This window comes from Pandoraea commovens (assembly GCF_902459615.1).
GTDB classification, from domain to species: Bacteria; Pseudomonadota; Gammaproteobacteria; order Burkholderiales; family Burkholderiaceae; genus Pandoraea; species Pandoraea commovens.
In genome coordinates this window covers 171121-284700 of record NZ_CABPSA010000003.1, presented here as the reverse complement: position 1 = coordinate 284700, position 113580 = coordinate 171121, and the positions used below count along the sequence as shown (strand labels likewise).

The following is a 113580-nucleotide window of genomic DNA, read 5'->3' as shown; positions in this document are numbered from 1 at the left end:
AGACCCAGGTGGGCGCACACCGGAATACTGCGCTCGACCAGAAAGCGCACCGTCTCGGCAAGCCACGCGCCGCCTTCGATCTTCACCATCTGCGCACCCGCTTGCATGACGGCGACGGCGCTCTGATACGCCTGCTCCTTCGTACCGAACGTGCCGAAGGGCAGATCGGCCAGCACGAGCGCCTTCTCAACACTACGTGCCACACATTCGGTGTGATAGCAGATGTCGCGCAGCGTGACGGGCAGCGTCGTGCGCTGGCCTTGAATCACATTGCCCAGCGAGTCGCCGATCAGAATGGCGTCGACGCCCACGCGGTCCAGCAGCGCGGCGAAGCTTGCGTCATAAGCGGTGAGCATGGCGATCTTCTCGCCACGTGCGCGCATCTGGGCAAGTCCGGGAACGGTCACGGCCTTGCGGTTGGATTCTTGCAGATAACTCATGTCAGCCTCGGTTCAGGAGGGTTCGCGGGCAGCACAGATGCGACGGGTGCGCTATGAGCGCAGCGGAAGGCGGAGCTTCAGAGGTCAGCGTTCAGAGGCGAGCGCCCTTGACGAAGACTTCCTTGCGCCCGCGCATCTGATCGATGCGTTCGACCAGCAGGGCGAAGTCGCTGTCGTCGTGCGCCGGGTCGAATTGTTCTGTGTCGACTGTCAATACCGGCGCAGCGGCGTAATGATAGAAGAATTCGCCGTAGATGTCGCACAGCGCGCGCAGATAGGTGTCCGGAATCTGCTGTTCCATCGGAATCGCACGCTTCTGGATGCGAGAGAACAGCGTTTCGGGACTGGCTTGCAGATGAATCACGAGGTCTGGCGCACGGTGCGGACGCTCGATATGCGCAACAAGCTTGCGGTACAGCTCAAGCTCGTCGGCAGACAGCGTAAGACGCGCGAACAGACCGTCCTTCTCCGGCAGGAAGTCGGTGAAGATCGGCTTGCCGTCGATTTCACGACGAGCAATTTCCGTCGCTTCATCGACACGCTGCAAACAGAACGACAACTGCGCGGGCAACGCATAACGCGCGCTGTCGCGATAGAAACGTTCGAGAAAGGGATTGAGCACCGGTTGTTCGAGCATCAGATCCGCACCGGCTGCGTCGGTCAGACGCTGCGCGAGCGACGTCTTGCCAACGCCGATCGGACCCTCGACGGCGAGATAGCGAAATCGCCCGAGTACAGGCGATCTCATGACGTGCAAACCCGCTTGGTCGGGCAGCAGCCCTGAGCAACGCGTTCGATGCGTTGATCGGCAACGTCGGGCAACAGGGCGCTGACGCGTCCCACGCCGGGAATGTCGAGTTCGGGGGCGATATCCGCGAGCGGATGCAGCACAAAGGCACGCAACGCGAGACGCGGATGCGGCACGATCAGATCGGGCTCAGTGATGCGTTCGTCGCCGTAGACCAGCAGATCGAGATCGAGCGTGCGCGGCGCATTCTTGTATGGCCGCTCACGTCCGAAATGCAATTCGATCTTCAAGCACAGGGCGAGTAGCTGGCGGGCGCTCAGACTCGTCTCGACGGCGACAGCGCAGTTGAGATAGTCGTCGCCGCTCGACTCGATGGGGGCGGTGCGATACAGGTCGGATTTGCCGATGATCGTGACGCCGATCTGCTGCGCCAGGCAGACGATGGCGTCCTTAATCGCTTGGCGGGCGTCGCCGAGATTCGCGCCGAGCCCGATATAGGCAACAGTCATTAAGCACCTTCGGAACCATGCTGTCGCGATGATACCCGCTTGCCATGATTCTCGCTGGTAGCGTTCTCACTACCGCCGCCGCCCTCATTGCCTCCGCCTTCACCACCTTCACCGCCACGTCCGCCCGAGGGCTTGCGACGACGACGGCGACGCTTCGCAGCAGGCGTCGATCCCGACGATCCGCTGCCTTGCGACAGCAGTTCGTCGCGCTTGACCGAGTCGCCTTCGAGGAAGTCCGTCCACCATTGACCAGCTTCGGCCGGGACTTCACCCGACTCGCAACGCAGCAACAGGAAGTCGTAACCGGCACGCAGGCGCGGATGTTCGAGCAGACGCAACGGCGTACGGCCGACGCGCTTGTCCAGACGCACCTGCAAGCCCCATATTTCCTTCATGTCGGCGACGAAACGGCGCTGGATGGCCAGCTTGCCGGTTTGTGCCTCGAGCACGTCGTCCATCGCGAGATGCAGCGCCGGAATCGGATATTCGCCAGCGCTCTGATAGGCCTGCCACTTCTCCAGTACCAGATGCCAGAGCAGCGCCGCGAACAGGAAGCCCGGCGACACCGGCTTGCCCGCACGAATGCGTGCGTCGGTATTGGCGAGTGCGAGCGTGACGAATTTCTCGCCGAGCGGCTGCTCCAGCACCACGTCGAGCAACGGCAGCAGACCGTGATGCAGACCTTGCGAGCGCAGTTGCTGCACACACGCCCAGGCGTGACCCGAGAGCAACAGCTTGAGCATTTCGTCGAACAGACGCGCCGCAGGCACGTTGTCGATCAGCGGCGCGAGTTGCGGAATCGGCTCGGCCGTCGCTGCGTCGATCTTGAAACCGAGCTTGGCCGCGAAGCGCACCACGCGCAGCATGCGCACCGGGTCTTCGCGATAACGCGTGGCCGGATCGCCGATCATGCGCAGCACGCGCTTCTGAATGTCTTCAAAGCCGCGGTGATAGTCGTGCACCGTCTGCGTCGCCGGATCGTAATACATGGCGTTGACGGTGAAATCGCGCCGGGCGGCGTCTTCGTCCTGCTCGCCCCACACGTTGTCGCGCAGCACGCGGCCCGATTCGTCGGTGACATGCGTCTTGCGATCGAGCTCGCCCTTTTTCGGACGACGCGCACCGATCTGCTCGCTATCGACTGCCTCGACCAACGCCCGGAACGTAGAGGTCTCGATGATCTCCTGTCCGAATTGCACGTGAACGATCTGGAAGCGGCGGCCGATGATGCGGGCGCGGCGGAACAGGCGCTGGACCTGCTCGGGCGTGGCGCTCGTGGCGACGTCGAAGTCCTTGGGGGCGATGCCGAGCAGCAGATCGCGCACCGCGCCGCCGACGACGAAGGCCTTGAACCCGGCTTGCTGCAACGTGTCGGTCACGCGCACGGCGTTCTTCGACAGCAGCGTCGGATCGATGCCGTGCACGGAAACGGGAATGACGACCGGCGTGCCGGGCGGCAGACTATTTACGCCGCCGTCGGTCTGGCCGTCTTTGCCGAGCAGCTTCTTGATGAATTTGCGGATCACTGGAACAACTCGAGAATGGGCCAGCGACGCGCCAGTGCGATTTCGCGCAGCGCCTCATCGGGGTTCGTTGCCACCGGATGGTTCACCTTCTCCATCAGGGGGACGTCGTTGGCGGAATCGCTATAGAAAAAGGCGTGGTTGAAGTCGCCCCAGGTCTTGCCGAGGCTGGCGAGCCACGCTTCGGTGCGGGTGATCTTGCCTTCGCGGAAGCTCGGCGTGCCCACGTACTCGCCGGTGTAGCGCGCGTTCGGGTCGTCGCCGACGGTCGCCGGTTCGGTACCGATCAGATGGTCGACGCCGAAGGCCTTTGCGATGGGGCGGGTGACGAACGTGTTCGTCGCCGTCACGATGGCGCACAGATCGCCCGCCTTGCGGTGCATGTCGAGCAGTTCGAGCGCTTCCGGACGCACGTGCGGCAGGATCGATTCTTCCATGTACTGCGCATGCCAGGCGTCGAGCTGGTCACGCGGATAGCGCGCGAGCGGGGCGAGGCAGAAACGCAGATAGGCCGGCATGTCGAGCCGACCTGCACGGTAGTCCTGATAGAAGGCTTCGTTGGCCTGCGCGTACGAGTCGCGCTCAACCGCGCCCTGGCGCACGAGGAAACGGCCCCATTCCTTGTCGCTGTCGGTCGGCAGCAGGGTGTGATCGAGATCGAAGAGAGCTAAATTGGTCATTGCGCGAATTTTACCTGAAGCGAAGGGCCGTCTAATGTCGTTCGGTGATTGAGGGGGCTGGCACCTGCGCGGAACGGGTCTCGAATGTTACCGAGAGGTACCTCATGTGATGTGTCCGGTAATGTCTCCGATCGGCCACCGCTCAGGGTTTGCCGTCCGGCGAGGCCGGGTCGGTATGGGTGAGCATCTGGCGTAGCAACGGCAGCGTGACCGCCCGCTTTTGCTCCATCGAAAACCGGTCGAGCCGGTCGAGCAAGGCCATCAGGCTCGACATATCGCGCTCGAAGTGCGTGAGCAGATAGGCCGGTACGTCGGCCGCCAACTGCAACCCACGCTCGCGTGCGGCGTTTTGCAGGGCCTGCTTCTTGCCGTCATCGTCCAATCCCACAATGTGAAATACGAGGCCCCAGCCGAGGCGGGTGCGCAGGTCTTCGCGCAGCGGCATGTCGACCGGCGGCTGTGAGCCGGCGGCCACGAACGCGCAGTGCGGACGGGCGCGGGTCTCGTTGAACAGATTGAAGGCGGCGATTTGTTGCGTGGGCGAGAGGTTGTCGCTGTCGTCCACGCAGTAGACCGTGCTGGCGTCGTCGAACGTGAAAGCGGCCAGCGGACTGTTGGGACGCAAATAACGCGCGCTCGGCCCCATGGCGTGGCACAGGGCCTCCATCAGATGGGTGCGGCCGGACCCGACAGCTCCCCAGAGGTAGATGCCGCGGTCGCGCGCCGTGCCCGACGAGAGTTCGGCGGGAAGGTCGGCAAGCGTCTGCGCCGCCTCGCGGTTGGGCCCGACAATAAAATTGTCGAACGTCGCGGGCGGCGGGGTGCCGAGGTCGAGATACAGTTGCTGAATCACGAACGAAGAAAGCCGGCTAAAGGCCGGCAGAGTACGGTTGTGCAGGGCACGCCGGGCATTCCTGGCGTCCGATATCCGGATTGCGTTCCGAAAGGACACGCGCATCGGGTAAAATCGCATTTTACCGAACCTTGATGCATTCCCGTCATGTCACACCCTAACGAAACTTCCGGCCTTTCCTATCGCGACGCTGGCGTCGACATCGAAGCGGGCGACGCATTGGTCGAAGCGATCAAGCCGTTTGCCAAGAAAACCCTGCGCGACGGCGTGCTGGGCGGCATTGGCGGCTTCGGCGCACTGTTCGAAGTGCCCAAGCGCTACAAGGAGCCGGTGCTCGTTTCGGGGACCGACGGCGTGGGCACCAAGCTCAAGCTGGCCTTCACGCTGAACAAACACGACACGGTCGGCCAGGATCTGGTTGCCATGAGCGTGAACGACATTCTGGTGCAGGGCGCCGAGCCGCTGTTCTTCCTCGACTACTTCGCCTGCGGCAAGCTGGATGTGGCCACGGCCGCGACGGTCGTCAAGGGCATCGCTCAGGGTTGCGAGCTGTCCGGTTGCGCGCTGATCGGCGGCGAGACGGCGGAAATGCCGAGCATGTACCCGGACGGTGAGTACGATCTCGCCGGTTTCGCGGTCGGTGCAGTCGAGAAGAGCAAGATCATCGACGGCAAGTCGATCGTCCCGGGCGACGTGGTGCTGGGTCTGGCCTCGTCGGGTGCGCATTCGAACGGTTACTCGCTGGTTCGCAAGATCATCGAGGTCGCCAAGCCGGATCTGGACGCCGACTTCCACGGCCAGCCGCTGCGCGACGTGCTGATGGCGCCGACGCGTATTTACGTCAAGCCGCTGCTGGCGCTGATGGAAACGCTGACGGTCAAGGGCATGGCCCACATCACGGGTGGCGGCATTGTCGAGAACATCCCGCGCGTGTTGCAGGATCATCTGACGGCCGACATCAAGCAAGATGCCTGGACGCTCCCGCCGCTGTTCCAGTGGCTGCAAGCGCACGGCAAGGTGGCCGACGCCGAAATGCACCGCGTGTTCAACTGCGGTATCGGCATGGCCGTGATCGTGTCCGCTGCCGACGCGGATGCTGCGGTCAAGCACCTCGAAGCCTCGGGCGAGACGGTCTACCGTCTGGGCACGATCCGCGAGCGCAAGGAAGGCGAAGCGCAAACGATCGTGTCGTAAGACACCCGTCGTCAGGAATGCAAAAAGCCCGCCGGAGATCCGGCGGGCTTTTTTGTTTTTGGGCTAGCGGGTTGTCATCGTCTGCGTTCGGACGGTGTTCGCCGTCGCCACTTCGACGATGTCAGCACGACGTCTCTTGTGTCGCCATCCGCCTGCGTGTTTCTCCGAGACAGAAGAACACAACGATTGCACACAACATCGTCGCCATGGCGAGGCGCTCGAGCAAGGCGGAGAACGCTTGTTCGTAGGCGTCGCGCAATACCGCTTCGCTCCACACAGGGACGCTTGCCGCCGCACCATGAAGATCGCCCGCCACGATGCGGTTGACCGCCTCACGAGTGATGTCGGGAGCCACGGCGCCATGCACGTCAGGCAAGTGCGTGCCAATCAGCGCGATCAGCACCCCGCCCACGAGCGCGAGCGCAAGACCTTCGCTTGCCACACGCGTCGTGTTGAAGATGCCCATGGCCATGCCCGCACGTTCCGTCGGCACCACGCTGACCGACAGACCGTCCATCAGCCCCCAAGGTATCGCGCTGCCGGTGCCGATCACGAGCATTGGCCAAAGCGAAGGGCTCAATACGCCGGTCTCCGGTGCACCGATGCTGCGCGCGAGCCACCCCAGACCGGCCGCTGCGATCACCAGTCCCGCACTGCAAAGCACACCCGCAGGCATGCGCCTTGCGAGTTGCGTCGCGATGAACGGCACGACAAGCATCGGCAACGACAGTGCCACCATCTTCAACCCCGCCACGATCTCACTGTCGCCGTGCACGCCGATGAAGCGTAGGGGCAACAACACCAGCAGCACGATGTAGCAAAGACAAGTCGCAATCGGCAACATCTGTACGCCGATGAAGCGCACGTAGCGAAACAACGTCAGGTCAAGCATGGGATGCGCAACATGCCGTTCGACGAAGACAAACGCAATCGCCAGCAACAACGCCAGCACGAGCGCACCGATTACCTCCGGTGCCGTTGTGCCAAGCGCCGGTGCCTGAATCACCCCGTAAGTGAAGCACGAGAGGGCGCCGGTGAACGTCAGTGTGCCGGGCCAGTCGAGGCCCGTGGCGGCTGGATCGCGCGATTCGCGCACGCACTGCGCGCCGATGACAAGCGCCAGCGCGGAGACGGCGGCTGTCGCACCGAACACGCCTTGCCATCCGAAGCGCGCAATCAACGCGCCCGCAAGCAGCGGGCCAAACGCCAGGCCGACGCCGAAGGTCGTCCCGAGCAACCCGTAAGCGCGGGCGCGGGCGTGACCGTCGAAGTCCTGCGCGAGCGATGCACCGCCACCAGCAAGCGTCGCCGCAGCCGCAACGCCTTGCAGCGCACGAAGCCAGTCGACGGCGAGCGCCGAGCGCGCCAGCGCCAATGCCAGCGATGTCAGCAGCAATGCACCGACACCCAGCAAGAAAACACGCTTGCGGCCGAACGCGTCGGCACATGCCCCTGCGGCCATCAGGCAGCCGCCGAACGCCAGCATGAACGCGCTGGTGATCCAGCGCATCTCCAGCGCACTGCCGTGCAGCGCCGCACCGATGGCCGGGGTGGCGACGGCGCCGCCGGAAAAACTCATCGGCAGCAACAACGCCGCGATGCAGACGGAAAACAAACCCAGCAACCGGCGGCGCAGCGAGGCGTCCGTTTGCGGTGAACCTCGAGAAGTCGTGATCGACATGAACAGATCCTGAAGAAGACGCGAATCCATACGAATCGACGCGTCGCAGACGAAAGAGGAACGTCGGCCGACGTCACGTCATACATGCTAGAAGATCGTCAATCGAGAATAAACAGGCGCAAAGTTCTCAGATTCAGGAATAAAATTCCGTAATTGACGGCGCGTGATACGCGACACTGCCGAACGGCGCGCGGTCCGCGAGTGAGAGGTAAGCGACGATGGACAATCTGGCGGAAATTACGGCTTTCGTACGGGCGGCCGAGACCTTGAGTTTCGTGGCGGCGGGGCGCGCGACGGGCGTGTCGGCATCGGCCATCGGTAAGCAAATCGCGAGACTCGAAACGACGCTCGGCGTGCGGCTCTTTCAGCGCAGCACGCGGCGCGTGAATCTCACCGAAGCCGGGCAGATGTACTACGAACGCTGCCGTCGCGTACTCGATGAGCTGGCCGACGCGCGCGCCATGCTTTCGCAGGTGTCGCAAACGCCGCGCGGCAAATTGCGTATCGGTTTGCCGGTCACGGCATATCGCTTCGTGATGCCGCTGTTACCTGCCTTCGCCGAAAAGTATCCAGACATCGAACTTGATCTGAACTTCGACGACCGTATCGTCGATCTGATCGAAAGCGGGTTGGATGTGGTGATTCGCAGCGGTGACCTGCCCGACTCCACGCTCATGTCGCGAAAGGCAGGGCCGTTCCGGTTCGTCCTGTGTGCGTCGCCGCGCTATCTCGCGAAGCGTGGCACGCCCCAATCGCCAGCCGATCTGGTGGCGCACGCGTGCATCCGTTTTCGCTTTCCGACGTCGGGGAAATTGCAGCCGTGGGCCTTTGTGGCAGAGGTGACGAACGAACCGAAGCTACCCACGAGCCTCACATGCAACAACATGGAGGCGTTGCTAAGCGCGACGACGCATGGGCTGGGCATTGCCTACATGCCCGACTTCCTTGCGCGCGACGCGCTCGCTGCCGGACGACTTCAGTCGTTCCTTGGCGAGTATCTGGAGAACCCAGGGCAGTTCTGGATGCTTTGGCCGTCGAGTCGGCATCTCTCGCCAAAGCTGCGCGTGTTCGTCGACTTCATGTGCGACCGGATGCTGTGAGCATCGCTCGCGGGCAGCGAAGCATCACCGCTTCATCCGCGCTTCCACCGCCGCCATCACATCGTCCAACGTCGTTTCCATCACTCGTACGAGATCGTCGAGCTGCGCGCTCGGGGCGGCGGCGCGCGGCGTAATGCGCAGGGTATGAAAGGGCATTGATGGCTCGAAGCGTCGCAATACGAGATCCGAATCGAGGAAGTCGTAGGCCGACACCGGGTGCAGCAATCCGATACCGACGTTCTCCTTGACCATCGTGCCGATGTTGATCGAATAGCGCGCCGTGGCCACGACCTGCTCGTGCAGATGACCGTCGGCGAACAACTGGTCCATGCCCCAGCGAATCATGTCCGTCGGCTCGTACGAGAGAATCGGCTGTCCCTTCAGATCGGCCAGACGAATCACCTTCTTGCGCGCGAGCGAATGACCCGCAGGTAATGCGCAGATCGCGTCGAGTTTGGCAAAGGAAACGGCGTCCGTCGCGGCCACGTCGATGGTGTCGGTCACCAGTCCTAGCGCTAGTTGATGCGTGACGACCTGATCGCGAATCAGGTCCGATGCGCCGGTCGTCAACGCCAGTTGCACGCTCGGATACAACGCCCGATAACCCGCCATCACGCGCGCGGAGAATCCGAGCCCGAACGACACGACTGAGCCGACACGAATCACGGCCCGGTCGGGGTTGCGCAGGTTCAGCGCGAACTCGCGGATGTTGTCGAGACCCGCATAGCGGCGCTCGACTTCCTCGAACAGGGCGAACGCTTCCGTCGTCGGCTCAAGACGGCCCCGCGCACGGTCGAACAGTGTGAGACGTGTCGAGCGTTCGAGATCGGCGACGAGACGACTCACCGCAGACTGCGACGTGCCGAGCACCTGTGCCGCTTTGGTGGTCGTGCGCGTGAGCATCAGCGCCCGAAAGGCGTCGATGTGCCGGAAATCCATCGATTCTCCACGGAAGGTTGGCGTGTGGGCAGACGTGTCAGGCCGCAGAATCAGACGTGAGCGACGACGCGCGAATCCTTGAGGCGCGTCGCCTCCCCATCCGGTGCAGCCACTGCCTTACAGCGCGAAAGCGTGGATTTTACCGCCCTTCATCACCATCGGAATTCGCTCCCCCTGCCCGAGCAGGCAGTCGAGCGACGCGAGCGGATTACCGTCGACGATCAGCACATCGGCATGCGCACCGGGCACGATCTCACCCAGTTGCCCCGACTGTCCGAGCACTTCCGCGCCGACGACCGTCGCACTGCGCAGAATCTCCGCAGGCGACAGTACTTCGGCACGCAGACGGAATTCGTCGCTTTGCAGACGCTGCGACTCGCCGAGCAGGTCCGAGCCGTAACCCATCTTCACCCCGGCTTCGCGGAAGATCTCCAGCGAGCGCAGACCGGCCGCGTGCACGTCGGCAATCTTCGCGACGCTGTCGTCCGGCAGGCCGAGCGACTTGCCTTCGTTGGCGAGTGCGTCGTAAGTCACCAGCGTGGGCACGGCATACGCGCCTTGCTCAGCCATAAAGCGTGCGGTCGGCGCATCGACAAGATTGCCGTGCTCGATGGTGCGCACGCCGCAACGCACGGCACGCTCGATGGCCGCCGCCGTGTAGGCATGCGCGAGCACGTAGGTGCCACGCCCGCGCGCTTCTGCAACGATGGCGCGGATTTCGTCTTCCGAATAACCCCATGCGCCAACGGGATCGGTCGGCGATGCCACGCCGCCCGACGCCATGATCTTGATCTGGTCTGCGCCCATTTGCAGCTCTTCGCGCACGGCGCGGCGCACTTCGTCCACGCCGTCGGCCACACGGGAGAGCGCGCCGACGCGCACGCAGCACGGGCATGGGCCGTCGGTGCCGATGTAGTCGGTGCGCGGGCGTCCGTCGCCGTGTCCACCGGTCTGGCTGATCGCGCGGCCCGACACGAACAGACGCGGGCCTTCGGCCAGCCCGCTCTCGACCGCATGCTTGATGGCGTGACCTGCGCCGCCTGCATCGCGCACGGTGGTGAAGCCGCGTCGCAACATGCCTTGCAGAATCGGCACCGATTTGAGCGTGACGAGCACGTTCGGCAGATGCGCTTGCGCCGAGAGATTGAGCTGCGTGGCGTGCACGTGCACGTGCAGATCGATGAGACCCGGCATGACGGTGCGGCCGTGCGCGTCGATCTCGCGTGCGGACGTCGCGCGAATCGGTTTGTCGGAGACTTCCTTGATGCGTCCGTTTTCAATCAGCACAGCGTGATCTTCGCGAAGCTCGCCCTTGACGGGGTCCAGCAGTGCGCAGTTCGACAGCAGAATCGACTCCATGACTTCTCCTCCGGGATGTTTTTCTGAGCGGACGCCTGTACGTCGGCATCCGCCTTCCGTTCTCAATCGATGGTCGCGTGCGCGAGCGTTCGCGGGGTCTGGGTGAGCATGATCGGGGTGTCGCCGGTGACGACCGAGTCGTCCAGGCGGAAGCCGCCCAGCCCGTAGACGTAGATGCCCGGCTCGGCCGAATACACTTCATTCGCCAGCAACGGACGATGGTTGAACGCCATGTCGTCCGGATACTCGTGACCGATGATGCCCATGCCGTGACCGGTGCGGTGACGGATGTACTCCCCGCAACCGGCCTTCTCGATGACGGCCTGCGCAGCGGCGTCGATGCCGGACACGGGCTTGCCGGTGATCGCGGCGCCGACTGCGGCTTCGTTCGCCGCGCGCGCGACTTCGTAGAAGCGCGCCTGTTCGCTCGACGGTTTGCCGCAGAACCACGTGCGTTCGTTTTCGATGACGAGACCATTCAGACGCGGGATCACGATATTCACCATGCCGTCACCTTCGCTGATGCGCGCACCACACGATGCGCCATCGCCATGCGGCGAGGCAGATGCAGGGCCGGAGAGTGTCCAGCAGCGCATGACTTCGAGGTTCTCGCCGGGGAAGCGTTTCGCACCTTCAGTGACCATCAACGCGGCCATCGAATAGTCGAGTTCCTGCACCAGACGCCCGGGACGAATGTTCTCGCGATACCGGTCCTGCACCCAATCCGCCAACTCGGAGGCCGCGCGCATGATGGCGATCTCTTCGTCGTGCTTCACCCAGCGCAGGCCGCGCATCTCCGCGAGCATCGGCACAAACTTCGCGTCGGGCAGCATGGCGCCTGCACGTGCAAGCGGACCGCCTGCGGCATCGACCCCAATACGCGATGCGGCCAGCCCCGCGGCGCGCAGCGTGTCCGCGATGAGCGCGGGCACTTCGGCAAGCAGCGGCTGACGTTGCGTGACGCGCGGATGCTCAGCGTAGAGCGTGACGCGTTCCAGATCGAGCCACAGGTGATGACGCTCACGCGCCATCATCAGATGATGCGTAGACAGTTCGTTCATCACGGCGAACGGCTCGCCGTTACGCGGCACGCAAACGGCGATGGGGCGCTCCCACGTCTGGACGTCGACGTGAAAGTTGGTGGCCCATTGGAAGAAGTCTGCGGCGGTGAATACGAGTGCATCGACACGCGTGCGGTCCATCAGATCGTTCATCAGCCCGCGACGGTACTGACGTGTGGCATCGGAGAGAGTCGGCATGGGAAAATCCTTGTCTGCAAACGAGAGGCGAAATGTCGGGGACATGCGCGCGGGGCAGGACAAGCGGAGCTGGCGCGCATGTGCGAAGTCAGGTCATCATCGTCTTCGCGTAACGGCGGTGAATGACCCAGTGAGAGGCGATGGCCAGTGCGAACGTCACGACCATCGACACGATGGACAGCACGGCGCCGAACGGCCAGTTGTTCGCTTTGGCGATCTGGTCGTAGATCGAAGGCGTCATCATCGTGATGCCGGTGCCGCCGAGCAGCACGGGGGTGGCATATGCGTTCATGCACAGAATGAAAACGAGCATCGTGCCCGCCGCGATACCCGGTGCGGCCATCGGGAGGATCACGCGGGTGAGTGTCTGACGGAAGGTCGCGCCGAGATTGCGTGCCGCTTCTTCGACGGAAAAGTCCATGCCTTCGAGCACGCTCTGCAACGTCAGAATCATGTAGGGCAGCACGACCGCCGTGGTGCCGATAACGACCGCGAACGGCGTGTACAGCAGGCGAATCGGCTGCGGCACGATGCCCAGTGAGACGAGCAGCGAGTTGACGAAGCCAGCGTTGCCGAGCATCACCATCCAGCCCGCCGCGCGCACCACGTTGCCCACGAGCAACGGGAACACCAGCAGCATGACGAGCAGGCTCTTGAAACGGCTTTGCGTGCGCGCAAGCACATACGCGACGGGGAAGCCGAAGACGAGCGCGAGCACCGTGCACAGCGACGCGACTTTGATCGTCGTCCACAACACCGACAGGTAGTACGGATCGGTGAAGAACTTGATGTAGTTCGCGCCGGTGAGGGCCGCTTGCATCATGTCGACGGGGTCGAACCGGTTGAAGCTGTAGCGCACCAGTTGCAGACCCGGCAGCACGATCACCAACAGCACGACGAGCGTGGCGGGTGCTGCGAGCGAGCCGCCGGTGAACGCGCCGCGCACCGCGCGTGCGGTGGCGGCCCGGGAGGCTTCGGTGGACGGGCGAGGCGACGTCATGGTGGTGTCCGGCGTGTCAGGCGTGTCGGCGACGTTCACAGCCCCACCTTGAATTCCTTGTTCCAGAAGTCGAGCAGTGCGGGCTTGTCGGCGGTGAAGCGCGCATAGTCGAGCTTCACCATACGGTCGAGTTCGGCGCTCGTGAAGCCCACGCTTTGTTGCAGCGACGGCGGCAGATTCGCGTTCTTCACGGTCGGCGCGTAGCCCATCGTCTCGGCGAAACCGATCTGGGCGCGCGGGTCGAGCATCGCGTTCAGATAGTTGAAGCCGCACGGCTTGGACTGCGAGTTCTTCGGCACGGCGGCTTCGAACGTCACCGGCACTGCGCCTTCCTTCGGCACAACGTAGTCGATGGGCACGCCTGCCTTCTTCCACTGAAGCGCGCGCGCCTTCCACATGCACGTGAACCAGATGTCGCCGCTCTTGAGTGCCGAGGCGACCGCTTCGTTCGACGGATAGACCTTGGGCTGCTGCGTCTTGCGCAACTCGCGCAGGAACTGCACGCCACCGGCCATATCGCCGTCCTTGTGACCGGCCGCGAGCGAACTGCTCACCACGTTGAAGTTGTAAAGAATGTCGGAGAAGCCGACCTTGCCCTTGAGTTTCGGATCGAGCGCGGCGGTGAACGAATCGGGCTTCGTACCGAGCTTTTCCGGGTTGTAGACGATCACCATCGCGCTGAAGATGTGCGGGATCGAGTACGGACGACGCAGCGTTTCGAGGGTGTTGGCCAGATTCGGCACGAGCTTAGCGTCGACGGTCTCGAGGATCCCCGAGCGGTTGATGTCGTACATGTCGAGGTCGGCGAGGCACGCAACGTCGAGCGAGCCGCGACGCGATGCCTTTTCGGCGCGCAGCTTCGTCATGCGTCCGACCTGATCGGCGGAGTCGTACGTCACCTTGCCGCCGGCGGCTTCGATGATCGGCTTGCCGATGTTCTGTTCGAGCAGGTTCAGATAGTCGCCGCCCCAGGTGCCGACTACCACGTTCGGACACGCCTCGGCGGCATACGCCGAGAGGGCATCGAGTCCGAGCGCGGGGGCAATCACCAGACCGGAAGCGGTCTTCAGGAACGTGCGGCGGTTAAGGGCGTGCGTCATGTCGTCATCCTTCTAAACGTCGGCCATCGAGGGCCTTGGCATGGGTCGAAGCGTGCGTGAAATGTGCGTGGAATATGCTTGGAATGAGGGCTTGGTCGTGAAACGTCAGGCGTTGAAAAACAGGCAGTCGGTGCTCGCGAAGCACGCCTTGAGTGCGCTGCCGGGCGCATAAAGACGGGCGTCGTCGCGCGCGGTATTCGGCACATGCGCCACGAGCATTTCGCCTTGCGGGCTCTTCAGCCGAAGCTCCAGCGTCGAGCCGAGATAGATCGTCTGATCGACGGTGACGGGCAGGGCGGTTTCGTGTTGCGCCGGGGCGTCGGTCAGGCGCAGGCGTTCGGGGCGGATGCCGAGTGTCTTTGCGTCGGGTGTCGCACCCGGGAGCGCAAGGCGCTCGCCCTTCGCGGTGACGAACTGGCCCGCGTCCATCTGTCCGGCGAGGAAATTCATCTTGCCGAGAAAGTTGGCGACGAAGGGGTTCGCCGGGCGTTCGTAGAGCGCGTCGGCGGTGCCGATCTGCTGCACGCAGCCGTCGTGCATCACGGCCAGACGGTCGGCAATCGCGAGGGCTTCTTCCTGATCGTGCGTGACGAAGATCGTCGTGAGGCCGAGACGGCGTTGCAGCGCGCGGATTTCTTCGCGCACTTCGGTGCGCAGCTTCGCGTCGAGGTTCGAGAGCGGTTCGTCGAGCAGGAAGACGTCGGGGCGAATCGCGAGCGCGCGGGCGATGGCGACACGTTGCTGCTGACCGCCCGAGAGCTGACGCGGATAGCGGTCGGCGAGCGACGTGAGACGCACCATGTCGAGCGCTTCGCGAATGCGTGTGGCGCGGTCGGCGGCGGACACGCGTCGCATCTCCAGTCCGAACGCCACGTTCTCGGCGACCGTCATGTGCGGGAACAGGGCGTAGCGCTGAAACACCATGCCGGTGTTGCGACGGTGCGGCGGCAGACGCGACACCTCTTTGCCGCCGATCCAGATTTCACCGGCCGTCGGCTCGACGAAGCCTGCGACCATGCGCAGCGTAGTGGTCTTGCCGCAGCCGCTGGGGCCGAGGAAGGCCACGAGTTCGCCTTCGGCGATGTCGAGTGAGAAGTCTGCAACGGCAGCGGCGTTGCCGTATTGCTTGCGCAGCGAGCGAAGCGAAACGTTGGCCATGTCAGATCACCTGGCTGAGTTTGACGAAGCGATCGGTGATCAGCATGACGATGCCGAGCAGCACGATCTGCGCCGCAGACACGGCGGCAATCGTCGGATCGAGGTTGAATTCGAGGTACTGCATGATCGCGATGGGCAGCGTGGTCTTGCCCGGTCCCACGAGCGGCAGCGTGAGTTCGAGGTTCTCGAACGACACGATGAAGCTGAACAGCACGGCCGCGACGATGGCGGGGCGCAGCATCGGCAGCGTCACTCGCCACAGCGTGCGCCAGGGGCCCGCGCCGAGGTTACGTGCGGCTTCTTCGATGGTGCCGTCGATCTGCGCGAGGCTTGCACCTACGAGGCGCATCGTCCACGGAATCGTCAGGCAGATGTGGGCGATCACGAGACCGCCGAACGTGCCGACGATGTCCATGTCGAGCGCGTTCTCGGCGCGCAGATAGAACAGATAGGTGGCAATACCCGCGACGATGCCCGGCACCACGAGGGGCAATAGCAAAACGTTGCCCAGCGTGCGACGCCCGGGGAAGCGGTAGCGGGCGAGCGCGAGCGATGCGGCCACGCCGAGGATGACGCCGCCGATGGCCGCGCACGCAGCGAGTTGCAGGGAAAGCAGGAACCCGTTGGCGAACGCAGCGTTGCGCCACGCGTTGACGTACCACGACACGGTATAGCCGCTCGGCGGGAACGTGATGATCGCGTCTTTGAAGAAGCTCAGCCAGACGACGAAGATCAGCGGACTCAGCATGAACAGGTAGATCAACGCGATCCCTGCACGCACCGCCCATTTCGTCCATGCCGCAACCGGCACGCGCCTCGGGCTGCCTGTCGGCCGCCTTAGCACATCACCCGTCACACCACTCGGCTCCATCGAAGTCTGCGTCATTGGCACCCTTCCCGGTATCGTGGATTCGATGCAAATTTGCATTGCTCGAAACGTTGATATGCAAATTAGCATATCAAAATCGACATGCAAACCGGAAAGCTGTCAGGGTTTCAACGGATGCCGCAGGGCGATTCGACGGGCGAGGGAGACGGGGTTCGGACGGCGGAACGCGCAGGGCGAGCAGGAGGGAGATACGCTTCGCGGCGACAGCCAGCGAAGCGTCGGGGATGAGGCGTTCAGTCGCCCCAGAGCGCGCGCACGGTCGCGAAGGCGCGTTGTGGGGCGTCGTCGGCGGTGCAGTCGACGATGTGACGCTCGGGCATCGAGCGCAGCCACGTGAGCTGACGTTTGCACAACTGACGCGTGGCGAAGACGCCCTTGTCGCGCATGGTGTCGTAGTCGGTCTCGCCGTCGAGGTATTCCCACACCTGACGGTAGCCGACGCAGCGCATCGACGGTAGCCCCGGATCGAGGTCGCCGCGCGCGCGCAAGCGCTCGACTTCTTCAATGAAGCCCGCTGCGAGCATCAACCGGAAACGCTCCGCGATGCGCGCGTGCAACACCGATCGGTCGCCCGGCTCCAGCGCCACAGGCACGAACGTGTGTGGCGAGGACGTGTCGGGCGTTTGTTCGGCCAGCCACTGCGACATCGGTTTGCCCGACAACTCGAAAATTTCCAGCGCGCGTTGAACGCGCTGCGCGTCGTTCGGTGCGAGGCGTGCAGCCGTCACCGGATCGACGCTTGCGAGCCGCGCATGCATCGCTGGCCATCCATCGCGTACGGCGTCTTCATCGAGTTTTGCTCGCACATCGGCGTCGGCTGACGGCAATGGTGAGAGGCCTTGCGTGAGCGCTTTGTAGTACAGCATCGTGCCGCCGACGAGCAGCGGACGACGTCCGCGTGCGGCGATCTCGTCAACCAGACGCAGCGTGTCTTCGCGGAACTGCGCGGCCGAGTAGGCGTCGCGCGGATCGATGATGTCGATCAGGTGATGCGGCACGGCCGCGAGTTCGTCGGCGCTCGGCTTGGCTGTGCCGATATCCATCTCGCGATAGACGAGTGCGGAGTCGACGCTGATGATTTCCAGCGGGGTGGTTTGCGCGAGCGCGAGCGCGGCAGCGGTCTTGCCGGAAGCCGTCGGGCCCAGCAAGCAGACGATCGGAGTGTTTGCCTTCATGAACCGCTCAACGTCCGCGCATGAACAATTTGTCGAGGTCGCCGAGCGTGAGCTGGTACCAGGTGGGACGTCCGTGATTGCATTGGTCGGCACGCTCGGTCGCTTCCATCTGACGAAGCAACGCGTTCATTTCCTCGTGCGTGAGACGTCGGTTCGCACGCACCGCCGTGTGGCAGGCGAGCGTGCCCAGCAACTCGTGCTGACGTTCGGTGAGCACGCGCGAGCCACCGTACTGACGCAGATCGGCCAGCACCGCGCGGGCCAGCGCCTGTGCGTCGGCACCGTCGAGCAGCGCAGGGATGGCGCGCACGGCGAGCGTCGTCGGGGACATGGCGGCGAGGTCGAAGCCGAGCGCAGTCAGCGTCTCCTGATGCTCTTCCGTTGTGCCGATTTCCACCGGGTCGGCGAAGAATGTCACCGGGATGAGCAGCGGCTGCACGGGGACGCTGCGCTCGACCAGCGCCTGCTTGAAGCGCTCGTAAAGAATGCGTTCGTGTGCGGCGTGCATGTCGACCAGCACGAGGCCGTAGGCGTTTTGCGCGAGGATGTAGATGCCGTGCAACTGGCCGAGCGCGAAGCCCAGCGGCTGTTCGAGTTGCATGGCGGCTGCGGCGTCGGCGGACGTGTCGCCGCCGGAGGCCGACAACGCATCGGCAAGACCGCCGGTGAGTGCTGCGCCGTCCGCAGTACCCAAACCACCCGCGCTACCGTAAGCCGGTGACGGGGCATCCGTCACCCCCGGCTGTCCGTAGGGACGTGCCGCGGGCGGCGCAGTGCGTCCGAAAAGATTGTCGTAGACGGACATCGGCTGCGGCACCGCCAACGAGCCTTGCTGCGCACGCGCGTTCCAGCTATTGCCGCCCGGCGTGCCGAAGCCGCCTGCCGGACGTGCGCCGAAGCCACCGCCAAGGCCACCGCTAAGCCCCCCCAATCCGCCTGCCGCACCGGGACCGGCAGCGAGACCACCGCTTTCCGTCAGATGCGCGGAGTGCGTTGCGCCGCCACTGCCTGCCGCGCGCGCGAGCGCACGTTGCACCGCGTGGAACACGAACTGGTGGACGCTGCGGGCATCACGGAAACGCACTTCGATCTTCGACGGGTGAACGTTGACGTCTACCAACTGCGGCGGCAGTTCGAAGTACAGCACGTACGCCGGGTAGCGGTCGCCGTGCAACACGTCTTCATAGGCGGCGCGCACGGCGTGCGTGAGCAGCTTGTCGCGCACGAAACGGCCGTTCACAAAGAAGAATTGCTGGTCGGCGCGGCCACGGCTGGCCGTCGGCAGGCCGACGAAGCCCGACAGACGCAGTTCCGCCGCGCCTTCGTCCAGCGCGAGATGGGCGTCGGCGAAGTCGTTGCCAAGCACGCGCGAGACCCGTGTGGCGGCGTCCGACGCGTTCCAGTGCTCCACGGCCCGGTTGTTGTGCAGGATCGAGAACCCGACGTCCGGGCGCGCGAGGGCGCTACGGCGGATGACGTCCATGCAATGACCGAACTCGGTTTGCTCGGTCTTCAGGAATTTGCGGCGCGCGGGGGTGTTGAAGTACAGGTCGCGCACGTCGACCGTTGTGCCCACCGGACCGGCCGCCGGGGTGATTGCCCCGGTGTTGCCGTCGATGGCGGTCGCGTGCGGCGCATCGATCTGACGGCTGGAGAGCGTGAGCTGTGCGACCGAGGCGATGGATGCCAGCGCTTCTCCCCGGAATCCGAGCGTGAGCACCGACTCTAGCTCGTCTAGCGTGCGAATCTTGCTCGTCGCGTGGCGGGTCAGCGCCAGCGGGAGTTGCTCGGCGGACATGCCGCCGCCGTCGTCGGTAATGGCGATGCGGCGCACGCCGCCTTCTTCGAGCTTGACCTGGAGCGCACGGGCACCGGCGTCGAGGGCGTTTTCCAGCAGTTCCTTAACCACGGACGCCGGACGCTCGACCACCTCGCCCGCGGCGATCTGGCTGATGAGCTGGTCGGGCAGTACGCGGATGGCGCGCGCGGGCGCGAGGCCCGCTGGCATTGGGCCGGGACGGCGTTCGGGCGCGTTGGCCGACGTATCGGCGGCCGGGTCTTGCGCTTCGGGGGCGGGGGTCGGGGTGGCAGACATGGGAACCATTATAAAGGCTGCCCTCAAAGACATAAGCCGGGCGCCGTTTCGGCATGTGACACGTGATCTAATGCGTTCTGACGTATCCCCATCGGCGCGTTTCTTGTCATTATTTCGTCTTTAATTGGCAACTAATTCGACTGTGGGATGCTGGTATGATGCGACTCGTCGCGCGCCCGCAGGGACGGGCCGGCGTCCTTTATCTTGAGGAATCGACTTGGATACTTTGGTGCAATTGCTGGAGATGGTGCTCCATATCGATAAACATCTTGGGGTGTTTATCGATCAGTACGGAAATTGGGTGTACCTGTTCCTGTTCATGATCGTATTCGTGGAAACGGGGCTGGTGCTGTTCCCGTTCCTGCCGGGCGATTCCCTGCTGTTCATCGGCGGCGCTTTCGCGGCCACCGGGGCCATGGATCCGTGGCTGCTCGGCGTGCTGCTGTTTATCGCTGCGGTGACGGGCAACACGCTCAACTACTGGATCGGCTCGAAGATCGGGCCGCGCGTGTATGAGAAGAACTGGCGTTTTCTCGATCGCGACGCGCTGCGTAAGACGCACGACTTCTACGAACACCACGGCGGCAAGACCATCGTGATGGCGCGTTTTGTGCCGGTCGTGCGCACGTTTGCCCCGTTCGTGGCCGGTGTCTCGGCCATGCCGTGGACGCGCTTCCAGCTCTATAACGTGCTGGGTGCCGCGATCTGGGTGGTGCTGCTCGTGGGTGGCGGCTACCTGTTCGGCAACCTGCCGCTGGTCAAGCAGTACCTGAACGTGATCGTGCTGGTCGGTATCTCGGCCGCCGTCGTGCCCATCGCCCTCGGCGCGGTGTGGAAGCTGTTCACGCGCGGCCGTCGTAGCAATACGGCACAAGGGCAGAGCAAGTAAGTCAGTCGATTTGCGAGGGAGCGGCGGACGTTCGTCACTCCCCGAAGCAGTCCAGGTCAGTACAAAAAAAATGGCGCGTCCGGTTTCCGACGCGCCATTTTTTGTTGGGTGGCAGAGACTTCGTGTGCTCAGGTGCTCAGGCCGTGCGATTCTTCGCGATGGGCGGATTCTTCGAGAAGTAGGCCCGGATCCCCTTGAGCAGCGCGTTTGCAAGCCGTTCCTGATAGGCCGGATCGTTCAGATACTGCTCTTCCTTGGGGTTACTGATGAAGGCCGTCTCGACCAGCACCGACGGAATATCCGGTGCCTTGAGCACCGCGAACGACGCTTGTTCGACGTTCTTGCTGTGCAGACGGTCCGCCACCGTGCCGATCTCGGCGAGCAGCGCGGTGCCGAACACCTTGCTGTCGCGAATCTGCGCCGTGGTCGACATATCGAGCAGCGCATGCGCCACCGTCCGGTCGTTGGTCTTGATGTTGACGCCGCCGATCAGATCCGAGGCGTTCTGCGTTTTTTCGAGCAGCCGGGCGGTCGCACTCGTCGCGCCCCGTTCGGACAGCGCGAACACGGAAGCGCCGTTGGCGGAGGGCGACGTGAAGGCGTCGGCGTGAATCGACATGAACAGATCGGCATCCACTCGACGCGCTTTCTGCACGCGCACGCCGAGCGGCACGAAGAAGTCGGCGTCGCGCGTCATCATGGCGCGCATGTTCGGCTGCGCATTGATCTTGTCGCGCAACCGTTTTGCGATCTGTAACACCACGACCTTTTCATACGTGCCGCTGCTGCCGATCGCCCCCGGGTCTTCCCCGCCGTGGCCGGGGTCGAGGGCGATGGTGAGCAGACGCGCCGTCTTCTGACCGCGCGGCGGCGGGGGCAGATCGTCGGTGTCGTCGTCGTTGCGCTGGGCGAGCGGCGGTGTCTTGTCCGGGGCGGCAGGCGTAGCGGGCGTGGGTCCGGGGCGCGCAGGACGCGTCGTCTGACCTTGCTGCGCATACCGCTGGAAGAACGCTTCGCTCTCTTCGCTGCTCGGCGTGTTGGCGTTGCCCGAGGTCTGCGGCGGATGCGAATTCTGCGCGAGCGCCTGCGCCTTGTTGGCGGTTTGCGCGAGCAACTCCATGAGCGGATCGGGCTCGACGGCCGGGTACAGATCGAACACGGTGCGGTACTTGTAGCCCGCCACCGGGGGCAGCGTGAACGACTGCGGCTTCACGCCCGCCTTCAGATCGAACACCATGCGCACGACGCCGGGCTTGAATTGCCCCACGCGCACCTGGGCGATCTGCGGATCGTTCGGCTGGATCTTGGCAACGAGGTCGCGCAGCGCAGGACTCAGGTCCACTTCGTCGAGATCGATGACGAAGCGGTTCGGACTCTCCATCAACTGCTGCTGGAATTTGACCGGGTTGTCGGTCTCCAGCGTGACACGTGTGTAGTCCCTCGCCGGCCAGACGCGCACTGCCACGATAGCGTTGGCGAACGCGAAGCGGGGGCCGGTGAGGGCGAGAATCAGGGTCGATGCGCCTGCGCGCAAAGCGCGGCGGCGGCCGGCGTTGGGCGATGAGGCGTCGTCGGTACGGGCGAAGCGTTTGATCAGCATGAGTTCAGGCAAGCAAGACCGGCCGGCGTGTAGGCGCTCGTCGTGAGACGGCGGGCATCGCCAACTGGTTCCAGCCAAAGGCGCAAATCGGGGGTGCCAAGGAGTCCTTCGGCTTTTTCCGGCCACTCGACCAGGCACAGGGCGTCGCCTGCAAAATGCTCGCGAAAGCCCGTGTCGTGCCATTCGGCCGGATCGGCAAAGCGGTACAGATCGAAATGATAGACCGGCAACACGCCTTGTGGTGTGTCGATGTTGTATGGTTCACACAGCGCGTAAGTGGGGCTTTTGACGCGTCCGGTGTGACCCAGCGCGCGTAACAGGGCGCGTACGAAGGTGGTTTTGCCCGCGCCGAGGTCGCCCGAGAGCTGCACGTGCAGTCCTGCGTGCGCGGCGTCGGTATGCGCCATGCGCTCAACGACAGCGCGAGCGAATGCCGCGGCGAAGGCCTCGGTGGCGGCTTCGTCCGGCAGCGCGAAGATGCGTTCGCCCAGCGGAAGCGGCGCAGAGGAGTCGGGCATGGCGGGCATTGCGTAAAATGGAGTCGATGAAAGCTTCCGTGATTTTCCCCGCTACCGCCGCACAAGTCGAGCCATCGGCACCTCCGAATGCAAAGGAAGTGTCGCCCTCGCGCGACATTGCGACGCCGTCGGCCCTCGCTGCCACCCTCGATCCGAAGGGTCTGGCCGCGCTTGCGGTGCAAATCCGGGGGTGGGCGCGCGAGCTTGGTTTCGGTCACGTGGGCATCACGGACATCGACCTCTCGCATGCCGAAGCGGGTCTGCAACAGTGGCTCGACGACGGCTGTCATGGCGACATGGACTACATGGCGGCCCACGGTATGAAGCGTGCGCGGCCCGCTGAGCTGGTCCCCGGCACGGTGCGCGTGATCAGCGCCCGCATGAATTATCTTCCCAGCGACACCGACCTCGCCCAGTGGCGCAAGCGCGAAATGGCGCGTGCCGAGATGCCCGGCGAGGCCGTCGTGTCGCTCTATGCCCGGGGACGCGACTATCACAAGGTGCTGCGCAATCGTCTGCAACAACTGGCGGATCGCATTACGCAGGCCATCGGGCCGTTCGGTTATCGCGCGTTCACCGATTCCGCGCCGGTGCTGGAGGTCGAACTCGCGCAGAAGGCGGGGCTCGGCTGGCGCGGCAAACACACGTTGTTGCTCTCGCGCGACGCGGGCTCGCTTTTCTTCCTCGGTGAAATCTTCGTCGACGTTCCGCTGCCGGTCGACGCTGATGAAAGCGACAACGAGGACGACAGCGCCAGCTCAAGCACTCGCATGGATCGCGGCGAGCATTGCGGCCAATGCCGTCGCTGCCTCGATGTCTGCCCGACGGGCGCGATCACCGAAGCGTTTCGCGTCGATGCACGGCTGTGTGTGTCGTATCTGACCATCGAACACAAGGGCGCAATCCCTGAGTCGCTGCGTGCCAAGATGGGCAACCGCATTTACGGGTGCGACGACTGCCAGCTCTACTGTCCCTGGAACAAATTTGCGCAGCCGTCGCCGCTGCCCGATTTCGCACCGCGCAACAAACTCGATAGCGCGTCGCTGGTCGAGCTGTTTGCGTGGACTGAGACGGAATTCATGGACCGGCTTGCGGGCAGCCCGATTCGTCGTATCGGCCACGAGCGATGGCTGCGCAATCTCGCCGTCGGCCTTGGCAATGCGCTACGCGAGACGCCCGATGCCGATGCCCGCATTCCCATGCGCGATGCGTTGCTTGCGCGTCGCGATCACCCTTCCGCGCTGGTGCGCGAACATGTCGAGTGGGCGCTTGCCCAGGAAGGAGTTCCGGTTTGAGCATGACTGAGCGCACGCAAGTTTCCGAGCCGATGCTCACGCGCAGCACGTCGCTCATCGACCAGTTCTGCGACACGATCTGGCTCGAAGATGGTCTGTCGCGCAACACGCTCGACGCCTACCGTCGCGATCTGCGTCTGTTCGCGGAGTGGCTGGCGGACGAGGCTAAGGCATCGAATACTGCAAATGGCGCGGACAAATTGCACGACACCCCGCACGACAATCTGCCCGCCATGTCCCTCGACACCGTGGACGAGGCGGCGCTCTCGGCCTATCTTGCATGGCGTCGCGAGAGTCTGGCGAGCAGCGTGAACCGCCGTCTGTCCGTCTTCAAGCGTTTCTATCAATGGGCGTTGCGCGAGCACCTCGTGCAGCAGGATCCGTGCTTGCGGATTGCGTCGGCCAAGCGGGCGCAACGTCTGCCGTCGACCTTGTCGGAAGCGCAGGTCGAGGCGCTGCTCGCCGCGCCGGATCTCGCGCAGCCGCTCGGTTTGCGCGACCGCGCCATGCTGGAGCTGATGTATGCGAGCGGCCTGCGCGTGTCTGAGCTGGTTGCGCTCAAGACCATCGAAGTGGGGCTGAACGAAGGCGTGCTGCGGATCTTCGGCAAGGGCGCGAAGGAACGGTTAGTGCCGTTCGGCGAAGAGGCGAACGGCTGGCTCACGCGATATCTGGCCGAGAGTCGTGGTGTGTTGCTCGCGGGACGCGCGTGCGACACGCTGTTCGTAACGCAACGCGGCGAGGGCATGACGCGTCAGGCGTTCTGGTATCTGATCAAGCGGTACGCGTTGCAAGCCGACATTCGTGCGCCGCTCTCACCGCACACGCTGCGCCACGCGTTCGCCACCCACCTGATCAATCACGGTGCGGATCTGCGCGTGGTGCAGTTGCTGCTCGGCCACGCCGACATCTCGACTACGCAGATCTACACGCACGTGGCGCGCGAGCGTCTCAAGTCGCTGCACGCGCAGCATCACCCGCGCGGCTGACGGTCGCGAACCGCGTTGGGCAACGTCAGAGCATCGCCTTGAGCTTGTGCTTGAGCACTTTGCCGGTCGATGCGGCAGGCAAGGCGTCGAGCACGCGAATCTGCGCGGGACGCTTGTACGGCGCGAGTCGCTGTGCGGCCCATCCCGCTAGCGCTTCGACGTCGACCTCATGTCCCGGACGCGCTTCCACAAACGCGATCACTTGTTCGTTGCCGTCGACAGCACGGCCGAGTACGGCCACCTGAAGCACGTCGGGATGACTTGCCAGCGCTTGCTCGACTTCAATCGGATAGACGTTAAAGCCCGAGTGGATGATGAGTTCCTTTGCGCGTCCGGCAAGGAACAATGCGCCGTCCGCGGCACGTCGGGCGAGATCGCCGGTGCGCAGCCAGCCGTCTTCCGTCACGGTCGCGGCCGTCAGTTCCGGCGCGCGGTAATAGCCGAGCATGACGTTCGGTCCGCGCACCCACAATTCGCCGACATCACCTTCGGTCACATCCTCGCCGTCGAGTCCCACGATACGCACCGCGACGCCCGGAATCACGGTGCCGACGGAGCAGTCTTCGCGCGGTGCGTCCAGCAAGGTCTGAGAGACGGTCGGGCTGCTCTCGGTAAGGCCATAACCGTTGTGGATGGGCAGGCCATAGAACGCTTCGACACGCGCCTTGAGGGCGGCGTCGAGCGGTGACCCGCCGGAGTAGACGAAACGCAGACGCGGCGCAACAAGCGTCGCACCGGGTGTGGTGCCCTGCGTCGTCACGTACGCCATCAGGCGCGCGTGCATGGCGGGCACGCCTTGCAGTATCGTCAGCCCGTCGTGTGCGAGCGAGTCCAGCACTGCCTCGGGGGTGAAACGCGCGGCGAGGCGCAACGTGCCACCCGCGTACAACGTCCCGAGACACACGGACGTCAATCCGTAGACGTGCGAGATCGGTAGCACGCCATAGGCGATGTCGTCCGCGCCGACGCGTCGCAGCGTGCTCGATACCGCCGCAATGAACATCAGATTGCGATGCGACAAGCGCACGCCCTTTGGCGCACCGGTCGTGCCCGTCGTGTAAATCAGCGCCGCGCACTGTTCGGACGAATCGCTTTGCACCGGCTCAGCCACGCTCGCGGGATCGACGTCGGACACCGCCAGCGCGCCCAGCGCCAGTTCGGTCCAGGCCACCTTGGCAGCATCGGTACGCGCGTGCGCGGCGGCGTCGGGAGACGCATCGATGGCGTAGACGGCGCAACGCGGTTGCGCGTGCTCGCGAATCACCCGCAACTCGGCGGCAGAGAGGCGGGCGTTGCAGAGCAGCGGCCACGCGTCGAGCGAGGCGACGGCGAGCAGCAGCACCACATACGCGATGCCGTTCTCGCCGACGATCATCACGCGGTCGCCACCTCTGACGCCGTGCTCGCGCAAGCGCGTTGCACACGTGCTCACGGCATGCGTCAGTTCGCCGTACGTCATCCGGCCGAAGTCGTCGATCAGTGCGATGCGCGACGGCGTTTGCGCAGCGATGCGCGCTGGCAGGCTATCGATGCGCGCGGGCAAGTCGGTGAGGAACGCGTTCAAGGACGAAGCCAAGGACACCGCGTCGGCGTCGGTCGGCAACGGAAGCAGGGGCGATAAATGTGAGGCAGGCATGGCGGCATTGTAATGCCCGATGAAGCGATTGCTTACAATCCGTAATTAACGAACCCTGGGGGTCCCATTGCGCGCGTGCCCGAACGCCTGCAACGTGATCCGAGAACCGACTGCATTTTTTACGATATGAAATCCAAGGCCACCGCTGAAACCCCTGCGACCAAACAGCTTCGCGAAGCCAAGGTCGCGTTTCAGAACCACTTCTACGAGTACCAGGAGCATGGCGGCACGCGTGTCTCGTCGGAGGCGTTGCAGGTGCCTGAGCACGCGGTCGTCAAGACGTTGATCATGGAAGACGAGGACGCGCATCCGCTGATCGTGCTCATGCACGGCGATTGTCAGGTGTCGACCAAGGCACTGGCGCGGCAAGCCGGGCGCAAGCGCATCGAGACGTGCAAGCCGGAAGTCGCCAATCGTCATTCGGGCTTTCTGGTCGGCGGCACGAGTCCCTTCGGTACTCGCAAGCGCATGCCGATCTTCATGGAAGCGTCGATTCTCGAATTGCCGGAGATCTACATCAACGGTGGACGTCGCGGCTACCTCGTCTCGATGGCGCCCTCGGAAATCGTGCGAGTGCTCGCGCCCACGCTCGTGAACGTCGCGCTGATCGACTGACCGAGCCACAGCCCCCTAATCTCCTGATCCCCGGATCGTCCGTCTCCCATCGACGGTCATTGCGCATACCTCGATGCGCATGAGAAGTCTTTAAGAAAACACCCATTTCAACGCCATTGAGCGAAATCTGACTTGTCAGATTTCGCTCGCCTGCGCTCGTTTCTAAGATGGGGACTCCAGTTCGGCAACAGCGAATTCGCGAGTCTGCGTCGCTTTGCCGCAACGCGACAACGAGTGCAACGAATGGAAATGTATGACGCTGTATGACGCGATACGCCACGCGACGGACTTCGTCACGCGGGTTCTGCTGACCAGAACCCAACGAACCGGACAAGCCATCCGAACCGGACGCGGTGCACGCACGATGGTCGGTGCAGCGCTGGTGTCGGCCCTGACGATGACACAGACCACGGCAATGGCCAACGTCACCATTTCGCCCATTGCGAGTGTGATTTCCAGCGGACAGCAGCAGGTCAGCATCATCAGAATTACGTCGCAATCGACACAGGCGCAATACGTGGACGTGTCGGTCAGGCGGATCGTGGCGCCTGCAACCCCCGACGAGCATGAAGTCGCCGTGAATATCGAGCAGGGCGACGGTCTGGTCGCGTCGCCTGCGAAATTCGTACTGGCTGCGGGCGCCACCCGACTCGTGCGTGTCGTCGCCCTCGGGCGGCCCCAGGTCGAGGCCGCTTATCGCGTCTATTTCCGCCCCGCGACGGCACCGGACGACACACCGGCGAGACCCACGCAGGGAGCGTTCGAGAACGACGTCAACGTGAGCTTCGTGTGGGGGGCGCTGGTGCGCGTCGAGCCGGCGAAACGCGCCCCTGGTCTCGCCTCCACCGAAGACAACACCGCCCTCAGGAACATCGGCAATGTCCGGGCCCATGTGCTTGCGATGGGCCGATGCACCGGCGATGCCGAGCACACCTGTCAGTGGCACGACATCGGCCGCAGTATCTATCCCGGCATGACGCAACCCATTCCCGACGCACTGCGCGACGCGCAGGTGCGTATCCGATATCGCGTCGATGGCGTGACGAACGAACAGGTCATGGACCTGCCGCGCGCGCCGTAGCCCGATTCGATGGGGCCGAAGAGCCTCATTTTCATCCGGTCGGATCGCCCGGCCGAACCGGGGACACCCCCCCGCATCAAGCAAACCAAGGAATTTCAAATATGAAGACGTTCAAGCAATTCGCCGCCGCGATGACACTGGTACTTCCGATGGCCGCCGCTCACGCGGCAGATGTCGTCATCGATCTGAGTGCCAATATCGATCCGACCCTGTCGGTGCTTCAGGCGAATGGCAGTCCCATGCCGCAGAATCTCGACCTCGGTTACAACGCGGCGACGGGTGATTTGAGCTCGCCGACGATTCAGACGCGTCTCTATACCAACGACGTGACCCGGAACGTGGAGGTGCGGCTTGGTTCCGCTGCGTCGCTCGTTCATGCGACCAATAACGCTGTTGCCGCCATTCCGCTGACGGTGCGACTCGATGGTCAGACGATCACGACCGCTGCGACCACGCTCAACGCCAATGAGGTCTGGACGGGGAGCGGGGTGGGCGAGTCGCGCACGCTGCCGCTGACGGTCTCGGGGCGCGCGGCAGGGGCGAACCCGCCCGTTGCCGGTCGCTATGTCGGCCGTCTTGAGATGGTGATCCTGGCGTCGGCAGCCGGTGGTAACTAAGGCAACGGCGAATCAGTAGAAGGGCGCAGACACGATGGAACGCGTGTCTGTTCCCTCTCATCGATCATGAAAACGCTTCGCCGCGCGTGCCTCGCCTGTTTGTCGTGGTTCGTCGTGACCGACGCCCCGGCACATGCCAATCCCCGCCCGCAAGTGCCTGCGGGATTCGAGGACATTGCGCTTGGTCAGGTCGAGCATCTCGAAGTGCGGTTGCTGGGGCAGTCGCTCGGGTTGTTCCCGGTGTTCGTTCGACCGGACGATGTGCGTCTCGAAACGCCCGAAGCGCTCGCACAGACCATCGACGAACGAATGAGCATCACCCGCGGCGACACGGCGGCGGTGTCGCTGGCTTCGCTGGTCGAGGCCCTGGCTCGTCCCATGCCCCGCAATGGTCATCTCGCGTGCGACGACATGAGTTCGGGCACGGGATGCCGGTTTCTGGAAACCGAGTCGGCCGGTGTCATCCTTGACGAAAGTCAGGGCACGCTCGAACTCTTTCTGTCCCGAGCCTGGCTTCCGGCGAAAAGCGCTCATGGCCCCGAGTTCCACGCGAATACGCCCGGCAGCGAAAACGCGCTGATTCACTCACAGATCGTGAACGCGGCGACGACCGATCGTTATCGCAACCTCACGGTCATGGGTAACGGCGCGCTGGGCATCTCGCCCGCCAGTTACGCAGGCTTTTCCTGGTCGCTCGTGCATTCGAGCTACAACCGGCGTCATAGCGATGCGAACGCCATTCCTGCCACGAGCGCGCCGTCGTCGGGCGGCACGCAGGCGACGCTCGACAGTCTTTATTACCGTCACGATCTCGGCCCCCGCTATTACGTGCAATCGGGGCGTATGGATCAGCGCAATCTGTCCAGCGCGCAAGGCGGCAGTTTCGGCTTCACGCTACTGCCCGTGAGCCGCTTCGATGGCGCGCGGATCGGCACCTCTCAGGCTTACGTCAACGAATCGGCTGCGTCGCTGGGCTCGCCGCTGACGGTGTTACTGACGCGCGAGGCGCGCGTCGACGCCTATCGAGGTCACGAACTGCTGGGGAGCGCCTATTTCGCGGCCGGTGTGCAGCCGTTCGACACCCGTTACTTCCCGGAGGGGAGTTATCTGGTCAGCCTGCGAATCTTCGAGGGCGATACGCTGGTGCGTACCGAAACGGTGCCCTACTCGAAGGTGGGCGGCGGCGCGTCCGCGAAGGGCACGCAATGGTTCGTGCAGGCCGGGCGAGTCGTCGATCGGCTTGGCTATGCGAGCGATACCGCGCAACAGCGTGAAGGGGAGCGTGAGCGCCAGCGATTCACGTTTCAATCCGGTATTCGTGCCGCTTTCGGCCCCGGATTCACCTTCACGAGCGGTCTCGTCTGGTTGCAGTCGAGCCTCTACAACGAGTCCCAGATCGGCTGGCAACGGGAGTTCGCGTTGGGGCGCCTGACGACAACGGCGGCATTGCTGAGCGGCTCGGACGGTGCGCGCGGCAACACGCAATCCATCTCGTTTTCCAATGGCCTCGGCGTCAGTCTGTATCGCTATCAGATGCGTGATGCGGCATGTCGCGGCAGTGCTGCGGCGGCCGGTGCGGTGGGGGCGAATTTCGGCTGCTACGACGTGCTCAATGCGAGTGTCTCCGCGCCGCTGGGAAAGTGGCAGGCGGTCGCCGCATACAGCGAGAGTCAGTCTTTCGGACAACCTCGGCAGTGGGCCGGTGATGGACTGGAAGATCCCTGGCTCGGCGCGGATCGCGCCGCCGGTGGCGTGTCGCGGACCTTGCAAACCGCGCTCAGTCGTTCGTTCCGCTGGGACAAACTCCTGATCAATGCGCGCGTCGGTGGCTATCACCGGCGTCAGGCCGGGATGGAGCGACGGGAAACCGGCGGCTTCGTCAGCGTATCGCTGAGCGCGCATCGCCCGGCCGCCGCTGGGCAGAGCCTGTCGACCTATGCGAGCGCAGGCGCCGACGTGCGCACCGGTGGCGGGGGCGAGCGCGGGGCGAGTACCGATTATCACGGGACGTATTCGCTGGTCTGGGAAGACGCGTCGCGCCGGGAGCTGATGCTGAGTCTGAATGCCAACGAACAAGGTGCGGGTAACGCGATCTTGCGAGGCGCGATCGACGGTCGATATGGTGACGCGCACGCGGCCGTTTCGCGCAGTTTGCTTCGTGCGGGCGGCGCAGAGGGTGGAGGTGGCGGAGGGCAGAGTTCTTTCGTCGGTGGATACGCGTCGAGTTTTGCGGTGTCGCGCGATGGCTTTCGGGTGGGCCCGGCCATGCTGGCAGGTGAGCCGCCTGCTGGCGTTGCGCTGGTGGTCGACGCCCTCGACGAGGATGACCCCACAGGCGCCGCCGCCGCGACGTTGCAGGTCGGGGGACGTTCGCTGCCGGTCGACTTCGGCGCGTCGGCGCTGAGTCCCGTCAGCGGTTACCGCGCGCTCAAGGGTGAAATCTCCGAGGCGCACGAGGGCGAGATCGATCATTCCGTGGCGCTGGTGCGCGGGGCGGGGCAGTACGACTACTTCCTGACACCGGGGCGCTTAAAAGTACACCGAGTCGCAGCGGGTCGTATCTACACGTACGTCGGACGCGCCGTGGGGCCGGACGGCCTCTCGATGGAAAACGCGCGTGTACTGAGCGTGGTTGCGCCGCCGCTCGATGCGCAAGGCACATTCCTGGTCGAGTCTGCGCAGCGTCTCAAGCATCTCTATTTGCTGGATGGCGCCCAGCCGATGCGTTGCGAACTCAACGTGACCGAGCGGCAGGACGTGATTCACCTGACTGGCGTCACGCAGTGCGACCACGTCGCCCAACAGGCAATCCCGGAGTCGCTGCGCGCGCAGTTACGCGTGCAGCGTTTGCTCGGCGAAGCGTCGTCGGGACCGCAACAACAGGCGGCGATGCGAGACGCGCAGACCGGCGAGAACTAATTTGCGACGTCAACGATAGAGCGAGCCGAATGAAGGACTAGAGCAAGCACGAGAGGAAGCACGAGATGAAGCATGAGTGCATGCGCGTGATCCGGCGCGCGAAGTGGGTTGTCGCCGCGGTAGGGGCAATGGGCGTGGTATCTCCGGTCGTCGCTCAGATATTGCCTTCCGACCGCCACGAGAGCGTTTCGTTGACGTTCGACCGATCGTCGGTGCCAGCCAACTGGCTTTTCAGTGGGCAAGTGACGTCGCATTACACGCCGGGTGTCGGCATTGGTTCGCGCACGGCACATGTTTGCCGCTCGAACGTCGATACGACCTTGGGCGCCTGTCCGGTCAGACCCGCCAACGTGACCGGGCCGGTACCGACACCGATTTCCCTGCGATTCACCGAGGAGCGTTCCAAACTTCAGGTCGATCTGACGGTGGGCGGCACCAAAGTCACTACCGTTTCGGGCAGCACATGTACTCACGTGAGACCTCCGTTTCACACCGATCGGAACTTTGGAAGGTGCCAAGCGGGTCCTTATGACGTATCGCGATACGAACTGGCGATCCCCCGTGCCGAGTTGCAGAGGATTCCGGTCGGCGGCATCTGGCGGGCACGCCTTGAGTTCGACGTCGTCGAGCTGGGGAATCAGGTGAGAAGCGCAGCCCACAGCTACGACATCGAACTTCGCGTGTCGGACGAACGGAATGCGCAGATTTACTTTCCGACGCTGTCCAGCACATCGCCACGGGTCGCGCTGGACTTGAGGCGACGCCCCGGACCCAACTTCGTCCCAATCGTGTATGGCGGTCGGTCGGTCGACATGTGCTTCTATGACGGGTTCGGCTCGAACTCTCCCGGCGCATTACGCGTGCGCGCCAGCGACGCAGGTGCAAACTTTCCTGCGCGACCGCCCGGAAACGGGTTGCTCTTGAGGCAAGGGACGGACGGCTCGCAGCCCCGGCAGCGGATCGAGTATCGGGTCGGCCTGACGTATGCCGGTGCGCATCAGTGGGTGAGCGTGGGCGACACCGTAGGCACTACCTTTGCTTCGGTAGCGCAGGCGCCGATTCGGATCGTACGGTTGCCGGGCATTCCGGCGCCAGTGGCGTGTTCGCCGGGGACGCTCGTCTTCGAGGTCGTGCCGTTCGTCGAGAGCGAAAAGGACGCCGGGAGCTACGAGGGGCCACTCAGAATCGAGATGTTCGTCGACGCCGCGCTGGTATGAGTCGGGGGCCGGGTGAGCGGGTCAGGCCGCGTCGACGTCGCGCTCGGGCGACACCAGCGGCCCGTCATCCGGGAGGCCGGTTTGGAGGGCGAAGCGATAGAGCTGCGCGTCGCAGTCGACGCCGAGTTTTCGCATGACACTGCGTTTTTGCGCGCTGACCGTTTGTTTCGTTCGGTAGAGTTTTGCCGCAATGGCAGTGATCGACATTCCCGACACATACATGCGCAGGACCTGCACCTCGCGCTGACTCAGCAATGCCGTGCGGGCGTCGGACACTGCGCCTGCGGGCGCAGTGCGGCGCGTAAGGTGCGTCGGGCGCGTCGGGCGCAATCCATCGTGCAACGCGTGGACGGCTGCGATAACGTCGTCGATGCCGCGCGATTTACAGAGTGTCGATGCAACACCGAGATCGGTAATCTGGCGAGCCATCGGCGCGTCCACCATTGCCGTCAACACCAGAATCCGAACGCAGGGAAACATGCGCCGCAACGTGGCGAGCAGCGACAGGCCGTCGCCGTACTTTCCGCCAGGCATGGTGTGGTCGATCACCAGTACGTCGCACGAGGTGCGATTGAGGACATCGACGATTTCTGCCACATGACGCGCAGTTCCCAACACCTCCAGTGAGGGCCGTTTGCCCAACTCGTGTTCGAGCCCGGCCACAACGACAGGATGGTGGTCAGCAATGGCGACGCGGATCGGTGTCATTCTTGAACCTCCCCAAAGCACGTGAACGCATAGTGCGCATATTTGAGGGACCGCTGCGTTCGAAGGGCGGTTCCGCAATCTACGTTGCGCAAGCGCACTTGGTGCTATTTCCCAAAAACGGAGGTACATTTGCGCAACCCCGTGTTTGCCAGAATGGGGGCGCACGGCGTCTCAAGTAGAATGGCGGCCATTACAAGTCCTCCACTCGCACGAAGTTCATGGCCACACTGGTTTTTATCGTTCTCGCGTATCTGATCGGCTCGGTGCCGTTTGCGGTGATCGTCAGCCGCACGATGGGCCTCGCGGATCCGCGCAGTTACGGCTCGGGCAATCCGGGCGCCACGAACGTACTGCGTTCGGGCAACAAGAAGGCCGCCATCCTGACGTTGATCGGCGACGCCCTCAAGGGTTGGCTCGCGGTTTATCTGGCGGAACGTTTTGCCGACGCCTGGGGTGTGGGCGATTTCGGACTGGCGGCAGTGGCGCTCGCCGTGTTCCTTGGCCATTTGTACCCGGTGTTCCTGCGCTTCGCCGGTGGCAAGGGTGTGGCGACGGCCGCGGGCGTGTTGTTTGCCATCAGCCCGATTCTGGGACTGGCGGTGATGGCGACGTGGCTGATCATTGCGATCTTCTTCCGTTATTCGTCGCTCGCCGCGCTGGTCGCGGCCGTGTTTGCGCCCCTTTACTACGTCTTCATGTATGGTTTCGGGCCGTACTCCCCGGCGGTGATCGTCATGGCGGTCCTGCTGGTCTATCGCCATCGCGCGAACATCGGCAAGTTGATCGCAGGCAAGGAAAGCCGCATCGGGCAGAAGAAGTAGGCATGGAGACGGGCGAAGGCATTGCCCGTCGATCCAATAAAAAACCCGCAGCGAGTCTGCGGGTTTTTTGTGCCTGCAACGAACGCGGTAACGCTTAGTCGCGGAAGTTGTTGAAGTCGAGCGGCGTGTCGGTGACATCCTTGCGCAGCAGCGCCATCGCGCTTTGCAGATCGTCGCGCTTGGCGCCCGCGACGCGAACGCTGTCGCCCTGAATGCTCGCCTGCACCTTCATCTTGCTGTCCTTGATGATGCGCACGATCTTCTTGGCCAGGTCGCCTTCGACACCTTTCTTGACCTTCACGACCTGCTTGACCTTGTCGCCGCTGACTTTCTCGACCTTGCCGTAGTCGAGAAAACGCACGTCGACGTTACGCTTGGCCATCTTGGCGATGAGCACCTGCGTGACCTGATCGAGCTTGAAGTTGTCGTCTGCGAAGAGCGTGAGTTCCTGCTCCTTGTGCTCGACGCGCGAGTCCGATCCCTTGAAGTCGAAGCGCGTCGAGATTTCCTTGTTGGCCTGCTCGATGGCGTTCTTGACCTCTACCATGTTGGCTTCGCTAACCACGTCAAACGATGGCATCTGGCTCTCCTGAATGTCTAAGGGTTCGTGAAATGGCACGCACAGCGTGCCGTGTAAGTCCGGCGGGCGGCGGGGGCGGCCGGCGCGGTCGGCAGCCTCGGCGGCCTCGGTATAATGATGCGCAAAATTCTTTCGCCCGACATTGTAATTCAGCCGTCGGTCCCGCGTCCCCCCCCGGGACGCTGTCCGGCACGGCGACACCCACTGGCCTGCCCATATTCCATGCTTCAGTTGCAACGCGACGTCAGCCTGCGCGAATTCAATACCTTCGGTCTGCCCGCCACCGCCCGCTATGTCGTGACCGTAGACAGCGAAGCGGCGCTGCTCGACGCGCTTGCCTTGCCCGAACTGGCCGGACTGCCGCGCCTCGTGCTTGGCGGCGGCAGCAACCTCGTGCTCACGCGTGACTTCGACGGGGTGGTGCTGCGCATGGCCATTCGCCACCGTGAGCGTCTTCCGGACAACCCGGCAGATCCGTCCGCGCGCTATGTACGCGGCGGCGCGGGTGAAGTCTGGCACGATTTCGTCGACTGGACGCTCTCGCAAGACTGTCCCGGCCTGGAAAACCTGGCGCTGATCCCCGGCACGTTGGGTGCCGCGCCGATCCAGAACATCGGCGCCTACGGGCTGGAACTCGCCGAGCGCTTCCATGAAGTGCGTGCGCTCGATACGACGACCGGGGCGTTCGTCACACTCTCGCGCGACGATTGCGCTTTCGGCTATCGGGATTCGCTGTTCAAGCGCGAACCGGGCCGCTACATCATCGTGGCCGTGACGCTGCGCCTGCCGCAGCCCTGGCAGGCCGTGACCGGGTATGCCGACGTGTCGCGCACGCTGGCCGATGCCGGTATTGCACAGCCCGATGCGCGCCAGATCTTTGATGCGGTCGTCGACATTCGCCGCCGCAAGCTGCCGGATCCCGCGCAACTCGGCAACGCCGGAAGCTTCTTCAAAAATCCCGTCGTGGACGCCGCCACGTTTGAGGCGCTTCGCGCGCGTTTCCCGCAGGCGGTCGGCTATGCGCAGCCCGACGGCTCGTGGAAGGTCGCCGCCGGTTGGCTGATCGACCAGTGCGGCTGGCGCGGCAAGACCGTCGGAAACGCGGGCGTGCACGAGCGTCAGGCGCTGGTGCTCGTCAATCGCGGAGGGGCCACGGGGGCCGATATCGTCGCGCTGGCCCGCGCCGTGCAGGCCAGCGTTCGGGAACGCTTCGGCGTCTCGCTCGACCCCGAACCGCTCATGCTTTGATGGCGGTGGCGTCCGGCAAGCGTTGCAGATAATCGCGCTTCAGATCCACCGTGGAGCGCACGCCGACGTCGTCGAAATGCTCCGCGAGCCAGCGCTCTGCGGCCTCGCGGCCCCGATCGCGCAGCGTCGTGAGGAAGTGCCAGTCCGTGACGAATTTCGTTGACGAGGACAAGTCGTAAAGCTCCTTGTCGGCGCGAATCGAGTGGATCAGCGGGTACTTCAGCCGATCGCGAAACTCTGGCTTCAGCCATCCTTCGTCGAGCAGCTTGTGCACGAACGAGATCGCCCGGAATTCGCGTTGTAGCGAAGCGTTGAACGTGATCTCGTTCACCCGGTTCATGATCTGGCCCGGCAGCACCGGCTTCTCTTTGCGCTCGATCGGGTTGATGTGCACGATCAGGATGTCGCTCGTGACCGTCTCGTAATAGAACGGGTAGAGCGGCGGGTTGCCGAGATAGCCCCCATCCCAGAAAAAGTCCTCGTCGATCTTCACCGGTTTGAACAGCCACGGCAGACAGGCGGACGCCATCGCCACGTCGAGCGTGATCTCGTGTGTGCGGAAGATGCGGATGTTGCCGGTGCGGATGTTCGTCGCGGAGACGAACAGATGTGTCGCAGTGCTCTCGCGCAGACGCTCGAAATCGACCTGCGCTTCGAGTACGGTGCGCAGCGGATTGATCTCGGCCGGCGGTTGCGCGAACGGCATCATCCATTGCTGCATGCTCTGCATCCAGTCATGCCAGACGGGATACTCGGTCGGACGCCCGTTGAGCCAACTGAAGACGGTTTGCGCCCATGCGGTGGCCGACGAACCGGCTTGCGAAACACCCAGCCAGAAACTGTGCAACGCCTCACGCGCCTTCTCGCGCGGATCGACGTTGGGACGGTCGAGCAGACCATGCGCCAGCACCACGGCGTTCATCGTGCCTGCGGACGCGCCGCTGATGCCTTCGAACTCCAGACGTCCGTCTTCCAGCAGCTTGTCGAGCACACCCCACGTGTACGCACCGTGCGCGCCACCGCCTTGCAGGCCGAGATCGATGCCCTTGCGTCCGCCGTTGTTGCGTCGTGCACGGGAGGACTTCGCTTTCGCGCTGGCGCGGTGGCCGTCAGCGGGAAGCAGCGGGACGTCCGTCGGTTCGAGGTCCGGGTGAGTATCTGACGTATCGGACGTGTCCGATGGGTTGGACGGCGTGTGTAACGCTTCTGCCGCCGTGAGGGGTGACGCTGCAGACGTGTCGAGCGTGGACAAGGGCGTGTGGGGAGCGTCAGACGATTCAGGCACATCGGACGCTTGGCCGACAGCGTGGTCGGCCGATTCGGGAGGCAGTCGCGACATAGTGGGAAGCGGCGCCGGGCCGCGCTGAACCGGCCGAGAGGGCGATGACGCGGGAGACCCCGCGCCGTCGCGATGCTGGCCGGACGGTTAGCCGTAATGGCAAACGTAATCGAGCGTCTCCACGACCTCGATATCGAACTTGCTATTGCCCGGCACGGAGAATTCCTGACCGGCAGCGTACTCTTGCCACTCGGTCTGACCTGCCAGGCGGATGCGGCAGCGGCCGCCCGTGACTTCCATGATCTCAGGCGCATCGGTACCGAACTGGAGCGTGGCCGGGAAAATCACACCCAGCGTCTTGCGCGTGCCGTCCGGGAACAGGACGGTGTGCGAAACGCACTTGCCGTCGAAGTACGTGTTGGCGCGCTTGATTACGGAAACGTTGTCGAACTGAGTTGCAATTTGCGTCATGACCGAATGCTGTGTCGAATGCGAGCGAATGCCGCGATAGAGAGTCAATATGCCAGGCCGCTCAGGGCCAGGCGTGAATTCATGCTAGCACGTTTCGAGCGTCCACCCGGCGGCATTTTGTGCAATGCACAACGAATATGCCCCGGTGTGGTGCAAGGCTGTGCAAATTCCGAAACGCTCTGATGGGCGGGGCGTACTGTGTCGTGCTGCGATGAAGCGCGCGGCGTCACGAGAATGGCTGACGGCGCGCGTCAGCGATGATAGCGGAACGTTAATCGCGGTGGGGTAACGAAAACCGCCCGGACGGCATTGCGCCAGTCCGGGCGGTGTGGCCGGGCTGGGTGTCCCGGCTGATCTGCATTCGGTGCGCTGGAGCGCTATAGGCGTCAGACGCGGCCCAGCATCAGGAACTCCATGAGCGCCTTCTGCACGTGCAGACGGTTCTCGGCTTCGTCCCAGACGACGCTTTGCGCACCGTCGATGACATCCGCCGACACTTCTTCGCCACGGTGGGCGGGCAGACAGTGCATGAAGAGGGCGTCGGACTTCGCGCGCTGCATCAGGTCGGCGTTCACGCACCATTGAGCGAACGCGGCCTTGCGTGCTTCGTTTTCCGCTTCGTAACCCATGCTTGTCCAGACGTCCGTCGACACGAGGTCGGCCCCTTCGCAGGCGGCGCGCGGATCGTCGAACTCACGCACGAACGGACGGCTCGATTCGGCCACCATCGCCTGATCGAGACGGTAGCCCGGCGGCGTCGAGATATTGAACTGGAAGCCGAAGATCTCGGCGGCCTGAATCCACGTGTAGGACATGTTGTTGGCGTCGCCGATCCACGTGACCGTCTTGCCCTTGATCGGGCCGCGATGCTCGTAGTACGTGAAGATGTCTGCCAGCACCTGACACGGGTGGTATTCGTTGGTCAGGCCGTTGATGACCGGCACACGCGAATGCTGGGCGAAGCGCTCGATGATCTCCTGACCGAACGTGCGGATCATGATGATGTCGGTCATGCGCGAGATCACCTGGGCGGCGTCTTCGATCGGCTCGCCGCGACCGAGCTGCGTGTCGCGGGTGTTCAGGAACACGGCGTGACCGCCCAACTGGTGAATACCGGCCTCGAACGACAGACGCGTGCGGGTCGAGCTTTTCTCGAAGATCATCGCCAGCGTGCGGTCGTGCAGCGGATGGTAAGTCTCGTAGTTTTTGAATTTCTTCTTGAGGATGCGGGTGCGCTCGAGCACGTAGTCATACTCGTCGAGCGTCAGATCCGAAAACTGAAGGTAATGCTTGATGGGTTTGGCGGTGGTCATTTGGATGTTCTGCTGGAGGCCGATCCCGCGTGCGTTCCTCGCAGATTTGCTGGGAACTCGAACGCGTTCGGCACGACGAACAAGCCTTGAGGCCTGTCCCCCCCGGTCAGGCTCGTGAAGGTGCTCTACCGGTGCTGGCTTTAGGGTGGACAGCCCGTAGTCTACCAAATCGTTTTGTCGTCACACGAAAAGCGTATGATCGAGCCCGCTGCTGCACAGCCAAAATCGGCTGGCAAGACCGAAAAAAACATCCGCAGCAATGGTGGGGGACAGGTTCCAGTCTTATATAAGATATAATACTGGCTCTGTCGGCCACGCTACCCGCGTACGGCTGGCCAGGTGTTTTTTGAGGTGATTGAGCGATATGACCGACCAGGTTTCCGCGCGCGAGTATTTCATTCAGGGGCTGACTCTGGATGGCAAGAAGTTTCGTCCGAGTGACTGGGCGGAGCGTCTGTGCGGCGCCGTGTCGTTCTGCGGCCGAAGCAATTCTGGCCCGAACGCATACATGCAGTACTCCCCCTATGTGCGTCCGACGATGGTGGGTGACGTCAAGTGCGTCGTTGTCGATGAGCGACTGAAAGAGATCGAGCCGAGAATGTTCGATTTCGTGATGAGTTTTGCGCGTGACAACGGGTTGCAAACGACGGAAGCCTGCTTCGTTCCCGACGTCAAATAAATCCCCCTTGGCCGCTGTCGGCCAGACGTGAGTGTCGGGCCTTCGGCCCTACTCACCGTCGCTTCGTCACATCTTCGCCCTTCCGGCACGTTCCCCTTCCAGCTTGTCTCCCGTAGTGCTCGATACGCTCGGCAGAATTGCGCGTTTTGTATGACGTAACGAGGGGAATGAGGGAGGTGAATGCAAAAAAGAATGCAGAATAGAAAAAAGCCCGCATGAAGCGGGCTTTTTAGTGTCCCGACCGTAGTCGGAACCGGCAAGCAACTTGTAGTGCTTTGCAGCTAAGCGGGAATACCCAACTTAGGCAGCAGCCGACATCGCCTTGATGGCGGCCGACAGGCGGCTCTTTTGACGAGCAGCGGTGTTCTTGTGAACGATCTTCTTGTCAGCGATGATGTCGATCGTCTTTGCCGAAGTGCGCAGCACTTCCTTGGCAGCGGCTTGGTCGCCGGTGGCGATTGCCTTGCGAACAGCCTTCACAGCCGTGCGCAGACGCGAACGCAGCGCCGAGTTGTGGGCGTTGATCTTAACGGTTTGACGCGCGCGCTTGCGTGCTTGTGCGGTATTTGCCATGTTCAGTGAATTCCTTGAATTGCTCCGCCTAATGCGGCTTCTGTGCAGTTTGGCTCCGCTCCCTGGGAGACACGGTGGCCAGGAAGCAATCCATTGACTTCGAAACCGACGATTATAGACGAAGCCCAACGGAAATTGCAACTTCTTTGCTGCAATGCTGTGCGTATAATACGCGCAACATGAATTTGCTCAAAGCTCTCGCTACGGTCAGCGGTTTTACGATGCTTTCGCGCATCACCGGCCTGATTCGTGAAATTCTTATCGCACGCATGTTTGGTGCCGGTCCCATGACCGACGCCTACAACGTGGCGTTCCGTATTCCCAATCTGCTGCGCCGCCTGTCCGCTGAAGGGGCGTTTTCGCAGGCATTCGTCCCAATTCTGGCCGAATTCAAATCGCAACGTAGCGAAGAAGAGACGAAAACGCTCGTCGACTCCGTGACGACGGTGCTTTTCTGGGTGCTCCTGTCCATCACGATTGCCGGGGTGCTCGGCGCGTCAGGCGTGGTCTACGCCGTCGCGACGGGCCTGTCGCGCGAAAACGGCACGTTCGATGCCGCCGTCTTCATGACGCGCGTGATGTTCCCCTATATCACCCTGATCTCGATCACGACGCTCGCCGCAGGCGTGCTCAATACGTGGCGTCAGTTCTCGATGCCCGCATTTGCACCGGTGCTGCTCAACGTCAGCTCGATCGTGGCATCGCTGTGGGTGGCGCCGCATCTGGAGACGCCGGTCTACGCACTCGCGTATGCCGTGATCGTGGGCGGCGTGCTGCAACTGATCATTCAGCTCCCGGCGCTCGCCCGCATCGGCATGTTGCCCCGCATCACGATCAATATTGCGGCGGCGCTTCGCAACGCGGGCGTCAAGCGGGTGCTCGCTAAGATGGTGCCGGCCACGCTCGCCGTGTCGGTCGCTCAGGTCAGCCTGATCATCAATACGAACATTGCGTCGCGATTGGCGCAGGGCAGTGTGTCGTGGCTGGCGTATGCAGACCGTCTGATGGAGTTTCCGACGGCGCTGCTGGGTGTGGCGCTGGGCACGATTCTGCTGCCGAGTCTGGCGCGCGCGCATGCCGATGACGATCCCGCCGAGTATTCTGCGTTGCTGGACTGGGGGCTGCGTCTGACCTTCCTGCTGGCAATGCCTAGCGCAGTCGGCCTGTTCGTCTATGCTGAGCCGCTCACCGCGACCCTGTATCAGTACGGACGCTTCGATGCGACCGACGTCGTGATGACGGCGCACGCGCTCACCGCCTACGGCGTCGGCCTCGTCGGGCTGATCCTCATCAAGATTCTCGCGCCGGGCTTCTACGCCAAGCAGGACATCAAGACACCCGTGAAGATTGCCATCGTGGTACTGATCGCCACGCAGCTCTCGAACGTGCTTTTCGTGCGCTGGTTCGCCCATGCGGGGTTGTCGCTGTCGATCGGCGTCGGCGCATGCATGAACGCCGCGCTGCTTTTCGCGGGACTCTATAAGCGCGGCATTTACCGGCCGGCGGCGGGGTGGCGTCTGTTCTTCGTCCAGCTTCTGGCGGCGTGTCTGATCCTGGCGGGCGTACTGCTGTGGTTCACGCAGAGCTTCGACTGGGTGGCCCTGGGGGCGCGTCCGCTGGCGCGCATTGCCTTGCTCGGTGCGAGTCTGGTGCTATGCGCCGTGGTGTATTTCGGGGCATTATTCCTCATGGGTTTCAACTTCTCGTTCTTCCGTCGGCGCACCCGCTCTTGATCCTGGTGATCCATTAGCGGGCCGGTCGCGGCGGAACTCACGGATACCGCATGGCGAATCGAATTCTGGAGTATTTTGCTGCGCTGGTTGCGTCCGACGACGGCCTGCCGTTGACCGAGGCAGCCATTGCCATCGCACAGGACGTCTATCCCGATCTCGACGTGCAGGACACGCTCACCCAGATCGATGCGCTGGCTGCACGTCTGGCCAAGCGTCTGCCGCCGGACGCCGGGCCGTTGCAAAAGCTGCAACTGCTCGACCATTTCTTCTTCCGCGAACTCGGCTTCACCGTCAATCAGAACGACTATTACGATCCGGATAACAGCCACCTGCATGTGGTGCTGGATCGGCGTCGCGGGATTCCGATTTCGCTCGCCGTGCTGTGCATGGAGATCGGTCATCAGATCGGGCTGCCGTTGCGTGGCCTCTCGTTCCCCGGGCACTTTCTGCTGCGTCTCGCGGTGCCCGCCGGGGATGTCGTCATCGACCCCATTTCGGGCAATTCCCTTTCGCCGCAACGCCTGCTCGAAATGGTCGAACCGTACCTGAAGCACTATCGCGACGAAAGCGCCGAGCCGATTCAGGAACTGGCGTTGTGGGCGTTGCTGCACCCGTTCCTGGAGCCCGCGACGCCGCGCGAGATTCTGGCGCGCATGCTTCGCAATCTGCGGGCCATCTATACACAGAACGAACGGTGGGAGCGGCTGCTGGCGGTGCAGGAGCGTATGGTGCTCGTGCTACCCGATCAGCCCATCGAGAAGCGGGATCGCGGGCTGGCGTATGCGCGTCTGGGTCTGGTGCGTCCGGCGCAGGACGATCTGGAGTGGTATCTGGGCAAGCGTCCCGAAGCGGACGACGCCGATGCGATTCGTCAGGTGCTCGACGACCTGAGCCGCCGTCCGGGCAGCCACGGGTAAGTTTCGCCCACAGCGTCATCCATAAAAAACGCCAGCCGCATTCCCGGCTGGCGTTTTGACGTCGGGCGCTGGCCCGCGCGCGTCTTGCGTCGACTACACCGACTGCATCGACAACTCCTGCACTTCGCGCTTGAGCCCCGGCTTGTAACCGAAATGGAAGAACACTTCGGCCATGAGGAACATCGGGGCGATAAAAATCTGGAAGATGTTATCGAGCAGGGCGGGCTTGCGGCCCTCGTAGTGGTGGCCGATCAATTGCACGATCCAGCCGCCGACGAACAACACACCGAAGACGGCGAGCGCCCACGGCCAAGGCAGCTTCGCCAGATGTTGCGTGAGCGCCAGCAACACGGCGAAGAACGCCGTCATGGCAAGCGCCAGCGGTACATCGAGCAGGAAGTAGTACATCAGCAGGACTAGCACGATCACGTGCGTTGCGTTCAGGCCGCTGGGGCCGAGCGGCACCCACGAGAACGCTTGCATCACCGCGAGGATGATCATGGGAACGCCGAAGAAATGCGTGAGACGGTTCTTGGGACTGCGGTGATAGCGCTGATAGAACGACATCTGTTGCGCCAGTGATTTCATGCCAGCCTCCTGCCTCGGGGGACGACGGGGAGAATATCTGGGCACCGGCTGGAGCATGAAAAACCGGTGTCTTTAGCCGACCGCAATCTGCGTCCGGCATTCCATTGTAGCCATAGTCCGAACGACATTTTGGTGCGCTGCGACAAAGTGTCCGCAGCGCGCCGTTTGCACCATGCCCTACGTGTTATCGACCGTCGGTGCGGCTATTTCGGCTGCATGCGAATCGCGCCGTCGAGGCGAATCACTTCGCCGTTCAGCATCGGGTTGCGCACGATCTGTTCGACCAGCATCGCGTATTCGGCAGGTCGGCCGAGTCGTGGCGGAAACGGCACCATCTGGCCGAGCGACGCCTGCACTTCGGCGGGCATGGCGAGCATCATCGGTGTTTCGAAAAGGCCCGGCGCGATGGTCATCACGCGAATACCGCTGCGCGATAGATCCCGTGCCACCGGCAGTGTCAGGCTGGCCACGCCGCCTTTCGATGCCGCGTAAGCGGCTTGTCCCATCTGACCATCGTAGGCAGCGACCGACGCTGTATTGACGATCACGCCGCGCTCGCCTTCGCCGTTCGGCTCGCCCTGACTCATCGCGGTGGCCGCGAGGCGAATCATGTTGAAGGTGCCGATCAGATTGATCTGGATGACGCGCGCAAAGGCGTCGAGCGGATGGGGGCCATCGCGTCCGACCGTCTTGCTGCCGATGGCGATGCCCGCGCAGTTGACGAGCCCGCGCAACCCGCCGAGTGCCTGTGCGGCTGCCACAGCGGCCTTGCCGTCATCTTCCCGTGTGACGTCGCATTTCACGAACTTGCCCCCGAGCTTTTCGGCGAGCGCTTCGCCTTCGTCGACATTCACATCGGCCAGTACGACCTTCGCGCCAAGTCCTGCAAGCCAGCGCGCCGCTGCCGCGCCGAGCCCTGAGGCGCCACCGGTGATCAGAAACACATTGCCCTGAATTTCCATGCGTCATCCTCCATTGGCAAAAAAGGCGGCGCAGTCTGAACTGGCCGCCTTCTTCTGTGGCGTTACTGATGGGGCAGAACCCCTTGCCGGACCGCACGCGTTGCGAACAACACGGAGTCGCGGGGCGGCATCGACCGATGGACCCGGTCGACTTACTTCAGTGCGTCGAACGCGCGCGCGCGGATTTCATCCACGCTGCCCTGGCCCGAGATCTTGCGGTACTGCGGTGCCTCGACGATCGCGCCGGGGCTGCCGTGCTTGGCCCAGTCCGAATAGTAGGCGACCAGCGGCTTGGTCTGCGACTCATACACCGCGAGGCGCTTCTTGACCGTTTCTTCCTTGTCGTCGTCGCGCTGGACAAGCGGCTCGCCGGTCACGTCGTCGACGCCTTCGACCTTCGGCGGATTGAACTTGACGTGGTACGTGCGGCCCGATGCCGGGTGCGTACGACGTCCGCTCATGCGGGTGATGATCTCATCGAACGGCACGTCGATTTCGAGGACGAAGTCGATGGCGACGCCGGCTTCCTTCATGGCTTCCGCTTGCGCGATGGTGCGCGGGAAACCGTCGAAAAGATAGCCGTTTTTGCAATCGGCGGCCGTCAGACGTTCCTTGACCATGCCGATGATGACGCCGTCCGGCACCAGATCGCCTGCATCCATGAAGCGCTTGGCTTCAAGGCCGAGTTGCGTGCCTTCCTTGATCGCGGCGCGCAGCATGTCGCCGGTCGAGATTTGCGGGATGCCGAATTTTTCTTTGATGAAAGTGGCTTGGGTGCCTTTGCCGGCCCCGGGTGCCCCCAACAAAATCAGACGCATCGATGACTCCTGAAAGTTTGTGATTTGTGAATGCTGTGCGTGCGGCAGGCAGGTGCGTCTCCGGTGCTCTGCGGCGGTTGCGGGTCCTGTGACCGGCGAACCGCGCTGCGCGCAGACATCGCGCCCGGCAGTGCGCGACGCGCGCGACCGGGGGTCTGCTCGCGAGAATCAGAGCGATTATGCCACGTCATGCCCGCCCGGCGGCGTTTTGCAGACAGCGCGGTGTCGCGTCGGTGCGATTTCCGGGACGCGTGCCGACGTCAGTTTTTCAGCAATGCGCGCACGCGTTCGAGGTCTTCAGCCGTGTCGACGCCCGGCAGCGGCGCGTCGTCCGTCACGAGTACGGCAATACGCTCGCCGTGCCAGAGCGCACGCAACTGCTCCAGCGATTCGGCCGTCTCGATGGGGGCTTGCGGCAAACTCGGGTAGCTGCGCAGGAACTTGGCGCGATAGGCGTACAGGCCGATGTGACGAAAGACCGTCGTCGTGGCGGCGGGCAACGTAGCGACGCTCGCGAGTCCGGCGGACCACGCGTCACGCGACCACGGAATCGGCGCACGCGAGAAATAGAGCGCGCGGCCATGCGCATCGAGCACGACCTTGACGACGTTCGGGGAGAAAATCTCTGCGTTGTCGGTGATCGGATGCGCGGCGGTCGACAGTGCGCATTCGGGGTGTTCGGCCAGATGAGCCGCGACGGCGTGCACCAGACGCGGATCGATCAGCGGCTCGTCGCCCTGCACGTTGACGACGATGGTGTCGTCAGGCCAGCCTTGCGCCACGGCGACCTCGGCCAGACGGTCGGTGCCTGTCGGGTGGTCCGGGCGGGTCAGCACCACGTCGAAACCGTGCGCGGATACCGCATCGACGACGCTCTGGGCGTCGGTCGCTACGACAACCTGGCGCGCGCCCGATTCGCGCGCACGTTCGGCGACGCGCACGACCATCGGCTTGCCACCGATATCGGCGAGAGGCTTATTGGGCAGACGCGTCGACGCCAGGCGCGCAGGCACCACGGCGACAAAATCGGTGGCGGCGGCAGTGGCGGTAGCGACACCCTGGGTGCCGGGACGCAACGTCGTATCGCTCACGATGCGGACTTGTCGTCGTTCATCGGAACGGGCGTGCCTTCGACAGACTGACGTGCTTCGTCGGCCAGCATGACGGGAATGCCGTCACGAATCGGATAAGCGAGCTTGTCTGCATGGCAAATCAGCTCCTGGGCTTTTTTATCCAGCTCCAGCGGGCCCTTGCACAACGGGCAGACGAGAATCTCAAACAGTCGGTTGTCCACGCAATTTCTCCACTACCAGTGATACGAGGCGCGCATCGAGCGCTGCCTCGGCAGGTACGGCCCACACACGCGGGTCGGACCAGGTGACGCATTTTACTGCATCCTTTTCGGTGATCAGGATGGCGTCCGCGGCCACGCCGTCGAACGGATTGGTCGCAAAGTCGTAATGATCGGGCAACGCCAGCGTCTCGATCTGCAACCCTGCTGCGCGCAATGCCGCGAAGAACCGCTCCGGTGCCCCGATGCCCGCGGCTGCCAGCACGCGCTTGCCCGCAAAGTGAGACAGCGCGCGGCTGAGCGACGGCTGGCTGACGCACCACGCATCGCCTAACGTCAACGTCAGACGCCACGTATGCGGCCAATCCGGCAGCGTTCGGCCATACGGATCGTTAATGAGGTTCACGTCGCGTTGTCGCGATAGCGGTTCGCGCAGCGGCCCCGCTGGCAGCAAGAAGCCGTTGCCACCGAGCCGATGATCGAATACGGCGATTTCGACGTCGTGTGCGAGGGCGTAATGCTGAAGACCGTCGTCACAGACGATGACGTCGCATTCGGGATGCGCAGCCAGTAACGCCCGACCGCCTTCCACGCGCGACGGCCAGACCCACACGGGCGCGCCGGTCCGTTTCGCGATCAGCAGCGGCTCGTCGCCAACGGCTTCCGGACGTGCCGTGCGCGCGACTTCCGTCGGCTGGGTCAGCGTCGCCCCGTAGCCTCGCGAAAGCACGCCGGGCGTGTAGCCATGTTCACGCAACGCGCCGACGAGTGCGATGACGGTCGGCGTTTTGCCGGTGCCGCCCACCGTCAGATTGCCGACCACGACGACCGGGACTGGAAGTCGTGTCGACGGTTTCCAGCCACGACGAAAGCCCATGCGCCGCCACGCCGCAATGCCGCCGAAGATCCACGAGAGCGGCCAGAGCAGCCAGGCGGCGAGCCCCCGGCGTTGCCACTGCGCCGTGACCCAATGGACCAGCGAGCCCGACAGACGCGGCACGAGGGCGCGCGCGCGCGCGCCTTTCGCGGTGTCCGGCTGTCGCGACGGGTGTCGTGTCATCGGGACGGCTGCGCAGGTGCGCCGTGCGCCGTTGTCGAACGGGCGGCGAAGGTCAGACGCGACAATCCGGCCTCACGCGCGGCCTCCATCACATTGATGACGGACTGATGCGTGCTCTTGGCGTCGGCGTTGATGATGATCACCGGCGGCTCAGCGCCGGTATTGGCGGGGCCAGCCGCCTGACGCAGCGCGGCCGTCAGACCGGCAACGTCGCGTTGTGCCAGCGCATGCCGGTCGATCGCGTAGCTGCCGTCGGCGCCTACCGAAACGACAATCTGACGCGGCGGCACGACCGCTTTTTCCGCGTCTGCCGTGGGCAGATTGACCTTCAGCGCCGTGTAGCGCGTGTAGGTCGTCGTGACCATCAGAAAGATCAGGATGACGAGCAGCACGTCGATGAGCGGGATCAGATTGATCTCCGGTTCATCGCGCGTGGAGAGACCTCGACGGAAATTCATCGCATGTCTCTCGAATCAGTGCCGCGGCAGCGTGGCATCGAGAAAATGGACCGCCTGCGTTTCGAGTTCGACGAGGAAGGCGTCGACGCGGGTGCGGTAGTACCGATAGAAGATCATCGCCGGAATCGCGATCATCAGCCCGAAGCCGGTGTTGTAGAGCGCAACGGAGATGCCGTGCGCCAGTTGGGCCGGATCGGTGCCCGTTGCATCCTGCGAACCGAAGATCTCGATCATGCCGATCACCGTGCCGAACAGACCCATGAGCGGTGCGACCGAGGCGATGGTGCCCAGCGCGGGCAGAAAGCGCTCCAGTTCATGGGCGACGGCACGCCCCGTTTCCTCCAGCGCCTCTTTCGCGCCTTCGCGCGGGCCCTGCGGATTGTGGGCGACGTAGCGCACGCCGGTCGCGAGCACACGGCCCAGCATGGAGCCGCGCGCCAGTGCTTCGGTGGCGTCTTGCTTGGCAGCGCCACGGCGCGCGAGCGTGATCGCGTTTTCGAGTACGCCGGTCGGCAGCACACGTGCGCGGCGAAGCGACAGGGCGCGCTCGACGATCAGGGCGAGGGCAATGATGGAAGCGATGAGAAGTGGCCAGATGGGCCAGCCGGCGGCCTGGATGACGGCGAACAAAGAGACCTCTTGCTTGTTGCGGGGGATGGGCAAACGAGTCCGAACTGTAGCGTGCAGGGGGGGGATGGGCAAGCACCGTTTTCCACACCCGACGAGCACAAGGATGTGGACAACCTTTGGATACTCTCGGCAACTCTTTGACGCGGTGGAACTTTTTAGTTCGTGATGAAAAAATGGGCAATGAGCGGTTTCAGAAATGAACACCTCCGCAAGCTCACAAATCCCAAGATTTCCTCGTCAGCCTGTGGATAACTATGTGTACATGTCGGCCTGGGAAGATATATCTTGTCGTGTGTCACGTAAGCACGCCTTTTTACGCCGTGGAAGCCCTCCGCAAAGCCCGATAAATCAAGGGTTTGCGCCCGGTGCGTAGGAATTGTCGGGCATCCGGGCGCGAAAACCCTTAAATTAGCGGGCCTGTGGACAGTTTTTCGTCAGCGCACACGCATGAACCTATCTTTCGACGACGCCCGGCCCACTGGTGGTGCGGATCGCGTACTCAGTGTTTCGGATTTGAACAAGGCCGTTGCCGGCGTGCTGGAGCGGAGTTTCCCGTTGGCATGGGTCAGCGGCGAGATTTCCAACTTCACGCGCGCCGCCAGCGGCCATTGGTATTTCTCGATCAAGGACGCACAGGCGCAAATGCGTTGCGTGATGTTCCGCGGTCGCGCGCAGCATGCGGATTTCTCACCGAAGGAGGGCGATCGCGTCGAGGTGCGTGCCTTGCTCTCCATGTATGTGCCGCGCGGCGAGGTACAACTCAACGTCGAAGCGATCCGGCGCGCGGGGCAGGGCAATCTCTACGAGGCATTCCTGCGCCTGAAGGAAAAGCTCGCCGCTGCCGGGCTGTTCGATGCCGGGCGCAAGCGTGAATTGCCGCGGTATGCCCGGCGCGTGGGCGTTGTCACGTCGTTGCAGGCGGCCGCCTTGCGTGACGTGCTGACAACGCTCGCGCGTCGCGCCCCGCATGTGAGCGTCGTCATTTATCCCGCGCCCGTGCAGGGGGCGGACGCCGCCACAAAGCTCGCGGCGGCGCTCGATACGGCCAATGCGCGCGGCGAAGTCGACACCCTGCTGTTGTGCCGGGGCGGAGGTTCCATCGAGGACCTCTGGGCGTTCAACGAAGAAGTGCTGGCGCACGCCATTGCGCGCAGCGAACTGCCGGTGGTCTCCGGCGTCGGGCACGAAACCGATTTCACGATTGCCGACTTCGTCGCGGACGTGCGCGCGCCCACGCCCACGGCAGCAGCAGAACTGATCTCGGCGGCGCGCGACGAGTGCCTGCGCGAAGTCGATCGGGAGCGTCAGCGTCTGAGTCGTGCAATGCGTCGCACGCTCGAGCAGCGCGCCCAGCAGCTCGACAGCCTGTCGCGCGCGATGGTCTCCCCGCGCGAGCGTCTGGCGCGCCAGCGTGGGGAACTGGCGCATCTGGCCGATCGCATGCGCCACGCCCTCGAACGCCCGCTGGCCCAGCGTCGCAGCCGATTCGAGATGTTGCGTCTGCGCCATGCACGGGCTGTGCCGGATGTCGCGTCGCAACATGAGCGCGTGGCATTGCTCGAACAACGTCTTCAGACGGCCATGTCGCGCCGTGCCGAGCGCTCGGCACAGCGCCTGACCGACGCCACCGCGCAGCTTGAACTACTCAACCCGCGTCGCACGCTGCAACGCGGATACGCCGCAGTCCTCGATGCGAAGGGGCAGCCGCTGCGAGACCCTCGAAAACTTCAGCGTGGTCAGCAAGTGACCATGCACCTTGCAGACGGGGCGGCCGACGTAGGCATTGGTGATGTCCAGGTCAGGCTAGACGATACTTTTTAGTCGGCGCGGTTCGGCAAAGCTGGCGAATCGCAGGCATCGTGCGCTGATTAGCCGGGATCGGCAAACAATCGTCACATTGCTAAGGCAGAGTGCGGCAAACCAAGTACCCGTTGGGTTTGCGGGGTTTTCGCATCTGCCCTAGAATCGATGGCTCCGGATAACGCAAAATCGGGTTCCCCTCAGAGCACAAAGGACAATTGCCATGGAACACAAGCTCCCTGAACTGCCGTACGCCATCGATGCACTGGCGCCGACCATCTCCAAGGAAACGATGGAGTATCACTACGGCAAGCACCACCAAGCCTATGTGACCAACTTGAACAACCTGATCAAGGGCACCGAATTCGAAAACGCCAGCCTCGAAGACATCATCAAGAAGTCGTCGGGCGGCGTGTTCAACAACGCAGCGCAGGTGTGGAACCACACCTTCTTCTGGAACACGCTGTCGCCGAACGGCGGCGGTGCACCGACTGGCGATCTGGCCAAGGCCATCGACGCCAAGTTCGGCTCGTTCGACGCATTCAAGGAAACGTTCTCGAAGTCGGCCGTGGGCAACTTCGGTTCGGGCTGGACGTGGCTCGTGAAGAAGGCCGACGGTTCGGTCGACATCGTGAACACCAGCAACGCTGCCACGCCGCTGACCGGAGCCGACAAGCCGCTGATCACGATCGACGTGTGGGAACACGCCTACTACATCGACTACCGCAATGCGCGTCCGAAGTTCGTCGAGGCATTCTGGAACCTCGTCAACTGGGACTTCGCCGCGAAGAACTTCGCGTAATCGACGTTCCCGGAATTTGCCGGCCGACACAGAGTCGACTTCGGTGAGCCTTCACTGAAGGGCACGTCAGACGCCCAACCCGAGCGTCTGGCGTCGCCGGCAAACCTCAGCTCGCTGTCCGCCACATCAACGCACGACTTCGGCGCTTGTTTCACCGCATCCGCCGCCACATCGCTGCAACACACCCTTCCCGCATCAAGACGTCTCACGCGTCTCATCGTTTCCCATTGTTTTCAACGGTCACCGGATTGCAGGCTTTTGCGCCGCGCTTGATCGACGTCAACATTCGTACGCGGGCACCTCGTTAGAGTGAACCCTTCAATCCGAACGGACAACGTATGCCAGACCCTGCGCCATCGTGCGAGGCCGCCACGGCCATTGCGCATTTCGCGATCGACACCCGATGTGCCGACGCGTTTCAAGACACACCGCCCCGCTTCTGGCTCGCCGATCCGCATCTGATGCGCAGCCTGCCCCCCGCCGCCTGGACGCTCTTTCGTCTGGCCGAATACAAGCGCGGCGGGACGGCCACACACATGTGGCGCGTCGGCGCGCTGGCATGGCGATTCGCACAGACGCTAGGGATGTCCGCCATCAAGGCGCAGGCGTTGGGGCTTGCGGCGGCGCTGCATGACACCGGCAAGCTTTGCATTCCGAATTCGATTTTGGAGAAGCCGGGCAGGTTGTCGCCCGACGAGATATTGACGATGCGTATGCATCCGGAGTTGGGGGCCGAGATGCTGAATGCCATCGGCGGTGCTGCATGCGAGTTGGCGGCCACGGTGGCGCGCACGCATCACGAACGCTACGATGGCACCGGCTATCCCTATGGGCTTTCCGGCAACCGCATTCCGTTGGCCGGACGCATTGTGGCGCTGGTCGACGTTTTCGATGCACTCGCCAGCCATCGCCCGTATCGTGCGGCGTTAAGTCCGGCGCAGATCGTCGGCGCGATGCTCGCCGAGCGTGGACGCCACTTCGATCCGTGGTTGCTGGATCGATTTCTCGAGCAGTCGCTCGGTGCGGCGCTGGAAATATCGAGCGGCGCGCGATAGCGACTACCGGCGCGCTGCATGAAGGATGCGCAAGGAAGGGATCAGCGCGGCAGGTTGGAGATCTTCGAACCTGCTTTGATCTTCTTCTTCGCAAACCAGCCCTTGTTCATCTCAAGCGCGTATCGCACAGCAGCACGAGGGCAATGGTTGTCTTCCGTTTGCGGTTCCATGTCCTCGATGTTCACGATCGTGCCGTCGTCGGCGAGGAACGCGATGGACAGCGGCAGATCGGTGTTCTTCATCCAGAAGCAGTGACCGGCGCTTTGCTCGAACACGAAGAGCATGCCCGCATTGTCGGCCATGGCCTTGCGATACATCAGGCCCTGTTCGCGGTCTTTCTCGTTCGCGGCGACTTCGGCCTTGATGAGGTACATGCCCGCAGAGAGTTGCACGGTCGGGAATTCCCCGGGCTGCTTGATTTGCGCGATGGCGCTTGCCGGGGCGAGCGCCATGACGGCGGCGATGCTGGTGAACGTTGCGCTGGCGGCGAGCGCGGCCAGTTGACGCGAAATCCGGATCACAAAAGACTCCTGAGAAGATCGGGGGGACGTCAAGAATACGGTCGGACGACAGTGGAAATTCCGCAGCAAATTCGTCGGGAATCCGGCGAATTTGCCCGAATTTTCCTCGAGCGGATAGCGGCTCATTGTATCTGCCGGACGAAAAAAAAGCAGGTTGCACGAGCAACCTGCTTGTTACCGTACGTTGCGCAGGCGTGCTGCGCGACGCGGTACTTACTTGCTTGCAGCGGCCGGAGCTTCGGCAGCAGCAGCCTTCTTCGACGACTTCTTGGCGTGCTTCTTGTGGGTCGACGACTTCTTCTTGGCAGCCGGCTTGCTAGCAGCAGCCGGAGCAGCCGTGTCGGCAGCAGCCGGAGCAGCAGCTTGGGCGAACACGCCCGTTGCGAACAGGCCAGCGACCAGGGCAGCGATCAGTTTTTTCATGAGATTCCTCGTTGGAGCTCGATGTTTGGGTGGTGTACTCGTTGACCCGCGAAGTGAGTCATCTCCTTTAACGTCCCGTCGGAACTTCGGTTGACAACCCGCTCGCGGATTTTTTCGACGACAAGTATTACGGCTTGTTACCGACCGGCGGTTGGCTCATCGGCTTCTTGGCGTGCTTCTTGTGGTGATGCTTTTTGTGCTTGGTGGTCTTCTTCGCCGGCGTGGCATGGTCACCCGCCGGAGCCGCCATCGCAGGCGCTGCTGCTGCGGGCGCCGCCGGAGCGACAGGCGCCGTCGCGGGCGCCGATTGTTGGGCCATCGCGGCACCGGACACGATCAGGCCGGCGGTCAGTGCGAGCAGCAGTTTGTTCATGATGTGGTTTCCTCGTTTCGGTAGTGGTGCGTATGTTGCGCACCTGTTCCCTCAACGAGATGGACGACGGCTACGTTGACCGGAAAGTGTAAGTATTTGTTGCGGCAGTTCGCACCACTGACCGGGTGAGAGATTTAACGAAAAGACGTCGACCGGGCCGATGGCCACGCGCACGAGCCGAAGTGTCGGTTTGCCGACGGCCGCCGTCATGCGTCTGACCTGGCGATTCTTGCCTTCGACGAGTTTGATTTCGAGCCAGTGCGTCGGAATGCTGGCGCGGTAGCGGATCGGCGGATTGCGTGCCCAGAGATGCTCGGGCTCGGGGATTTCGCGTGCCTCGCACGGCAACGTGACGAAGTCGCCCAGATCGAGGCCGCCACGAAGACGGGCCACGGCCGCTTCGTCGTACGCACCTTCGACCTGCGCCCAATAGGTCTTGGGCAGCTTTCGCTCGGGCTCTGCGATGCGCGCCTGCAAGCGGCCGTCGTCGGTGAGCAGTAGCAAGCCTTCGCTGTCGGCGTCGAGACGGCCCGCCGGATAGACGTCTGGGAGATCGATCCACTCGGCGAGCGTCGGGCGCGTCGGATGCGGCGAAAACTGGCAGATCGTACCGAAAGGCTTATTGAGAGCGAGAAGTGTCATACCGGGTGATGGCGAGGGGGATGCCTGAGGAAGCTGGTCAGCGGCGACATGTTAATGCATAATCGAAAACGTCACTCTTATGTCTTATATAAGACTTGATTTGTGTCACACGCATTTCGAAGCGCTATGACTAAAATAAGGCAGCGCTGCGCAGGGCGTTCACGTATCGACCACAATGCGGTTTCGTGGTGCGCACGTACCGGCCGCTCATGCTGTCCGACGCAAGCCATCTGATGCACGCATTCCGATCCATCCAATTGGAGCCCCACCATGTCGTATCAGCACATCAAGGTCCCGGCAGGCGAGAAGATCACCGTCAACAAGGATTTCTCCCTGAACGTGCCGGACAATCCGATCATCCCGTACATCGAAGGTGACGGCACGGGCGTGGACATCACGCCGGTGATGCTCAAGGTCGTCGACGCGGCGGTGGAAAAGGCCTACGGCGGCAAGCGCAAGATCAGTTGGATGGAGATCTACGCGGGCGAAAAGTCGACGCGCATCTATGGTCCGGACGTGTGGCTGCCTGACGAAACCCTCCAGGTCGTGAAGGACTACGTCGTGTCGATCAAGGGGCCGTTGACGACTCCGGTGGGGGGCGGCATTCGCTCGCTCAATGTGGCGCTGCGTCAGCAACTCGATCTGTACGTGTGTTTGCGTCCGGTGCAGTACTTCAAGGGCGTGCCATCGCCGGTGCGTCAGCCGGAGAAGATCAACATGGTGATCTTCCGTGAGAACTCGGAAGACATCTATGCGGGCATCGAGTGGGAAGCCGAATCGGCGGGCGCGAAGAAGTTGATCGCGTTCCTGCAGAACGAGATGGGTGTGAGCAAAATTCGCTTTCCGCAGACGTCGGGCATTGGTGTGAAGCCGGTGTCGCGCGAGGGCACCGAGCGTCTGGTGCGCAAGGCGATTCAGTACGCGATCGACAATAACCGCGACACGGTGACGCTCGTGCACAAGGGCAACATCATGAAGTTCACCGAAGGCGCGTTCCGCGACTGGGGATACGAACTTGCGAAGAAGGAGTTTGCGGCAACGGAGATCGACGGTGGTCCGTGGTGCAAGGTGAAGAATCCGAAGACGGGCAAGGAGATCACCATCAAGGACTCGATTGCGGACGCCTTCCTGCAACAGATCCTGCTGCGTCCCGCAGAGTACGACGTGATTGCCACGCTGAACCTGAATGGCGATTACGTTTCCGACGCACTCGCGGCACAGGTCGGCGGCATCGGTATCGCGCCGGGCGCAAACTTGTCCGATTCGGTCGCGATGTTCGAAGCGACGCACGGCACCGCGCCGAAGTACGCGGGCAAGGACTACGTGAATCCTGGCTCGGAGATTTTGTCGGCGGAGATGATGCTGCGTCATATGGGCTGGACGGAGGCTGCGGACCGCATCATCGCGTCGATGGAAAAATCGATTCTGTCGAAGAAGGTGACGTACGACTTTGCGCGTCTGATGGAAGGCGCCACGCAGGTGTCGTGCTCCGGCTTCGGCGATGTGATGATCGAGAACATGTAAAGAAGCCATCGCGGGGCGAGTCGCCCTGCAATGACTTACGCAAACCCCGACGCAGCGATGCGCGTCGGGGTTTTTTTGCGTAACGACGTCGGGATGGCCGGAGGACGGAAGCGTGGCTAGCCACTTCTTTTTTCGTGGCACGACCGGCCAGCAAATTGGGCGTCCCACATTGCACCGAGCGCATAACTCCCTGCGACGCACAAACTGATACGACTCGCGTTGGCGAGTCCGTCGACGATGGTCGACGACATCACACAGATCAGCAGCAGCCACTGCGGGAAAAACGCAACGCCAAAAGCGAAGTCATGGGAAATCGCAATCGGTCTGCGAACGCCTTGTCGCCGAGTTCGCCACGTTTGCCACGCAACGTAAGAAATGCCACTGATTGCGGCCCCGCAATCGACCCAGTTGGCGTCGAATTTAATATCCAGCCACATATCGCGTCACCGTCGGCGAAAAATCCAGATTGCGGCGAGTGCCGCAGTCATGAGGCCGACAATGTCGCGCGGGTCGTAGGGAAGATCCGTACGACCAACGGCGACGCCGGTCAGCGTGGCACCGATCAGCGCAAAGTTCGCAACGTGTCGGAGTTTCTTTCGGGTTTCGGAGGGGAGTCTGATCATTGGGATTTCTGAACAAGTACAGCGCAGGGGGCACGGAGGAAATTCTATTTCGGCCCAATACGTCGAGTGCAAGCGATTCGTCAGAAATCGCCTGGCAAATCCGAATAATCCCGAAGTGGGTGACTGCGTCACCGTATAACGATGTGCGTTGTGACGAGATGATCACCCGTGTTCGGTGTGTGGCTGCCGAACTCGCGGGGGAAGCCGACGCGCCATGTCACGACATCGGTGCCCGGCACGTTGCCCGCCTGATACCAGACGATCATGCCCGAGAACTTCATATCCTCGCATCGCTGACCCTTCGGGACGACGTAGCTGATCCACTCCGGCGCCACCTCGCCGAGCGTAGGGCGCGAGTCGAGTTCGAAGGTCGGTGAGCCAAGGTCGCGGCACAGTACGCTGTGATTGGTCTGCTCCCAAATCATGACCTTCTGACCGACGGCAGCTTCCACCTCCAGCGTTGGCGGCGGAAAGGGGGAGTTCGGTGGTTCGGCGCTCGCCGCACTCGCCCCGAGGGCGCACGTCACCCACACGGCTTTCCACAGCCAGTGCAGACCGCGCTGCGTCGGTGGCACATGCAGAATGTGCGATGAACGTGACGCACCCAATGTACGCAATGTCCTTCCGGTGGTGTCCATGATGGATCTCCCACCCCCGTGGCAGTCGACGCAGGGGCGTTCTCCTCCCCGAAAACCGCGTCGGCAGACGCTTTCATTACAGTGCACGGACGGCGACAACGCAAGGTGCGGTCAATCCTAGGTCGCGTGCTACGCTTTTAACGTTGTCAAAGACAAGCGCTCAGGCATTGCCCCGACGACGACGGGCACCGATATCTGCACCATCTCTGAGAGGACGAAGATGAAGGTCAACCGCATTGTTGCGAATCTCGCCGCGCCGACGCCACAGGCGCTGCAAGCGGCGCAGCGCTTTTACGGCGAACTGCTGGGGCTGGATCTGTTGATGGACCGCGGCTGGATTGCGACGTATGGCAATGCGTCGAAGATGTCCGTGCAGATGAGCGTCGCTACCGAAGGCGGCAGCGGCACACCGGTGCCGGATCTGTCCGTCGAAGTGGATGACGTCGACGAGGCGCTCGCCCGTATGCGCGAAGCGGATGTCGCCATCGAATACGGCCCTGCCGACGAACCGTGGGGCGTGCGGCGTTTCTACGTCCGAGATCCGCTCGGTCGTCTGCTCAACATCCTCGCGCATCGCTAAAGGGCGTTCAGATCGCCCCTACTTTGACTTTCCCGCCGTCGCAGTCCATCGCCAGTCGAAGCGTGCTGCGAGTTGTTGTGCTTCGAACGCCTGCGCCACGTGATCGACAAACACGCGCGTGCGCAACGGCAGCAACTTCTTGTTTGAGTAGTAGATGGACACACCGCCGTACTCGTCGAACCATCCCGGCAGTAGCCGCTGAATACGGCCGTCGGCGAGCATCGGGGCAGCGTGAGGCATGGGCAGGAGCGCCACGCCATAACCCAGCGCAACGGCGTGCGCCATCGCCTCGGGATCGTCGAAGATCATCCGCGTTCGGGCTTCGACGGTGATGCGCTCACCGTCGACATTGCGCAAGTCCCACGCGCGCAAACGTCCCGTCATGCCGGAGCGGCGGATCACCGCGTCGAGCGTCGTTAGATCAGAGGGGTGCATCGGCACCTTGCGTCCCGCCATATACGCAGCGGAAGTGCACATCACCGCATAGGTCGGTGCGAGACGCCGCGCGATGACGCCCGGTGTGAGTTCGATGCCGCCGCCAATGGCCGCATCGAATCCCTCGCCGACAACGTCCACGCTGCGATTATCGAAACGCCAGTCAGGCACGATGTCCGGATAGCGGGCGAGAAAGTCGCCCAACATCGGGACGAGATACTCGCGCCCGAACGAGTGCGCCACGCTCACTTTCAGCGTTCCAGACGGTGCGCTCTCGCGCTCGGCCGCACGTGAAAACGCGTCGGTCAGCGCCGCGAACGGGCTGTCGACATCAAGCAGGAATCGTTCACCACCCGCGGTCAGCGTGAGGCTGCGGGTGCTGCGATGGAACAGTCGCAGGCCAAGCTGCGCTTCAAGGCGCGCCACGTTTTTGCTGACGGCGGCAGGCGTCATACCCAGTCGACGCGCAGCCGCCGAGAAGCTCCCGGCACGGGCGCTTAGCACGAACGATTCGATCAGATGCAGCGCGTCCATCTCTCACCTGTTCCATTGGGTTGAAAGTGATGATCAGCATTATGGTCTAGTTTGAAGGTAATTCGAAGCCGATACTGCGTTCACTTCCTAACTCAGTGGAGCAACATCATGGCAACGAACTTTCAAGGCAAGGTGGCTTTCGTGACGGGCGGCTCGCGCGGTATCGGCGCGGCTGTCGTGCAGCGACTCGCCGACGACGGCGCTGCGGTCGCCTTTACGTATCACGGCTCGAAGGAGGCTGCCGAAGTGCTGGCTGCGCGCATTCAGGCCGCCGGCGGCCGGGCGATTGCCCTTCAGGCGGACGTCGCAGACCCCGAAACGCTCACGCGTGCGGTGAACGAGGCGGCACGTCAACTCGGCAAGATCGACATTCTGGTGAACAACGCCGGTGTCTTCTCCACGGGCAACATCGCCGACCTGGCGCTCGACGAGTTCGATCGCATGCTCAACATCAACGTGCGAGCCGTCTTCGTCGCGTCGAAGGCAGCGCTCGCGCACATGGGCGACGGCGGCCGCATCATCAACATCGGCTCGTGCAATGCCGAGCGCATTCCGTTCCCCGGTTTCGCCACGTACGCGATGAGCAAGTCGGCGCTCGTCGGTCTCGTGAAGGGCATGGCGCGTGACCTCGGCCCGCGTGGGATCACCGTCAACAACGTACAGCCGGGACCGACCAACACCGACATGAACCCGGCCGCTGGCGATCATGCGGGCAGCATGCACGACGTGATGGCGATCAAGCGTCATGCGCACCCGGCAGAGATCGCAGCGATGGTGGCGTATGTCGCCAGCGAAGACGCCGGTTTTGTGACGGGCGCGAGCCTGACCATCGACGGCGGTTTCAACGCCTGACGATCGGGACACGCGAGGCAAGCCAACTGGGAGACGTCGGATTTTCACGTCTCTCGTTGGCGCGTCGTAAGCGTAAGAAATGCAACGGACTTCGGGGCTTCGGAGGCGGTCGTAAGGGCTGCGAAGACATGTTGTCCCGAAGGGGAGTCGCTTCGAACGCCGCGTCACTGCGGGCTTCGGTGAACGTCACCCGCAAGTCGGCCATCGTGGGAATGTCGACGTCAACGTATTACCGCCGTAACGCGACGTAAGCTGGCTCACCGTCGTACGTAAACTCACGCGCCGAACGTCGATCTAGACTGCGCGCATGAAGGTCGTTCACCTCTCCCACACACCGGTAGCGGGCAGTCCGGGCAATATCGTCGCGGCACTGAACCGGCACACCGACATCGCGGCGCGGCATGTTGTCTACAACGCTGCGGCGTATGCATCGCGCACGTTCGCCGTCGATCTCGACTGGCAGTGTCAGCGTGAGGAAGCGCTCGACGTCCTCGCCGAAGCGGACGTCATCCATATTCATCAGATTTTCCCGATGGAAACGACGTTCGGCGCGGATCTGCTCACGCGCTTCGGCAACAAGAAGCTGATCCGTCAGTTTCACTCTGCGCCCGAGCTTTGGTCTCGCGACGATGCTTCGATGCGCGAGCGCATCGTCAACGACCCGCTCCCCCAACTCGTGATTGCGCAGGGGCCGGAGCGCTTCTACCCGTTCGCTCGCGTTGTGCCCAACATCGTGCCGCTCGACGACGCACGTTATCTGCCACATCCCGAATGCGCGGGCGAGACGGGGCGGCCGGTGGTCGTGTTCTCGCCAAGCGGGCGCTCGTCCGGATGGCGCAAACGCTGGGAGACGAAGGGGGCGCCGCAGACATTGCGTCTGCTGCGAAAACTCGAACGTCGCGGGCTGTGTGAAGTCCGGCTGATCACCGGCACACCGCACGACGAGTGTTTGCGAATCAAGCAGCGTGCCGCGATTGCGCTCGACGAATGCGTGACGGGCAACTATCACCTCTCCGGGCTCGAAGCGTTATCGCAAGGCAAGCCCACGCTGGGACATCTCGACAATCGCGTGCAATCCCAATTACGGCGTCTCACGGGGGCGTGCGATTTGCCCTGGGTCGACGTGCCGCTCGAAGCGGCTGAGGCACCGCTGGTGGCGTTGCTGACGAATGCGGCGTTGCGCGCGGAGATCGGTGCGGCGTCGCGCAAGTGGATGGAAACCTACTATCACGACGCCACCCTGGTCGGGCACTACCGTCAGGCCTATCTCGATCTGTTCGAAGCCCCCGGGCGTTTCGGCGAGCGCCGCATCGACGATGCTGCGCAATGGCTCGGCGTCGCACTGCCGAATCTGCGCTGGCGCGCGCGTCGCAATGCGAATGCGTTCTGGCGCGGGCTGTGGGAAACATGGCATGGGCGCTGAACGGTGACTGACGAATACTCCGTCGCTGCTTCTTCGCGTCCTCGTCGCTTCCTCGTCACTCAGAGAACAATTCGAACAGCAGCGTACGCATCCACTGACTTGCCGGTTCGCGGTGATACCGCGCGTGCCAGAACAGATTGATCTGCACGTCGGGAATGTCGAGGGGATGGTCGACGTAACGCAAGCCGAAGTGTTGCGCGCTGCGCTGCGCGAACTTCTCCGTCACGGTGGCGATGAGGTCGGTGGCATGAAGAATGTCGGCCAGCGCGACGAAGTGGGGCACGCGTAGCCGTATGTTGCGTTGCACGTGAGCGCGTGCCATGAACTCGTCGACCTGTCCGTGGCCGGTGCCTGCGGCTACCACCATCACTTGTTCGGAGCGCTCGAAGTCTTCGCGCGTCATGCGTGCCGTCGAAGTCTTCCTCGATCGTGCAGACGTCGTCACGCGATCGAGCGGATGCCCGGGGCGAAACATGCACACGTACTTCTGCCGGAACAGACGCCGCTGAAAGAACTCTGCCGAGAGATCCGGCAGATGCCCGACGGCCAGATCCACCTGACCCGCCGCCATCTCCTCACGCAAGTTCACCGCCGTGTTGCGCACCGTGCTGACCGTAATGCCTGGTGCGCGCTCCCCTAAGGCGTGCATCAGCTTCGGCAGGAAATGCACCTCGCCGATGTCCGTCATCGCAATCTGAAACGCACGCTGGCTCGTGGCGGGATCGAAGGCCAGTTGACGGTTGAACACACCATGCAGCGCGTCGAGGGCCGCCGCTACCGGTTCGGCCAGCTCGGTGGCCATCGGCGTGGGCAGCATGCCCCGCGAGGTGCGGATGAAAAGCTCGTCATTGAACAACTTACGCAGACGGGCAAGCGAATTACTGACGGCCGGTTGCGTCACGCCGAGGGCTTCGGCGACGCGGGACACGCGTCGTGCGTTGTAGAGGTGCTGGAAAACTACCAGCAGGTTCAGATCGACGGTATGCAAGTCCATAGCGAGTCCGTATCGAGTCCGTAGCGGGTCCATATGCGTCTTCCCGACGCGAGGCGCCGACGTCAGCAAAATCACTGAAATTTATAGGGCATATAAACAAGATTCTATTGGTTTATATCGATCGTTGCGCGATGCTTCTTGCAAACGGCGTCTTAACGCCATCAGCGGTGCCCGGAAGGCACCGTCAGAACGGAGACAATCCCCATGCAAGTTCACGTGCAGCCGCTTGGCGAGCGAGTTGACGTCGCCTCGGGCGACAACCTTCTCAAAGTCCTGACCGATCGCAATATTCCGGTGTCGTACAGTTGCCTGTCCGGCCGTTGCGGAACATGCCGGTGCCGTGTGGTGTCGGGGGACGTGCGTGAGGCGCAAGGCGTTGAGTATCGTCACCATGACGAAGGGCATTCGAACGAACGCTACGTGCTCGCTTGCCAGTCGACCCTCCACGGCGATTGCGAAATCGAGTTGCCCGCGCTGGACGAAGTCGTGGTGCATCCGGCGAAAATTCTCAAGGCGACGGTGCTGGCCATCGAGTCGCTGACCCACGATATCAAACGTCTGGTGCTCAAGCCCGCTAAGCCGCTTAGCTTCTCGCCGGGGCAATACGCCACGCTGCAATTCACACCGGCACACATCCGTCCGTATTCGATGGCCGGGCTCGAAGCCGACGACACGCTCGAATTCCACATCCGCCGCGTGCCCGGCGGCGCTGTCACCGGTTACGTCGACGAGCAACTGAAGGTGGGCGACGCGGTGCGCGTGTCCGGCCCGCTGGGTACATCGTATTTGCGTACGCGTCACGACGGCCCGATGCTCTGCGTCGCGGGCGGCACCGGTCTGGCGCCCGTCTTGTCGATCGTGCGCGGCGCGTTGGCCAGCGGCATGACCAATCCCATCGAGATCTATGTCGGCGCGCGCTCGGCCGAGGACGTCTATGGGCTCGCGTGGTTGCGCGATCTCGCGGCGCGTCACGACGGCATTCGCTTGCACGTCGTGACGACGGTGGCGGCCTCATCTGCGTCTGGCGCGCACGAACGCGCCGCGCCGCAATACCGCACTGGCCACGTGACCGACGCGCTTGCCGCCGATTTTGCCGCCCCCGAATCCCTTGTCGGCTGGCGCGCCTATCTGTGCGGTGCCCCGCCGATGGTCGACGCGGCGACGCGTCTGCTTCGCCAGCGCGGCATCGACAGTGCCCACATCTACGCCGACGCGTTTTACGCAAAGGCCGCGTGAATTCCGCTTTCACCGCCTTCACCGCTTCTCTGCATTCCCCGCATCCCTCAGGAGACGAACGTGACGACAACACCCCAGACCGGATTCGATCCGGCGCCTTGTGCCGATCATGATGCGGCCGGGCCCGCGCCGGCGATCCCGGCGACCTCGGATATCTGGCCTACCGAGGGCTCCAGCCGCATCCCGTTTCGGGTCTACACCGACGAACAACTGCACCGGCGAGAACTGGAGCAGTGCTTTTACCGCCAGCACTGGAACTACGTCGGATTGGAAGCCGAAGTGCCGAATCCGGGTGACTTCAAGCGCACGGTGATCGGCGAGCGCTCCGTCATCGTGACGCGCGACGCGAGCGGCGAGATCAATGGGGTTGAAAACGTATGTGCGCATCGAGGCATGAAGTTCTGCCGGGAGAAGCGCGGTAACCGCACCGATTTCCACTGCCCGTACCACCAGTGGAACTACGACCTGAAGGGCAACCTGCAAGGCGTACCGTTCCGACGCGGCGTGAAGCAGGACGGCAAGGTCCACGGCGGCATGCCGAAGGATTTCCGGCCGGAGGATCACGGACTCACGAAACTGAAGGTCGCCACGCGTGGCGGGGTGATCTTCGCGTCGTTCGATCACGACGTCGAATCGCTGGAGGACTTCCTGGGGCCGGACATCTGTGCGTACTTCGACCGGCTGTTCGACGGACGCAAGCTCAAAATTCTCGGCTACAACAAGCAACGCATTCCGGGTAACTGGAAGCTGATGCAGGAGAACATCAAGGATCCGTATCACCCGGGGTTGCTGCATACGTGGTTCGTCACCTTCGGCCTCTGGCGTGCCGACAACAAGTCGCGGCTGGTGATGGACGCGCATGGGCGTCACGCCGCGATGGTTTCCACGCGCGGACAGGGCGGGGGCGGTGAGGTGACGTCCGGGGTGTCGAGCTTCAAGGAGTCGATGGCGCTCAACGACATGCGCTTTCTCGACATCGTGCAGGAAGACTGGTGGAAGGGGCCGACGGCGGTCCTCATGACGCTGTTTCCCAGCGTCATCCTTCAACAGCAGGTCAATTCGGTGTCCACGCGTCATATCCAGCCGCGCGGCCACAACGCGTTCGACTTCGTGTGGACGCACTTCGGATTCGAAGACGACACCGAGGAAATGACCCAGCGGCGTCTGCGTCAGGCCAATCTGTTCGGCCCGGCGGGGTTCGTCTCTGCCGACGACGGCGAAGCCATCGAGTGCTCGCAGGAGGGGTTCGCGCAAAAGCCGTGGCACCGGGTGCTGGCGGAGTTGGGCGGCACGGGCGTGGAAAACACCGAACACATGGTCACGGAAACGCTGATTCGCGGCATGTACGCCTACTGGCGTCGTGTGATGGGCGTCTGACGATATCTGGGGAGACGATTCGATGGTGGATTTTGCAACGTTTCAGGCCGTGGTCGAGCTCAATGCAGCCTACGCGGCGGCGCTCGACGCGCAGCAGTGGGACGCCTGGCCCGAGTTCTTTCTGGACGAATGCGTCTATCGCATTCAGCCGCGCGAGAACTTCGATATGGGCCTGCCGCTCGCCACGCTCTCGTTCGAGAGCAAAGGCATGCTGCGCGACCGCATCTACGGCATTCGCGACACGCTGTTTCACGACCCGTACTACCAGCGTCACGTGATCGGGCTGCCCTCGATTCATGCGCAGGACATCGACACCCTGCACGTCGAGGCGAACTATGCCGTGTTTCGCACGAAGCCCGACCAGCTCACGGACATCCTGTCGGTCGGGCGGTATCTGGACATCGTGAAACGCACGGACGACGGCTGGAAGTTTGCGTCGCGGCAATGCATTTTCGACAGCGAGATGATTCCCAACTCGCTCATTTATCCGATCTGATACGGCTGACAGGACTGACAAGAGGACATCATGAGCGGCAACTGGATTGAGGCGGCGTCGCGCGACGCGATCCCCGAGGACGATGTGGTCGGCGTGGTCGTCGGCGGACGGGACATCGCGCTGTATGGCGTGGACGGCGACGTGTTCGCCACGGACAACGTGTGCACGCACGGCAATGCACGGTTGTGCGACGGTTTCCTAGAGGGGCACGAGATCGAGTGCCCGTTGCATCAGGGAAAATTCGACGTGCGTACGGGCGCAGCCATGTGCGCGCCGCTGACCGAAGGGGTCAGAACCTACCCGATCCGCATCGAGGCCGGAAAGGTCTACGTCGATCTGGGTTGACGTCCCCGGCACCCGGTCGCTTCGGGCGCCGACTTTAGGGGAAAATGTCCAAACGGGCCGCCTATCGGGCGGCCCGTGGCATTTGTGGGGCGCGTATCGCCTTGGCGGGCGGGCATGGGCAGGGGGTGGCTGCCCTCAGGCAGAGGTACGAACAAGAGGTACGAATAAAACGAACCGGTCGATTCAAAAAACTCAACGATGTGCCGGGCGATGCATCGAATGAACCGTCCTTTTGTCGCAAGCGGCGCTTTGGAATTCGTTAAAAGACTATTTGTTGCCGACACTCAACGTGCGTCATTTCTGTGCAGCGGCGGCGCAGACGACTGCGTAGGATTACTTAGTCAATTCAGGTAATTGCGTAATTGATTTCCGCAATTCGAGATAGGTAAGGAGTATTTTAATAACGGAGTGGAATGTTGCGATGAATATAGTTTTATAAGGGATTAATCGCAGTTTAATACCGTAAAGATTTGCCGGTGGAGCGGAAAGTTGCGTGCGATTTGCATGCAAAAACGGATCCAAAATATATGAACGTTTCGCATGCATTGTTGCGGTGCAATAAAAAACCCGGCCGAAGCCGGGTTTCTAATGCTGCGAACTGCCTGGCTCAGTTCGGAGCCGTGATGTTCGAAGCCTGCTTGCCCTTCGGGCCTTGGACGACCTCGAACTGAACCTTCTGACCTTCCTTCAGGGTCTTGAATCCATTCATCTGGATCGCCGAGAAGTGAGCGAACAGATCTTCGCCACCTTCGTCCGGCGTGATGAAACCAAAACCCTTGGCATCGTTAAACCATTTGACCGTACCGGTTGCCATACAAACTTCCCCTAAACAATTACGACTACTACATATCACCGCAACAACGAGCACATCTGAAAAACCCGCCGGCTGGCGGCGGCTTCTTAGGCTCACCCAGGCATCTTTTCTTTTAAACCACTTATAGAGGAAAAGCGCCAGTTCGATTGTTTTCGCTAACTACCAATAGTGTCAAGCCCTTTTTGAACGATAGAAGTTACGTTCGATCAGGTTTTACCCTTATATCTTGGAGGGTATAAGGCGTGCGGAGACACGCCCTTGAAATTTGGGTTAAGCTGACTCATATGGGTGTGGCACCCCCGGTGGTCGGGGCTGCAGCGCCTTGCTGGACAACGCACGCGCTGATCGACGAGTGTTGGCATGCCGGTGGACGACCGGACGGCAGGCGGCATTGGGGCTCCGATGGCTTCCTGCACCCGAGAGTTGTTTAGAATCCACGTATGGCAACCTTACCGACAACGCATGACGACACCGTACAGGAGCGGCAAGAGCAACAGCTCAAGCCGCCGTCCATGTACAAGGTGGTACTGTTGAACGACGATTTCACCCCGATGGAGTTCGTGGTGATGGTCATTCAGGAATATTTTAATAAGGACCGGGAATCTGCCACGCAGATCATGCTCAAGGTTCATCGCGAGGGCAGGGGAGTTTGTGGGGTCTTTACGCGCGACGTCGCGGCGACCAAAGTTGAGCAAGTTGTTAGCCATGCAAGGCAGTCCGGGCACCCGCTGCAGTGCGTGATGGAGGAAGCATGATTGCCCAGGAATTGGAAGTCAGCCTGCACATGGCGTTTATGGAAGCGCGCCAGGCACGACACGAATTCATCACGGTCGAGCACCTGTTGCTCGCCCTGTTGGATAACCCGACTGCAGCCGAAGTGTTGCGCGCCTGCGCGGCCAATCTCGACGATTTGCGACAGAACCTGCGCAACTTCATCGCAGATAACACGCCGACGGTGCCGGGCAGCGACGAGGTCGACACACAGCCCACGCTCGGTTTCCAGCGCGTGATTCAACGCGCCATCATGCACGTTCAGTCCACTTCCAACGGCAAGAAGGAAGTGACGGGCGCGAATGTGCTGGTCGCCATTTTCGGTGAGAAGGACTCCCACGCGGTCTACTACCTGCAACAGCAGGGCGTGACGCGTCTGGACGTCGTCAACTTTATCTCTCACGGCATTACCAAGACCGGCGCGTCCGGCGAGTCGGCCAAGGCTGGCGAAGGTAGTGCCGAAGGGGAAGAGGGCGCCAACGCCAAGGAAAGCCCGCTCGCTCAGTACACCCAGAACCTGAACCAGATGGCGCGCGACGGCAAGATCGATCCGCTCATCGGCCGGGAATCGGAAGTCGAGCGCGTGGTGCAGGTGCTGTGCCGCCGTCGCAAGAACAATCCGCTGCTCGTGGGTGAAGCCGGTGTTGGCAAGACGGCAATTGCCGAAGGCCTCGCCTGGCGCGTCACGCGCGGCGAAGTGCCCGAGATTCTGCAGGACGCCACCGTGTACTCGCTGGACATGGGCGCGCTGCTCGCGGGCACCAAGTATCGCGGCGACTTCGAGCAACGTCTGAAGGCGGTGCTGAAGGAACTCAAGGAGCGCAACAACGCGATCCTGTTCATCGACGAAATTCATACGCTGATTGGCGCAGGTGCTGCGTCGGGCGGCACGCTCGATGCGTCTAACCTGCTCAAGCCTGCGCTCTCCTCGGGGCAGCTCAAGTGCATCGGGGCTACGACCTTTACCGAGTATCGCGGCATCTTCGAGAAGGACGCTGCGCTGTCGCGTCGTTTCCAGAAGATCGACGTGAACGAGCCGACCGTCGAGCAGACGGTGCAGATTCTGCGCGGCCTGAAGTCGCGTTTCGAAGAGCACCACGGCGTGAAGTATTCGTCGAGCGCACTGTCGGCTGCGGCTGAGTTGTCGGCCAAGTTCATTACCGACCGTCACCTGCCGGACAAGGCCATCGACGTGATCGACGAAGCAGGCGCTGCGCAGCGGATCCTGCCGAAGTCGAAGCAAAAGAAGACCATCGGCAAGGGCGAGATCGAGGAAATCGTCTCGAAGATTGCGCGCATTCCGGCGCAAAGCGTGTCGGCAGACGACCGCGGCAAGCTTCAGACGCTCGATCGTGATCTGAAGAGCGTGGTGTTCGGGCAAGACCCGGCCATCGACGCACTGTCCGCTGCGATCAAGATGTCGCGTGCCGGTCTGGGCAAGACGGACAAGCCGATCGGCGCGTTCCTGTTCTCGGGTCCGACCGGTGTCGGCAAGACGGAAGTTGCCAAGCAACTCGCGTTCACGCTGGGCATCGAGCTGATCCGCTTCGATATGTCGGAGTACATGGAACGCCACGCGGTGAGCCGTCTGATTGGCGCGCCGCCGGGATACGTGGGCTTCGATCAAGGTGGTTTGCTGACGGAAGCCGTTACGAAGAAGCCGCATTGCGTACTGTTGCTCGACGAAATCGAGAAGGCGCATCCGGATATCTTCAACGTGCTGCTTCAGGTCATGGACCACGGCACGCTGACGGACAACAACGGTCGCAAGGCCGACTTCCGCAACGTCATCATCATCATGACGACGAACGCGGGGGCCGAGACGATCAACCGTGCGAGCATCGGCTTCACGAACGAGCGTCAGGCCGGTGACGAGATGGCCGACATCAAGCGCATGTTCACGCCGGAGTTCCGCAACCGTCTGGACTCGATCATCAGCTTCAAGCCGCTCGACGAACAGATTATCCTGCGCGTGGTCGACAAGTTCCTCATCCAGCTGGAAGACCAGCTGCACGAGAAGAAGGTCGAGGTCGTCTTCACCGACAAGCTGCGCGCGTATCTGTCGAAGAAGGGCTTCGATCCGCTCATGGGCGCGCGGCCGATGCAGCGTCTGATTCAGGACACGATCCGTCGTGCGCTGGCAGACGAGCTGCTGTTCGGGCGCCTGACGAGCGGAGGCCGTGTGACCGTCGATCTCGACGAGCACGATCAGGTGCAGCTGTCCTTCCCGCAAGACGGCAACACCAAGGCTCAGCCGGAAGCTGCCGAAGTCGAGTAATCGACTCGACACTGTCGCAAAAAAAAGCGCCGCGAAATGCGGCGCTTTTCTTTTGTCCGTCGTCCGCGTGGTGTGTGAGCGAACTTCGGCGTCGTTACTACAGTGTCGTTACTGCTTACCGGTACTGCCGAAGCCACCGGCGCCGCGATCGCTTTCCGGGAATTCGTCGACGATGTTGAACTCGGCTTGCACGACCGGCACGATCACCAGTTGTGCCAGACGCTCGAACGGGTTCAGCACGAACGGCTCGTTGCCGCGATTCCACGTCGAGACCATCAACTGGCCCTGATAGTCCGAGTCGATCAGGCCGACCAGATTGCCCAGCACGATGCCGTGCTTATGGCCGAGACCGGAGCGCGGCAGAATCAGGGCGGCGTAGCCCGGATCGGCCAGATGGACGGCCAGACCCGTCGGCACGAGCACGGTCTGGCCCGGGGCGATAGTCATGGGTGCGTCGAGGCACGCACGCAAATCGAGGCCGGCGCTGCCCGGCGTGGCATAGGCGGGCAACTGCGTGCGCAGGCGTTCGTCGAGGATCTTGACGTCGAGTTTCATGGCGTATGGCGGTGAATTAAAGCGAGTGAATCAAAAATTTTCCGGGCGAGGATGGCGCAAATCGTCAGGTCCGATCAGTCATCGGCACGCAGCGAAAACGCCTGCGCCAGCAGTTCGTGCGAACGCAGACGGGCGCGATAGCTGCCAGCGACCGTCAGCACGGTGATTTCGTCGGCTTCGAACTGCTCCTGCAACTCCAGCACACGTTCGGTCACGCGCTCCGGGGTGCCGATGATACTACGTGGCTTCTCCCGGGCGATCACGGACAGTTCCCGCTCCCGGTATTGCAGCTTGGCCTGCGCACCCTGATCGAGGCTCGGGATGGGTTCGTTCATGCCGTACGCCATCTGCACGCGACGCAAATCCACGCCCGCTTCCAGCGCCTCGGCTTGCGCATCCGTGTCCGCGCAGATGATGAACAACGCGACCGAGCAGTAGGGCTTGTCGAGCTGGCCCGGCGTGAAGCGTTCGCGATAGGCCTGCGTCACGCGATGGCCGTAATGGGCATTGATGAAGTGCGCGAAGCAGTAGCGCAGGCCGAGTTGTGCGGCGAGCAATCCGCCGAACTCGCTGGAGCCGAGTACCCACAATTCGGGGCGCGTTTGCACGGCCGGTTGCAGCAGCACGCCACGGTACGGGTGATCGTCGGCCAGCGTGTCGCCGAAGAGTCCCGCCAGCTCGGCGACTTGTTGCGGGAAGTGTTCGCCTGCATCGTACGGCCCCTTGGCGACGGCGCGCGCGGTGCGCATGTCGCCCCCCGGCGCGCGCCCCACCCCGAGGTCGATGCGATTCGGAAACAGCGCTTCGAGCATCAGAAATTGCTCGGCGAGCTTGAACGGGCTGTAGTAGGGCAGCATCACGCCGCCCGAGCCCACGCGCAGACGCTTCGTCACGCTCGCCAGCCGGGCGATCATGACTTCCGGCGCGGGGTTGGCCACGCCGCGCAGGCCGTGGTGCTCGGCGCACCAGTAGCGCGTGTAGCCGAGATCGTCGGCGGCTTGCGCCAGTTCGACGGTGGCGGCGATGGCGTCGGCCACACTGTGGCCGTGGATGACCGGTGTCTGATCGAGCACCGACAGTTTGATACGTGCAGTGGGTTGCGTCACGAGTGGGTCGCTCCGATCAGTGAGCGCTGCCGGCGGACGAATCCACCGGGGCGGCACCGGGGCCTGCATGCGGCAGGCGCGCAATCATCAGAATGGCGACGATGCCGCCAACGGCACCGCAAAGGAAGATCGAGGCGTAGCCGAAGAAGTTGGCGACGAGACCGGCCATCGGTCCGATCAGGCCGAGCGCGAGATCGAAGAACGCCGAGTACGCGGCCAGCGCTGCGCCGCGGTTCTGCGGCGGCACCGAACGCAGCGCCTCCACACCGAGTGCCGGAAACACCAGCGAGAAGCCCATCCCCGTGAGCGCTGCGCCCGCGAGCGCCATATGCGGATTGACGGCGCCCCACAGCAGGAACTGACCGATGGCGCTGAAGACGAGCGAGCACATGGCGACGCGGCGTCCGCCGAAACGGTCGACTGCGTGCGAGAGCAGAATCCGCATCGCGATGAACGTGCCGCTATAGAGCGTGAGTGCGAACGCTGCGCCCGACCAGCCGTGGCTCGCATAGAACAGCGTAATGAACGCTGCAATGACAGCGTAGCCGATGCTGCCGAGCGTCATCGCGAGACCCGGACGCCACACCAGCCCGACCACCTTGAAGAACGATAGACGGGTGCCGCCGACCGGAGCCGCAGCGGGCAGGCGCAGCGCAATAGCGAACGCCACGGCAGGCAGGCCGATGTTGACCAGCGAAACGACGGTGAAGCCCGCCGCTTGCAGCAAATACGCACCAAACGGTGCACCCACGGCGAGCGCGGTGTACATCGACACGCCTTGCCACGAAATCGCTTTGCTCGCGTGCGCTGCGCCGAGCAGGCCGATGCCCCACGACATGCCGCCCGTGAGCAGCAGGCTCTCGCCGAAGCCGAGCACGACGCGTCCCGCCAGCAGCACGCCCAGCGCCAGCGAGGGGTTCGGCACCATGGAGGCGATGAGGTACAGCACACCGGCCGCTGCGCAGCCGCACAGGCCGGTCAGCACAGCATTGCGCGGGCCGCGCGTGTCGACGGTGCGTCCGGCATAGGAGCGCAGCAGGAGCGTGACGACCGACTGGATACCGATCGTCACGCCGACCACGAACGAGCCGAAGCCCAGCGTTTCGTGGACGTACACCGGCAGCACGGGTAGCGGCATGCCGATGGTCATGAAGCCGAAGAACATGATCGCGGCGAGCATGCTCAGTGTCCCGTAGACACTGAAGGCTGGCCGCGAGGAGGAAGGAGGTTGCGTCATCTGATGGTTATCGTGTGCGATGCCCGAGAGCCCGGGTACTGATGGCGGCAGGTCGTGGGGCGCGTAATGCCATCGCAGGTCGTCGCAGGTTGCCGCCGCGCCTGCCAGTCTGTCAGCGTCGCCGGACAACGACAATGACAGACGGACTGGCTGTAGGGGTATTGGGACGGGGGATCAGTGCGGCGACGGCAGCCGCGCGGCGATTTCGATGATCAGGCTGCGGGCGAGCGCTTGCTTGTCGGCACGCGGCAAACGCTTCTGTCCCGCTTCGTCGAACAGAATGACTTCGTTGTCATCCTGCCCGAACGTGGCCGGGCCGAGATTGCCCACAAGCAATGGCACCTGTTTGCGCTGGCGCTTCTGCGCACCGTGCTTTTCGAGATCGCCCGACTCGGCCGCAAAGCCCACGCAAAACGGCGGCTTCGGCAATTGCGCCACGGCGGCGAGAATGTCCGGGTTCTGGACGAATTCGAGTGTCGGGACGTCGGCGTCGCCCGTCTTCTTGATCTTGTCGTGCGCGACGTCGCGCACGCGCCAGTCAGCCACGGCGGCCACCGCGATGAAGATGTCGTTACGCGAAACATCGGCCATCACGGCGTCATACATCTGTTGCGCCGTCTGGACGTTGCTGCGCGTCACGCCGTAGGGCGTCGCGAGCGAGGTCGGTCCGGCTACGAGATGCACATCCGCACCCGCCTGCGCGGCGGCGCGCGCGAGGGCGAACCCCATCTTGCCGCTGGAGCGATTCGTGAGTCCGCGCACCGGATCGATCGGCTCGAAGGTCGGGCCTGCGGTGATGAGCACGCGGCGTCCCGCGAGACGCTTCGGCTGGAAGAAGCCAGCGAGTGCTTCGTACAGGTCTTCCGGTTCGAGCATGCGCCCGTCGCCGATTTCGCCGCAGGCCTGATCGCCGCTGCCCGGGCCGAGGATCGCGATGCCGTCGCCGCGCAGCGTTGCCGCGTTGCGTTGTGTGGCCGGATTGGCCCACATCTGACGGTTCATCGCGGGTGCTACCAACAGCGGGCAATCGCGCGCCACACACAACGTGGAGAGCAGATCGTCGGCCATGCCGTGCGCGAGCTTGGCGAGGAAGTCAGTGGAAGCGGGGGCAATGAGAATGGCGTCGGCCTCACGCGAGAGGTCGATGTGCGCCATGTTGTTGTCGATGCGGTTGTCCCATTGACTGGTGAACACCGGGCGGCCCGAGAGCGCCTGCATCGTGAGCGGGGTGATGAATTGCGTGGCGGCTTCGGTCATCACGACCTGCACCGTGGCACCGGCCTTGATGAGCAGCCGCGTAAGTTCTGCCGACTTGTAGCAGGCGATGCCGCCCGTCAGGCCGAGCACGATGGTCTTGCCAGCCAGTTCACCACGTTCCATAAGAAATGCCTCCTCCAAAGTGCCGCGCGGCGCCTCCAGGGCGCCGCGACGGTGTTTGCTGCTTACCGATCCGTCACATCGGCTGCACGCCGTGGACGCATCGTGCCGCAGATCGCTGCGGCCCGGTTCTGCTGCGCTACTTGCCGCGCCGCACGCGTCGCAACTCGTCGATCACCAGCAGCACTGCGCCCACGCAAATGGCCGAGTCGGCCACGTTGAACGCCGGCCAGTGCCAGCCGCCGACGTGAAAGTCCAGAAAGTCGATCACATGGCCGTAGACCACCCGATCGATCACGTTGCCCAGCGCGCCACCGAGAATCATCGACAACGACAGGCAGAACATCTTCTGACCGTTATGACGCTTGAGCAACACCACGATGACCGTCGCAGCCACGATGCCGAGCAGCGTGAAGAACCAGCGCTGCCAGCCACCGGCAGCCGCCAGGAAGTTGAACGCTGCGCCCTTGTTGTACACCAGCACGAGATTGAAGAACGAGGTCAGCGGGCGGAATTCGCCGTACTGGAACGTCTTCAGAATCGTGAGTTTGGTGACCTGATCGATCAGGATCGCAATGACCGCGATGCCCAGCCACGGCGCCAGTCCGAGGGACGCGCCGCTACCGGCGTTGCTGCCACCACCACGCTTCGCGCCCGTACGGGCGCCTGCTTTGCTTGCCATTATGCCGCGCTCCGGTGTTCGCCGCTGCCGAAGAGATTCGACACGCAACGTCCGCAAAGGGTCGGGTGAGCGGCGTCTGCGCCCACGTCTTCACGATAGTGCCAGCAGCGCTCGCACTTCTGATGCGTCGACGGCGTGACGACCACACCTTCCTCGGCTTCCGATGCGACTTGCGAGACCTTCGCGGCCGACGTGATCAGCACGAAACGCAGGTCGTCGCCGAGGCTGGCCAGCACGTCGTACTTGCGACCCGAGACGCGTACGTCCACTTCGGCTTGCAGCGACGAGCCGATCTGCTCGGCGGCGCGCGCTTCTTCCAACGCCTTGGTGACGTCGCCGCGCACCGTGCGCAGCAGATGCCACTTCTCGAGCAGACGCGTGCCTTGCGCGACTTCCGGATAAGCGTAGTACGTTTCCGTGAAGATCGTGTCGTTGCCCGGCTGGAACACCTGCCACGCTTCTTCTGCCGTGAACGACAGGAACGGGGCCATCATCTTCAGCAGGCCGTGCGTGATGTGATACAGCGCGTTCTGCGCGGCGCGGCGTGCCGGGGCGTCCGGCGCGCTCGTGTACAGACGATCCTTGAGGATGTCGAGGTAGAAGCCGCCGAGGTCTTCGGAGCAGAACGTCTGGAGCTTGGACACGACCGGGTGGAACTCGTAACGGTCGTAGTGGCCGAGCACTTCGGTTTGCAGCGATTGCGACAGCGCCACGGCGTAACGGTCGATTTCCAGCCACTGATCCACCGGCATGGCGTGCTTCGCGTGGTCGTAGTCGGCCAGGTTCGCGAGCAGGAAGCGCAGCGTGTTGCGGATACGGCGATAGCCTTCCGTCACGCGCTTGAGGATCTCGTCCGAGATCGACAACTCGCCCGAGTAGTCGGTCGAGGCCACCCACAGGCGGATGATTTCGGCGCCAAGCTTGTCGGCCACTTCCTGCGGCACGATCGTGTTGCCGATCGACTTCGACATCTTGCGGCCCTGACCGTCGACGGTGAAGCCGTGCGTGAGCAGCGCCTTGTAAGGCGGACGGCCGTCGAGCATCGACGCGGTCAGCAGCGACGAATGGAACCAGCCGCGATGCTGATCCGAGCCTTCCAGATACAGATCGGCCGGGAAGCCCAGCTCATGGGCATGCGAGCCGCGCAGCACGTGCCAGTGCGTGGTGCCCGAGTCGAACCACACGTCGAGCGTGTCGCGGTTCTTCACGTAATCCTTGGCTTCGTCGCCGAGCAGCTCGACCGGGTCGAGCGTCTGCCAGGCTTCGATGCCTTCGGTTTCCACACGCTTGGCCACGGCTTCGAGCAGCTCGGGCGTGCGCGGGTGCAGGGCACCGGTTTCCTTGTGGACGAAGAACGCCATCGGCACGCCCCATTGGCGCTGACGCGAGAGCGTCCAGTCCGGGCGGTGCGCGATCATGTTGTGCAGACGTTGCTTACCCCACGACGGGAAGAACTCCGTCGCTTCGATACCGGCGAGCGCGATCTCGCGCAGCGTCTGGCCGTTACCCGGCGCGCCGTCGACCGGCTTCACGTCCATGCCCGCAAACCACTGGTTCGTCGCGCGATAGATGATCGGCGACTTGTGGCGCCAGCAGTGCATGTAGCTGTGCGTGTACTTGAACGAATGGAACAGCGTGCCCGCGTCGCGCAGTGCGTCGACGATCTGCGGGTTGGCGTCCCAGATCGACTGACCGCCGAACAGCGGCAGGCTGTCCTGATAGCGGCCGTCACCCAGCACCGGCATGCGGATTTCCGAATCCGGCATGTCGTGCGCCTTGCACGACACGAAGTCTTCCACGCCGTAGGCCGGCGCCGAGTGGACGATACCGGTACCGGTATCGGTCGTCACGTAGTCGCCGAGGTAGACCGGCGAGGTGCGGTCGTAACCGGCATCTGCTGTGGCGAGCGGGTGACGGAAGCGGATCAGCGAGAGCGCTTCACCCTTCGCGCGCGCGACGATCTCGCCGTGCAGGCCGTACGTCTTCAGGCACTCTTCGACGCGATCGGTCGCGAGGATCAGCAGGCCGCGCTCCGTCGAGACGAGGGCGTACTCCACTTCCGGATGGACGTTGAGCGCCTGATTCGACGGGATGGTCCACGGGGTCGTCGTCCAGATGACGATGAACCCGTCTTCGCGCGGCAGCTTCGGCAGACCGAAGGCCTTGGCGACCTTTTCCGGTTCGGCGAAGGCGAAGCCCACGTCGATGGCCAGATCGGTCTTGTCCTTGTACTCGACTTCCGCTTCGGCCAGCGCCGAGCCGCAGTCGAAGCACCAGTTCACCGGCTTCAGACCGCGATACACATAGCCGTTCTTCAGGATCTGCGCGAGCGCACGAAGCTCACCGGCTTCGTTCGCGAAGTTCATGGTCTTGTACGGATTGTCCCAGTCGCCAAGCACGCCCAGGCGCTCGAAGTCGGCCTTTTGGCGCTCGATCTGCACGGCAGCGTACGCACGCGCCTTTTCCTGCACTTCGCGCACCGGCAGGTGCTTGCCGAACTGCTTTTCGATCTGGATTTCGATGGGCATGCCGTGGCAGTCCCAACCCGGCACGTAGGCGGCGTCGAAGCCCGCGAGGCTGCGCGCCTTGACGATCATGTCTTTGAGGATCTTGTTGACCGCGTGACCGATGTGGATGTCGCCGTTCGCATACGGCGGGCCGTCGTGCAGGATGAACTTCGGACGGCCTTTGCTGGCTTTGCGGATCTTGTCGTAGATCTTCTTTTCCTGCCATTGCTTGACCCACAGCGGCTCGCGCTTGGGCAGGTCGCCACGCATCGGGAACGGCGTGTCCAGCAGGTTGACGGGGTATTTGCTCGGGGCTTTCTTTTCGCTCATGGATGCAACGCTATCGAATTTTGGGTATCGGATGTAGGGCGCTCGCGCCGGTGGCGTTGCCGGGGCCTTGCTGACCTTGTGGGCCATGAAGGGCGGCGTCCGGGCAGGTGCCAGAGACGGCTGCGGGCCGCGCGCGAGGCGCAGGGCGCCGGCGCACGCGGGCGAAGATCAACTAATTCGGTCGGTCGCCGTGGTGGCGAAGTCGCGTCGTACGCTCGGGCCATTGGCGTCGAGCGCATGGGCGAAATAGGCACGGGCTTCGCGCGTGTCCTGCGCAATGGCGGCTTCGAGTTCGGCCAGTCCGTCGAATTTCGCTTCGTCACGCAGTTTCTGCAAAAATTCCACGCGCACCAGTTTGCCGTAGCAATCGCCCACGAAGTCGAGCAGATGCACTTCGAGCAGCACGCGACCGGAATCGTCCACGGTCGGTCGCAGGCCCAGGCTCGCCACGGCGGGCAGCGGTTTGTCCGCCAGACCGTGTACCTGAACGACGAAGATGCCCGAGAGGGCCGGGTGCTTGTGCGCGATGCGCAGATTGAGCGTCGGGAAGCCCAGCTTGCGGCCGAGCTTCATGCCGTGCACGACGTGACCGGTGATCGCGTACGGACGACCGAGCAGCGCGTGGGCGCGCTCGAAGTTGCCGTCGGCGAGCGCCGCACGCACTTCCGAGCTGGAAATGCGCACGCCGTCGTGTGCGATGGTCGGCATTTGTTCGACGACGAAGTCGAAGCGACGGCCAGCGTCGCGCAAGTATTCGATGTCGCCCGCGCGCTTCGCGCCGAAGCGGAAATCGTCTCCCACCAGCAGCCAGCGCGTGTGCAGGCCGTCGACGATGATGTTGCGCACGAAGTCTTCGGGCGACTGTCCGGCGAAATGGGCGTTGAAGTGTTCCACCACGAGACGGTCGACGCCGTGCGAGCGCAGCGCTTCGAACTTGTCGCGCAGATTGGAGATGCGGGCAGGCGCCCGGTCGGGCATGAAGTATTCGCGGGGATGCGGCTCGAACGTCATCACGCACACCGGCAAGCCGCGCGCAGCCGCCGCCGCGCGCACGCGCGCGAGCAGTGCCTGGTGGCCCAGATGCACGCCGTCGAAATTGCCGATCGTCAGCACGCAGGGCGCTTTGCTTTGCGCGTTGGGTAGACCCCGGAAGACTCGCACGATAAGGAAGCGTCTACAGGACGTTGAATGATGAAATAGCCGCGCGGCGTGGCTGGGAGGGTCTGGCGGCCTGTCGCGCCCGGGGACAACCGGTCGACACAGGGCGCTCGAACCGACATTGCGGCGCCGCAGAACGTTGAATTATAAACGCTTCGGGGCCATCGCGGCGCGGATCGCGCTGTCTGGTGCGCCGCGCCAATGATAAAATCCGGCGATGAAGAACATTGTCATCCTGATTTCCGGACGAGGCAGCAACATGCAGGCCATCGTCCGGGCCTGTACCGCAGAAGGCTGGCCGGCCCGCGTGGCCGCCATCATCGCTAATCGTCCCGACGCCGAAGGCCTGGCATTTGCCCAGGAAAACGGCATTCCCACGGCCGTGGTCCCGAGCCGCGACAAGACCCGCGAAGATTTCGACGCCGAGCTGGCCGCCGAGATCGACCGCCACCAGCCCGATCTGGTTGTGCTTGCCGGGTTCATGCGCATTCTCACGCCGGCATTCACCGGTCGCTACGCCGGACGTCTCATCAACATCCATCCGTCGCTGTTGCCCGCGTTCCCGGGGCTGCAAACGCACGCCCGTGCACTGGAAGCCGGCTGCAAGATCGTCGGTGCAACGGTGCATTTCGTGACGGCCGAGCTGGACCACGGTCCGTACGTGCTGCAAACCGCCTTGCCCGTGCGCGACGGCGACACGCCCGAGACACTGGCAGAGCGCATTCTGCCCCTGGAGCACATAATTTACCCGCGCGCCGTGCGCTGGTTCGTGGAAGACCGTCTGGTCATCGCCGAGGGTCGCGTCACGCTGACCCCACGTGCAGACGGCACTTCCGATTCACAAGATTCGCAATGGCTTTTTGGTGAGGACGCATGAGCACCCGCCCGACCCAGCGCCGCGATGGCGCCAAACAATCCGGTCACCGCTCAGGCGGCCGTTCCTCCGATAGCCGTCAGTCGTCCAAGGGTAGCAGTGGCGGCAATGGTGGCAATGGCGAGCGCCAGGAGCGCTACGTCCGTCCCGACAAGTACGACCGCACGCGCTACGAGCGCCGTCCGGACGCCCCGGTCGGTGGCACCGGCATGCGCGGCGAGCGCCTGCCCCCGGCGCTTTTCGAACACACGCAGCGCCTGCTCGGCAGCGTGCTGACGTTCACCGGTCCTGCCGACACGCTGGTCAGCACGTACTTCCGCGCTAACGACAAGCTGGGCCACCGCGAGCGCGGTGTGCTGGCGGAGACGGTCTTCGCCATCCTGCGTCGCAAGCTTGAATTCGGTCAGCATGCCGTGAGCGGCACGGGCTCGCAGGAGCGCCGTCTGGCACTGCTCGGACTGGCCTTCACGCGCGGCATCGCGTCGGTCGAACTGGTCGCCACACCCGAAGAAGCTACTTGGCTCGAACACGTCGGTCAGATCGATCCGGCCAGCCTCGCGCCGCGAGTGCGCACTAACTTGCCTGCGTGGCTGTACGACCGTCTGGCCGCGCGTTTCGACGCCACCGAACTGGAAGCCCTCGCCGCTGCGCTGAACCAGCCGGCGCCGCTGGACTGTCGTGTGAACCTGATCAAGGCGAACCGCGACGACGTGCTGGCCGGCCTGCGCGAGAGTGGCTTCTCGGCCGAGCCGACCCCGATGGCACCTAACGGCATTCGTCTGGCGGGCAAGCCTGCGTTGCAGAAGCATCCGTTGTTCATGTCCGGTGCCATCGAAGTGCAGGACGAAGGCAGTCAGTTGCTGTGCCAACTGGTCGCACCGCGTCGTGGTGAGATGATCGTCGACTTCTGCGCGGGGGCGGGCGGCAAGACGCTCGCCATCGGCGCGGCCATGCGCTCGACCGGGCGTCTGTATGCGTTCGACGTGTCGGAGAAGCGTCTGGCCAAGCTCAAGCCGCGTCTGGCGCGTAGCGGCCTGTCGAACGTCTATCCGGTGATGATCGACAGCGAGAACGACAGCAAGATCAAGCGTCTGGCGGGCAAGATCGACCGCGTGCTGGTCGACGCACCGTGCAGCGGGCTCGGCACGCTGCGTCGCAATCCGGATCTGAAGTGGCGTCAGTCGCCGCAGTCGGTCGAAGAACTCACGCAGAAGCAGACGTCCATCCTCGCGAGCGCCGCGCGCCTCGTGAAGCCGGGCGGCCGCCTCGTGTACGCGACGTGCAGTGTGCTGACCGAAGAGAACAGCGCGATTGCCGAGGCGTTCCTCGCTGCGCATCCGGACTTCGTGCTGCTCCCGGCGAACGAATTGCTGGCGGCGCAGAAAATCGGACTCGACACGGGCAAGTACCTCGAATTGCTGCCGCACCGCAACGCGACCGACGGCTTTTTCGCCGCCGTGTTCGAGCGTCGTCCGGCTGCCAAGGCTTCAGTCGTGCCGTCAGCTAATATCGACGAATAACAAGAAGAGATAGAAGGATATGGCGATGCAGGAAAGTCCGGCTTTCGCGCGGTTGGTGCGGGATGTCGTTCGCGACTTCGGCGATCCGCAGATCATCTGGCAGATCGTCGCCCTCGTGGGCGCGCTCGCCGTCGCCCTTCTGTTGCGTCGCTGGATGATCGGTCGCCTCGACCGCCATTTCGAGCGCGTCGCACCTGCACGCCGCGCGGGCTCGTCGAGCCTGCGCCGCTCGTTCTTCCCGATGTTCGGCTGGATGTGCGTGGCGCTCACGCGCGTGGTGCTTCAGGAATACACGCACGTCTCGCTGCTGATGCTCGCGGAAGTCCCGTTATTCGGCACTGCGCTCATCTATCTCGCGTTCTACTTCGCCCGCAGGCTGTTCGCCTCGTCGCCCCATGCTTCTGGGCTGCTCAAGGTGTTCGAGCGGGTGTTCACGACGCTCGCCTGGTTCTCGATGCTCGCCTACGTGCTGGGTGTGCACGACGACATCCTCAAGTGGCTCGCCGGCGTGAAGTTCGCGGTCGGCTCAAGCCATCTGACGTTGCTCTCGATGCTGTCCGGCCTGCTCTGGATCGGCGTGACGCTGGTGCTGGCGATGTGGGTCGGCTCGCTGATCGAAGACCGGATCATGCGCACGACCACGCTCGACGGCAACCTGAAGGTGGTGCTCTCGCGTGTGGTCAAGGGCCTGCTGACGCTGATCGCCGTGCTCGCGACGTTGTCGTTTGTCGGCATCGACATCACCGTGCTGGGCGTGTTCGGCGGCGCGCTTGGCGTGGGGTTAGGGTTCGGTTTGCAGAAGATCGCCTCGAACCTCGTGTCGGGCTTCATCATCCTGCTGGACCGGTCCGTGCGCATCGGCGACCTGATCACGGTGTCGACGTATCACGGCACCGTCTCGCAAATCAACACGCGGTACTCGGTCGTGCGCGGGCTTGATGGCGTGGAAGCGCTGGTGCCGAACGAGCAACTGGTGACGAACGTCGTGCAGAACCATTCGTTCACCGAGACCCGGGGACGCGCCAAAGTGAACGTGCAGGTCGCGTATAGCGCGGACGTCGAACTGGCGATGTCGCTCATGCTCAAGGCGGCCGAAGACATTCCTCGCGTGCTTGCGGATCCGCCCCCCTCGGCGCTGTTGCTGAACTTCGGTGCCGATGGGATGGATCTGGAAATGGGATTTTGGGTGCAGGATCCGGCGCAAGGCAGCGGCGCCATCCGCTCCACCATCAATTTGCGGATTTGGCGCACATTTCGTGAGCACGGTATTGAAATTCCGTATGCTCAGCGCGAAATACGTATCCTGAACGACTGGGCGGATGGGATTCCTGCGCAAGCCCCTCATCTGCCGGTCGATGGCCCCGTTTCGCCGGAGAGGGCGCGCGAATTGCCGGATTCGGCCAATGCGACGCCCCAAACGCCCTTGCCACAGGCGGATGACGCTGGAAAGACGGCCCGATAGACCCTTTTCCCTAAGCCGACGGGTTGACCTGCGACAAATTGCGTGGCTGCAAGGCGACACACGGGCAACGGTCCGTCGGGTAAAATGCGTCCCAAACCATAAAACCAGACGTTCACTGGCACGTTTACCGCCCATATCGCACCGGCATCCGCAACTTGCCGACCTCCAGCGAATCGAAGCGTCAAGCGAGCGCAAGAACGAGACCTGACGCGACGGCCTATGTCCACATCGGCCGCTTCGGCCCGACAAGACAAGACACGGCACATTTCGATGCTTAGCCGTGATGCCTACCGTATTGATTAGTTTGGAGTGATATTTTGCTGGACAGTCTCCTTGGATTTCTCTCGACCGGTCTGCTCGACTGGAGCGGCTGGAAGATTTTCTTCTACACGTTGGCCGTCACCCATGTGACGATCGCCGGTGTGACCATCTATCTGCATCGTTGCCAGGCGCACCGCGCGCTCGACGTGCATCCGATCGTCGCCCATTTCTTCCGTTTCTGGCTGTGGATGACCACGGGCATGATCACGAGCGAGTGGGCTGCGATTCACCGCAAGCACCACGCTAAGTGCGAAACGCCGGAAGACCCGCACAGCCCGCAAACGCGCGGCCTGTGGAAGGTGCTGGCCGAAGGCGCCGAACTCTATCGCGCTGAAGCGAAGAACGAAGAAACGCTGCGCAAGTTCAGCCACGGCACGCCGAACGACTGGATCGAGAACAACATCTACAAGCGTTACCCGATTCTGGGTATCAGCATGATGATGATCATCAACATCGCACTGTTCGGTGCCCTCGGTCTGACCGTGTGGGCTGTGCAGATGGTGTGGATCCCGTTCTGGGCCGCTGGCGTGATCAACGGTCTGGGTCACTACTGGGGCTACCGCAACTTCAATTGCGCCGATGCGTCGACGAACCTGCTGCCGTGGGGCATCATCATCGGCGGCGAAGAGCTGCATAACAACCACCACACGTACGCCACGTCGGCCAAGCTGTCGAACAAGTGGTACGAATTCGACATCGGCTGGCTGTACATCCGTACGCTGTCGTTTGTGGGCCTGGCCAAGGTGAAGAAGGTTGCACCGACGCCGAAGCTCGCGAAGATCAAGGCGGCATGCGACGACGATACGTTGCAGGCCGTGCTCTCGAACCGCTATGAAGTGATGGCGCGTTACGCGAAGACCTTCCAGCGTGCCTACGGTGAAGAACTGGCGCGCTTCAAGGACAAGCGTCAGCATGGCGAATATCAGCTGTTCCGCGGTGCGCGCAAGTGGCTGCATCACGACGAAGCATCGCTGCAAGAGCCGCAGAAGCAGCAACTGGGCGAGATCTTCGCGCACAGCAACGCCGTGAAGACGTATTACGAACTGCGTCGCGAACTGGCCGGTATCTGGGACCGTTCGAACGCTTCGCGCGAGCAGTTGCTGGGTCAGTTGCAGAACTGGTGCCATCGCGCCGAGCAAAGCGGCATTCACGCATTGCAGGAATTCGCGACGCGTCTGCGCCGCTACGCGTGAACGGGTTCAGCCAGAAATCTGTTTTTGACGCATAATCGAAACCCCGCCACGGCGGGGTTTTGTCATTCCCGGTCCCCCTCGGGCCACGCGAAAATGAATGCCTCACTTAAATCCGTAGAATTCGAGCGCCCCGCATCGAGTGGCGCCACGTGCGTAGCCCACGCCTGGGCGCGTGTCCCGGATGCGCCGTCGCAGGAGGAACGCGCGGCGCTCAAGGCCAAGATCAAGCGTTTGCTCGTTGAGCGAGACGCCGTGTTGGTGGCGCACTATTACGTCGATTCCGACCTGCAGGATCTCGCCGAAGAGACCGGCGGCTGCGTGGCCGATTCGCTCGAAATGGCGCGTTTCGGCCGGAATCATGCCGCCAAGACGCTCGTGGTGGCCGGCGTGCGTTTCATGGGCGAGACGTCGAAGATTCTGAGTCCCGAAAAGCGCATTTTGATGCCCGATCTCGACGCGACCTGTTCGCTCGATCTGGGCTGTCCGGCAGATGAGTTCGCCGCATTCTGCGATGCGCATCCGGATCGCACGGTCGTCGTCTATGCGAACACGAGTGCCGCCGTGAAGGCGCGTGCCGACTGGATGGTGACGTCGTCCATCGGCCTCGAAATCGTGGCGCATCTGCACGCGCAGGGTAAGAAGATTCTCTGGGCACCGGACCGACATCTGGGCAGCTACGTCCAGAAGCAGACCGGGGCCGACATGTTGTTGTGGCAGGGCGCTTGTCTCGTACACGACGAGTTCAAGGGCACTGAACTTGAACTGCTGCGCCGCGAATACCCGAACGCCAAGGTGCTGGTGCACCCGGAGTCGCCTGCCGCGGTCGTCGAGCTGGCGGACGTGGTCGGTTCGACCTCGCAAATGATCACGGCGGCGCAGACCATGGATGCCACCGAGTTCATCGTGGCGACCGACAACGGTATTCTCCACAAGATGCGCGCCGCAGCGCCGGGCAAGCGCTTTATCGAAGCGCCGACGGCGGGCAACAGCGCCACGTGCAAGAGCTGCGCGCACTGCCCTTGGATGGCGATGAACAGCCTGCAAAATCTTGCCGACGTGCTGGAGACCGGGGCGAACGAAATTCACGTCGATCCGGAGATCGGCCGTCGCGCCCATACCTGTATCGACCGTATGCTGACGTTCGCTGAATCGCGCAAACAGAACGTGCGCGCCAGCGGTGATTTCGCGCGCGACGGCGCACTCTTTTCCGGTGTAGGCCCCGCATAATGACGCAATCGAAAACGTTGAGCACTGCCGAGGCACTCTCCCCTGAATTCGCCGTTTTCGGCGAACCGATCGAAGCGGCAATGACGCGCAATGTGCGCGATGCGCTGGACGAAGACATCGGCAGCGGTGACCTGACGGGCCTGCTGGTGCCGCCGGATGAAATGGCGCATGCGCGCATCATCGTGCGCGAGTCGGCCGTGCTTTGCGGTGTGCGCTGGTTCGAGCGCTGCATGCAGGGCGTGGACGCGTCCGTACGCGTGCAGTGGCACTACCGCGAAGGCGAGCGCATGGCGCCCGATTCGGTGGTGTGCGACATCCAGGGTCCGGCGCGTGCGTTGCTCACGGGTGAGCGCACGTCGATGAACTTCCTTCAGATGCTCTCTGGCGTTGCGACCTCCGTGCGCCGGTATGCGGATATCGTGGAGGGCACCAAGGCACGCGTGCTCGATACGCGCAAGACCTTGCCTGGCCTACGCCTCGCACAGAAGTTTGCGGTGCTCGTTGGCGGCGGGACGAACCAACGTCTCGCGCTCTACGACGGCATTCTGATCAAAGAGAATCACATCGCGGCCGCTGGCGGCATTCGTCAGGTACTGGCAAACGCCGATCGTCTGGCTGACGGAGCGTCCGTCCAGATCGAAGTGGAGTCGCTGGAAGAGTTGGCGACGGCGCTCGAATGCGGCGCAACGTCGATCCTGCTCGACAACTTCACGCTGGAAATGATGCGTGAAGCGGCGCGCATCTCGGATGGACGTGCTGTACTGGAAGCGTCGGGCGGCATCAATCTTGAAACGGTGCGTGCGATTGCGGAGACGGGCGTCGACCGTATTTCCATCGGCGGGCTGACGAAGGATGTCCGTGCGACCGACTTCTCCATGCGGATTCTGGAGACGGTGGGGTAATCGTCTCGATCAATCCGCCGCGCTGAAATAGCGTGGCAAGCAAAAAGGCCGCAGGTTTGACCCTGCGGCCTTTTTGTTTGCGTGATCGGTTGAGCGCGTGACTTACCGCTTGCGGCGCGGCAGCGGTGGCGAAATCACCGTCGGCAGCGCCTTCGGCAGCGTATCGGGGAAGTCGCGGGAGAAGTGCAGTCCCCGGCTTTCGCGACGCGACAACGCGCTATCGACGATCAGCGACGCGACGTCCACCAGATTCCGAAGCTCAAGCAAATCCCGGCTGACGCGGAAATTCGCGTAGTACTCGGCGATCTCCTCGCGCAGCAGGGCAATGCGATGCTGCGCGCGCTCCAGTCGCTTGGTCGTGCGCACGATACCGACGTAGTTCCACATCATGCGGCGCAGCTCGTCCCAATTGTGGGCGACGACGACTTCTTCATCCGCATCCGAGACGCGGCTTTCGTCCCAGGCGGGCGCATCGGTGGTGGGCGGATGTTTGGCTTCGTCCCGTTGGATATCTTCTGCCGCCGCCTTCCCCAGCACAATGCACTCCAGCAGGGAGTTGCTGGCAAGTCGGTTCGCGCCGTGCAGACCCGTGCATGTCGCTTCCCCGACGGCATAAAGCCCCGGCAGATCGGTGCGGCCGCGCATATCGGTCACCACTCCGCCGCAGGTGTAGTGCGCTGCGGGTACGACCGGAATCGGCTGCTTCGTGATGTCGATGCCCAGCTCTGCGCAGCGCGCCAGAATCGTCGGGAAATGCTCGCGCAGGAACTCGGGACTTTGGTGGCTGATGTCGAGATAAACGCAGTCGAGGCCGTGCTTTTTCATCTCAAAGTCGATGGCGCGGGCGACGATGTCACGCGGTGCCAGTTCGGCGCGCGGGTCGTGTTGCAGCATGAAGCGGGTGCCGTCGGGCAGCACCAGGCGGCCGCCTTCACCGCGCACGGCTTCCGAGATCAGGAACGACTTGGCGTACGGATGGTAGAGGCACGTCGGGTGAAACTGGATGAACTCCATGTTCGCTATGCGGCAACCTGCGCGCGACGCCATGGCAATACCGTCGCCGGTGGCCGTATCGGGGTTCGTCGTATAGAGATAGACCTTGCCCGCACCGCCGGTGGCCAGCACCGTATGCCGGGCCGTCATGGCGTGCACCTCGCCGGTGCCGAGATCCTGAACGTACAAGCCCTGACAGTGACGGCCGACTGTGGGCGCGTCGTCGGCGCGATCGGAGGTGATCAGATCGACGGCGAAGTGATTCTCGAACAGCGTGATGTTCGGATGTTTGCGCACGCGCTCGGTGAGCGTGGCGATGACGGCATGCCCGGTGGCGTCGGCGGCGTGAATGATGCGTCGGTGGCTATGTCCGCCTTCGCGCGTCAGGTGAAAACCGAGTTCGGCCTCTGAGTCACGGGTAAAAGGTACGCCCTGTTCGATGAGCCACTCGATGGCTTCGCGGCTGTGTTCGACGATGAATCGCGTGGCTGCTTCGTCGCAGAGGCCTGCGCCAGCGATCAGGGTGTCGGCGACATGCTCGTCGACGCTGTCGGTCGAATCCAGTACGGCGGCAATGCCGCCCTGTGCCCAGTCGCTCGCACCTTCGGGCATCGGACGTTTGGCGACGAGCGCCACACGGCAGGTATTGGCCAGATGCAGGGCGACGGACTGGCCGGCGAGCCCGCTGCCGACGATGACAACATCGAAATTCATGATACGCGCGGTGTCTGGGATCGACGCGACGACACGAGCGCGATCCTCGTAATGGGAGAGGACCCAGTATAGCGAGTCAATACGCGCGTGGCACATGACCCTATGCGCACATCGGGGAAATCGTGCTTGCAAAGACTACGCATAGCGTAGCGGTGCACTTTTCGGGACGCGTAAACGAAAATACCCCGCCAGAGGCGGGGTATTGAACGCAGTAGCAAGCTACTGCGATGAAACCTGTTGATCTTATTTGATCTTGGTTTCTTTGTATTCGACGTGCTTACGAGCCACCGGGTCGAACTTGCTGATAGCCATCTTTTCCGGATGGGTACGCTTGTTCTTGGTGGTCGTGTAGAAATGACCCGTGCCTGCGGTCGATTCCAGTTTGATCTTGTCGCGAGCGCCTTTTGCCATGATGAGCTCCTAAACTTAGATGGCGTTACGCGAACGCAGGTCCGCGAGAACGACATCGATGCCGACCTTATCGATCAGGCGCAAGCCGGCGTTCGAAAGACGCAGACGCACAAAGCGGTTTTCGCTCTCAACCCAGAACCGGCGATTTTGCAAGTTCGGGAGGAAACGACGCTTGGTTTTGTTGTTGGCGTGGGAAACGTTGTTGCCGACCATCGGCGCTTTCCCGGTCACTTGACATACGCGTGCCATGAAGCACTCCTAACCCAGAATTCTGTGTAAAAAAAGGTGAGTCGAAAAGACAGACCGCGATAATACCACAAAAATCCCAGACAAATCAATCGCTTTAGTCGATGTAGGACGTGAGTCCCTGGCGGGAAACGTCTGTCGGAGATTCGGGAAGGGAAGGAGTATAGCGTAAGCCGGGCCCGAAAGCGACCCGGTTGCCGAATTTGTGTGCAGGGTGTTGTTCCACGTCACAGTTCACCGCCCTCGGCCATTGAGTAGACGGTGTCTCCCGCCACGATGAAATGATCGAGCAGACGGATCTCCAGCAGGGCCAGTGCATCGCCCAGTTGACGCGTGAGCGCAAGATCGGCTGCACTTGGCGTCGGGATGCCGGACGGGTGATTGTGGGCCACGATGATGGCAGCCGCATGAAGGTCCAGCGCTGCACGCACGATTTCCCTCGGGTAGGCGCATGTCTGGGTGAGTGTGCCCTCGAACATGATGCGCGTGCCGACCAGCCGATGTGCTGCATCCAGAAACAGGCAGACGAAGCGCTCGCGAGACATATCCTGCAACGTGAGCCGCAGATAGTCGCGCACGCGGGTGGGCGAATCGAGCAGGCAGCCCGACTGCATTCCCTCGCGCAACATGCGGCGCGCGACTTCGAGGGCCGCCTGAAATTGGAGCGACTTCGCCTGACCAAGCCCCGGTATCTGACGCAGCGTCTCGAACGGGGTGGCAAGCAGGCGGGCAAGCGAGCCGGTGCGTGCCAGCAACTCGCGCCCGAGTTCGACGGCGTTGCGGCCTTGCGAACCGGTGCGCAGCAGGATGGCGAGCAATTCGGCATCGGACAGGGCATTCGGCCCATGGGCCAGCATTTTTTCACGAGGGCGCTCAGCGAGCGGCCAGTGGGCGATGGACATGACGACTCCAGCATCGGGGACCGATGATCGGACACGGCCACGCGCATGATCGCGGGTGTCACGGATGACAAGGGAAAGACAAACCGGGAAGCCGCCACGGGAAAATTTCGGGGCGGCTTTGATGGGGAGCCGGACGCGCAACGCGTCGTCGCTTACAATAATAGCTTGACCTTGCTGTGAGACCCCCATGAGTTCTGTTGCAACCCCCGTGGTTCAAGACAATTCCTATCTGACGCTCCACTACCGGATTGGCGCGCCCGATGGCGCGGACATTGTCAACACTTTCGAAGGCACCCCTGCGACGATGCAGCTGGGCGGCGGCCAGATGGCGCCGACGCTGGAGCAGGCGATGCTGGGCATGACCGTGGGGGAGCGACGCCGCGTCGAGCTGGCACCGGAGCAGGCCTTTGGCCCGCGCAATCCGGATCTGCTGCAACGCGTCTCGATGAAGACGTTGCAGGAGAACAGCAACTTCGGGGAAGAATATAGCGTTGGCGATCTGGTCGAGTTCAACGCGCCGAGCGGTGGCCGCTATGCGGGCATCCTGCGCGAACTGGGCGACGGCTGGGCATTGTTCGACTTCAACCATCCGCTGGCGGGCCAGCCGATCGTGTTCGAAGTCCAGATTATTGGCATTCTGTAGGAATCGAAATGAGCGCCACCCAAGTCGTAGCACCGATGTTGTCGGATGCAGAAATCCTGCTGGCTCAGCCGCGCGGCTTTTGCGCGGGGGTCGACCGCGCGATCGAGATTGTCGAACGCGCGCTGGCGATGTACGGCGCACCGATCTACGTGCGTCACGAAATCGTGCACAACGTGTATGTCGTGGAGAACCTTCGCAAGAAGGGCGCGATCTTCATCGAAGAATTGTCCGATGTGCCTTCGGGCAACACGCTGATCTTCAGCGCGCACGGCGTCTCGCAAGCGGTGCGTGCCGAGGCCGAATCGCGCGGTCTGCGCATTTTCGATGCGACTTGCCCGCTCGTGACGAAGGTTCACGTCGAAGTCGCCAAGATGCGCGGACAAGGTCTCGAAATCATCATGATCGGCCACAAGGGTCACCCTGAAGTGGAAGGCACGATGGGGCAGTCGGGCGAGGGCATGTTCCTCGTCGAGACGATCGAAGACGTGCTCGCGCTGCAAGTGGCCGACGAAAGCAAGCTGGCTTTCGTGACGCAGACGACGTTGTCGGTCGACGACGCTGCCGAAGTCATCAACGCGCTCAAGAAGCGCTTCCCGCTGATCACCGAGCCGAAGAAGCAGGACATCTGCTACGCCACGCAGAACCGCCAGGACGCGGTGAAGTTCATGGCACCGCAGTGCGACGTGGTCGTGGTCGTCGGCAGCCCGAACAGCTCCAACTCGAACCGTCTGCGTGAAGTGGCCGAGAAAATGGGTGTGCCCGCCTATATGGTGGATTCTCCGGATCAGCTCAAGCCGGAGTGGTTCGACGGCAAGCGTCGCATCGGTGTGACGGCTGGCGCTTCGGCACCCGAGGTGCTGGCGCAGTCGATCGTGTCGCGTCTGCGCGAACTGGGCGTCAATCAGGTCAAGGTGCTCGACGGCGTGGAAGAGAACATCGCGTTCCCGCTGCCCAAGGGCTTGACCCAAATGGCGAGCTAAGAAGCAGTACGCCGGGTTAGGCTGCGGCGCCAGCGGCGCACCGACCACCCGCAGCAAAACTCACGGCCTGTGCTCACACTGCATGGCCGATAAACCGGGTGCCGTACCTCACGGCCCCGGTTTTTTTACGCCTGTCCGCCCGCGTCTCCCGCCCGCCTGCGCTTCCTGCCCCGCCCCCCCCCCCGATCCTCTGCCGGTCGCATCAGGCCGCCTGACGTTGCCGACCGTCGTTCGTCCATCCGCCCGTCGAACGCTGCAAAAAAACCATTGCGGTATTTTCGCACCGTCACCGCAAATTTCGCACAACCCCCGCATGTCGGAAATTGGAGGTTTTAACGTCTCGTCTGCCAAAACCGAATGACATTCTTGATAATTCAACGAACATAGAATTAAAGAAAATAAAAATCGTCTGGATTTCCGGAATCTAATTATTTATATGCTTGCTTAATTAGAAAGAACCCTCCAAATCCAATGGGCATGCTAATTGCTTATTAGATTGGTATGGCATCCGGGCCCTTGAATGGTGCACCGGTTGCACCATAAGGCCGCCCGGGGAATCGCGCGCGGGCGCGTAAAACCATTCACAAATTCGGGGTTGCGCTTTTGAAAAGATAGGGTTGCACAAGTCGGTATAAAACCTTAGTCCTCCATTATGGAAAACCCTGTGGCTACGGGCGTCGCAGCCGCAAAGAATGGAGTTACAATGCGCGCGTTTCGCATACGAAACATCGATTTGGCGTTATTAAATCGCCGACAATCTGGAGATAATCACATGCAACTCAAGTTCGCGAAGGTACTGCCCGTAGTCGCCGCGGTGACGCTGCTGGCGGCTTGCGGCCAGAAGGAAGAAAAGCAGGCCGATTCGGGTGCCGCTTCTGCACCTGCCGCGACGACTGCCGCCAGCGGGGGCGGCGATGCGGTTGTCATTAAGATCGGTCACGTTGCACCGTTGACGGGCCAAATTGCTCACTTGGGCAAAGATAACGAAAATGGTGCACGCCTGGCCATTGAAGAGGCCAACAAGGCGGGTCTGACCATCGATGGCAAGCCGGTCAAGCTTGAGCTGGTAGCAGAAGACGACGCCGCCGATCCGAAGACCGCAACGCAGGTTGCTCAGAAGCTGGTCGACGAGAAGGTTGTCGCCGTGGTGGGCCACTTGAATTCGGGCACGACGATCCCGGCCTCGAAGATCTATAGCGATGCGGGCATCGTGCAGATCTCGCCGTCGGCGACCAACCCGGCTTACACGCTGCAGGGCTTCAAGACAACCTATCGCGTGGTCGCCACCGACGCACAGCAGGGTCCGGCACTGGCTAACTACGCGACCAAGTCGCTCAACGCCAAGTCGGTCGCCATCGTCGACGACGCCACGGCATACGGCAAGGGTCTGGCCGACGAGTTCGAGAAGACCGCCAAGGCCAACGGCCTGAAGGTGCTCTCGCACGACGCGACCAACGACAAGGCCACGGACTTCCGCGCCATTCTGACCAAGATCAAGGGTGAGAAGCCGGACATCATCATGTACGGCGGTATGGATGCCACCGGCGGTCCGTTCGCCAAGCAATCGAAGGAACTGGGTATTGGCGCCAAGGTGCTGGCCGGTGACGGCGTGTGTACCGACAAGGTGGCCGAACTCGCTGGCGACGCCATCGACAACATCGTCTGCTCGGAAGCGGGTATGGCGCTGTCGAAAATGGAAGGCGGTGCGGACTTCTCGAAGCGTTACGAAGACCGCTTCAAGCAGCCGATTCAGATCTACGCCCCGTTCACGTATGACGCCGTCAACGTGATCATCGATGCGATGAAACGTGCCAACTCGGCAGACCCGGCCAAGATCCTGGCGGCCATGCCGGCCACGGACTACAAGGGTGTCATCGGCCACATCGCCTTCGACAGCAAGGGCGACATGAAGGAGCCGGTGATCACGCTCTACAACTACAAGGATAAGAAGAAGAGCGTGCTTGACGTGGTCAAGATGTAAGTCCCGGGCGCTCGCGCCATGAAACGGCACCGCTGCCTACCCGTTCGGTGCCGTATCACTATCTGCGGAAAGAGGCCGTGCCTGCATGACGGGCACGGCTCTCCTCCTGACACAGGATTACGCCTCATAACCCGCAGTTCTCTCGGCCCCCTCGCGCGCCTTATCGGGCAAGCGTGTCGAGAGCCCGTTTCCGGGACAAGGAGTTAGCTTCATGGATATCTTTATCCAACAAATCTTGAACGGCCTCGTGCTTGGCAGCGTCTACGCGATCATTGCACTGGGCTATACGATGGTCTACGGCATTCTGGGCATCATCAACTTTGCCCACGCCGACGTGATGATGATCGGCGCGATGGTCGCGCTGTCCACCATCAACCTGCTTTTGAAGATCGCGCCGGACATGAACCCGGCGCTCATGCTGGCGATTGCCACGCTCGTGTGTATGCCCGTGTGTGCGATAGCCAACTTCGTGATCGAGCGTGTGGCCTACCGGCCGTTGCGCAACGCGCCGCGCCTGGCCCCTCTGATCACCGCCATTGGCGTCTCGCTGCTGCTGCAGACGATCGCCATGCTGATCTGGTCGCGTAACCCCCTCTCGTTCCCGCAACTGCTGCCGACCGACGCCATGAACGTCATTCCGCCGCGCGACGGCCACCCAGGGGCGGTGACTAACGGCACCGGCATCGTGATCGTGGTCGTGGCGTTCCTCGTCATGTTCGGTCTGACCCAGCTCGTGAACCGCACCAAGCTCGGGCGCGCCATGCGTGCGACGGCGGAAAACCGCAACGTCGCCGGTCTCATGGGCGTGAACCCGAACTTCGTGATCTCCGCGACGTTCGCCCTCGGTGGCGCACTCGCCGCGCTCGCAGGCGTGATGATGGCCTCGAACTACGGCAACGCGCACTTCTACATGGGCTTCATCCCCGGCATGAAGGCGTTCACCGCTGCGGTGCTCGGCGGTATCGGCAACTTGCAGGGGGCGATGGTCGGCGGCGTGCTGCTTGGGCTGATCGAAGCGTTGGGGGCGGGCTACATCGGCGATCTGACCGGTGGCGTCTTCGGGAGTAACTATCAGGACGTGTTCGCTTTCGTCGTGCTGATTGTGGTGCTGGTGTTCCGTCCGAGCGGTCTGCTCGGCGAGCGCGTGGCAGATCGTGCATAAGCGGGGAGGATCGACATCATGAATCAACCCGTGCAAACGTCGCCGGCGACGCAGATTTCTGCCGCCGCCGCGACCCGCAAGGCCTATCGCGGCCTTGCGTTCTTCCTGATCGCTGCCATTTTCGCACCCATGCTCGTCGGCTACGCCGGCGGCAACTACTGGGTGCGTGTGCTCGACTTCGCGCTGCTTTACATCATGCTCGCGCTGGGCCTGAACATCGTGGTGGGCTTCGCTGGCCTGCTCGATTTGGGGTACATCGCGTTCTATGCGGTGGGGGCATACGTCACGGCCTTGCTCAGCTCGCCGCACCTGACCGTGCACTTCTCCTGGATTGCCTCGATGTTCCCGGGTGGCCTGCACGTACCGGTCTGGCTCACGATACCGATAGGGGCCGCTATTGCGGCGATCTTTGGTATCTTGCTGGGGGCGCCGACGCTGCGTCTGCGTGGCGACTATCTTGCCATCGTGACGCTGGGCTTCGGCGAGATCATCCGTATCTTCATGAACAACCTCGACAGGCCGGTGAACATCACCAACGGCCCGATGGGGATTACCGGGATTCAACCGGCATCGCTGATGGGTTTCGATTTTTCGAAGGCCCACAATTTCTTCGGCGTGCAGGTCAACTCGGTGTACATGTACTACTACCTGTTCGTGATCCTCGCGCTACTCATCGCGTTTGTGTGTGTGCGCTTGCAGCACTCGCGTATCGGACGCGCTTGGGTGGCCATTCGTGAAGACGAAATCGCCGCCAAGGCAATGGGCATCAACACGCGCAACATCAAGCTGCTTGCGTTTGCGATGGGCGCGTCGTTCGGCGGCGTGGCAGGTGGCATGTTCTCCGCGTTCCAGGGCTTCGTCTCGCCCGAGTCGTTCACCTTCTGGGAGTCGATCGTCGTGCTCTCGATGGTGGTGCTCGGCGGCATGGGCCACATTCCGGGCGTGATCCTGGGCGGTGTTCTGCTCTCGGCCTTCCCTGAGTTGCTTCGCTCGACCCTGGGACCCTTGCAGATGAAGTTGTTCGGTAGCGTCATCGTCGATCCCGAAGTGATCCGGCAGTTGCTGTACGGTCTGGCCATGATTTTGATCATGCTGTACCGTCCGGCCGGCCTGTGGCCGTCGCCGCGTCCGGAAGAGCGGACTCTGTAAGTCGAGGGAGATGACCTGAATATGAGCGAACAAATTCTTCTGTCCGTCAAGGGCGTGAACAAGCGCTTCGGCGGTCTGCAGGCCCTCACTGACGTGGGCCTGGAGATCAAGCCGGGGCAGATCTACGGGCTGATCGGCCCGAACGGCGCGGGCAAGACCACGTTCTTCAACGTGATCACCGGTCTCTACACCCCGGACTCCGGCGAGTTCCGGCTCGACGGTGCGGCTTACAAGCCGACCGCCGTGCACGAAGTCGCCAAGGCCGGTATCGCACGTACGTTCCAGAACATTCGTCTGTTTGGCGGCATGACCGTCGTCGAGAACGTGATGGTCGGGCGTCACGTGCGTACGAAGATGGGTGTGATCGGTGCCATCGTCCGGTATCCGGGTGCGAAGGCCGAGGAGCGCGCCATCCGTGATCGTGCGATGGAGTTGCTCGAATACGTGGGGGTAGCAAAGTACGCCAACTACACGGCAGCGAACCTCTCGTACGGCCACCAGCGTCGTCTGGAAATTGCACGTGCGCTGGCCACCGATCCGAAGCTGCTGGCATTGGACGAACCGGCCGCTGGCATGAACGCCACGGAAAAGGTCGAGCTGCGCGGTTTGCTCGACAAGATCCGTAGCGACGGCAAGACGATTTTGCTCATCGAGCACGACGTGAAGCTGGTGATGGGTTTGTGCAACCGCATGACGGTGCTCGATTACGGCAAGGTGATTGCCGAAGGTTTGCCGCAGGATGTCCAGAAGAATCCGGCGGTGATTGAAGCGTATCTGGGTTCGGGAGGCCATTGATGAGCGCAATGTTGACGATCAAGGGCCTGAAAGTCGCTTACGGCGGGATTAAGGCGGTCAAGGGCATCGACCTGAGCATCGAGCCGGGCGAGCTGGTCACGCTCATCGGCGCGAACGGTGCAGGCAAGACGACCACCATGAAGGCCATCACGGGCTTGTTGCCGTGGGCCGATGGCGACATCGAGTATCTGGGCAAGTCGATTCGCGGCGTGAAGGCGTTCGATCTGCTCAAGCAGGGGCTGGCGATGGTGCCGGAAGGTCGCGGCATCTTCACGCGCATGACCATCCTCGAGAACATGCAGATGGGGGCGTATCTGCGCAACGACAACGCGGGCATCAAGCAGGACATCGACAAGATGTTCGGCATCTTCCCGCGTCTGAAGGAGCGTAAAGATCAGCTCGCGGGCACGCTCTCGGGCGGTGAGCAGCAGATGCTTGCAATGGCGCGTGCGTTGATGAGCCAGCCCAAGCTGTTGCTACTCGACGAGCCGTCGATGGGGCTCTCGCCGATCATGGTGGAGAAGATCTTCGAAGTGGTGCGTACGGTGTCGGGCGAGGGCGTGACGGTGCTGCTCGTGGAGCAGAACGCACGTCTGGCGCTGCAAGCGGCACATCGTGGCTACGTGATGGACAGCGGGCTGGTCACCATGACCGGCGACGCGAAGGACATGCTCGACGATCCGAAGGTGCGCGCCGCGTATCTGGGGGAGTGAGTGTCGAATTCGCGTGACCGACCGACGGCGAGCCGTCGCCAGTCGGTCCGTGGATGAGCAAAGGGCGCCGAAGGCAACTTCCGGCGCCCTTTGTGTTTTCACGACATTCGAAGGCTGCGCGACGTAGCGCCTACTGCGCCATCGCTGCCAGCGGCAGCCGTTTGCCGAGGCTTATGACATCGTCGGCGGCGTAGCCGTGTGCGTTGTAGAACGCGAGGGCTTCGCGCGACTGCGTGAGCACTTGCAGATTGAGCTTGAGACAGCCGCGTGCGGCCAGCGCGATTTCTGCGTGATGCAGCAACGCGCTTGCCACGCCGCGACGTCGCAACGCGTGCGCGACGGCCAGCGAATAGACCCAGCCGCGATGTCCGTCATAACCGGCCATGACCGTGCCGACGATCTTGCGTTCGCGCACGGCGACGAAGAACAGGTCGTCCTGCATGGCCACCTTGTTGGCAATCGAGCGTCGCGGTTCGCGATGTGGCTTGTCGGCGCGGTTGTACTCCGGAAAGGCTTCGCGCCAGAGCGCGATGACGGCGTCGGTATCCGCGTCGTCGAATGTGCGGATATGGATGTCGGCGGGCATGCGGGTCATGGCGCTTCCTGTTGGCCGGTGTAGATGTCCGGCCGGTGAATCTGCATCATCTTGTTCACCGCGCCGAGCGGCTCGAAGCCATAGCGCGCGTAGAGACTTGCGGCATCGGTCGTGGCGAGCAGAAAGCGACGCAGCCCTTGCAGTGCCGGATGCGCAAGCACATCCTCGCACAGGCGCTTGCCGATCCCCAGACCGCGCATGGACGGATCGACGAACACGTCGGCCAGATAGGCGAACGTGGCGTGGTCGGTAATCACGCGGGCGAAGCCGACCTGGCGTGCAGGCCCGCCTTCGACCTGCGTTGCATACGCGCCGAAACAAAGCGAATGCGTGATCGCGCGCATGAGCGTGTTGCGCGGAATGCCTTGCGCCCATGCTGTTTGCGTCGACAAGGCGTTGTGGATAAAGCCGATGTCGAGCCGTGCGGGATCGGCCGAAATTTCGACGATGGCGTCGGCGGGCGGTGTCGGGTGGCCCTGGCTCATGTCGTTCATCGATGGAGTCTCCAATGGGGTGTCGTTCTGACTCGCCCGAATCACATTCGGGCGAGTGTCGTCATGCGAAGCGCTGGGTTCATGCGTGCATTCAGACGTGCTTCGCGAGCAGCGTGTCGAGCATCGACAGCATCTGATCGATCTCTTCGCGGCTCACGTTCAGTGCGGGCATGAAGCGCAGCAGGTTCGGACGTGCCGAGTTGAGCAGCAGCCCGTCCGGTGTCATGTCGCGTGCGGCTTCGACCAGTTGCGGGCCGATGTCGCGACCGAGCAGCAATGCACGGAGCAGACCCGCGCCGCGTTCCCCCTGACCGCCGTAGCGCGACGACAGATGCTGCAATCCGGCGCTCAGATAATCCGCTTGCGCACGCACGAATTCGAGGAAACCCGGCGAGCTGACCGTGCGCATCACGGCGAGTCCGACGGCGCACATCAGTGGGTTGCCGTTGTACGTGCCGCCCTGATCGCCCGGCTGGAAGACGGCGAACTCGTCGCCGCACAGCATGGCGGCGAGCGGCACACCGCCGCCGATGCCTTTGCCGAGCGTCATGATGTCGGGTTTGATGCCCGACTGCTGATACTGGAAGAGGGTGCCGGTGCGTCCGCAGCCGGTCTGCACTTCGTCCACGATCAGCAGGAGTCCGCGCGCCGTCGTCAGTTCGCGTAGCGCCTTCATGAACTCGGTCGTTGCGGGCACGACACCGGCTTCGCCCTGAATCGGTTCGAGCATCACGGCCACCGTCTCGGGCCCGATGAGGGCTTCGACCGATGCGATGTCGTTCAGCTCGGCCTTCGGAAAGCCGGGCACCTGCGGTGCGAAGATCGTATCCCAGCCGGGCTTGCCGCTTGCGGACATTGTCGCGAGCGTACGGCCGTGGAAGGCGTTCTTGAACGTGATGATCTCGAAGCGTGCCTTGCCTGCGTTGTTCGGGTGCAGTTGCCCCCACTTGCGCGCGAGTTTGATGGCGCTTTCGTTGGCTTCTGCGCCGCTGTTGGCGAAGAAGACCTTACCGAGTCCGGAGAGATTGGCGAGCAGATCGGCCAGCTCGATCATCGGCAGGTTGTAGTAGGCGGGGCTCGGGTTGAGCAGTAGCGAGCCTTGTGTGGCGAGGGCGTCGCGCATGACCGGGTGGCAATGGCCGAGGCTGTTCACCGCCCAGCCCTGAATGAAGTCGAGATATCGCTTGCCTTCGTGGTCGTACAGCCAGCCGCCCTTGCCGTGCGTGAACACGAGTTCGGGACGCGTAGTAATCGGCAGCAGTGCCTGCGTGGGCAAATCGGCGAACTTGGCATGGCGTGCCGCCTTGGACGAGGTTGACGATGCAGCGGCGGACGGTTGAGCAAGCGACATAACGGTCTCCGAAGGTAGGTGAGAAGAGACTTGGGAATAAAAAAAGCCACGGGGGTTGCCCGTGGCTTCGCTGTGCTTGAGAACTTGCGTGTTATCGCAGTCGATAGCGTGCGCCGCGGCATCCCGGTTGGGGCAGCGTACGGCGACGTCGGATCGAGGCGATGGCAATCAGGTTCATGTTGGCAAGCATAAGGCGGTGACGCGGCGCTTGTCAAAGGGAATGCATGCGGTGTGGTTTGCATGCATCTTTTGCGCATCCCTTCGATGGCGGCCGGTCGTCACGGCCATGAGGTTCATAGGGTCATTGACCGCCGCCGGGGTTATCGGCTTCGGTGGTGAAGGCATCGGCGAAGAACGCGTCTTCCGGCAACTGGTGGTGAGCGATGAAGTCGCGACGGGCCGACTCCACCATTACGGGCGCACCGCAGGCGTAGACCTCGTAGCCCGACATATCCGGCAGGTCTTCGGCGACAGCGCGGTGCACGAAGCCCGTGCGGCCTTCCCAGGCGTCTTCGGGCGCGGCTTCGGAGAGGACCGGCACGAACTTGAAGCCGGGAATCTCACGGGCCCATTGCTCGGCCAGTTCGCGCAGGTAGATGTCTTTGCGCTGACGTGCGCCCCAATAGAGCGTCATCGGGCGGTCGAGGCCCTTGTGTGCGGCATGTTCGACGATGGCCTTGATCGGCGCGAAGCCGGTGCCCGAGGCGAGCAGCACGATCGGCTTCTCGGAGTCTTCCCGCAGGAAGAACGTGCCGAGCGGGCCTTCGAAGCGCAGGATCTCGCGCTCCTTCATGTTGTTGAACACATGGTCGGTGAAGACGCCGCCGGGCATGTGACGCAGATGGAGTTCGAGGAAGCCTTCCTCGTGGGGCGCGGTGGCCATCGAATAGCTGCGACGTTTGCCGTCTTTCAGGATGAATTCGATGTATTGACCGGCGAGGTACTGAAAGCGCTCGTTAGCGGGCAGTTGGAGGCGCATGACGATGACGTCGTCGGCGCGGCGCTCCAGCGCGTTCACGCGGCAGGGCAGGCGTTTGACCGGGATGTCGCCGATGCCCTTGACCTCACGCGACTCGATGACGAGATCGCCTTTCGTGTGGGCGCAGCAGAGCAGGGCGAAGCCACGGGTTTCCTCGTCCTTGGAGAGGGCCGAGCTGGAGTGTGCGCCGTGTTCGACGGTGCCTTCGACCAGTTTGGCCTTGCACGAGCCGCAACCGCCGTTTTTGCAACCGTAGGGCAGGCCGATGCCTTGGCGCAGTGCGGCGGAGAGTACGGCCTCGCCATCTTCGATCTGGAACTCGCGCCCGCTCGGCACGAGGGTAACGTTGTAAGCCATACTACAATCCGAAAAATGAAAAAACCGTCCAAACCTCTCGGTCGCCCGCGCCTGCTGGTCGTGGGCTGTGGCGACGTCGGCATGCGCGCACTGCCGGCTCTCGTCGAACGTTTTCGTGTCTTTGCCGTGACGTCCAGCGACGCGCGCCATGCGGCGTTGCGTGCGGCGGGCGCGGTGCCCGTCGTTGCCAATCTGGATGACGCTGCAAGCTTGCAACGCCTGGGCCGTCTGGCCTCACGGGTGTTGCATCTGGCACCGCCTGCCGGGGTCGCGGGCAGCGGCACGCAGGACCTGCGTACACGCCGTTTGCGCGCTGCGCTGAACCGGCCGTCGAAACGCAATATTGTACCCGAGGGGGGGCTTCGAGCCCTGTCAGGTTTGGCTCACCTGGCCCCCGCGTCGCGCCGGATTCTTGTCTACGCGAGCACCAGTGGCGTCTACGGCGACTGCGGCGGCGCGGTGGTGGACGAGACCCGCACACCTGCGCCGCGTTCGCCTCGTGGACAGCGTCGTGTGGACGCCGAGCGGACTGTGCGCACGCTGGGCCGTCCGTCCTTTCATGGCCGTCATCCGCGACGTGTGTTGACGACGGGGGCTGCGCGAGCGCGTGCGGCGTCGGTGTCCGGTACGAAGGCGTCGTGGCGCCGGACGGTGCATGCACGCGTGTCGTGGCGGGCGTCTGTCGTGCGGATTCCGGGGATCTATGCGGCTGATCGTTTGCCGCTGGCGCGTTTGCAGAAGGGCACGCCTGCGTTAGTGGCGTCGGACGACGTCTTCACCAACCATATCCACGCCGACGATCTCGCGGCGATTCTGATTCGCGCGATGTGGCGGGGCAGGGCGCAGCGGGTCGTGCATGCGAGCGACGACACCGAGTGGCGCATGGGCGAGTACTTCGACCGCGTCGCGGATGCGCTGGGCTTGCCCCGGCCGCCGCGTGTGTCGCGTGACGAGGCCCGACGGGTACTGGAGCCGACGTTGCTCTCCTTCATGTCCGAGTCGCGACGCCTTGCCAACACCCGGCTCAAGCGCGAACTCGGGTACGCATTGAGGTATCCCGACGTGGCGGCGCTGCTGTCGACGTTGACACCGCTCTCGCCGCCTGAGCCGACACCATCGTCGCGCCCATCCGCTGACGTGCCGCCGACCAACACGGCAGCCTGACGACGAATATCTGACCGCTGCCTCAGCCATCGTTCTCCAACGTCCCACCGAGTGCTTTGACGAGCGAGAGCGTTGCGTCGATCTGCGCGAGGCGGGACTGCGCGGCGTTGCGGCGCGCCTGACGCGCGAGGCGTTGGGCGTCGAGCCACGATTGCAGGTCGATGTCGCCTGCGCGGTAGCGCGCCTCCGAGAGTTCCGCCGCTCGTTGCGCGAGGGCGGCGGCGCTGGCGAGCGACGTGTACTGCGACGTCGTTCGCTCGCGTGCCGAGAGGGCGTCTTCGACTTCTACGAGCGCTGTGAGCAACGTGTTGCGAAACGTCGCGACCGATTGCTCGTAGTCATTGCGCGCGAGTGCCGTTGTAAAGCGTGACGTTTGCACCTGGAGGAACGGCATCGCAAGCGAAGCGGCGAGCGTACCCACGGGATTGGCGAGCAGACGCGAGAGCGACTCGCTGGTGGTTTGCGCGGTGCCGGTGAGCGTGAGGGATGGATAGAACGACAGACGGGCGGCGTCGACATCTGCCAGACGCGCGCGAACACGCGTCTCGGCGGCGGCGAGGTCCGGGCGGTGTGCGAGAAGCGACGCAGGCAGACCGGGCGCGACCTCGGGCAACTGCGCGACCACGAGCGAATTGCGCTCAGTAAAGCGTGTCTGCGCGGGACGTCCGAGCGCGTTCGCCAGAGAGTGCCGGGCGGCATCGCGCAACCGTTCCCATTCCGCGAGTGCGCCCGCGACCGCATCGCGATCCTGTTGTGCCTGCACGGGGTCGAGCGCCGACACCGAACCGGCACGCCGACGCGCGGCGACCAGCGCGACGGCGCGCTCGGCTGCGGCGAGGTCTTCCGTTGCACTGCGCACATTCTCGTTCAGATAAGCGACGCGCCAGTAGAGCGAGGCGACCTGGCTCGAGAGCGAGAGGGCGGCGGCGCGGCGGTCCCATGCGCTGGCGGCGGCCTGCCAGTTGGCGGCGTCGCGTTGCGCGGCGAGCTTGTTCCAGAGATCGACTTCGTAGCTGATACCGACGCTTGCGCCGGAGGTCGTCTGCGTCTGTCCATTCAGACGTTGTGCGGCTTGTCCGCCGTCGAGCGCGCGCGCCTTCGAACCGGTGATGTTGGCGGAGAACTGCGGCCAGCGATTGGCGCCGGTCAGTCCGGCCTGGAGCGCGTCGCGATCCGCTTGCAGGGCTTTGAGGGCGAGTGCTGGGTTGGCCGCGAGCGCCTGAGAAATGAGCGAGTCGAGCTGAGGTTCGCGAAACGCGCGCCACCACGGTGCAATATCCGCGTCGTCTGCCATGCGTGTGCTTTCCCCTTGCGCTTCACCTGACCCAGTGCCGTCGATGGGCGTCTGGAATTGCGACGGGACGGGCAACGTCGAGCGTTCATAGGCTGTGCGGGTCAGGCTGCAAGCGCTGAGCATCATGCAGACGGCGACCGCGACGAGCGATGGAGCGAGGCCGGGGGGCGGTCGGAAAAATCCTGAAAGGCAATTCATCGAATCTGTCAAAAAGACCCCCGCGCGCGACACCGAATCGCGCGCGGGGTATAAAAGCCATCCCGAGCCTGAGGGGGGGATGCAGCGGGACGGCGGGGGCAATCATTCACGGGCCAGGGCATCCACCGGATCGAGACGTGCGGCGCTGCGCGCGGGGAGCCAGCCACTGAGCATGCCGATGGCGCAGGCGCAGGCCACGGCTGCCGCAAACGTATTCGGCGAAAAGACCACCGAGACTTGAGGCACGAACGTCGCGACCAGCCAGCCGATGGCGTAAGACAGCACCACGCCGACTGCGCCGCCCATCAGGCAGACGAGCACGGCTTCGATGAGGAACTGCCGGAGGATGTCCTGACGGCGCGCGCCGATCGCGCGACGGATGCCGATCTCACGGGTGCGTTCCGTCACGGAGACCAGCATGATGTTCATCACGCCGATGCCGCCGACGACGAGTGAGATGAGGGCGACGAACGAGAGCAGCAGCGTGAGCATCTGGCTCGTGCGTGAGATCGACTTCACGATCGTGTCCATGTTGAACGTGAAGAAATCCTTCTTGCCGTGGGCGCGCGTGAGCAGGCGAATGATTCCGGCTTCGGCGGCGGCGGGCGGGTGGCCATCGAGAATGCGGACCGTGATCGATTCCAGATGTTGCTGACCGGCGAGTCGGCTCGCGACCGTCGTCCAGGGGACATAGACATTGAGCGAGCGGCTGACGAACATCGACGAGCGATCGCGCACAACGCCGATTACGCGTAGCGGCAGCGAGCCAGCGAGCACGATTTGTCCGATGGGATCGCCGCCGTTCGGCAGCAGCTTGCGCAGCGTGTTTTCACCGAGCAGGGCAACTTGTGCCTGACGTTCCACTTCAGTGGCGTCGAAGCTGCGTCCGCGGGCGAGTTTCAGGCCGTTGGCGCGCATGAAGTCGGCGCTCTCTCCGTGAACTTGCGCGTCCGTATCAATGCGACCGAAGCGCATACGGACCGTGCGCGGGCCGACTTGTGCCGTCACGCTGTCCGTGTAGGGCTGGGCGGCGAGCAGATCGGCGTCGCGGGGCAGGAGCGTACGAATCTCTGCGGCCTTGTCGTCGTTGAAGTCCTTGCCGCGCAGTACCGTGATCGTGTTCGGGGCGATGTTGCCGATATCGTTAAGCACGCGTCGTTTCGTCCCTTCGCCGATGGCCGACAGCGAGACCACCGACGTAATGCCGATGATGATGCCGAGCATCGTGAGACCGGTGCGCAGACGGTGGGAGGCGAGCGCGTGCCACGCCATCGACAGGCTTTCCGCGAACGTCGGCCAGCCACTCATCCAGCGAGTCAACGCGTTACCGCGCGACATTTCGGGCGTATCGGCGACCCGCGAATCTACCGAACTTTTGGGATCGGAAGACGCATCACGCGTCTCGTCCGTCACCGAAGCTTCGATTGCATGCGGCGTGTCGTTTAGCCGATCGCACTTGATGCGTCCGTCGGCGATTTCAATCACGCGTTGCGCCCATGCGGCGACGTTCGGATCGTGCGTGACGAGGATGATTGTGCGCCCCCGCGCGTGGAGTTCGCGCAGGATGTGCATCACTTCCAGCCCGCTGTGACTGTCGAGTGCGCCGGTGGGTTCGTCGGCGAGGATGATGTCGCCGCCGTTCATGAGGGCGCGGGCAATACTGACGCGTTGTTGTTGCCCGCCGGACATTTGCGAAGGCCGGTGCGAGAGATGCTTGCCGAGCCCGAGACGTTCGAGCAGCGCGGCGGAGCGCGACGACCTTTGCGAGCGCGGGATACCGGCGTAGACGGCGGGCACTTCCACGTTGCCTTGGGCCGAGAGATGGCCCATCAGGTGATAGCGCTGGAAGATGAAGCCGAAGTATTCGCGGCGCAGTTGAGCGAGCGCGTCGTCCGAGAGAGAGGCGACATCGTGCCCGTCGATTTCATAGCGTCCGTGGGTTGCCCGGTCGAGGCAGCCGAGTACGTTCATGAGCGTCGACTTACCGGAACCGGAGGGGCCCATGATCGCGACCATCTCGCCGCGCTCGATGACGAGTTCGACATCGCGCAGGACCGTGACTGCACCGTCACCTTCGCCGAACGAGCGAGAGATTCCGGAGAGTCGCAGGAGCGGGGCGGAGGCGTTCGTCACAGGAGCGTACCTGCGTCGTTGCTACCGGACGGCGGCGCGTCGGTCGGATCGGCGGTCACGACACGATCACCTTCGGCGAGCCCGTCGAGTGCTTGTGCGGTGAGACGGTTGTCGAGTCCGACCTTCACCCAGCGTGGGTGGGCGACGCCCTTGGCGTCGAGTACACGGACGCGATAACGGCCGTCGGCGCGTTTCTCACCGAGGGCGACGGAAGGAAACGTCAGCGTATTCGAAATTCGAGCACTCACGATAGACACTTGCGCGGTCATATCGGGACGGAGGACACCGGCCGGATTGGGCACATCGAAGAGGGCGTTAAAGAAGATTGCGTTATTGATCTTCTCGGGCGAGGGTTGGATGACGCGGAGCTTGCCTTCGTAGCGTTTGTCGGGTGCGCCGAGGATCGTGAAGTAGACGGGAAGACCCGCGCGGATGCGCACGACATCGGCTTCCGAGACTTGAGCGCGAATCGTCATCATCGAGAGGTCGGCGACTTTCAGGATCGTCGGGATTTGATAGATGGCGGTAACCGTCTGTCCTTCCTGGGTGGTGATGGCGGTGACCGTGCCGTTAATGGGCGCGGTAATACGCGTATAGGACTGATTCGTGCGTGCCTTATCGACCTTCACCTTTTGCTGGCTGATCTGGGAGTCGAGGGAGGCGAGTTCTGCGGTGAGGGCATCGGCTTCCGTGCGTGCCTTTTCGAGGTCGCGGGGCGAGGTAGCGTCGTCGGCGGCGAGTTGGCGTTGACGAGCGAGTTCGCGGGCGGCTTGGGCGTGGCGAATGGCTTTGGCGCGTCGGTCGGCGGCGAGTGTGGTGAGTCCGGCGTTGGCTTCGCGCAGGTCGTTATCGCTGGAGGTCGGATCGATAACGGCGAGCAGTTGCCCTTTCGATACGGTGTCTCCGAGCACCACCTTGAGAGAACGAAGTTGTCCGTTGGCTTGCGAGCCGACTTCGACTTGTTTGATGGGTTGGAGGACACCGGTGGCGAGGACGGCGTCTTCGAGATCGGCGCGGGCGACCTTAGCGGAGAGATAGGCGGGCGGTGTGGGCCGGGGCCATTGCCAGGCGACGAGGGATGTGAACAGGGCGACGACGACTGCGCCGATCTTGCGACGTCGGGTAAAGCGAAAAGAAGAGAAGCGAGAAAAGAGGCGCGTCATTGATGGAGAGAAAAGGCGAAAGCCGTCGCGGGGAGAAGCGAACGTGAGGGGGATGCTAAACAAAGGTGTGGAGACAAACTGTTTTTAGTTGTTGGGACTTTGTGAACAGAGATAACGGGAGAGAAAAAACAAAGAAAAGCGATCAAAGGAGACAAAAAGAAACAAAGGGGGGGGGTGCGAGAAGGGCAAAGCAAAGTGGGTGAAGCGCAGAGAAGTGCTGGGAGTGATTGAGGTGGGTGATGCGTGTAGAGGGACAGGAAGTGTGTGGGCGACGACACGGCCGTCCCGCAGCAGTTGCGGAGCACGTGCGGGGCGGGTGTGGCGTCGCGATGGAGCGAGAGTAGAGCGGTGTCGACGGGACCAAGTGTTTTGGTCAAGGAAGTGAGAAGCGGGAGGTGTCGTTTGAGGCACTGAGTGCTTCGAGGGAGACGGACCGGGGCCCCTTTCTGCAGCGAGTTGGGTTTATGTCTGAGCGGCGGAAAGGGGCTCCGGTCCGTTAGGGGGGAGGTATTAGGAGCGGAGGGAGGGGGGGAAATGTGGAGAGTAGGAAAGGGAAAGGAGCGGGTTGTGGTTTAGGTGTGGGAAAAGGCTTAAGCGCCTTATTCCGTAAGGGATGGCGGGATATTGAGGGTGCTGGGCGAGTGGATACGGAATATCTGCACAGTGTGAAGATTGCGGGTCGTCTTCGGCGAACGGCGTCGATCCGTGGTGGGTTATGTAAGGCAGTCGGAGCGATGTTGGGTCGCTAAATTCGCTATAATTTCGCCTTAATTCGCCTAACGTCTACGAAATCTCGATTTTCGAGCCTTTTGCGTCGCCGTGAGGTCGTGAAATGATCTCAGTCCGCCTTACCAATCCTTTCTGAAATAAGGATTGGACGCCATTCTGTTGGATGCTTCGGTCAACGCTTCACTGGACGGGCGCGCAAACTGCGGTGTATCTCGTCACGGAGGGGTACAAAGCATGGCCATTACCATTGGTTCGCCGGACGCGGCGGTGCATCGTGCCTGGCGCTTGCCGGGACAAGGGGCGGCTTCGACGGTCGGCACACATCGTGCGGCGTCTGGAGCAGATCGATATGCCAATGCGCTGCGGGCGCTCTCCAGTACGCCGGAGCCCGTGTCCGTCACGCAAGACGATGCAGTGAAACTGTCGCAAAACGCGACGGCACCGCGCGCAACCTAATTTACCGAGAAATATTCATGAGTCTGCATGTTCTTCTGGTCGATGACGATCCCGTCGTTCGCGACCTATTGCGCGAATTGCTGCACGCCAATGGCATGCAGGTCTCGGTGCTTCACAACGGCGCGTCGTTGCTGCGCCGGTTGGAGCTCGAACGACCGTCCGTCATTTTGCTCGACATCATGATGCCGGAGCGCGACGGCCTGCGAGCATTGCAGGATCTGCGTGCGGCGGGTGAGGATATCCCGGTCATCATGTTGTCGGCGCGTGGTGGCCCGCTCGATCGCGCGCTCGGCCTTGAACTGGGTGCCGACGATTACCTTGCCAAGCCGTTCGATCCGCGCGAGTTGCTGGCGCGTATCCACGCGGTGCTGCGCCGTCGTGGCCCGGTCGCGGCCAGCGCGCCGGACGCCCGTGCGCCGTACCGATTCGGTCCGTTCGAGTTGGATTACACGCTGCGTACCCTTCAGCGAGAGGGCGAGCGCCTGCCGCTGCGCGATACCGAATTCGCCATGCTCAAGGCGTTCACCCAGCATCCCATGCAGGTGCTGCCGCGCGTCAAACTGCACGCCATGTTGTATGGCGACGGTATCGCCTTCCGCGACCGCAGCCTCGATGTGCCCGTGTGGCGTCTGCGCCGTCTCATCGAAGCTGACCCGTCGGAGCCGCGCTACATCCAGACCATCCGTGGCAAAGGCTACGTGTTCGTGCCGGGTGGCGAACTGACCGAGGGCGCGACGTCCGAGGCCCGCGAGCGCGCTGGCGGTATGGGAGACGCCAGCGACATCGGCAATGTCGGCGACGGCGGTATGTCGCTCGCTACTACGGCATCGGCAGGCAAGCGCACCGCGCGCGGCTGGCGGGAGTCCGCTGCGTGAATTTGCGTTGGTTGCTGCGCGACTCCCTGTTCGCGCGCATGGCATGGCTGGGCATTGCCGTCTTGCTGGTGATGCATCTCGTGTGGAGCGCGCTGGTGTTCTACCAGCGTCCGCGCCAGCAAGTCGACGGCTTCGCCCGAGGCTTGCTGGTGGCTATTCAAAGCGTCGATCAGCGGGCTGTCGATCCCGGGAGCCTTGCGCCACCGCATGCCGTGCGTCGCGTTCCTGTGGCGCAAACGCCGACCTTCACCAACGAAGCCGACGACGAGCGCGCCACGCGTCTTCGTCACGAACTGCTCTCGCGGCTGCCGCCAGACACCCAACTGCACATCGTCAACGAACGCAAACGCAGCAATATCTGGGTGCTGTTGCCGCAAAGCGACGAGTGGATCGTCATCGGACTCGATCTTCCGCCGATGCCGCCGTTCGTGCGCGAGACCGTCGGTATTCTCATCGGTGCCGTGCTGCTCGCGTTGCTCGTCGCATGGCAGATGCAGCGCCCGATTGCCCGGCTCGCGCATGCTGCCCGGGTGATCGCTCGAGGACGGCGTCCCGCCTTGTTGCCCGAGCAAGGACCGCATGAGTTGCGCGACCTGACTCACGCATTCAACGAGATGGCCAAGCGGCTGGCCGAAGCCGAAGACAATCAGGCCATCATGCTCGCGGGCATTGCGCACGACCTCAAATCGCCACTCACGCGTCTTCGCCTGCGCGCCGATCTCATCGACAGCGAGAATTCTCGCGATGGCTTTGTGCGCGATATCGCGTCCATCGATCACATCGTTCAGCAATTCCTCGCCTATGCGAGAGACGAAGCCGATACCAGCCCACTGATCGGCGTCGATGCGTTCCTGCGCGAGCAATTTCCGGCCGACGAAGAGACCCCCGATTCCGGCGCTGTCACCGGTCCCATCGAGCGAGCCGCCGAAGCGACGGACGATGCCTCGCTATTCGTCAGCAACTTGCGCGCGGGGCCTGAATTCATGCTGCCGCGCACGCTGCTCGACCGCGTGATGTCGAACCTCGTCGACAACGCGCTGGAGCACGGTGAGCCGACCGTGCGTCTGGCGACGTGGCGCGACGAGGCGACCGGATACATCGAAGTCAGCGACTGCGGCAAGGGCATCCCGGACGATCAGGTGGCGCTCGCGATGCGTCCGTTCGTGCGGCTCGATGCCTCGCGCGGTGGCGAAGGCCACTGCGGTCTCGGGCTGTCGCTCGTCGTGCGGCTCGTGGAAGGGCTGGGCGGTGCGGTGCGTCTCGACCGATCGCCCGGCGGGGGATTGCGTGTGACGCTCAAACTGCCGATGCTCAGTAAATCTCCGGCACGATGATTTCCGACGGCACCGGGTGACGCATATAGCTCTCGCTGCGGGCGCGCTCGGGAAGCACCACCTGTGAGCGCTCCACGTCGTGATACGGCACCTGGTTGAGCAGGTGATGAATGCAGTTCAGACGCGCGCGCTTCTTGTCGTCGGCCTGCACCACCCACCACGGCGCTTCCGGAATGTGCGTGCGCTCCAGCATCACTTCCTTCGCGACTGTGTACTTCTCCCAGCGCGTGCGGCTCTCCAGATCCATCGGGCTCAACTTCCACTGCTTGAGCGGATCCTGAATCCGGGCCATAAAGCGCGCTTCCTGTTCTTCGTCCGAAATCGAGAACCAGTATTTGACGATCTGGATGCCGCTGCGCACCAGCATTTTCTCGAACTCCGGCACCGAGCGGAAGAACTCCTCGTACTCGTTCTCCGTGCAAAAGCCCATCACATGCTCGACACCAGCGCGGTTGTACCAGCTACGGTCGAACAGCACGATCTCGCCTGCGGCTGGCAGATGCTGGACATAGCGCTGGAAATACCATTGCGTGCGTTCGCGATCGTTAGGTGCGGGCAGTGCGGCCACACGGCACACGCGAGGATTCAGGCGCTGCGTGATGCGCTTGATCGCGCCACCCTTACCGGCGGCGTCGCGGCCCTCGAAGATCACCACCAGACGGTGACGACTGCGAATCACCCAGTCCTGCAACTTCACCAACTCGCCCTGAAGGCGGAACAGCTCGCGAAAATAGTGCAGACGGTCGTCGCGCGCCTCGGCGCTCAGATCGTTCAGACCGGGCAGACGAAGATCGTCGATTTCCATCTCGATCTCTTCGTCGTAACTGTCGATCAGGTCATCTTGGAGACGACGCGCAAGCATCGCGTCGTGGTCGGCGTCGGAATCGAATTTAGTCATGGCGACGATCTCTTACGGCCAGCAAACACAAAAGGCACCCCGTACTGCCCGGGTGACGGCGGACGGACAAAATGCGCGCCCGATGATGCGTTTCAGTATGCGACGATTTTATGACACCAGCATGGCGTTGACGAATGCCGTGTGACGTAGTTCCCGCGCACGCCCCGCCCGGCGGTGCCGCCACCGCATTTCTTGGGATTCGCGAGCATGCCTAAATTGTCACAAAAATGAAATATGACATTGTCATGATGGCAAGTCCCACCGTGCTGCGGTGCGGTTCACGTCCTTTCCCCACGCCTCGCCACCGATACCGCGCGCATGTTCGCCGAATTAGCTCACAACGCATATGGCTGTGATCAGGCTGGCCTGATCTACGGCTATCGTTTCACTGACGGCGCGCCCCCGCAACCGGTCGATTCGACCGAGGCGCTGGCGTGGCTGGCGAAAGGCGAGCGCGCCGACGGCTTCCTCTGGCTGCATTTCAACTTCGCGCACGCCGCGTGCGAGAAGTGGCTCAAGCAGCAGATGCACCTGCCCGAAGAGTTCTACGAAAGCCTGAGCGAAGGGTCGCGCTCCACGCGCATCGAACATTCCGATGATTGGCTGCTGGCCGTCATCAATGACGTGATTTTCGCGTTCGACATCGCGCAGTCCGAGATTTCGACGCTGCGTGTGGCGGCCAACGCCCGCCTGCTCGTGACAGGGCGCGTAAAACCGCTGCGCTCCATCGACAAGCTGCGCGCGTCCGTCAAACGTGGCGACGCCTTCCGCTCGCCGCTCGCCTTGCTCGTGCATCTGCTGCGCGATCAGGCGGACGTGCTTGAGCGCATCGTGCGCGAGACGAGCCGCCGTGTGGACACCGTTGAAGACCGCCTGTTGCAGCAGCGCATCGAGAGCAACCGAGCCGACCTCGGGTCGTTGCGCCGGGTGCTTGTGCGCCTGCAACGTCTGCTCGCGCCGGAGCCGGCGGCGCTCTTTCGTCTGCTGAGTCGCCCGCCGATATGGGGTCATGCCGACGACGTTCAGGAATTCCGTCAGGCAACCGAAGAATTCGCCGTCGTCCTGAACGACTTGTCGGCGTTGCTGGAGCGCATCAAGTTGCTTCAGGAAGAAATTGCGGCGATGGTCAGCGAGCGCACCGACCGCACCATTTACACGCTGACGGTCGTCACCGTACTCGCGCTGCCCATCAACATCGTGGCGGGCTTTTTCGGGATGAACGTCGGCGGCATTCCGCTCGCCGATCATCCGCATGGCTTCTGGGTGCTCGTGTTTATCGTCGCGACAGGCACTGCGGCCGCTGGCTGGTGGGCGTTCCGGCGGCGGCCGGACTGAGGTCCAGACCGCCGTTGCCCGAGGGGATGGGGGACTTCGGGGACTAACTGCGCTGTCGCATCAATGCCAGAACTTCATCAACAGCGTTGCGATGACCACCATTCCGGCACCGCCGATGCGCGTGGAAATCTGCGCGAACGGCATCAGTCCCATGCGATTGGACGACGACAGAATCGCCACGTCGCCCGTGCCGCCAAGACCGCTATGGCAGGCCGTGACGATGGCCGACTCGACCGGGAACATCTTCAGCCACATGCCGACGAAGAATCCCGAGACGACCATCGCTATCACCGTCGATGCGCAGATCACGAAATAGGCCGTCGAGAACGCGCCGACGAGTTTGTCCCACGACACGAACAGCGTCCCGAGTCCGACCAGAATCGCGAACGTCAGGTTCGTCGACATAAACTTGTACATCTGATACGCGCCGGTCTCCATGCTTTCCGGAATCAGCCGCGAGACCTTCAACACCGCTGCTGCGACGATCATCAGCACCGGCCCCGGAATGCCCGTCACCGGCGCAAGCAACGCGCCGAGAATGAACAGCGTGCAGGCGAGCAGCAAACCGTGTCCCATCAGACGCAGATCGAGCGCGTGTTCTACGTTCTGCCCTTCGAGCAGCGCGCGATCTTCACCACTGCGCACGAGCATGCCGTTGCCGTTGTAGTGCGGACGTTTTTCGCCGAAGCGCTTGAGTAGCCCCGCAGAGAGAATCGCCACGACGTTGCCGATGAGCGCGGCGGGGACCATCGTCGCAATCAGATGCCCCTGCGTCTCGCCCGTGATCTCCGAATAGCCGATCGACAACGGCAGAATGCCCTCGCCGATACCGCCGCCGAGAATCGGCATCACGATGAAGAAGAACGTGTGACGCGGGCTGAAGCCGAACAGCAATCCTGCGAGGCATCCGGCCGCAATGGCCGCGAGCGTGCCGATCAGCAACGGCACGAACATCTTCAGAAAGCCCTGAATCAGGATCTTCCGATTCATGCCGAGCATGCTGCCAGCCACCAGACACGCGATGTAGAGATATTGCAGATTGGCCGTCTTCATCGTGACGGTGATGGCCTTGAGGATCGCGTCGTCCATCAGCCCATTGCCGAGCAGCGCGGCCGGTACGAACAGACAGAGGATGGCGGGGCCGCCGATGTGCTTGAAGACAGGGATCGAGCCGCCGATCTCACCGAGCAACATGCCCGCAATCATCAGCACCGCGAAGCCGCCGATCATGTCGGCGGGCAGGCGTCCGGTGACAGCCGCAAGACCGGTAATGACGGCAATGGCGACGAACATCGGCAGCGGTGCGCCGCCGATGGTGAATTTCGACATCAGAGAGGGGGTG

At 62.9% G+C, this 113580-nt stretch carries 107 protein-coding genes and 1 pseudogene (2 of these 108 cut by a window edge); 47 read left to right on the top strand and 61 right to left on the bottom strand.

What is annotated here, in order from left to right; genetic code table 11:
- The 6 genes from panB to hda all read right to left on the bottom strand — a co-directional run.
- Positions 1-440, bottom strand: the 5' portion of a protein-coding gene (gene panB, locus PCO31010_RS11640; RefSeq protein WP_150664412.1) for a 3-methyl-2-oxobutanoate hydroxymethyltransferase. It extends 379 nt beyond the left edge of the window; 440 of the gene's 819 nt are visible here — the first part of the coding sequence; its start codon is at positions 438-440; the stop codon falls past the left edge of the window.
- A gap of 91 nt (positions 441-531) precedes the next feature.
- Complete coding sequence (locus PCO31010_RS11635) at positions 532-1188, bottom strand: deoxynucleoside kinase (protein ID WP_150664411.1); 657 nt, start codon at positions 1186-1188, stop codon at positions 532-534.
- A complete protein-coding gene (gene folK / locus PCO31010_RS11630) occupies positions 1185-1697 on the bottom strand; it encodes a 2-amino-4-hydroxy-6-hydroxymethyldihydropteridine diphosphokinase (protein WP_150576205.1) in 513 nt (170 codons plus the stop codon). Before folK ends, PCO31010_RS11635 begins: the two co-directional genes overlap by 4 nt.
- Positions 1697-3223 carry a polynucleotide adenylyltransferase PcnB gene (gene pcnB / locus PCO31010_RS11625; protein WP_150664410.1) on the bottom strand — a complete coding sequence of 509 codons (1527 nt, stop codon included), beginning with the start codon at positions 3221-3223 and terminating at the stop codon, positions 1697-1699. Before pcnB ends, folK begins: the two co-directional genes overlap by 1 nt.
- Complete coding sequence (locus PCO31010_RS11620; protein ID WP_150664409.1) at positions 3220-3900, bottom strand: histidinol-phosphatase; 681 nt, start codon at positions 3898-3900, stop codon at positions 3220-3222. The genes pcnB and PCO31010_RS11620 overlap by 4 nt, the downstream gene beginning before the upstream one ends.
- A gap of 142 nt (positions 3901-4042) precedes the next feature.
- Positions 4043-4753 (bottom strand): DnaA regulatory inactivator Hda, encoded by a 711-nt coding sequence (hda, locus tag PCO31010_RS11615; RefSeq protein ID WP_150664408.1) that lies wholly within the window; start codon positions 4751-4753, stop codon positions 4043-4045.
- Positions 4754-4900: 147 nt separating this feature from the next.
- On the opposite strand from hda, the gene purM reads away from it, so the two are divergent.
- Positions 4901-5947, top strand: a complete 1047-nt coding sequence (gene purM / locus PCO31010_RS11610; protein WP_150664407.1) for a phosphoribosylformylglycinamidine cyclo-ligase — start codon at positions 4901-4903, stop codon at positions 5945-5947.
- 121 nt (positions 5948-6068) lie between these two features.
- Here purM and PCO31010_RS11605 read toward each other — a convergent pair whose 3' ends face one another.
- Positions 6069-7658 carry an MFS transporter gene (locus PCO31010_RS11605; protein WP_373275331.1) on the bottom strand — a complete coding sequence of 530 codons (1590 nt, stop codon included), beginning with the start codon at positions 7656-7658 and terminating at the stop codon, positions 6069-6071.
- Positions 7659-7846: 188 nt separating this feature from the next.
- Between PCO31010_RS11605 and PCO31010_RS11600 the strand changes: the two genes are divergently transcribed.
- Positions 7847-8728 (top strand): LysR family transcriptional regulator, encoded by an 882-nt coding sequence (locus PCO31010_RS11600; protein ID WP_150664406.1) that lies wholly within the window; start codon positions 7847-7849, stop codon positions 8726-8728.
- A gap of 24 nt (positions 8729-8752) precedes the next feature.
- On the opposite strand, the gene PCO31010_RS11595 is transcribed toward PCO31010_RS11600, so the two are convergent.
- The 9 genes from PCO31010_RS11595 to mutL all read right to left on the bottom strand — a co-directional run bounded on the left by PCO31010_RS11595 (position 8753) and on the right by mutL (position 19711).
- Positions 8753-9667: a LysR substrate-binding domain-containing protein gene (locus PCO31010_RS11595; protein WP_150664405.1), complete on the bottom strand. Its 915-nt coding sequence runs from the start codon at positions 9665-9667 to the stop codon at positions 8753-8755.
- A 117-nt stretch (positions 9668-9784) separates the two neighbouring features.
- Entirely contained in the window at positions 9785-11026 is a 1242-nt protein-coding gene (locus tag PCO31010_RS11590) for a metal-dependent hydrolase family protein (RefSeq protein WP_150661721.1), read from the bottom strand.
- A 62-nt stretch (positions 11027-11088) separates the two neighbouring features.
- Complete coding sequence (locus PCO31010_RS11585; RefSeq protein WP_150664404.1) at positions 11089-12285, bottom strand: M24 family metallopeptidase; 1197 nt, start codon at positions 12283-12285, stop codon at positions 11089-11091.
- An 88-nt stretch (positions 12286-12373) separates the two neighbouring features.
- Positions 12374-13285, bottom strand: coding sequence for an ABC transporter permease (locus PCO31010_RS11580; protein ID WP_246184559.1), 912 nt, complete (start codon positions 13283-13285; stop codon positions 12374-12376).
- 35 nt (positions 13286-13320) lie between these two features.
- Positions 13321-14385 carry an extracellular solute-binding protein gene (locus PCO31010_RS11575; RefSeq protein ID WP_150664403.1) on the bottom strand — a complete coding sequence of 355 codons (1065 nt, stop codon included), beginning with the start codon at positions 14383-14385 and terminating at the stop codon, positions 13321-13323.
- A gap of 105 nt (positions 14386-14490) precedes the next feature.
- Complete coding sequence (locus tag PCO31010_RS11570) at positions 14491-15543, bottom strand: ABC transporter ATP-binding protein (protein ID WP_150664402.1); 1053 nt, start codon at positions 15541-15543, stop codon at positions 14491-14493.
- Position 15544: 1 nt separating this feature from the next.
- Positions 15545-16429: an ABC transporter permease gene (locus PCO31010_RS11565; protein ID WP_150664401.1), complete on the bottom strand. Its 885-nt coding sequence runs from the start codon at positions 16427-16429 to the stop codon at positions 15545-15547.
- Positions 16430-16665: 236 nt separating this feature from the next.
- On the bottom strand, positions 16666-17607 hold the full coding sequence (gene miaA / locus PCO31010_RS11560; RefSeq protein WP_150664400.1) for a tRNA (adenosine(37)-N6)-dimethylallyltransferase MiaA: 942 nt from the start codon (positions 17605-17607) through the stop codon (positions 16666-16668).
- Positions 17608-17614: 7 nt separating this feature from the next.
- The gene (mutL, locus tag PCO31010_RS11555; protein ID WP_425495013.1) at positions 17615-19711 is read right to left on the bottom strand and encodes a DNA mismatch repair endonuclease MutL; all 2097 of its coding nucleotides are present in this window, start codon (positions 19709-19711) and stop codon (positions 17615-17617) included.
- Positions 19712-19919: 208 nt separating this feature from the next.
- Between mutL and PCO31010_RS11550 the strand changes: the two genes are divergently transcribed.
- Positions 19920-20591 carry a VTT domain-containing protein gene (locus PCO31010_RS11550; protein ID WP_046292988.1) on the top strand — a complete coding sequence of 224 codons (672 nt, stop codon included), beginning with the start codon at positions 19920-19922 and terminating at the stop codon, positions 20589-20591.
- A 136-nt stretch (positions 20592-20727) separates the two neighbouring features.
- On the opposite strand, the gene PCO31010_RS11545 is transcribed toward PCO31010_RS11550, so the two are convergent.
- Both PCO31010_RS11545 and tsaE read right to left on the bottom strand, forming a co-directional pair.
- Positions 20728-22191 (bottom strand): N-acetylmuramoyl-L-alanine amidase, encoded by a 1464-nt coding sequence (locus PCO31010_RS11545; protein ID WP_174984649.1) that lies wholly within the window; start codon positions 22189-22191, stop codon positions 20728-20730.
- Complete coding sequence (tsaE, locus tag PCO31010_RS11540; RefSeq protein ID WP_150664398.1) at positions 22185-22718, bottom strand: tRNA (adenosine(37)-N6)-threonylcarbamoyltransferase complex ATPase subunit type 1 TsaE; 534 nt, start codon at positions 22716-22718, stop codon at positions 22185-22187. Before tsaE ends, PCO31010_RS11545 begins: the two co-directional genes overlap by 7 nt.
- Before the next feature lie 8 nt (positions 22719-22726).
- On the opposite strand from tsaE, the gene queG reads away from it, so the two are divergent.
- Together queG and xerD are read left to right on the top strand one after the other, a co-directional pair.
- Positions 22727-24004, top strand: a complete 1278-nt coding sequence (queG, locus tag PCO31010_RS11535) for a tRNA epoxyqueuosine(34) reductase QueG (protein ID WP_150664397.1) — start codon at positions 22727-22729, stop codon at positions 24002-24004.
- Between the two features lie 2 nt (positions 24005-24006).
- On the top strand, positions 24007-24993 hold the full coding sequence (xerD, locus tag PCO31010_RS11530) for a site-specific tyrosine recombinase XerD (RefSeq protein ID WP_150664396.1): 987 nt from the start codon (positions 24007-24009) through the stop codon (positions 24991-24993).
- 25 nt (positions 24994-25018) lie between these two features.
- Here xerD and PCO31010_RS11525 read toward each other — a convergent pair whose 3' ends face one another.
- Positions 25019-26569 (bottom strand): class I adenylate-forming enzyme family protein, encoded by a 1551-nt coding sequence (locus PCO31010_RS11525; protein ID WP_246184558.1) that lies wholly within the window; start codon positions 26567-26569, stop codon positions 25019-25021.
- A gap of 186 nt (positions 26570-26755) precedes the next feature.
- Between PCO31010_RS11525 and PCO31010_RS11520 the strand changes: the two genes are divergently transcribed.
- The 5 genes from PCO31010_RS11520 (at position 26756) to PCO31010_RS11500 (ending at position 33078) form a co-directional block, all read left to right on the top strand.
- Positions 26756-27244 (top strand): aminoacyl-tRNA deacylase, encoded by a 489-nt coding sequence (locus tag PCO31010_RS11520; RefSeq protein WP_150664394.1) that lies wholly within the window; start codon positions 26756-26758, stop codon positions 27242-27244.
- A gap of 253 nt (positions 27245-27497) precedes the next feature.
- Positions 27498-28325 (top strand): fimbrial protein TcfA, encoded by an 828-nt coding sequence (locus tag PCO31010_RS11515; RefSeq protein ID WP_150664393.1) that lies wholly within the window; start codon positions 27498-27500, stop codon positions 28323-28325.
- A gap of 101 nt (positions 28326-28426) precedes the next feature.
- A complete protein-coding gene (locus PCO31010_RS11510) occupies positions 28427-28942 on the top strand; it encodes a CS1 type fimbrial major subunit (RefSeq protein ID WP_150664392.1) in 516 nt (171 codons plus the stop codon).
- A gap of 66 nt (positions 28943-29008) precedes the next feature.
- On the top strand, positions 29009-31861 hold the full coding sequence (locus PCO31010_RS11505) for a TcfC E-set like domain-containing protein (protein WP_150664391.1): 2853 nt from the start codon (positions 29009-29011) through the stop codon (positions 31859-31861).
- A 65-nt stretch (positions 31862-31926) separates the two neighbouring features.
- Positions 31927-33078, top strand: coding sequence for a CfaE/CblD family pilus tip adhesin (locus tag PCO31010_RS11500; protein WP_150664390.1), 1152 nt, complete (start codon positions 31927-31929; stop codon positions 33076-33078).
- A 21-nt stretch (positions 33079-33099) separates the two neighbouring features.
- Here the strand turns inward: PCO31010_RS11500 and PCO31010_RS11495 are convergent, their stop codons facing one another.
- Complete coding sequence (locus PCO31010_RS11495) at positions 33100-33786, bottom strand: response regulator (RefSeq protein ID WP_174984647.1); 687 nt, start codon at positions 33784-33786, stop codon at positions 33100-33102.
- 218 nt (positions 33787-34004) lie between these two features.
- Here PCO31010_RS11495 and plsY point away from each other — a divergent pair, with 218 nt between their 5' ends.
- Entirely contained in the window at positions 34005-34607 is a 603-nt protein-coding gene (plsY, locus tag PCO31010_RS11490; RefSeq protein ID WP_150664388.1) for a glycerol-3-phosphate 1-O-acyltransferase PlsY, read from the top strand.
- 94 nt (positions 34608-34701) lie between these two features.
- Here the strand turns inward: plsY and PCO31010_RS11485 are convergent, their stop codons facing one another.
- Positions 34702-35187, bottom strand: a complete 486-nt coding sequence (locus PCO31010_RS11485; RefSeq protein ID WP_150664387.1) for a YajQ family cyclic di-GMP-binding protein — start codon at positions 35185-35187, stop codon at positions 34702-34704.
- Between the two features lie 222 nt (positions 35188-35409).
- Here PCO31010_RS11485 and murB point away from each other — a divergent pair, with 222 nt between their 5' ends.
- A complete protein-coding gene (gene murB / locus PCO31010_RS11480) occupies positions 35410-36435 on the top strand; it encodes a UDP-N-acetylmuramate dehydrogenase (RefSeq protein ID WP_150664386.1) in 1026 nt (341 codons plus the stop codon).
- Here the strand turns inward: murB and PCO31010_RS11475 are convergent.
- From PCO31010_RS11475 to argF, 3 genes are all read right to left on the bottom strand, one after another.
- Positions 36425-37774 carry a patatin-like phospholipase family protein gene (locus PCO31010_RS11475; protein ID WP_150664385.1) on the bottom strand — a complete coding sequence of 450 codons (1350 nt, stop codon included), beginning with the start codon at positions 37772-37774 and terminating at the stop codon, positions 36425-36427. The two genes, murB and PCO31010_RS11475, sit on opposite strands and share 11 nt — an antisense overlap.
- A gap of 87 nt (positions 37775-37861) precedes the next feature.
- The gene (gene ppnP / locus PCO31010_RS11470; protein ID WP_039400939.1) at positions 37862-38185 is read right to left on the bottom strand and encodes a pyrimidine/purine nucleoside phosphorylase; all 324 of its coding nucleotides are present in this window, start codon (positions 38183-38185) and stop codon (positions 37862-37864) included.
- Positions 38186-38571: 386 nt separating this feature from the next.
- Positions 38572-39498, bottom strand: coding sequence for an ornithine carbamoyltransferase (gene argF / locus PCO31010_RS11465; RefSeq protein ID WP_039404085.1), 927 nt, complete (start codon positions 39496-39498; stop codon positions 38572-38574).
- A gap of 364 nt (positions 39499-39862) precedes the next feature.
- Here argF and PCO31010_RS11460 point away from each other — a divergent pair, with 364 nt between their 5' ends.
- Complete coding sequence (locus PCO31010_RS11460) at positions 39863-40177, top strand: DUF3579 domain-containing protein (RefSeq protein ID WP_150664384.1); 315 nt, start codon at positions 39863-39865, stop codon at positions 40175-40177.
- Positions 40178-40477: 300 nt separating this feature from the next.
- Here the strand turns inward: PCO31010_RS11460 and rpsT are convergent, their stop codons facing one another.
- Positions 40478-40750, bottom strand: coding sequence for a 30S ribosomal protein S20 (gene rpsT / locus PCO31010_RS11455; RefSeq protein ID WP_010807144.1), 273 nt, complete (start codon positions 40748-40750; stop codon positions 40478-40480).
- A gap of 134 nt (positions 40751-40884) precedes the next feature.
- On the opposite strand from rpsT, the gene murJ reads away from it, so the two are divergent.
- Both murJ and PCO31010_RS11445 read left to right on the top strand, forming a co-directional pair.
- Positions 40885-42483 carry a murein biosynthesis integral membrane protein MurJ gene (murJ, locus tag PCO31010_RS11450; protein WP_425495016.1) on the top strand — a complete coding sequence of 533 codons (1599 nt, stop codon included), beginning with the start codon at positions 40885-40887 and terminating at the stop codon, positions 42481-42483.
- A gap of 50 nt (positions 42484-42533) precedes the next feature.
- Positions 42534-43400, top strand: a complete 867-nt coding sequence (locus tag PCO31010_RS11445) for a SirB1 family protein (RefSeq protein WP_039400930.1) — start codon at positions 42534-42536, stop codon at positions 43398-43400.
- Positions 43401-43493: 93 nt separating this feature from the next.
- Here PCO31010_RS11445 and PCO31010_RS11440 read toward each other — a convergent pair whose 3' ends face one another.
- From PCO31010_RS11440 to PCO31010_RS11405, 8 genes are all read right to left on the bottom strand, one after another.
- The gene (locus tag PCO31010_RS11440; RefSeq protein WP_174984644.1) at positions 43494-43988 is read right to left on the bottom strand and encodes an Mpo1 family 2-hydroxy fatty acid dioxygenase; all 495 of its coding nucleotides are present in this window, start codon (positions 43986-43988) and stop codon (positions 43494-43496) included.
- Between the two features lie 203 nt (positions 43989-44191).
- A complete protein-coding gene (locus tag PCO31010_RS11435) occupies positions 44192-44950 on the bottom strand; it encodes an SDR family NAD(P)-dependent oxidoreductase (RefSeq protein ID WP_150664381.1) in 759 nt (252 codons plus the stop codon).
- Between the two features lie 152 nt (positions 44951-45102).
- The gene (gene adk / locus PCO31010_RS11430) at positions 45103-45768 is read right to left on the bottom strand and encodes an adenylate kinase (protein ID WP_150664380.1); all 666 of its coding nucleotides are present in this window, start codon (positions 45766-45768) and stop codon (positions 45103-45105) included.
- Positions 45769-46028: 260 nt separating this feature from the next.
- A complete protein-coding gene (gene kdsB / locus PCO31010_RS11425; protein ID WP_150664587.1) occupies positions 46029-46844 on the bottom strand; it encodes a 3-deoxy-manno-octulosonate cytidylyltransferase in 816 nt (271 codons plus the stop codon).
- 11 nt (positions 46845-46855) lie between these two features.
- The gene (locus PCO31010_RS11420) at positions 46856-47062 is read right to left on the bottom strand and encodes a Trm112 family protein (RefSeq protein ID WP_039400921.1); all 207 of its coding nucleotides are present in this window, start codon (positions 47060-47062) and stop codon (positions 46856-46858) included.
- On the bottom strand, positions 47043-48059 hold the full coding sequence (gene lpxK / locus PCO31010_RS11415) for a tetraacyldisaccharide 4'-kinase (protein ID WP_425495015.1): 1017 nt from the start codon (positions 48057-48059) through the stop codon (positions 47043-47045). The genes PCO31010_RS11420 and lpxK overlap by 20 nt, the downstream gene beginning before the upstream one ends.
- A gap of 56 nt (positions 48060-48115) precedes the next feature.
- Positions 48116-48577, bottom strand: a complete 462-nt coding sequence (locus tag PCO31010_RS11410) for an ExbD/TolR family protein (protein WP_150664378.1) — start codon at positions 48575-48577, stop codon at positions 48116-48118.
- A 15-nt stretch (positions 48578-48592) separates the two neighbouring features.
- A complete protein-coding gene (locus PCO31010_RS11405) occupies positions 48593-49207 on the bottom strand; it encodes a MotA/TolQ/ExbB proton channel family protein (protein WP_150664377.1) in 615 nt (204 codons plus the stop codon).
- Positions 49208-49654: 447 nt separating this feature from the next.
- Here PCO31010_RS11405 and xseA point away from each other — a divergent pair, with 447 nt between their 5' ends.
- The 3 genes from xseA (at position 49655) to PCO31010_RS11390 (ending at position 52864) form a co-directional block, all read left to right on the top strand.
- Complete coding sequence (gene xseA / locus PCO31010_RS11400; RefSeq protein WP_150664376.1) at positions 49655-51028, top strand: exodeoxyribonuclease VII large subunit; 1374 nt, start codon at positions 49655-49657, stop codon at positions 51026-51028.
- A gap of 202 nt (positions 51029-51230) precedes the next feature.
- Entirely contained in the window at positions 51231-51809 is a 579-nt protein-coding gene (gene sodB, locus PCO31010_RS11395) for a superoxide dismutase [Fe] (protein ID WP_150664375.1), read from the top strand.
- Between the two features lie 338 nt (positions 51810-52147).
- Entirely contained in the window at positions 52148-52864 is a 717-nt protein-coding gene (locus PCO31010_RS11390) for an HD-GYP domain-containing protein (protein ID WP_150664374.1), read from the top strand.
- Positions 52865-52905: 41 nt separating this feature from the next.
- Here PCO31010_RS11390 and PCO31010_RS11385 read toward each other — a convergent pair whose 3' ends face one another.
- The 4 genes from PCO31010_RS11385 to PCO31010_RS11370 all read right to left on the bottom strand — a co-directional run bounded on the left by PCO31010_RS11385 (position 52906) and on the right by PCO31010_RS11370 (position 54823).
- Positions 52906-53385 carry a DUF192 domain-containing protein gene (locus tag PCO31010_RS11385; RefSeq protein ID WP_373275329.1) on the bottom strand — a complete coding sequence of 160 codons (480 nt, stop codon included), beginning with the start codon at positions 53383-53385 and terminating at the stop codon, positions 52906-52908.
- Between the two features lie 213 nt (positions 53386-53598).
- Entirely contained in the window at positions 53599-53808 is a 210-nt protein-coding gene (locus tag PCO31010_RS11380) for a hypothetical protein (protein ID WP_039400908.1), read from the bottom strand.
- Between the two features lie 127 nt (positions 53809-53935).
- Positions 53936-54181 (bottom strand): hypothetical protein, encoded by a 246-nt coding sequence (locus PCO31010_RS11375; RefSeq protein ID WP_150664373.1) that lies wholly within the window; start codon positions 54179-54181, stop codon positions 53936-53938.
- 51 nt (positions 54182-54232) lie between these two features.
- The gene (locus tag PCO31010_RS11370) at positions 54233-54823 is read right to left on the bottom strand and encodes a pseudouridine synthase (protein WP_150664372.1); all 591 of its coding nucleotides are present in this window, start codon (positions 54821-54823) and stop codon (positions 54233-54235) included.
- A gap of 270 nt (positions 54824-55093) precedes the next feature.
- On the opposite strand from PCO31010_RS11370, the gene icd reads away from it, so the two are divergent.
- Complete coding sequence (gene icd / locus PCO31010_RS11365) at positions 55094-56347, top strand: NADP-dependent isocitrate dehydrogenase (RefSeq protein WP_150664371.1); 1254 nt, start codon at positions 55094-55096, stop codon at positions 56345-56347.
- A 751-nt stretch (positions 56348-57098) separates the two neighbouring features.
- On the opposite strand, the gene PCO31010_RS11360 is transcribed toward icd, so the two are convergent.
- Positions 57099-57608 carry a hypothetical protein gene (locus PCO31010_RS11360; RefSeq protein WP_150664370.1) on the bottom strand — a complete coding sequence of 170 codons (510 nt, stop codon included), beginning with the start codon at positions 57606-57608 and terminating at the stop codon, positions 57099-57101.
- 220 nt (positions 57609-57828) lie between these two features.
- Between PCO31010_RS11360 and PCO31010_RS11355 the strand changes: the two genes are divergently transcribed.
- Positions 57829-58188 carry a VOC family protein gene (locus PCO31010_RS11355; RefSeq protein WP_150664369.1) on the top strand — a complete coding sequence of 120 codons (360 nt, stop codon included), beginning with the start codon at positions 57829-57831 and terminating at the stop codon, positions 58186-58188.
- A gap of 18 nt (positions 58189-58206) precedes the next feature.
- Here PCO31010_RS11355 and PCO31010_RS11350 read toward each other — a convergent pair whose 3' ends face one another.
- On the bottom strand, positions 58207-59157 hold the full coding sequence (locus PCO31010_RS11350; protein WP_150664368.1) for a LysR family transcriptional regulator: 951 nt from the start codon (positions 59155-59157) through the stop codon (positions 58207-58209).
- 108 nt (positions 59158-59265) lie between these two features.
- On the opposite strand from PCO31010_RS11350, the gene PCO31010_RS11345 reads away from it, so the two are divergent.
- Both PCO31010_RS11345 and PCO31010_RS11340 read left to right on the top strand, forming a co-directional pair.
- Complete coding sequence (locus PCO31010_RS11345; protein WP_150664367.1) at positions 59266-60009, top strand: SDR family oxidoreductase; 744 nt, start codon at positions 59266-59268, stop codon at positions 60007-60009.
- A gap of 307 nt (positions 60010-60316) precedes the next feature.
- Positions 60317-61432, top strand: a complete 1116-nt coding sequence (locus tag PCO31010_RS11340) for a glycosyltransferase family protein (RefSeq protein ID WP_150664366.1) — start codon at positions 60317-60319, stop codon at positions 61430-61432.
- A 55-nt stretch (positions 61433-61487) separates the two neighbouring features.
- Here the strand turns inward: PCO31010_RS11340 and PCO31010_RS11335 are convergent, their stop codons facing one another.
- Positions 61488-62426 carry a LysR family transcriptional regulator gene (locus PCO31010_RS11335; RefSeq protein ID WP_150664365.1) on the bottom strand — a complete coding sequence of 313 codons (939 nt, stop codon included), beginning with the start codon at positions 62424-62426 and terminating at the stop codon, positions 61488-61490.
- Positions 62427-62630: 204 nt separating this feature from the next.
- Here PCO31010_RS11335 and PCO31010_RS11330 point away from each other — a divergent pair, with 204 nt between their 5' ends.
- From PCO31010_RS11330 to PCO31010_RS11315, 4 genes are all read left to right on the top strand, one after another.
- Positions 62631-63662, top strand: coding sequence for a 2Fe-2S iron-sulfur cluster-binding protein (locus tag PCO31010_RS11330; protein ID WP_150664364.1), 1032 nt, complete (start codon positions 62631-62633; stop codon positions 63660-63662).
- Between the two features lie 135 nt (positions 63663-63797).
- Positions 63798-65039: an aromatic ring-hydroxylating dioxygenase subunit alpha gene (locus tag PCO31010_RS11325; RefSeq protein ID WP_150664585.1), complete on the top strand. Its 1242-nt coding sequence runs from the start codon at positions 63798-63800 to the stop codon at positions 65037-65039.
- Between the two features lie 22 nt (positions 65040-65061).
- A complete protein-coding gene (locus PCO31010_RS11320) occupies positions 65062-65535 on the top strand; it encodes an aromatic-ring-hydroxylating dioxygenase subunit beta (protein ID WP_150664363.1) in 474 nt (157 codons plus the stop codon).
- Between the two features lie 30 nt (positions 65536-65565).
- On the top strand, positions 65566-65880 hold the full coding sequence (locus PCO31010_RS11315; protein ID WP_150664362.1) for a non-heme iron oxygenase ferredoxin subunit: 315 nt from the start codon (positions 65566-65568) through the stop codon (positions 65878-65880).
- 607 nt (positions 65881-66487) lie between these two features.
- Here the strand turns inward: PCO31010_RS11315 and cspD are convergent.
- Positions 66488-66694, bottom strand: coding sequence for a cold shock domain-containing protein CspD (cspD, locus tag PCO31010_RS11310; protein ID WP_039400870.1), 207 nt, complete (start codon positions 66692-66694; stop codon positions 66488-66490).
- A gap of 440 nt (positions 66695-67134) precedes the next feature.
- On the opposite strand from cspD, the gene clpS reads away from it, so the two are divergent.
- Positions 67135-67449, top strand: a complete 315-nt coding sequence (gene clpS / locus PCO31010_RS11305) for an ATP-dependent Clp protease adapter ClpS (RefSeq protein WP_010807118.1) — start codon at positions 67135-67137, stop codon at positions 67447-67449.
- Positions 67446-69743 (top strand): ATP-dependent Clp protease ATP-binding subunit ClpA, encoded by a 2298-nt coding sequence (gene clpA, locus PCO31010_RS11300; RefSeq protein WP_150664361.1) that lies wholly within the window; start codon positions 67446-67448, stop codon positions 69741-69743. The genes clpS and clpA overlap by 4 nt, the downstream gene beginning before the upstream one ends.
- Positions 69744-69851: 108 nt before the next feature.
- Here the strand turns inward: clpA and dut are convergent, their stop codons facing one another.
- From dut to PCO31010_RS11265, 7 genes are all read right to left on the bottom strand, one after another.
- Positions 69852-70298: a dUTP diphosphatase gene (gene dut, locus PCO31010_RS11295; protein ID WP_150576255.1), complete on the bottom strand. Its 447-nt coding sequence runs from the start codon at positions 70296-70298 to the stop codon at positions 69852-69854.
- Positions 70299-70372: 74 nt separating this feature from the next.
- Positions 70373-71404 carry an LLM class flavin-dependent oxidoreductase gene (locus PCO31010_RS11290; protein WP_246184557.1) on the bottom strand — a complete coding sequence of 344 codons (1032 nt, stop codon included), beginning with the start codon at positions 71402-71404 and terminating at the stop codon, positions 70373-70375.
- Between the two features lie 16 nt (positions 71405-71420).
- On the bottom strand, positions 71421-72641 hold the full coding sequence (locus PCO31010_RS11285) for an MFS transporter (protein ID WP_150664360.1): 1221 nt from the start codon (positions 72639-72641) through the stop codon (positions 71421-71423).
- A gap of 174 nt (positions 72642-72815) precedes the next feature.
- Positions 72816-74021, bottom strand: a complete 1206-nt coding sequence (coaBC, locus tag PCO31010_RS11280) for a bifunctional phosphopantothenoylcysteine decarboxylase/phosphopantothenate--cysteine ligase CoaBC (protein ID WP_150664359.1) — start codon at positions 74019-74021, stop codon at positions 72816-72818.
- 136 nt (positions 74022-74157) lie between these two features.
- Positions 74158-74700, bottom strand: coding sequence for a signal peptidase II (gene lspA / locus PCO31010_RS11275; protein ID WP_150664358.1), 543 nt, complete (start codon positions 74698-74700; stop codon positions 74158-74160).
- Positions 74700-77537 carry an isoleucine--tRNA ligase gene (gene ileS, locus PCO31010_RS11270; protein WP_150664357.1) on the bottom strand — a complete coding sequence of 946 codons (2838 nt, stop codon included), beginning with the start codon at positions 77535-77537 and terminating at the stop codon, positions 74700-74702. Before ileS ends, lspA begins: the two co-directional genes overlap by 1 nt.
- Positions 77538-77705: 168 nt before the next feature.
- Entirely contained in the window at positions 77706-78698 is a 993-nt protein-coding gene (locus PCO31010_RS11265) for a bifunctional riboflavin kinase/FAD synthetase (RefSeq protein WP_150664356.1), read from the bottom strand.
- 214 nt (positions 78699-78912) lie between these two features.
- On the opposite strand from PCO31010_RS11265, the gene purN reads away from it, so the two are divergent.
- The 6 genes from purN to nadC all read left to right on the top strand — a co-directional run bounded on the left by purN (position 78913) and on the right by nadC (position 86194).
- Positions 78913-79572, top strand: coding sequence for a phosphoribosylglycinamide formyltransferase (gene purN / locus PCO31010_RS11260; RefSeq protein WP_150664355.1), 660 nt, complete (start codon positions 78913-78915; stop codon positions 79570-79572).
- 206 nt (positions 79573-79778) lie between these two features.
- Complete coding sequence (locus tag PCO31010_RS11255; protein ID WP_150664583.1) at positions 79779-81089, top strand: RsmB/NOP family class I SAM-dependent RNA methyltransferase; 1311 nt, start codon at positions 79779-79781, stop codon at positions 81087-81089.
- Between the two features lie 19 nt (positions 81090-81108).
- Positions 81109-82551 (top strand): mechanosensitive ion channel family protein, encoded by a 1443-nt coding sequence (locus PCO31010_RS11250; protein WP_373275328.1) that lies wholly within the window; start codon positions 81109-81111, stop codon positions 82549-82551.
- Positions 82552-82868: 317 nt separating this feature from the next.
- Entirely contained in the window at positions 82869-84065 is a 1197-nt protein-coding gene (locus PCO31010_RS11245; RefSeq protein ID WP_150664353.1) for a DesA family fatty acid desaturase, read from the top strand.
- Between the two features lie 93 nt (positions 84066-84158).
- On the top strand, positions 84159-85292 hold the full coding sequence (gene nadA / locus PCO31010_RS11240) for a quinolinate synthase NadA (RefSeq protein ID WP_150664352.1): 1134 nt from the start codon (positions 84159-84161) through the stop codon (positions 85290-85292).
- Positions 85292-86194: a carboxylating nicotinate-nucleotide diphosphorylase gene (gene nadC, locus PCO31010_RS11235; protein WP_373275327.1), complete on the top strand. Its 903-nt coding sequence runs from the start codon at positions 85292-85294 to the stop codon at positions 86192-86194. The genes nadA and nadC overlap by 1 nt, the downstream gene beginning before the upstream one ends.
- Before the next feature lie 102 nt (positions 86195-86296).
- Here nadC and nadB read toward each other — a convergent pair whose 3' ends face one another.
- From nadB to radC, 4 genes are all read right to left on the bottom strand, one after another.
- Complete coding sequence (gene nadB, locus PCO31010_RS11230; RefSeq protein ID WP_150664351.1) at positions 86297-87901, bottom strand: L-aspartate oxidase; 1605 nt, start codon at positions 87899-87901, stop codon at positions 86297-86299.
- Positions 87902-88144: 243 nt separating this feature from the next.
- A complete protein-coding gene (gene rpmG / locus PCO31010_RS11225; protein ID WP_039400834.1) occupies positions 88145-88312 on the bottom strand; it encodes a 50S ribosomal protein L33 in 168 nt (55 codons plus the stop codon).
- Positions 88313-88327: 15 nt separating this feature from the next.
- Positions 88328-88561, bottom strand: coding sequence for a 50S ribosomal protein L28 (rpmB, locus tag PCO31010_RS11220; protein ID WP_150664350.1), 234 nt, complete (start codon positions 88559-88561; stop codon positions 88328-88330).
- Between the two features lie 224 nt (positions 88562-88785).
- Positions 88786-89460: a RadC family protein gene (gene radC / locus PCO31010_RS11215; RefSeq protein ID WP_150664349.1), complete on the bottom strand. Its 675-nt coding sequence runs from the start codon at positions 89458-89460 to the stop codon at positions 88786-88788.
- 187 nt (positions 89461-89647) lie between these two features.
- On the opposite strand from radC, the gene PCO31010_RS11210 reads away from it, so the two are divergent.
- The 7 genes from PCO31010_RS11210 to PCO31010_RS11180 all read left to right on the top strand — a co-directional run bounded on the left by PCO31010_RS11210 (position 89648) and on the right by PCO31010_RS11180 (position 96883).
- Entirely contained in the window at positions 89648-90103 is a 456-nt protein-coding gene (locus PCO31010_RS11210; RefSeq protein ID WP_039400826.1) for an FKBP-type peptidyl-prolyl cis-trans isomerase, read from the top strand.
- 8 nt (positions 90104-90111) lie between these two features.
- Positions 90112-91083, top strand: coding sequence for a 4-hydroxy-3-methylbut-2-enyl diphosphate reductase (gene ispH, locus PCO31010_RS11205; protein WP_174984641.1), 972 nt, complete (start codon positions 90112-90114; stop codon positions 91081-91083).
- Positions 91084-91855: 772 nt separating this feature from the next.
- Positions 91856-93064, top strand: coding sequence for a branched-chain amino acid ABC transporter substrate-binding protein (locus tag PCO31010_RS11200; RefSeq protein WP_150664348.1), 1209 nt, complete (start codon positions 91856-91858; stop codon positions 93062-93064).
- A 211-nt stretch (positions 93065-93275) separates the two neighbouring features.
- A complete protein-coding gene (locus PCO31010_RS11195; RefSeq protein ID WP_150664347.1) occupies positions 93276-94226 on the top strand; it encodes a branched-chain amino acid ABC transporter permease in 951 nt (316 codons plus the stop codon).
- An 18-nt stretch (positions 94227-94244) separates the two neighbouring features.
- A complete protein-coding gene (locus PCO31010_RS11190) occupies positions 94245-95375 on the top strand; it encodes an ABC transporter permease subunit (RefSeq protein WP_150664346.1) in 1131 nt (376 codons plus the stop codon).
- A 21-nt stretch (positions 95376-95396) separates the two neighbouring features.
- Entirely contained in the window at positions 95397-96170 is a 774-nt protein-coding gene (locus tag PCO31010_RS11185; protein WP_150664345.1) for an ABC transporter ATP-binding protein, read from the top strand.
- Positions 96170-96883 (top strand): ABC transporter ATP-binding protein, encoded by a 714-nt coding sequence (locus tag PCO31010_RS11180; RefSeq protein ID WP_373275326.1) that lies wholly within the window; start codon positions 96170-96172, stop codon positions 96881-96883. Before PCO31010_RS11185 ends, PCO31010_RS11180 begins: the two co-directional genes overlap by 1 nt.
- Positions 96884-97013: 130 nt before the next feature.
- On the opposite strand, the gene PCO31010_RS11175 is transcribed toward PCO31010_RS11180, so the two are convergent.
- The 4 genes from PCO31010_RS11175 to PCO31010_RS11160 all read right to left on the bottom strand — a co-directional run bounded on the left by PCO31010_RS11175 (position 97014) and on the right by PCO31010_RS11160 (position 100659).
- Entirely contained in the window at positions 97014-97478 is a 465-nt protein-coding gene (locus PCO31010_RS11175; protein WP_150664343.1) for a GNAT family acetyltransferase, read from the bottom strand.
- Positions 97475-97972 (bottom strand): GNAT family N-acetyltransferase, encoded by a 498-nt coding sequence (locus tag PCO31010_RS11170; RefSeq protein ID WP_150664342.1) that lies wholly within the window; start codon positions 97970-97972, stop codon positions 97475-97477. The genes PCO31010_RS11175 and PCO31010_RS11170 overlap by 4 nt, the downstream gene beginning before the upstream one ends.
- A gap of 91 nt (positions 97973-98063) precedes the next feature.
- A complete protein-coding gene (locus tag PCO31010_RS11165) occupies positions 98064-99323 on the bottom strand; it encodes an acetylornithine transaminase (RefSeq protein ID WP_246184556.1) in 1260 nt (419 codons plus the stop codon).
- Positions 99324-99624: 301 nt separating this feature from the next.
- Positions 99625-100659 carry a CDP-6-deoxy-delta-3,4-glucoseen reductase gene (locus tag PCO31010_RS11160; RefSeq protein WP_150664341.1) on the bottom strand — a complete coding sequence of 345 codons (1035 nt, stop codon included), beginning with the start codon at positions 100657-100659 and terminating at the stop codon, positions 99625-99627.
- A gap of 15 nt (positions 100660-100674) precedes the next feature.
- Here PCO31010_RS11160 and PCO31010_RS11155 point away from each other — a divergent pair, with 15 nt between their 5' ends.
- Entirely contained in the window at positions 100675-101823 is a 1149-nt protein-coding gene (locus PCO31010_RS11155; RefSeq protein ID WP_246184555.1) for a Rossmann-fold NAD(P)-binding domain-containing protein, read from the top strand.
- A gap of 22 nt (positions 101824-101845) precedes the next feature.
- Here PCO31010_RS11155 and PCO31010_RS11150 read toward each other — a convergent pair whose 3' ends face one another.
- The 3 genes from PCO31010_RS11150 to macA form a co-directional block, all read right to left on the bottom strand.
- Positions 101846-103240: an efflux transporter outer membrane subunit gene (locus tag PCO31010_RS11150; protein ID WP_246184585.1), complete on the bottom strand. Its 1395-nt coding sequence runs from the start codon at positions 103238-103240 to the stop codon at positions 101846-101848.
- Between the two features lie 177 nt (positions 103241-103417).
- Positions 103418-105448: a MacB family efflux pump subunit gene (locus tag PCO31010_RS11145; protein WP_150664339.1), complete on the bottom strand. Its 2031-nt coding sequence runs from the start codon at positions 105446-105448 to the stop codon at positions 103418-103420.
- Positions 105445-106611 (bottom strand): macrolide transporter subunit MacA, encoded by a 1167-nt coding sequence (gene macA, locus PCO31010_RS11140; RefSeq protein WP_150664338.1) that lies wholly within the window; start codon positions 106609-106611, stop codon positions 105445-105447. The genes PCO31010_RS11145 and macA overlap by 4 nt, the downstream gene beginning before the upstream one ends.
- Before the next feature lie 963 nt (positions 106612-107574).
- Between macA and PCO31010_RS11135 the strand changes: the two genes are divergently transcribed.
- The 3 genes and pseudogenes from PCO31010_RS11135 to PCO31010_RS11125 all read left to right on the top strand — a co-directional run bounded on the left by PCO31010_RS11135 (position 107575) and on the right by PCO31010_RS11125 (position 110005).
- A complete protein-coding gene (locus PCO31010_RS11135) occupies positions 107575-107796 on the top strand; it encodes a hypothetical protein (RefSeq protein WP_046292932.1) in 222 nt (73 codons plus the stop codon).
- A gap of 17 nt (positions 107797-107813) precedes the next feature.
- Positions 107814-108542, top strand: a pseudogene (locus tag PCO31010_RS11130) (response regulator); the annotation flags it as partial.
- Between the two features lie 125 nt (positions 108543-108667).
- Positions 108668-110005: an ATP-binding protein gene (locus PCO31010_RS11125; RefSeq protein WP_150664336.1), complete on the top strand. Its 1338-nt coding sequence runs from the start codon at positions 108668-108670 to the stop codon at positions 110003-110005.
- Here PCO31010_RS11125 and ppk2 read toward each other — a convergent pair.
- A complete protein-coding gene (ppk2, locus tag PCO31010_RS11120) occupies positions 109983-110903 on the bottom strand; it encodes a polyphosphate kinase 2 (RefSeq protein WP_150576280.1) in 921 nt (306 codons plus the stop codon). The two genes, PCO31010_RS11125 and ppk2, sit on opposite strands and share 23 nt — an antisense overlap.
- Between ppk2 and PCO31010_RS26620 the strand changes: the two genes are divergently transcribed.
- Both PCO31010_RS26620 and PCO31010_RS11115 read left to right on the top strand, forming a co-directional pair.
- Positions 110902-111048: a hypothetical protein gene (locus PCO31010_RS26620; RefSeq protein ID WP_174984635.1), complete on the top strand. Its 147-nt coding sequence runs from the start codon at positions 110902-110904 to the stop codon at positions 111046-111048. The two genes, ppk2 and PCO31010_RS26620, sit on opposite strands and share 2 nt — an antisense overlap.
- Before the next feature lie 173 nt (positions 111049-111221).
- Positions 111222-112238, top strand: coding sequence for a transporter (locus tag PCO31010_RS11115; protein ID WP_150664335.1), 1017 nt, complete (start codon positions 111222-111224; stop codon positions 112236-112238).
- A 60-nt stretch (positions 112239-112298) separates the two neighbouring features.
- On the opposite strand, the gene PCO31010_RS11110 is transcribed toward PCO31010_RS11115, so the two are convergent.
- On the bottom strand, positions 112299-113580 hold the 3' portion of the coding sequence (locus PCO31010_RS11110) for a 2-hydroxycarboxylate transporter family protein (RefSeq protein ID WP_150664334.1). Its footprint extends 41 nt past the window's final position; the window shows 1282 of its 1323 coding nt (coding positions 42-1323); the start codon falls outside the window, past its right edge — the gene reads right to left on this strand; its stop codon occupies positions 112299-112301.

Bases quoted from the DNA above. Each gene is read 5' to 3' on its own strand.
- plsY (WP_150664388.1), top strand. From the start codon at position 34,005: ATGGCCACACTGGTTTTTATCGTTCTCGCGTATCTGATCGGCTCGGTG.
- miaA (WP_150664400.1), bottom strand. From the start codon at position 17,607: ATGAAGGCAAACACTCCGATCGTCTGCTTGCTGGGCCCGACGGCTTCC.
- nadB (WP_150664351.1), bottom strand. From the start codon at position 87,901: ATGAATTTCGATGTTGTCATCGTCGGCAGCGGGCTCGCCGGCCAGTCC.
- PCO31010_RS11570 (WP_150664402.1), bottom strand. From the start codon at position 15,543: ATGGCCAACGTTTCGCTTCGCTCGCTGCGCAAGCAATACGGCAACGCC.
- ppk2 (WP_150576280.1), bottom strand. From the start codon at position 110,903: ATGACTAAATTCGATTCCGACGCCGACCACGACGCGATGCTTGCGCGT.
- PCO31010_RS11375 (WP_150664373.1), bottom strand. From the start codon at position 54,181: ATGAACAAACTGCTGCTCGCACTGACCGCCGGCCTGATCGTGTCCGGT.
- cspD (WP_039400870.1), bottom strand. From the start codon at position 66,694: ATGGCAACCGGTACGGTCAAATGGTTTAACGATGCCAAGGGTTTTGGT.
- nadA (WP_150664352.1), top strand. From the start codon at position 84,159: ATGAATGCCTCACTTAAATCCGTAGAATTCGAGCGCCCCGCATCGAGT.
- murB (WP_150664386.1), top strand. From the start codon at position 35,410: ATGCTTCAGTTGCAACGCGACGTCAGCCTGCGCGAATTCAATACCTTC.
- PCO31010_RS11360 (WP_150664370.1), bottom strand. From the start codon at position 57,608: ATGGACACCACCGGAAGGACATTGCGTACATTGGGTGCGTCACGTTCA.
- PCO31010_RS11190 (WP_150664346.1), top strand. From the start codon at position 94,245: ATGAATCAACCCGTGCAAACGTCGCCGGCGACGCAGATTTCTGCCGCC.
- clpA (WP_150664361.1), top strand. From the start codon at position 67,446: ATGATTGCCCAGGAATTGGAAGTCAGCCTGCACATGGCGTTTATGGAA.
- PCO31010_RS11585 (WP_150664404.1), bottom strand. From the start codon at position 12,285: ATGCCGACTCTCTCCGATGCCACACGTCAGTACCGTCGCGGGCTGATG.
- PCO31010_RS11210 (WP_039400826.1), top strand. From the start codon at position 89,648: ATGAGTTCTGTTGCAACCCCCGTGGTTCAAGACAATTCCTATCTGACG.
- PCO31010_RS26620 (WP_174984635.1), top strand. From the start codon at position 110,902: ATGGCGACGATCTCTTACGGCCAGCAAACACAAAAGGCACCCCGTACT.
- dut (WP_150576255.1), bottom strand. From the start codon at position 70,298: ATGAAACTCGACGTCAAGATCCTCGACGAACGCCTGCGCACGCAGTTG.
- queG (WP_150664397.1), top strand. From the start codon at position 22,727: ATGGAGTCGATGAAAGCTTCCGTGATTTTCCCCGCTACCGCCGCACAA.
- PCO31010_RS11435 (WP_150664381.1), bottom strand. From the start codon at position 44,950: ATGGAAATTCAGGGCAATGTGTTTCTGATCACCGGTGGCGCCTCAGGG.
- PCO31010_RS11410 (WP_150664378.1), bottom strand. From the start codon at position 48,577: ATGAATTTCCGTCGAGGTCTCTCCACGCGCGATGAACCGGAGATCAAT.
- PCO31010_RS11635 (WP_150664411.1), bottom strand. From the start codon at position 1,188: ATGAGATCGCCTGTACTCGGGCGATTTCGCTATCTCGCCGTCGAGGGT.
- PCO31010_RS11485 (WP_150664387.1), bottom strand. From the start codon at position 35,187: ATGCCATCGTTTGACGTGGTTAGCGAAGCCAACATGGTAGAGGTCAAG.
- clpS (WP_010807118.1), top strand. From the start codon at position 67,135: ATGGCAACCTTACCGACAACGCATGACGACACCGTACAGGAGCGGCAA.
- adk (WP_150664380.1), bottom strand. From the start codon at position 45,768: ATGCGTCTGATTTTGTTGGGGGCACCCGGGGCCGGCAAAGGCACCCAA.
- PCO31010_RS11510 (WP_150664392.1), top strand. From the start codon at position 28,427: ATGAAGACGTTCAAGCAATTCGCCGCCGCGATGACACTGGTACTTCCG.
- PCO31010_RS11475 (WP_150664385.1), bottom strand. From the start codon at position 37,774: ATGTCGCGACTGCCTCCCGAATCGGCCGACCACGCTGTCGGCCAAGCG.
- PCO31010_RS11315 (WP_150664362.1), top strand. From the start codon at position 65,566: ATGAGCGGCAACTGGATTGAGGCGGCGTCGCGCGACGCGATCCCCGAG.
- PCO31010_RS11580 (WP_246184559.1), bottom strand. From the start codon at position 13,285: ATGACGTCGCCTCGCCCGTCCACCGAAGCCTCCCGGGCCGCCACCGCA.
- PCO31010_RS11445 (WP_039400930.1), top strand. From the start codon at position 42,534: ATGGCGAATCGAATTCTGGAGTATTTTGCTGCGCTGGTTGCGTCCGAC.
- PCO31010_RS11440 (WP_174984644.1), bottom strand. From the start codon at position 43,988: ATGAAATCACTGGCGCAACAGATGTCGTTCTATCAGCGCTATCACCGC.
- PCO31010_RS11345 (WP_150664367.1), top strand. From the start codon at position 59,266: ATGGCAACGAACTTTCAAGGCAAGGTGGCTTTCGTGACGGGCGGCTCG.
- PCO31010_RS11175 (WP_150664343.1), bottom strand. From the start codon at position 97,478: ATGACCCGCATGCCCGCCGACATCCATATCCGCACATTCGACGACGCG.
- tsaE (WP_150664398.1), bottom strand. From the start codon at position 22,718: ATGCCCGCCATGCCCGACTCCTCTGCGCCGCTTCCGCTGGGCGAACGC.
- PCO31010_RS11335 (WP_150664365.1), bottom strand. From the start codon at position 62,426: ATGGACTTGCATACCGTCGATCTGAACCTGCTGGTAGTTTTCCAGCAC.
- PCO31010_RS11200 (WP_150664348.1), top strand. From the start codon at position 91,856: ATGCAACTCAAGTTCGCGAAGGTACTGCCCGTAGTCGCCGCGGTGACG.
- sodB (WP_150664375.1), top strand. From the start codon at position 51,231: ATGGAACACAAGCTCCCTGAACTGCCGTACGCCATCGATGCACTGGCG.
- PCO31010_RS11355 (WP_150664369.1), top strand. From the start codon at position 57,829: ATGAAGGTCAACCGCATTGTTGCGAATCTCGCCGCGCCGACGCCACAG.
- nadC (WP_373275327.1), top strand. From the start codon at position 85,292: ATGACGCAATCGAAAACGTTGAGCACTGCCGAGGCACTCTCCCCTGAA.
- radC (WP_150664349.1), bottom strand. From the start codon at position 89,460: ATGTCCATCGCCCACTGGCCGCTCGCTGAGCGCCCTCGTGAAAAAATG.
- PCO31010_RS11330 (WP_150664364.1), top strand. From the start codon at position 62,631: ATGCAAGTTCACGTGCAGCCGCTTGGCGAGCGAGTTGACGTCGCCTCG.
- PCO31010_RS11370 (WP_150664372.1), bottom strand. From the start codon at position 54,823: ATGACACTTCTCGCTCTCAATAAGCCTTTCGGTACGATCTGCCAGTTT.
- ppnP (WP_039400939.1), bottom strand. From the start codon at position 38,185: ATGACGCAAATTGCAACTCAGTTCGACAACGTTTCCGTAATCAAGCGC.
- PCO31010_RS11250 (WP_373275328.1), top strand. From the start codon at position 81,109: ATGGCGATGCAGGAAAGTCCGGCTTTCGCGCGGTTGGTGCGGGATGTC.
- xerD (WP_150664396.1), top strand. From the start codon at position 24,007: ATGACTGAGCGCACGCAAGTTTCCGAGCCGATGCTCACGCGCAGCACG.
- PCO31010_RS11595 (WP_150664405.1), bottom strand. From the start codon at position 9,667: ATGGATTTCCGGCACATCGACGCCTTTCGGGCGCTGATGCTCACGCGC.
- lspA (WP_150664358.1), bottom strand. From the start codon at position 74,700: ATGGCAAGCAAAGCAGGCGCCCGTACGGGCGCGAAGCGTGGTGGTGGC.
- rpsT (WP_010807144.1), bottom strand. From the start codon at position 40,750: ATGGCAAATACCGCACAAGCACGCAAGCGCGCGCGTCAAACCGTTAAG.
- folK (WP_150576205.1), bottom strand. From the start codon at position 1,697: ATGACTGTTGCCTATATCGGGCTCGGCGCGAATCTCGGCGACGCCCGC.
- macA (WP_150664338.1), bottom strand. From the start codon at position 106,611: ATGACGCGCCTCTTTTCTCGCTTCTCTTCTTTTCGCTTTACCCGACGT.
- rpmB (WP_150664350.1), bottom strand. From the start codon at position 88,561: ATGGCACGCGTATGTCAAGTGACCGGGAAAGCGCCGATGGTCGGCAAC.
- PCO31010_RS11160 (WP_150664341.1), bottom strand. From the start codon at position 100,659: ATGGCTTACAACGTTACCCTCGTGCCGAGCGGGCGCGAGTTCCAGATC.
- rpmG (WP_039400834.1), bottom strand. From the start codon at position 88,312: ATGGCAAAAGGCGCTCGCGACAAGATCAAACTGGAATCGACCGCAGGC.
- PCO31010_RS11515 (WP_150664393.1), top strand. From the start codon at position 27,498: ATGACGCTGTATGACGCGATACGCCACGCGACGGACTTCGTCACGCGG.
- coaBC (WP_150664359.1), bottom strand. From the start codon at position 74,021: ATGGAACGTGGTGAACTGGCTGGCAAGACCATCGTGCTCGGCCTGACG.
- ispH (WP_174984641.1), top strand. From the start codon at position 90,112: ATGAGCGCCACCCAAGTCGTAGCACCGATGTTGTCGGATGCAGAAATC.
- PCO31010_RS11620 (WP_150664409.1), bottom strand. From the start codon at position 3,900: ATGACCAATTTAGCTCTCTTCGATCTCGATCACACCCTGCTGCCGACC.
- ileS (WP_150664357.1), bottom strand. From the start codon at position 77,537: ATGAGCGAAAAGAAAGCCCCGAGCAAATACCCCGTCAACCTGCTGGAC.
- PCO31010_RS11165 (WP_246184556.1), bottom strand. From the start codon at position 99,323: ATGTCGCTTGCTCAACCGTCCGCCGCTGCATCGTCAACCTCGTCCAAG.
- mutL (WP_425495013.1), bottom strand. From the start codon at position 19,711: ATGGTTCCCATGTCTGCCACCCCGACCCCCGCCCCCGAAGCGCAAGAC.
- PCO31010_RS11320 (WP_150664363.1), top strand. From the start codon at position 65,062: ATGGTGGATTTTGCAACGTTTCAGGCCGTGGTCGAGCTCAATGCAGCC.
- PCO31010_RS11565 (WP_150664401.1), bottom strand. From the start codon at position 16,429: ATGACGCAGACTTCGATGGAGCCGAGTGGTGTGACGGGTGATGTGCTA.
- PCO31010_RS11255 (WP_150664583.1), top strand. From the start codon at position 79,779: ATGCGCGGCGAGCGCCTGCCCCCGGCGCTTTTCGAACACACGCAGCGC.
- PCO31010_RS11115 (WP_150664335.1), top strand. From the start codon at position 111,222: ATGTTCGCCGAATTAGCTCACAACGCATATGGCTGTGATCAGGCTGGC.
- PCO31010_RS11180 (WP_373275326.1), top strand. From the start codon at position 96,170: ATGAGCGCAATGTTGACGATCAAGGGCCTGAAAGTCGCTTACGGCGGG.
- PCO31010_RS11155 (WP_246184555.1), top strand. From the start codon at position 100,675: ATGAAAAAACCGTCCAAACCTCTCGGTCGCCCGCGCCTGCTGGTCGTG.
- purN (WP_150664355.1), top strand. From the start codon at position 78,913: ATGAAGAACATTGTCATCCTGATTTCCGGACGAGGCAGCAACATGCAG.
- purM (WP_150664407.1), top strand. From the start codon at position 4,901: ATGTCACACCCTAACGAAACTTCCGGCCTTTCCTATCGCGACGCTGGC.
- PCO31010_RS11285 (WP_150664360.1), bottom strand. From the start codon at position 72,641: ATGACGCAACCTCCTTCCTCCTCGCGGCCAGCCTTCAGTGTCTACGGG.
- PCO31010_RS11590 (WP_150661721.1), bottom strand. From the start codon at position 11,026: ATGGAGTCGATTCTGCTGTCGAACTGCGCACTGCTGGACCCCGTCAAG.
- PCO31010_RS11500 (WP_150664390.1), top strand. From the start codon at position 31,927: ATGAAGCATGAGTGCATGCGCGTGATCCGGCGCGCGAAGTGGGTTGTC.
- PCO31010_RS11350 (WP_150664368.1), bottom strand. From the start codon at position 59,157: ATGGACGCGCTGCATCTGATCGAATCGTTCGTGCTAAGCGCCCGTGCC.
- PCO31010_RS11575 (WP_150664403.1), bottom strand. From the start codon at position 14,385: ATGACGCACGCCCTTAACCGCCGCACGTTCCTGAAGACCGCTTCCGGT.
- PCO31010_RS11150 (WP_246184585.1), bottom strand. From the start codon at position 103,240: ATGCTCAGCGCTTGCAGCCTGACCCGCACAGCCTATGAACGCTCGACG.
- PCO31010_RS11545 (WP_174984649.1), bottom strand. From the start codon at position 22,191: ATGCTGATCAAACGCTTCGCCCGTACCGACGACGCCTCATCGCCCAAC.
- argF (WP_039404085.1), bottom strand. From the start codon at position 39,498: ATGACCACCGCCAAACCCATCAAGCATTACCTTCAGTTTTCGGATCTG.
- PCO31010_RS11390 (WP_150664374.1), top strand. From the start codon at position 52,148: ATGCCAGACCCTGCGCCATCGTGCGAGGCCGCCACGGCCATTGCGCAT.
- PCO31010_RS11605 (WP_373275331.1), bottom strand. From the start codon at position 7,658: ATGGATTCGCGTCTTCTTCAGGATCTGTTCATGTCGATCACGACTTCT.
- PCO31010_RS11520 (WP_150664394.1), top strand. From the start codon at position 26,756: ATGAAATCCAAGGCCACCGCTGAAACCCCTGCGACCAAACAGCTTCGC.
- PCO31010_RS11340 (WP_150664366.1), top strand. From the start codon at position 60,317: ATGAAGGTCGTTCACCTCTCCCACACACCGGTAGCGGGCAGTCCGGGC.
- xseA (WP_150664376.1), top strand. From the start codon at position 49,655: ATGAACCTATCTTTCGACGACGCCCGGCCCACTGGTGGTGCGGATCGC.
- PCO31010_RS11505 (WP_150664391.1), top strand. From the start codon at position 29,009: ATGAAAACGCTTCGCCGCGCGTGCCTCGCCTGTTTGTCGTGGTTCGTC.
- PCO31010_RS11195 (WP_150664347.1), top strand. From the start codon at position 93,276: ATGGATATCTTTATCCAACAAATCTTGAACGGCCTCGTGCTTGGCAGC.
- PCO31010_RS11460 (WP_150664384.1), top strand. From the start codon at position 39,863: ATGACCGACCAGGTTTCCGCGCGCGAGTATTTCATTCAGGGGCTGACT.
- PCO31010_RS11185 (WP_150664345.1), top strand. From the start codon at position 95,397: ATGAGCGAACAAATTCTTCTGTCCGTCAAGGGCGTGAACAAGCGCTTC.
- PCO31010_RS11170 (WP_150664342.1), bottom strand. From the start codon at position 97,972: ATGAACGACATGAGCCAGGGCCACCCGACACCGCCCGCCGACGCCATC.
- PCO31010_RS11495 (WP_174984647.1), bottom strand. From the start codon at position 33,786: ATGACACCGATCCGCGTCGCCATTGCTGACCACCATCCTGTCGTTGTG.
- PCO31010_RS11600 (WP_150664406.1), top strand. From the start codon at position 7,847: ATGGACAATCTGGCGGAAATTACGGCTTTCGTACGGGCGGCCGAGACC.
- icd (WP_150664371.1), top strand. From the start codon at position 55,094: ATGTCGTATCAGCACATCAAGGTCCCGGCAGGCGAGAAGATCACCGTC.
- PCO31010_RS11380 (WP_039400908.1), bottom strand. From the start codon at position 53,808: ATGAAAAAACTGATCGCTGCCCTGGTCGCTGGCCTGTTCGCAACGGGC.
- PCO31010_RS11135 (WP_046292932.1), top strand. From the start codon at position 107,575: ATGGCCATTACCATTGGTTCGCCGGACGCGGCGGTGCATCGTGCCTGG.